The following is a 115343-nucleotide window of genomic DNA, read 5'->3' as shown; positions in this document are numbered from 1 at the left end:
ACACCGCCGAGGCGGTGTGGGTCGTCACACCACCCTCATCCCCGATCACCAGAACGGTCGCCCTGGGGGACTGACACCACCCCCACCACCCCTCCCTCTATCGCACCACCACCCGCAGCGACGCGTCCGCTCTGGGCGCTGCGCCGACCCCTGCCGTTCCCTCGCCCCCTGATCCACGTCCAACGCCAAGGAGTACTCCCATGTCCCGATCTCGTATGACCGCTGCGGTCGCAGCAGTCCTCGTCACCACCGTGCTCACCGCCTGCTCGGGAGGCTCCGACACGGCCTCTCCGGGCGCTGACAGCTCCCTTGCCGTGACCGACCCGGTCACGATCCGGTTCGGACTTCCCACCCAGATGGGCGCCAACAACTCCCCGATGGCTGTGGCCGAGCACCTTGGCTACTTCGCCGAGGAGGGCATCGAGGTGGAGATCGTGTACACCACGGACTCGACCTCGATCATCCAAGGGATCAACACGGGCGCCCTCGAGATCGGATCGACCCCGTCCGAGCCGCTGTGGCAGTCGATCGAGGCAGGCACCGATCTGCAGCTGGTCTACAACTACATCCGCGAGCAGACAGGGTCGATCGTCTCGCTCGCCGACGGTCCCGTGCAGTCCCTCGAGGACCTGGACGGCGCGTCGATCGGTCAGTCCAGCCTCGGCAGCAGCAACCTGCTGCTGGCCAACGGCATCCTCGCCTCTGTGGGGCTGGAGGAGGACACGGACTTCACCAACGTCGCCGTCGGCACCGGTGCGGCCGCGCTCCAGGCACTGGAGGCCGACCAGGTTCAGGCGCTGTCGCTGTGGGACACCGAGTACGCCGCGTTCGAGGCGACCGGCGTCGAGCTGAACTACTTCACGACACCGCAGGTCGAGTCGCTCTTCTCGACCACGTACTTCACCTCTCCCGACTACCTCGAGTCCGACCCCGAGGCGATCGAAGGGTTCGGTCGCGCGATGGCCAAGGCCACGCTCTTCACGGCCACCAACCCTGAGGCTGCTCTGCGGATCATGTACGACGGATACCCCGCGACGCGTCTGGCGGGCGTCACCGAGGACGAGCAGCTCGCCACCGACCTCACCGCGCTCGAGCGCCGGATCGTGCTCCTGACCGCCGGCGACCCGGACGGCAGCGGAACCTGGGGCGCCTACACCCCCGAGGCCGTGACGGCGTGGGTCGAGTTCGCCGTCGGCAGCGGGATCATCTCCGCCGAGATCGACGCCGAGGCACACGTGCAGAACCTGCTCGTCGAGGGCTACAACGACTTCGACAGCGCGGCCGTCATCGAGCAGGCCGAGGGGTGGACCGCATGACCGCCCTGCGCTACACCGACGGGATCCCCGCGATCGACCACCATTCCCACGCCGGGTACGTCCGGCCCGGCCAGCAGGTCGCGGGGGTCGGGCACTACACGCTGGAGAACGCCCTCGGTCACGTCGAGGGACACATCCCGCACGCGCAGTACCAGGACTACATGGCCCTGGTGGAGTCCGGGGACGAGGACGGCGCTTCGGCCCTGGGCGACCGGCTCGGCATCCCAGGGCTCATCGCCCAGAGCGAGCTCTTCCAGGAGACGACGGTTCACGCTGTCGCTCTCAAGGAGGGTTGTGAGGCGCTCTACGGACCGGTCGCGCCCGAGTCGATCGACGCCGTCAGCCGCCAGGCCCGGATCGACGACCCGGTCGGCCTGTATGACCGGGCCCTGCTGCTGTCGGGCACGGCGGGCGTGCTCACCGACATCCCTGAGATCGACTCGGAGGCATGGCCGCACGAGCGGTACAAGCCGATCGGCCGGATCGACCCCTACCTGTTCCCGTTCGGCCACCCCGCCTGGACGGGTCGCGGAACCGACGCCCCGCGATTTCGCCGGATCTTCTTCCGGGTGCTGCAGCGTCAGCTCGAGATCGCAGGCACGGCACTGCCAGGGACGCTCGAGGGCTACAAGGACTTCGTCATCTCCTCCCTCGAGCGCCGCAAGGCCGAGGGGTTCGTCGGACTGAAGATCGCCTCGGCCTACGTGCGGAGCCTGGAGTTCGTGCGCACCGACGTCCAGACCGCACGACGTGCCTGGTCGGCACTGCAGGCCGAGGCCGACCAGCCGTTCGACGGTCGAGAGGCCGAAGCGGCCCTGAACCCTGCGGCGCACAAGGAGCTCGCCGACCACCTCGCGTTCTTCATCGCGGAGTGGGCCGTGGCAGCAGAGCTGCCGATGCAGATCCACACCGGCTTCGGCCACACCGAACCCGGGCTACGGATCTCCACCGCCAACCCGCTGCTGCTCGAGGGCCTGCTCGGCGACCCGGCCCTCAACACCCTGCAGGTCATCCTCATCCACGGCGGCTTCCCTTACTCCTCCAACCTCACCGCGCTCGCGCAGATGAACGGCAACGTCCACCTGGACTTCTCCTGGATGCCCTACCTGCACCACCACGCCGTCGGCCGCGTGCTCGAGGAGTGGCTCGAGCTGCTGCCGGCCAACCGCGTCATGTTCGGCACCGACACCGGCTCACCCGAGGTTCACGTCGCGTCGACCCGTCGAGCTCGGCTGGCACTCGACGGGGTGCTGGACTCCGGCGTCACGGACGGACTGTGGACCCCACGTCAGGCCACCTGGCTCGCCGAGCGGGTGCTGCACCGCAACCTGTGCGACGTGTACGGGCTAGAGCTGTGAGCCCGCTGGTGGAGCTGGACCGGCTCGACAAGGTCTACCAGACCCGCACCGGCGACGTCGTGGCCCTGGACGGCATCACCCTGGCCATCGCCGAAGGGGAGTTCGTCGCCGTGGTGGGCCCGTCGGGGTGCGGCAAGACGACGCTGCTGAAGATCCTGGCCAACCTCGAGCAGCACACCGGGGGAACGGGGATCCTGGGCGGCAAGGAGCTCGGTGGGAACCGGTCCGGTGACGTCGGGATGGTCTTCCAGAAGGCCACCCTGCTGCCGTGGCTCGACATCCTCGCCAACGTGCTGCTCCCGGTGACGCTCAAGCGGCGGCCGACCGCGAGGGACAGGGCAGCAGCCCTGGGCCTCCTGGAGATGGTCGGGCTGGACGACTTCGCGCACAAGCGGCCGCACGAGCTCTCGGGCGGCATGCAGCAGCGCGCGGCGATCTGCCGAGCACTCGTCCACGAGCCATCGCTGCTGCTCATGGACGAGCCCTTCGGGGCGCTGGACGCCATGACCCGTGACCAGCTGAACGTCGAGGTCAACCGCATCTGGCGGGAGACCCACAAGACAGCGGTGCTCATCACCCACTCCATCCCCGAGGCCGTTTTCCTCGCCGAGCGCGTGATCGTCATGAGCCCGCGACCAGGCCGCATCGTCGAGGAGATCACGATCCCCTTCGGCAAGGAACGCACCCTCGAGCTCATGGGCACCCCAGAGTTCGCCGCCCTCAGCGCCCAGATCCGCCGACACTTCGAGGTGATGGCAGCGTGACGACAACCTCCGAATCCACCGACACCGCTCTCGACACCCCCACAACCCTCAAGCCTCCCAAGCGCAACCGCACCAGGAGCCCGCGGCGCCGGCAGCTCATCGCCACACTCAGCGTCCTCGCGGCGCTGCTGGTCGCCTGGCAGTACCTGCCGCAGATGCTGGAGACACCCTCCTACGTCGTGCCCGTCCTCAGCGACGTCCTCGCGGCCCTGTTCGACCCAGCAGCTCTCCCTCGCTACCTCGATGCGGCCGCTGCGACGATGACCGAGGTCGGGCTCGGCCTGGCGATCGGCGTCTCGCTCGGACTGGTGCTCGCCGTCACGCTGTCCCAGCTGCCGACGCTGTACGGGATCGTCTTCCCCTACATCGTGGCCATCGAGTCGATCCCGAAGGTGGCCATCGCCCCGCTCTTCGTGATCTGGTTCGGCTTCGGGCTCGCGTCGAAAGTCGTCGTGGTGGTGCTGCTGGCCTTCTTCCCGGTGCTGGTCAACACGATCCACGGACTGCGCAGCGTGGACCGCGACCTCGTCGACCTGTTCCGCGTGAACGGTGCCACGCCCATGCAGATCCGCATGCGCCTGCTCGTTCCCGCCGCGCTCCCGCAGATCTTCAGCGGCCTGGAGCTCGCGGTCGCCGCGGCGATGATCGGTGCGATCGTCGCCGAGTTCGTCGGAGCGCAGCGGGGGCTGGGCGTCCTCATCCTCCAGGCACAGGGAAGGATGGAGACCCCAGCAGTCTTCGCCCTGCTGATCATCTTGTCCTCACTCGGCATCGCACTGAACGTGCTGGTCCGGCTCCTGCGACGCCTCGTCGTGACGTGGGAACAGCACTGAGGAGTTCGCATGCCGGGTCGACCAGCTGGATGGACCGCTGATCGAGATCAGGTCGATCACGGTGACGTCCTTGCCGCCCGGCGGGTGTGCCACCAGATCTGCTCGCCGACGTGACGCCTCCCATGCGAGGCTTCAGAACTCAGCGGGAGGGATGCGCGGTGATCGACACGTCGTTCGACTTCCGTAGCGACGCGGGCGGCCGGGACCCGGACTCCCACAGCCCGACGCTGCGGCGCTACCACCAGCGACTGTGGAGCAAGCCGCTCCCCGGCGGGGCGATGTTCGCGCTGACCGTCGAGCGAGCGGACTCCTACCTGTACCACCGTTCCGAGCTCGGTGAGTTCTTCCTTGCCAGCGACACGGTCGTCACGACGCTCACCGGCTGGACTGCTCTCCAGCCCGTCGTCCGGCACGTGCCCGCCGAGGAGACCGAGGCGTTCCTTGCGGTGGTGTACGTCATCGGCGGGATGATGGTCTTCCCCGGAAACAGGATCGACGGCAAGCAGACCATCAACGGAGAGCGCGGCTTCCACCGGCGCATCGCGGACCGGATGGACCTGACGCTCGAGTGCATCCGGCGGCACTACCGGCGTGAGGACAGCCCGCTCTCCGCCGTCCTGGATCGCCATGCTGACTCCTTTGCGCTGTTCGGCGACTTCGGCGGCTACGTGGACTTCTTCCTCTTGCAGGACCTGGTGACCGGCGACTTCGACGGCGTCCGGTCCTTCACCAGGTTCGCCGACCTCACGACCCCGGCGCTACCGCAGGACCTGCCTACCTACCTTGAGTACCGGCGCCTCAGCATCGAGTTCGTGCGCTCACGCAACCGCCGGATCGCCGCATGGGACGTCCAGGCCTGATGCCCGTGCACCGCTAGCCCGAAGCTGTGCGTCGGGGCAGGCGTCGTGAACGGCGCCGTGGCGGAGCGACGGTTCAGGAGGGGAGTTCGAAGGACGTGCGCAGGTCGTTGCGGGTCGCAACGAGGTGCTTCTTCATGCAGGTGGCCGCCCCGCTTGCGTCGTGGGCGGCGATCCGCTCGTAGATGTCCTGGTGGGCAGCGAAGAGGGTGTCCAGCGCACCGGAACGCGCGAGGTATCCCCGAGTGCTGTGCATCCGGCTGCTGTGCAGCGGTCCTTCCATCCCCTCGATGAGGAAGTTGAGCATGCGGTTCCCGCTGGCCGTGGCGATCGCCGCGTGGAACCGCAGGTCCGCGTCGTTGAACGCCGCCTCGTCGTCGCCGGCACTGCGCATCGCTTCGAGAGCGGCATTGAGGCTCAGCAGGTCGGCACGGGTGGCGTTGCGGGCCGCGAGCTGAGCGGTGTGCACCTCGACTGCTAGGCGGACTTCGACCAGCTCCAGCAGCCCGCGGGCGTCGCGGCGCACCGCAGCGGAGAAGAAGTCAGCCAGGGGCCGGGCGTTCGGAGGGGCGATCACGGGGCGGCGTCCGTGGGCGACCTCGATGAGCCCGCGGGCTTGGAGGGCCCGCACCCCTTCCCTGACGGTCAGCCGGGAGACGCCGAGCTCGGCTGCGAGCTCAGCCTCGGACGGGAGGGAGTCGCCGGCCTCGAGGCCGTCACTGAAGATGACGTGCTCCAGGTGCTCGATGACGTCCACGGTTGCCAGCCGGCCGCCTCGGGATGGCCTGTGCTTGCCCCCGTCAGTACCGGGACGGGACTGAGCCGCTCGGCGTGGCCGCGGGGGTGTCGTGCCGTCGGGCACGGAGACCTGCTGCGCCGCCGGTTCCGTGCTCGTCATGCGGCACATCATGACAGAGGACGACGGTGAAGACCAGGCATTGGCCAAGAAACTCATCTGAGCACCACTCGTCGGCGATGCGTCGCCTCGCCCAGAAACGAACGCTGTCTCGCACGAAGAGCCTCGTAACTCCCGCCAAGTGTTGTCCGAACTCATCTGATGTGTATACCCTCGGGGCGTTCGAGGGGGACCACGGGCGGCCACCAGCGGCCCGGATCGCACAGCACAGGTCGACAGACCGACTGCCCGCCAGATGCCAGGACGACAGGACACCAGCAAGGTCGCTGGGTCCAGAACGGACGAGACCCCATGAGAAACACCCGATCCATGACCGTCGCAGCAGCAGGGGCTGTGCTCGCGCTGGGACTCACCGCGTGCGGTGGCGGCCAGACCGAGGCCGGCGGCGGGGGCGACGGCGGCTCGAACGAGCCGCTGCAGATGTGGGCGCGCGCAGCGACCGCACCGCAGAGCCAGGCGCTCGTCGACGCCTGGAACGAGGCGCACGACCGTCCGGTGGAGCTGACCGTCGTGCCGACGGACAACTACCTGCAGAAGGTCGGCGTCGCGGCCGGCTCGAACGAGCTGCCGTGCCTGATGGCCTCGGACGTCGTCTACATGCCGAACTTCCTCCAGCAGAACCTGTTCCAGGACATCACCGACCGGGTGGAGTCGCTCGAGTTTGCCGACGTTCTCGCCCCCGGTCACATCAACCTGGCCACGCAGGACGGCGCCGTGTACGGCGTGCCGCACAACGTCTCGGTCTCGGTGATCTCGCAGAACGATGTGCTGCTCGAGCAGGCCGGCATCGACCCGGGCGCACGCCTGGAGAGCTTGGAGCAGCTCGCGGAGAATGCCGCGGCGGTGAGCGCCCTCGGCGACGACATCACCGGCCTGTACTACACCGGCAACAATGCCGGCAGCATCTCCTTCACCCACTTCCCGGCGATCTGGGCATCAGGCGGGCAGGCGCTCAACGAGGACGGCACGGAGTCGCTCCTCGACTCGCCCGAGGCAGTCGGGGTGTTCGATGCCTTCAACCGGATGGACGCCGAGGGCATCTCTTCCGAGAGCGTTCGTGACGAGTCGGGCGCGACCCGCAACGACGTCTTCGCGACCGGCAACGTCGGCTACATGATCGGCAGCTCGGTCATCGGCGCCGTCCCCGAGAGTGACACCCTCGTCATCGGCGTCCAGGGCATCCCCGGCGTGGACGGCGGCCGCAGCGCCTTCGTCGGCGGCGACGCCATCGGCATCAGCGCCTCGTGCGATGACCCGGACGGTGCGTGGGAGTTCCTCGCGTGGACCCTGTCCGAGGAGGCGCAGGTCGACGTGTTCGCCCAGCAGGGATGGCTCACCGTCCGCGCCGACCTCGCCGGCAACGAGTACGCGGCTGAGGACCCGCGCATCGTCACGCTCAACGAGCTCGTCGGTGAGGGCGACACCCCGAAGGCGTTGAACTACGGGCAGACCTTCAACGACCCCAACGGCCCAGCCCTGACGGCCTTCCGTGACGCGCTGTTCGGAGACGACGCCGCAGCCGCCCTCGAGACGCACAACGGCGCGATCACCGCGTCCCTCGGCGGCTGACCGGACCGGGCCCGCGCGCCGCTGAGGTGGCGCGCGGGCCCGGACGGCACCGCCCCTGCCTCTGTTCCCTGACGCTCATCGAGGAGCACCATGGCCAGCTCGACCGTCGCAGCGGCCCGCGTAGGGCCGGCATCGCGCGGACCGGCGCGCCGCGCCCGACGCGAAGCCACCTCGGGCCTCTTGTTCGCCCTCCCCGCGATCCTGTTCGTCGTCATCCTCTTCGTGGTTCCGCTGGTGCTGGCGGCGTGGATGTCCCTCAACGACTGGCCGCTGATCGGGTCTCCCGCGTTCAACGCGCCTGACAACTACGTCGCGATCAGCGAGAACCAGCTCTTCCTGAGCTCGATCTGGTTCACGATCAAGTACACGGCGATCGTCACGGTCATCTTCCTCGTGATCTCACTGGCCCTTGCGCTCCTGGTCCAGAGCACCCGTCCCGGCATCGGCTTCTTCAGGACCGCGTTCCTGCTGCCGGCGGCGGTAGGGCTGGCATCGTCCGCACTCCTGTTCTACGCCTTGTACAACAACGAGTACGGGCCTCTGGGCGACATGCTGCGCGGGCTGGGACTGGTCGAGGGCAACGCGGACTTCTTGTCCAGCTCGGAGGCCGCGTTCCGCTCGACGGTGGCCATGGTGACCTGGCGCTTCGCCGGCTTCTACATGATCATCATGCTGACCGGTCTGCAAGCGATCCCGGTCGAGGTCTACGAAGCCTCACGGATGGACGGCGCCTCGTGGTGGCAGACCCTCCGCTCGATCACCCTGCCCCTGCTCAAGCCGACCATTTTGCTCGTGCTCGTGCTGAGCGTGACCGGATCGCTGCTGGCCTTCGAGCCCTTCTACATCCTCACGCAGGGCGGGCCGTCCAACAGCACAGTGACCATGGTCATCGCGATGTTCCGCGAGGCCTTCACCCTCTTCGACCTCGGCAGTGCGGCCGCCATCGCCATGGTGCTGCTCGTCGCGCTCGTCGGGATCAACGTGGCGCAGCTGTACCTGCTGCGGGACAAGGACCCGAAGTGACCACCACCTCCACCGTTCCCGGACGCCCCGCTGCCCCGCCCCGATCGCAGGGCCTTCGTGATCGCGTACGACGGCGCGGGCTGACGCGCTCGGTCACCGACGCCGGCTTCTACACCACGGCGGCCGCGTTGACGGTGCTGTTCCTCGGTCCGCTCGTGTGGTCGGCCTGGGCGTCCATCAGCGGGCCGCGCGCCACCGGCGGAACGGGCGGGATCGGTACCAACAACTACGTCCGGTTGATCGAGTACGGCGCGGGCCTCGAGCGGTACGTGTGGAACACCACGGTCGTCACGGCACTCACGGTGGTGGGAACGCTCTTCGTGTCGGTGCTCGGCGGCTACGCGCTGGCCAGGTTCCAGTTCCCGGGCAAGAACCTGCTCTTCATCGGTGCGCTGGCCATCCTCATGGTCCCGCACCCCACGATCCTGGTCCCGCTCTACACGATGCTGAACTGGGTCGGGATGCAGAACTCCCTCGTGAGCGTCGCCCTCGTCCTGGTGATGTTCCAGCTGCCCTTCGGTCTGTTCATGATGCGCAACGCGTTCGAGGGCATCCCGCGGGAGCTGGAGGAGGCCGCACTGCTGGACGGGTGCTCCAACCTGGGCGCGTTGCGTCGCATCCTCCTGCGCGCGGTCACCCCGGCGATGGTGACGGTCGGCATGTTCGCCTTCCTCGCGGCGTGGAACGAGTTCCTGACGCCTCTGATCTTCCTCACCGACGGCAGGAACTTCACCCTGCCCATCGCCCTGGTGAGCCTGCGCAGCGGCGAGCTCGGCACCGTCGACCTCGGGGCGCTCCAGGCGGGCATCGTCGTGACGGCGATCCCGTGCTTGCTCATGTTCATCCTGCTGCAGCGGCACTACGTCCGAGGGTTCACCGCCGGCTCCGTGCGCGGCTGACCCGTCCCGCGGGCCTCACCGTCCGCTCCCACCGAACCCGGCCCAGTGCCCCGACCGTCCCTGGAGACAACGTGTCCGTCGTAGCCCCCGTCCTGCCCGGCGCCTCCCCGCAGGCCGTCCCGAACCGACTGAACCCTCCGCCCCTGACGTCCGTGCAGATGACCGGAGGCTTCTGGGCGGACGTGCAGCGTCTCAACCGGGAGTCGATCATTCCGCACTGCGACTCGTCGCTGGAGCGGGTGGGGTGGGTGGACAACTTCCGTGCGCTGGTCGAGGGCGAGGCCGGCACACGGCGTCGAGGCCGGGAGTTCTCCGACTCCGAGATCTACAAGACGATGGAGGCGATGGTCTGGGAGGAAGCCAGGTCGCCGTCCGAGGATCTCCGGCGCCGGCTCGGGGAGTACACGGAGCTGCTTGCCACCGCACAGGCGGAGGACGGGTACCTCAACACCTACTACGGGTACGACGGGGGCCCGGTCCGCTACGAGGACCTGGCGTGGGGGCACGAGCTGTACTGCGCCGGTCACCTGCTCCAAGCCGCGGTCGCAGCGATCCGGACCGGTGCGGCGCCCGATCTCGTCGGCGTGGCCCGTCGCCTGGCCGACCACGTGTGCGAGGAGTTCGGCCCGCAAGGCCGGGACGGGATCGACGGGCACCCGGAGATCGAGACCGCGCTGGTGGAGCTCTACCGGGCGACCGGCGAGCACCGCTACCTCGACCAGGCCCGGCTGTTCGTGGAGCGGCGCGGGCACCGGCGTCTCGGCGACACGATGTTCAAGGGACGGGACTACTACCAGGACGACGTGCCCGTCCGTGAGGCCACCGTCCTTGTCGGCCACGCGGTGCGGGCGTTGTACCTGACCGCTGGCGCGATCGATGTTGCCGTCGAGACGGGGGACACCGAGCTCCTGGCCACCTGCCGGGCGCAGTTCGACCGGACGCTGGAGCGGCGTACCTACCTCACCGGCGGGATGGGCTCGAACCACCACGGCGAGACCTACGGCGAGGACTTCGAGCTCCCCAGCGAGCGCGCCTACGCCGAGACGTGCGCGGCCGTGGCGTCGATCCAGGTGGCCTGGCGCCTGCTGCTCGCCACGGGCGACCCGAGGTACGGCGACGTCATCGAGCGGACCCTGTACAACAACGTCGTCTCCTCGCCGTCGGCCGACGGCCGGACGTTCTTCTACGTCAACACCCTGCACCGACGTTCGCCCGGGATCGCGCCGGAGGCGGGCGTGCCCAGCCTGCGGCGCACCGACGGGACGCGTGCGCCCTGGTACACGACGTCCTGCTGCCCCACCAACGTCGCGCGGCTCGTGGCGAGCCTCGGCGCGTACCTGGTCACGACCGACGACACGGGCGTCCAGCTGCATCAGTACGCGACGGGTGAGATCGACGTCGTCGTGCAGGGCCGCCCTGTGGGCCTGGCAGTGACGACCGGCTACCCCTACGACGGCGCCGTCGTCGTGCGGGTGACCCAGACCGACGACGACCCGTGGGACCTGACCCTCCGAGTCCCCGGCTGGTGCCGACGAGCCTCGCTGGTCGTGGGTGACGAGGTACGGGATGTCGAGTCGGGCGAGGTGACCGTGAGCCGTACCTGGGCGCTCGGGGACGAGGTCCGGCTCGAGCTCGACGTCACCCCCCGCTGGGTCCGTCCGGACCCCCGCGTCGACCACGTGCGGGGCTGCCTCGCCGTCGAGCGCGGGCCCCTGGTGTACGCGGCGGAGTCGGTCGATCACCCCGGCGCCGACCTCGACCTTGTCTCGGTCGACCCGAGCGAGCCGCCGGTCGACGCGCCGGCGCCCGCCGGCCTCCCGGACGTCGTGGCGGTCCGCGTCGGCGGCACGGTCCGGTCCGCGCCTGTCAGCGGGTGGGCATCTACCGCCGGGGGGGACGGCGCCGGCGAGGGTCCAGGCGCTCCCACCGATCTCACCCTCATCCCCTACTACCGGTGGGCGAACCGTGGCAGCTCGACCATGCGGGTCTGGCTGCCCCGGACCGACGTGCCCGCATGACCATCCGTCGACATGACAAGGAGCACGTCCCGATGATCGAGAAGATCCATACCGTTGCCGTGATCGGTGCCGGCTACATGGGCGGCGGCATCGCGCAGGCGCTGGCCCAGGCCGGTTTCGACGTGACCATCGCCGACGTCTCGGCCGAGGTCGCCCAGGAGCACCTCGAGCGCATCCTGCGGGAGACCGCGCAGGCCGAGGCCCAGGGCCTGTTCCCCGACGGCACGACGGGCTCGGTCCGCCAGCACCTCCGTGCGGCATCCTCCATCGAGGAGGCCGTGGCCGACGCCGACTTCGTCGAGGAGGCGGTCAGCGAGGTCCCGACGGTGAAGCACGACGTGCTCCGCCGCATCTCGGGTGCCGCCCGGCCCGACGCGATCATCGGCAGCAACACCTCGACCATCCCGGTCGCGGTGATGGAAGAGGCGGTCAGCGACCCACGCCGGTTCCTCACCGTGCACTGGAGCAACCCGGCGCCATTCATCCCCGGCATCGAGCTCGTGACGGGGGAGCGCACCGACCCCGCTGTGGTCCCGGTGGTCCAAGACATGCTGACTCGCGCCGGCCGCTCGAGCGCGCTCGTCGCGGACGTCCCCGGCTTCGTGCTCAACCGGCTGCAGTTCGTGCTGCTCAAGGAGGCCATGACCATCGTCGAGGAGGGCGTGGCCACGCAGGAGGACGTCGACACGATCGTGCGCTCCACGTTCGGTTTCCGCCTGCCGTTCTTCGGACCCTTCGAGATCGCGGAGATGGCCGGCCTGGACGTGTACGCCAACAGCTTCGAGACCTTCCGGGAAGCGTTCGGCGAGCGACTGGCGCCGCCCGTCGCGCTGACGGACGCGGTTGCAGCCGGTCGGCACGGCACCAAGAACGGGAAGGGCCTGCTGCGCGACTACACCCCGCAGGAGGTCGATGACCTGGTCGCCTACCGGAGCCTCGCCTACAGCCGCATGGCTGCACTGCTGGCCGAGATCGGGCCCGCACCCACCCGGCGCTGAGCACCTCATGAGACAGGAGAGCACGATGACGTCCCTCCCCAGCCACCCCTACACCTCGACGACGTGGCCCGTCGGAGCGGCACTGCTGCAGTTCCCTGGAACGGACCCGTCGGGCAGGTCTCTGACCGACGGCGGACCGGAGCAGTGGCGACCCGCCCTGCGCGAGGTCGCGCTGGCGGGGTTCGAGCACGTGGACCTGACCGACTCCTGGGTCCGCCCGGGCGACCTGCCGCCCGCGACGCTGCGCGCGTTGTCGGCGACGGCCGGCGATCTGGGGCTCGCCTTCTCGGCGATCGCCGTCACCCGCAAGTCCGTCATCGACCCCGACCCGACCGTGGCCGACGCGAACCTGGAGTACGCCCTGCGTACCGTCGACGCGGCGGCCGAGCTGGGCGTCGGGACGGTGTGCCTCGGTCTGCACCAGCCGCTCACCCCGGCCCAGCAGGAGGCGCACTGGTTCTGGTTGGCCCCGGGCGGCGAGGACCCGGACGACGCAGCGGTGCGTGACCGGGCTGTCGAACGCTTCCGCATGGTCGGCGAGCGCGCCGCCAGTGCCGGTGTGCAGATCTCCCTGGAGATGTACGAGGGCACTTACCTGGGGACATCGGAGGGTGCGGTCGGTCTCGTGCGGGACATCGACCTGGCCGGGGTGGGCCTGTGCCCGGACATCGGCAACATCGTGCGGCTGCACCGTCCGGTCGAGGACTGGCGCGTGATGCTCGAGCGGATGCTCCCCTACACGAACTACTGGCAGGTCAAGAACTACCTGCGGGACTACGACCCGGCGACAGGTGCGTACTTCTCGGCCCCCGTTCCGCTCGAGACCGGGTTCATCGACTACCGCGCCGCGGTGGGCATGGCCCTCGACGTCGGCTTCTCCGGTCCGTTCTGCGTCGAGCACTACGGCGGTGACGGTCTGAGCGTCGCCGCCACGAACCGCGACTACCTGCGGCGCATCCTGCGCGCGAAGCTAGGGGAGTGAGATGACTCGTCTGATGAACGACCCGAAGCGCTTCGCCGTCGAGGCCGTCGAGGGCTTCGCGGCGGCGAACCCGCAGCACCTGCTGGCGGTACCGGGCGGTGTGGTGCGGTCCTCAGCCAGCCCGAGTGGTGAGGTCGCCGTCGTGCTGGGCGGGGGCTCCGGTCACTACCCGGCGTTCGCCGGTTGGGTGGGGCAGGGCATGGCGCACGGGGCGGTGTGCGGCAACGTGTTCGCCTCCCCATCCGCCTCGCAGGTCCGGTCCGTGGTCCGCGCTGCCGACAACGGTGGAGGGGTGCTCCTCGGCTTCGGCAACTACGCGGGCGACGTGCTGCACTTCGGTCAGGCCGCGGAGCAGCTGCGGGCAGAGGGCGTAGACGTGCGGATCATCACGGTGACGGACGACGTCGCGAGCGGCCCGGCGGACGAGCCCGAGCTGCGTCGGGGCATCGCCGGGGACCTCATGGTCTTCAAGGTCGCCGGAGCTGCCGCGGCACGTGGTGACAGCCTGGACGCCGTCGAGGCCGTGACACGCCGGGCGAACGCCCGCACCCGCACCCTCGGGCTGGCCTTCGGCGGATGCACCCTGCCGGGAGCGGACGGGCCGCTCTTCGATGTCCCCGAGGGTCTCGTGGCCGTCGGCCTGGGGATCCACGGCGAACCGGGGATCAGCGAGGCGCCCCTCGGCACGGCCGACGATCTGGCGGACCTCCTGGTGGAGGGTGTGCTGGCCGAGGAGCCGGAGCGCGGCGACGGGTATGGGGGCCGCGTAGCGGTCCTGCTGAACGGGCTCGGTGCGACCAAGTACGAGGAGCTGTTCGTGGTCTACCGACGGGTCGCGGAACGACTCGCCGAGCACGGCTTGGACGTCGTCTCCCCCGAGGTCGGCGAGCACGTGACGAGCCTGGACATGGCCGGACTCTCACTCACGGTGATGTTCTGTGACGACGAGCTGGTCGAGCTCTGGACGGCTCCGGTCGACACTCCGGCCGTCCGGCGTCACCTCAGCCCGGCCGGCGATCGGACGCCGCGGGAGATCTCCGCCGCTGAGGTGGAGGACCCGGTCGTGCCCGGCGTCCCGGCGTCGCGGGAGGCCGCGGCTGCGGTCCTCGAAGGGCTGCGCCGAGCCCTCGCGGTGGCACGGGAGTCGGAGAACGAGCTCGGAGACCTGGACGCGGTGGCCGGGGACGGCGACCACGGGCAGGGGATGGTGCTCGGCACCGCGGGCGCCGTCGAGACCGCCCAGGAGGTCACCTCGGCCGGAGCGGGCGTGCGGACCACCCTGCTGCGTTCCGCCGCGGCCTGGTCGGATTCAGCAGGCGGGACGTCGGGAGCCCTGTGGGGTGCCGCCCTCGCCGCCGCCGCCGGAGCACTCGACGACGGAGAAGCCGTCTCACCCCAGAGGGCAGCCGAGGCCCTGGAGCGGGCGCGCGACGCCGTCCTGCGGCTCGGTGGAGCCCAGCCCGGGGACAAGACCATGCTCGACGCGTTCGTGCCGTTCGTCGCCGCAGTCCGCGAGGGCGTCGACCGGGACGGTGACCTGCCAGCGGCATGGCGCGCGGGCGCCGATGCTGCGGCCGACGGCGCTGCCGCCACCTCCGAGATGGCGGCCCGGACCGGAAGGGCACGCGCGCACGGCAATCGCAGCATCGGCCACCCGGACCCGGGTGCCGTGTCGTTCGCACGGCTGGTCGAGGCCGCCTTGCGGACCACCATCCCCGACACCACCCAGGAGGATCGATGACGTTCAGGATCGTGGTGGGCGCGGACAGCGCCGGGTTCGAGTACAAGGAGGCGCTCAAGCGTCACCTCGAGGAGGACGAGCGCGTCGGGCAGGTGGTCGACGTCGGCGTGACGAGCGACGAGGACACCGACTACCCGCACATCGCTGTCGCGGCGGCCCGGATGGTGGCGGCAGGGGAAGCTGACCGGGCGCTGCTGGTGTGCGGGACGGGGCTGGGGGTGGCGATCGCCGCCAACAAGGTCCTGGGTGTCCGGGCAGTGACGGCCCACGACGCGTACTCGGTGGAGCGCTCGGTGCTGTCGAACAACGCCCAGGTGCTGACCTTCGGCGCCCGTGTGATCGGCTTGGAGGTCGCACGGAAGCTGACGTCGGAATGGCTCGGGCACGTGTTCGACGAGGAGTCGCGCTCGGCGGAGAAGGTCGCCGCGATCGGGCAGTACGAGGAGCCGGACGCGCCGTGACCGGGCTACGAGGAGAGGGCCGGTCACACGTCCCGGTGACCTGGGTAGGGACGAGCTGGAAGATGACGAAGACGCTCGCGGAGGCGCGTCGATATGCCCGGCGGCTCGCCGACGCCTGGGGCGACGGGACCGCGATGCCGGGCGTCCAGCCTTTCGTCATCCCCTCCGCGACGGCAATCGCTGCGGTGCGGTCCGAGCTGGGATCCTCGCCGGTGCTCGTCGGCGCGCAGGACGCCCACTGGGAAGACGCCGGTGCCTGGACCGGCGAGGTGTCGGTGCCGCAGGTGGCCGACGCGGGCGCGGTGATGGTCGAGATCGGCCACTCCGAGCGCCGAGAGCACTTCGGGGAGACGGACGAGCGGGTCAACGCCAAGGTGCTCGCCACGCTGCGGCATGGGCTCCGTCCTCTCGTCTGCGTCGGAGAGACAGCCGCGGTGCGCGACGAGGGAGGTGCCGACGCCCACGTGGTGCGGCAGGTCGAGGCCGCGCTCCGCGGGGTGGACGACCCGTCAGGTGTCTTGGTTGCGTACGAGCCCGTGTGGGCGATCGGCTCGCGCGGGCGGCCGGCGGGACCCGAGGACATCGTCGGCGTGGTGGCCGCCATCCGGGCTTCGGCGCCTGGTGTCGCCGGCGTGCTCTACGGCGGTTCGGTCGCCCAGGGCAACGCAGCGGAGCTACTCGCTGTGCCGGGCGTCGACGGAGTATTCGTTGGCCGGGCAGCGTGGTCCGTGGAGGGGCTCGTGGAGATCGCGTACCTGGCCGGTCGCAGCCGTCAGGTGCCTTCGCCCTGACTTCCTGCCCTGCCAGGTAGCTACTCGCGGTGGACCCCCTACAGGCGTGATTCGTCGTTTCTGGTCGTGGGCCAGTGGCCGCGGTTCGGGGCTGTTCCAAGCGGAGAGCGGCGATGAGAGCTTCGATGGCATCGGTGGGGATCCGACGGCAGGCGCCGATCTTCACGCTGTCGAAGGTGCGGCCGTTCGTAGCGCGTGCGCGGGGGCACCGACGCGGCGTGCTCATGTCGTGCCCCAGCGCCACCGCGAGGACCAGACGTTCTGTGGCGGGCGGCCGGGGCTGTTCCAGAACTGCTGTCGGCGTGGGCGCGCTCCGTAGTGCCGGCTGGGGGACCTCAGTCATCCCACGACCATGTTAGCGCTATCTTAACCGGCACGCGCCCTTGGCCTTGCTGACGCCAGAGCCGGTCCGACGTGGTCTGACGACCACCAGTTTCAGCACGGAACACGAGCCCACGGCCGGATCTGGCGGCTGCGAGCTCTTGACGCATCCCAAGGGAGCGCTAACATGGAGAGCGGGAACAGCAGCGACGACGCTCCTTACCTCCCTGGCACCCCGCGACGGGTGAGGTCGAGTCCTCCTCGCCACCCTTCGCCTCGAAAGTCAGCACTGGCGCTGTACGGCAGAGAGAGGACCCCAGCATGACCGTCGACCACAGCAAGGCTGCAGATGGCCTCACCGCACTCACGTTCCTGAACGACGCGGAGGCCCGTACCGTCGAGGCGATCGCAGAGCGGATCATCCCCGACGGCGGGGATGGCGCAGGTGCGGCCAGCGCCGGGGTCGTGTACTACATCGACCGGTCCATCGGCGGCGTCAGCACGCATCTGCAGCACGTCTACCGCACCGGGCTGCGCGCGCTGGACCGCTACTGCCTGAACGAGAGGTCCGCCGCCTACATCGGCCTGACCGCCGACGACCAGGACGGGGTCATCCGCCACTTCCTCGGCCCCGAGCAGACCGAGGTTGGCACCACGCCTCAGCTGTTCGGCGACGAAGAGGGTGAGCGGGATGACGCGGACCTTCCGATCCTGCGGCGACTCTTCGCGGTTGTCCGTGAGCACACCATCGAGGGCTTCTTCTGCGACCCGGTGTACGGGGGGAACCGCGATGCCATCGGCTGGAAGCTCGTCGGGTTCCCAGGTGCCTACTGGGGCTACACGGCCCAACAGATGGGCCCTGGCTTCGACGGCCGCTCACTCCCGATCAAGACGCTCTCCGACCTGCGTGCGCAGCTGCAGAGCCTCCCAGACAACTCGACCTTCACGAGTAACCAGGAGAGCTGATCCATGACTTCGAAGATCGACGCCATCGTCGTCGGAGCCGGTGCCTCGGGTGCCGTCATCGCCTCCGAGCTCGCACAGGCTGGCCTCAAGGTCGTCTGCCTCGACAAGGGGCCCAAGCACACCACCCAGGACTTCCAGCTCAAGCAGGACGAGATCCGCTACTACGCCCGCGGTTCCCTGGTCCCCAGCATGGACACGGACCCGATCACGTGGCGCGAGACCAGTCAGGATGGTGACGGCGAGCTTGCACCGTGGGCTGCCGGCCCACTGGGCACCGCCAACCCGCTGCACCTCCCGCCGTCACTCGGCGCCGGGGGTGGCACCGTGCACTGGGGTGGGGCCTGCTGGCGATTCCGCGAGACTGAGTTCCGCATGAAGACGGAGATCGAGGAGAGGCTCGGGAAGAGCGCCCTCCCGGAGGGGCACACCCTCGTGGACTGGCCGATCACCTACGCGGACCTCGAGCCGTACTACGACAAGGCCGAGTGGGAGCTAGGGATCTCCGGGCGGGGGAGCAATGTCGCCGGCAGGCCCGAGCTGGACGAGAACCCGTGGGAGGCTCGCCGCCAGCGCGACTACCCGATGCCCCCGCTGCGGCAGGGCACCGCGGACATCGAGTTCTCCGAGGCATGCAGTCGCCTGGGCTATCACCCCTTCCGCACCGCAGCCGCCATCGCTTCGGAGCCCTTCAAAGGTCGTTCGGGCTGCACCTACTGCGGCTTCTGCCACGGGTACCCCTGCCACGTGGACGCGAAGACGTCCACCCACGTCGCCGCGCTGCCCTATGGCGAGGCCAGCGGGAACCTGGAAGTGCGCGAGTACTGTCGCGTCTACAAGGTGAACCGCTCCCGCGACGGCGCGCGTGTCACGGGCGTGTCCTACTACGACGCTGACGGTCGATCGGTCGACCTCGAGGCGGACCGTGTCGTGCTGGCGTGCTACGCGCTGGAGAACGCCCGTCTCCTGCTGGCCTCGGGCATCAATGCCAATGGCCAGGTCGGTAAGCACCTCATGACCCATGCCTTCGGCTTCTTCATGGGACTCACGAAGGAACCCTCCAACCCCTACATGGGTACCCTCGTGGCCTCGACCTCGATCGAGGACTTCAGCGGCGAGCTTGTTCACGAGCACGACCCGACGGTCCTCTGGGGCGCCCCGATCATCAGCTGGCCCGGTGACTACCAGCCCATCGAGATCGCCCACGCGATGCCGCCGAGCGCCCCGCGCTGGGGCGCCGGGTTCCGCGACTGGATGCGCGACAACTACAGCCACGTGTGGTCCATGTACTCACAGACCGCCAACATCCCCACCACGGACACGTACGTCGATCTCGACCCTCGCCGCAAGGATCCCTGGGGTCAGCCGGCGCTGCGCATGACCCACGGCTGGGGCGAATGGGACCAGAAGATGGTCGAGTTCCTTCTGGGAGTCAAGAGGAAGATCGCCCGAGAGATGGGCCTGACCTACTGGTGGGAGGAGACCACCAAGCCGGACTACCACCTCTCCACCCACGAGGTGGGCACCCATCGAATGGGCGAGGACCCGACCATCTCGGTGGTCGATGTCTACGGCCGCTCCCATGAATGCGAGAACCTCTACGTGGTAGGCGGAGGTCAGTTCCCCAGCTACCACGGGTACAACCCGACCGAGACCATCTGGGCGATGGCCTACATGACGGCGGACAGCATCATCGGTCGGTCGGCACCAGGGCCAGTGACCGAGCACGGGCACGTCGGGGATCGCCACGCGTCTCACAACCACAGCCACTGATACCCCACCACAGCGTCTTGCAGCAGGGCCCTGACGACACGTCGATGTCGGGGGCCGGGACCCGCACACCCATCAACGAGCTCACGGAGAAGACTTATGCAGACCCGACCACTCGGAAGCACAGGCCTGGACGTCACCTCGATCTGCCACGGAACTAGCCCGCTCGGCAACTTCCCAGCTCAGTACGGCTACGAAGTCAGCGAGCAGCAGGCCGTCTCGACGATTCTGCGGGTTCTGGACTCACCTCTGAACTTCATCGACACCTCCAACAACTACTTCGACGCCGAACGCCGGATCGGGATCGCGCTGCGGGAGCGCGGCGGCCTGCCGAACGGCTTCGTCCTCGCGACGAAGGTCGATCCACAGCACGGCAGCACCGACCTGTCTGGGAAGCGGGCAAGGGCTTCCGTCCAGGAGAGCCTGGAGCGACTCGGTCTCGACCGGCTGCAGCTCGTCTACATCCATGACCCAGAGGTCCACGACTTCGACGAGGCGTCCGGCCCCGGCGGCGTGGTCGAGGCAATGGTGGACATGCAGCACGAGGGGCTGATCGACAACATCGGTGTCGCTGGTGGGCCGATCGACCTCATGAAGCGCTACGTCGACCTGGACGTCTTCCAAGCCGTCATCAGTCACAACCGCTTCACGCTCGTGGATCAGTCCGCGAGGCCCCTCATCGATCAGGTGGCGGACAAGGGCATGGGCTTCGTCAACGGGGCGCCGTACGGCGGGGGGATGCTCGTCAAGGGCCCGGATGTCCACCCCAACTACTGCTACAGCCCCGCCAGCGAGGAGACGCGGGACCGCGTCCGCGCCATGGAGCGTGCCTGTGCTGAGCACGCCGTCCCGCTGGCAGCCGCAGCCCTGCAGTTCTCACTCCGGGAGCCGCGCATCGCCTCGACGATCGTAGGGATGTCGACGCCGGAGCGGGTTGAACAGACACTCGAGCTGGCTTCAGTCGAGATCCCCGCGGACCTTTGGTCCTCCCTTGACGAGCTCGCCGAGCCGGGACGTCACGGCATCCCTGAGATGGCTTCGTGAGGATCGCGATGTTAGCGCTACCAGATGGTCTAGACGTGTCCTCGCCGATCAGAGCGCGATGTGTTCCCTGGTGTGCGGGTCACCCCTCGGGAAGGCGGTCGCGATGAGCGTGGACGTCGCTGGTCCGGCACTACGGGTGCAGGGCCTCACCAAGCGGTATCCGGGTGTGACGGCGCTGGACGGAGTGGACCTTGAGGTCCACGCGGGCCAGGTGTTGTCCCTCTCCGGTGCGAACGGTGCGGGTAAGTCGACGCTCGTGAAGATCCTCTCGGGGGCCGAGCAGCCCGACGCCGGGCACATCTGGGTTGACGGCACGGAGGTCCACTTCGACAGCCCGCATGCCGCGCGGCGGTCCGGCATCTACACGATCTACCAGGAGATGAGCCTGGTCCCGACGATGTCCGTGGTGGAAAACATCTTCCTCGACGACTTCGCCAAGGGGGTGTTCGTCCGTCGAGGTCGCTTGGAGAAGCGGGCCTTTGAGCTCATGGAGCGTCTCGGAGCACCGGTGGACGTGCGGATCCCTGTTGGGTCGCTCCCGCTCGCCAAGCAGCAGCTCGTGGAGATCGCCAAGGCGCTGAAGTCCGACCCTCACGTCCTCCTGCTGGACGAGCCAACAACGACCCTTCCACCGAGGGACGTCGGTGGCCTCCTAGATCTCATGCGAGCACTGGCGGTCTCCGGCGTAGGCCTGATCTTCATCTCGCACCGGCTCGACGAGGTCACCCAGGTGTGCGACACGGTGGACGTCCTGCGGGACGGCCGGCGGGTCGCCCATTTCGACACCGTTCCCGGCGCCCATCAGATCGTCAAGGAGATGGTGGGCGACCGCTACGAGAACTCCCTCGCAGCTGCCGCGGCAGAGGGCGCCGAGGGCAAGCTCGGAGGGGTTGCGACGGATGACGTCGTTCTGCAGGTCCACGAGTTGTCCGACGGCCATCAGCTGCACCCGGTCTCCTTCGACCTTCGGCGCGGTGAGGTGCTGGGCATCACCGGTCTGCTCGGGGCCGGGCAGAACGAACTGGCCGAGTGCCTCTTCGGTCTGCGCGAGGTGGTCAGCGGAAGCTCAACCATCGATGGGCGCAAGGTGCGGGTGCGCTCGCCACAAGAGGCGATTCGCGCGGGACTCGGCCTCATCCCGGAGGATCGCAAGTCCCAAGGTCTCGTCTTGGACATGAGCGCCAACAAGAACATCACCCTCGCCTCGCTCGCCTCATTCACACGAGTCGGACTGCTCGACCACCGCCATGAGGTCCGGCACGCCCTCACCCAGGTCGACGAGCTCAGCATCAAGTGCAGCAGCGTCCACCAGCACGTCCGCACCATGAGCGGCGGGAATCAGCAGAAGGTCCTGCTGGCCCGCTGGCTGACCAAGAACAGCAAGGTGCTGATCCTGGCCGAGCCGACCCGGGGCGTCGACGTCGCCGCCAAGGAGGAGATCTACCGGTTGATCCGCGCCTACCTGCGGGCCGGTGGTGCGGCGATCGTCGTCACCTCCGAGGTCTCCGAGGCGGCCTTGTGCGACCGGGTCATGGTGCTCTCTTCCGGGCGCGTCGTGGCAGAGGCCACGCACGAGGAGATCTCGTCCAAGCACCAGGACCTCCTCACCCATCTGCGATGAGCACTCCCCCCTACCGCCCCGCCAATCCCCAGGAGGAACCCATGTCGGTCTCTTCTCACGAGGCCTCGATGGCCGAGGACCTCACCGTGAGCTCGGAACCCCTTAAGAGAAGGGCCCGTCGCGGGTTCAAGATCGGGCCCCAGGGCTACCTGCTCGGCGTCTTCATCCTTGTCGCCGTCGTCGGATCCTTCACGTCGCCCTTCTTCTTCACCGCCCGGAACCTCGAGAACATCGCGGTCGCCGCCTCGGTCGTCGCAGTGTTGGGTGTCGCCCAGTTCATCGTCGTGGTGACCCGCGGCATCGACCTCTCGGTCGGCTCCGTGGCGGCACTCTCTACCGTCATCGCCGCTGTGCTGCTGCGCCAAGGCCACGGCGTCGTCGTCACGGTGGTCGTGGCTCTCCTCGCCTGCTCATTCGCGGGATTCATCAACGGCATCCTCGTGGTCTACGCCAGGATCGCGCCGTTCGTCGCGACACTGGCCATGCTGAGCATCGCGCGTGGAGTGGCCTTCCTTGTCCAGGTCGGGACGCTCATCGTGATCAGCAACCAGAACTTCCTGAGCTTCTTCGGAGGACGGACGGCGACTGTGCCGAACGTCGTCCTCATCGCTGTGGTCGTGACGCTTGTCGCGGCTTTCGTCATGCGGTTCACCCCGCTCGGACGTCGCCTGTACGCCCTGGGTGGAAACCCCGAGGCCGCGCGACTCTCCGGGCTGCCGGTCAAGCGGGACCAGGTCATGGCCTACGTCACCAGCGGCATGCTCGCCGGGCTCGCCGGCCTGATGCTCGCCGGCCGCCTCTCCCAGGGCAGCTCGCTGGTCGGGCAGGGCTACGAGCTCGACTCGATCGCCGCGACGGTCGTTGGTGGCACCTCGCTGTTCGGCGGCACCGGTGACCCGATCAGCACCGTCCTGGGCGCGCTGATCATCGGGATGATCGGCAACATCATGAACCTGGCCGGCATCCAGTCCGAGCCTCAGCTCGTGATCCGCGGCCTGGTCATCCTCATCGCCGTGTTCCTCACCTCTGGCGGCGGCATCCAGCGGATCCGCGCCGCCATCACCAAGCTCCGGAAGCGCGGCGACAACGCCGTCCCGGGCTCACCCGCCCCTGTCGCCGGCCCGGCAGCTCCTGCCTCCCGGCGACCCGACCTCAACGAAGGGAACGACCGATCCCCCGCCCGCAAGCCCGACAGCACGGAAGGAACCCCATGATGCGCACCAAGACCAGGGGCGCCGCCCTCACCGGCGGCCTCGCACTCGCACTCGCGCTCTCCGCCTGCGGAGGCAACGGCCAGCAGAACGGCGCCGGCGCTGACGGCGACGGCACGACCGCTGCCCCCGGCGGCGAAGAGACCATCACGATCGGCTTCTCCCAGCGGCGGCTGGCGGGCAGTGACTGGTGGGCAACCCTCCTGCAGGGAGCCGAGGACAAGGCCGCCGAGATCGGCGCCCAGATCATCGTCACCGACGCTGGTGGCGACACCGTCAAGCAGAACTCTGACGTCCAGACACTCCTCACCCAGGGCATCGACGTCCTGATCATCAATCCGCACGACCCGACCGGTGTCGCAGGCGGGGTGAACGCTGCTGTCCAGGACGACGTCCCCATCGTCGTGGTCAACAGCAACCTCGCCGATGACCTCGCACAGAATCAGTTCTGCTACGTCGCCGAGGACCAGGAGCAGGTCGCGGCCGGCTTGGGGGCCCAGATCGCCGAGTTCGCGAAGGAGCGCTTCGGGGATGCCGACGAGCCGCTCCAGGCAGTTGTCGTCGGAGGCTACTCAGGGGAGACGGTGACCACCTGGAGGCACGACGGGGTTGTCGCCGGCTACGACAGCGTCGAGGACGCGCCGGAGATCGAGTACCTGCCGATTCGTTACGGCGAGTGGCTGCCTGACCGGGCCCTTGACCCCGTTCGCGACGTCGCGACCGCCAACCCCGACCTCGACATCGTCTTCAGCTTGAGCGACGTGATGCTCCCGGGCATCAAGCAGGGCCTGGCCGACGCCGGGATCCTGGACCAGGTGATCATCGGCACGTACGACGGCCAGATGGCCGTGCTGCAGGAGATGATCGAGAACCCGGACGGGCCCGTGCTGGCGAACGCCTCCAACGAGCCCTACAAGCAAGGAGAGACCGCGGTCGAGATGGCCGTCGCAGCGGCTCGCGGGGAGTCCCAGGAGTCGGTGTGCCCCGGTGGTGAGTTCTGGATCGACACGTTCCTCGCCACACCGGAGAACGCCGAGGAGTACTTCGACCCGGACCGTCAGTTCTGACGTGTCGCTCAACCCGAGGTCGACCCACCCGTAACTCGGCCGACCTTTGCTCGACTGATCCGCCGCTGCCTGCCGACCGCCGGCGAGTCCGGCGGTCGGCGGCTCCGGGCGCCCGACCCGCGGGGTGTGGGTCGCCTGATGGCCTTCACCCCGGATAGAGAGCGGATCAGATCTCAACCGACAGTAGTCACCGAGCGCAGCTACGAACTGCGCATACGATTAGAAGGAGCTCAGACATGGTCGAGCCGTATTCCGTCGTCGCACTCTCGCCCCGCACATTCCAGATGAAAGACCGGAAGGACGGTGTGGAGAACGTCAAGCGGATCAACAAGTTCATGGACACCGCTGTCATGGTCGGCGCTTGGGAGGGCGCACCGGTCCGCCTCGTCGTCATCCCCGAGATGGCCATCCAAGGAATGATCGCAAACACCCCGGGCAACCGGGAGCGGGAAGCTCACTTCGCTGTGACGATCCCCGGGCCGGAGACGGACGAGCTGGCGAAGAAGGCGGTGCAGCTGAACACCTACATCGCCGCCGAGCTCTACATGGTCAAGGACGAGGACTTCGAGGACCGCTACTTCAACGTGGCGTTCATCATCGATCCCAGAGGCGAGATCGTCTACAAGCGCTACAAGGCGACCAGTGACGCCTACGAGGGCGGCATGCTCGGCAACATGAACCCGCACGATGTGTGGGACGAGTGGGTCCAGAAGAAGGGCAAGGGGAACGCGATGGACGCGATCTTCCCCGTCGCCCGGCTGGAGATCGGCAACATCGGCATCGTGATCTGCCACGAAGGCGTCTATCCGGAGATCGCCCGCGGTCTCGCGATGAACGGTGCCGAGATCATCATCCGACCAACTCTGATCGAGCCGGCAGTCATGACCGGCATGTGGGAGATCCAGAACCGGGCCCACGCCCTGTTCAACCACGCCTACGTGGTGGCACCGAACCTGGGCCCGGAGATCATGTCCGACGGAGGCATCCAGGACCTGTTCGGCGGACAGTCGATGATCGTCAACCCACGGGGACAGATCGTCGCTCAGCAGAACGGCTGGACGTCGGGCGACTCGTTCGTGTGCACGACGATTGATATCGAGGCCCTGCGCCGGTCGCGGATCGCCAACGGTCTGTACAACCAGTTCAAGGACCTGCGGACCGAGCAGTACCGCGCGATCTACGACCAGCCGATCTACCCGAAGAACCAGTACCTCGAGGAGCCCCCCGGCGAGGACTGGCTCGCTCGGGAGGACGCCACCCGCGCTCGCAACATCGAGACGCTCATCGAGAGGGGGGTTCTGACCCCGCCGGAGGGCTACCGCTCGAATGGCAACCGTGTGGGTACTCCGGTGACCGACACCGCCGAGAAGACGGCCGGGGCGTGAGGGCACCGGATGCGCGCCGGGTCAGGGCTTCCGCCCATGCCTGGCGCGCATCCGGGCTCCGCCTGACGCTCTCTTCAACTCGTTCCCGGGACCGCAGGGCCAACTCTCACCGTAGGAGCGGACGTGCAGCTCGATCTGCTCCAGGACCGCACTCGGGGGACGAACGAGATTTCGTGGCGCTCGATGTCCAGGCCGAGAGCTCTGGTCCCAGGGCGGAGGGCGACGAGATGCACCACCTTCATGGCGTGATGGATATCTACTCCGCCGCGGTGCGCACTGGTGAGTATGCCGAAACGGACATGTCGGACACGAGGAGTCGGTAGCGCTTCTACTCGCTACCCAAGAGGCGGCGCGAAATCGGCAGAAAGCAATCACTATCCATCCACGAGGTGTGTCTTGAGCATGTTGACCGATCGATACCCTGGGATCAGACGGTCCGACCGATGCCGTGGGTGGGAGTGGGCCCTGTTGAGAGGCGATGAACATGGCAGGTGAGGGCGGCGCGGCGTCTTCGGCGCACCACACTGACGTCATGCAGCCCTCTCTGCGCGAGGTGGCTGTGCGCACCTCGCCCGAGAGTCCTGACGTGGTCGGCGCGCCGCAGGCGCCACGCATGATTGACGTGGCCCGTCTAGCGGGCGTCTCCCAGCAGACTGTCTCGCGGGTCCTCAACAGGAACGCCTACGTCAGCCGGGAGTTGCAGGAACGGGTTGAGCGTGCTGTGCGCCAGCTCGGCTACCGCCGGAACAACGCAGCCCGGGCGCTCGTGACGAGGCAGACGATGCACCTCGGGGTGGTCACCGTCGGGGCCATGCAGTACGGCCCGGCGCAGGCGCTGTTCGGGATCGCCGAGCAGGCCCGCGAGCTGGGGTACGCGACGAGCCTCGTCAGCCTCAACGACATCGATCGACCCACCATGCGGCGGGCGCTGGACCACCTGGTGGCAGATGCGGTGGACGGCATCGTCGTCCTCGCGCCGACAATCGCTGCGGCTGACGCCGTGGAAGGGCTATCGGCTTCGGTGCCACTCGTCATGTTCGAACCCGGAGTGTCGGACCGCGAGCGGACAATCGCTCATGACGAAGTGCTCGGTGCGCAGATCGCCACGCGCTACCTGCTCGACCTCGGGCACCCGACGGTCCACCACCTCGCCGGCCCTCCCGGCTGGCTCGGAACGGACGCTCGCATCGAGGGCTGGCGTCGCGCTCTCATGGCCGCGGGGAGCGCGGCGGGACCTGTCTTGGCTGGGGACTGGAGCGCAGAGTCCGGGCACGAAGTGGGACTGCGGATGCTGCAACGGCAACGGCCGACGGCGGTCTTCGCCGCGAACGACCAGATGGCCCTGGGGCTCCTCAAGGCGGCCTCGGAACTCGGAATGCACGTACCGGAGGATGTCAGCGTCGTTGGGTTCGACAACGTGCCCGAGGCCCGGTACTACCAACCGGCTCTGACGACGATGCACCTGGACTTCATGGAGGTCGGGCGCCGGTGCGTCGACAGGGTGCTACAGCTGATCCGGGGCAGTGGCAGCATGCCGGAGCCCATCGAGGTGCCCTATCTGATCCCTCGGGACAGCACCGCACGCTACCGTCCGAAGCCTGGGGCCGGGGCTTGAGAGGGCGCTACTCGCAGCCGATTCCGTCGCCGTCGCGGTCCAGGTGCGTTCCGTACCCGGGCTGGCCCACGAGGACAGGGGCGGCGCCTGCGTCCCGTGCTGCGGTGCAGTTCTTGTAGTAGACCGACGGCTCGGGGACCTGAGCAGGGGCCGGAGCGGGGGCCGGAGCGGGTTCGGGAGCAGGGACGGGTGCCGGTGCGGGGACCGGAGCGGGTGCGGGTGCTGGCGCGGGGGCCGGTTCAGGCTCGGGCTGGGGGGGCACGGCCGACCCGGTCGGGAGCGGCTCGTCGGGGCAGGTGGACAGGACGCTGACCATGGCGTTGCGCTCTGCTTCGGTGACCCAGAGCCCGTAGGTGTACTTGACGCCGACCTGGCGCGCGACGTACGCGCACCGGTAGGGCTTGTGGGGCGGTAGCCACGTCGCGGTGTCACCGTCGCCCTTCTGCATGTTCAGCGGGCCGTCGACCGCCAGCAGGTTCAAGGGATCGTTGCCGAACGCCTTGCGCTTGGTCTCGTCCCACTGCTGCGCGCCCTTCTGCCAGGCGTCCGACAGGGCCACGACATGGTCGACCTGCACGGCGGTGCTGGTCTGTGCACCTCGCTGGAAGGTGATCGTCGTCCCGCTGTACGGGTCGGCCAGGACCCCGGTCAGGACGACGCAGTCGGACGTGCCGGCCTTGAACGTCTTGTCGGTGAGGTCACGGTCGAGCATGTCGTTGCGCGCGTCGCACCCGTTGCGGTCCGGGTCGAGCCAGCCGTTGCCGAACAGGTCGCGGTTGTACCCGGTCTTGGGCGCGCGACCCTTGACCTCGAGGAGCGAGACCGCCGCCAGGGCCGTCTCGGGCAGGGCGGTCGCCGTCACGGCGGCGACGTCGACCTCGGGAGCCAGCTCCGGCGCGGGCAGGGCCGCCGCCAGATCCTCGGGGGTGGGGGGTGACGGGGTCGGTGTGGGGGTGGGTGCCGGTGTGCGCTGCGCCTTCTCGGCCGGCGAGGCGCTCGGCGTCGCAGAGGGCTCCGCGACCGGGGCGGTCTCCTCCGCCGGTGCGGCGACCGCTCCACCGATCATGACGAGCATGAAGCCACCGGCAACGACTCCGGCACCGACCCGCCGTCGCGTCCGACCCAGCCAGGAGGACCGTCGCACCACCGCCCACAGACCGGTGATGATCAGGTAGAGGCCCACGAGTGCGAGCACGATCGTCGGGCCGCCGGTCAGCCCGATGACCATGACGGTCGCCAGACCGGCCAGGCCCACCTTCATGCTCCGTGACATCGGGGCACGCGGGGATGGGCTCGCCGGGACGGGGGATGTCATGCACCAGTCATCGGCAGGGCAGGTCCGCCACATGAGCAGGTCATCCGATGTCCGACGTGGCATCCATGCCGTGGCTGGCTGCCCAGGGGCGCAGTTCCCTGCAGCCAGCGTGCGACTCTGCCGATCGACTGCGTCGATGCCGGTCCACACACTGCGGACGGGGTGGTTCCGGAGAGAGGCCCCGGTGGGCAACTACTACGTGAAGCAAGCGCGGTCGGTCCGATCGGACTAGCCGTCGGGGAATCGTCCTGGCGTTGCGGTGACGCAACATCCCGGTGCGCAGCCCCGCACCAGAGCGAGCGAGTCGAGGCGTGTGGTGCTCGCGGGTGAAATCCCCGAGACCCTCGTGTACGGCACGGACGTCCCCGACCTCAAGAAGTGCCCTGTCCTGGGGAAGTGGGGATCGTCCCCGGCCAGCCAGGCAACGCGATGATCTCCGGACACCGGACCGCCTGCAGCGCGCCGTACCGCGACGTGGACCAGCTCGTGCCCGTCGACCGGATCGTGGTGCAGGTCTCCGGGCAGGCTGACGCAGGCAGCCTCTGTCTGCCGACGGAACCCCACTGGCCGGGTTCCCCATCCGGGCGCTCCTCGAACCCTCAGACGCCACGATGACGGACCTCATCGAGCGCACGTCCACACGACGGCCGCCGACGGCTCGTGGACACTGAGCGCACCCCAAGGGCTGCCGGCCGGTGTCGAGTCCGAGGACGGCACGCTACCTGTGCTCATCCAGGGCGCTGACCCCGCGGGCTCGTCATGAGGACGCTTGAGGTGACGGCGAGCCGTCGAGGATGGAGCGTCGTACCGAGGAAGTCTCCTCTGACGCCGAGGTCGTGCTGGCCGCTGAGACCCCGCTCCGGCCGCCGTGGGGGCGGCAGCGGTGTCGATGCAGAAGTGGCCCTTGGAGTCACGATCCCATCACGGGCTTGACCCGATGAGAACCGCATGGGAGGGTGGCGCAATCGTTCGCGCAAACGTTTCGACGGAGAAGCAGATGGCAACCATGGTTGATGTCGCTCGGCTCGCAGGGGTGTCGATCTCGACGGTCTCGCACGTGCTGAACGGGACTCGCAACGTCGAGCCGGGGACTCGTGATCGGGTCTTGGCGGCCATCGAGCAGACGTCCTACCGTCAGGACGCGCTCGCGCGGGCGATGAGGCGGTCGCAGACGGACAGCCTCGGGCTCGTGCTCTCTGATGTCGGCGAGCCGGCGTTCGCGGAGATGATGCACGGGGTGCAGGAGTCGGCATACGCCGACGGGATGACGCTCTTGGTGGCCAACTCCGACGAGACGGCGGAGCGGGAGCTGAGGGCGGTACGGACACTCCTGGAGCGTCGTGTCGACGGCATCGTCCTGGCTCGCGTGGCGGACTCGAGCGACGAGGTCCTGGACGAGCTCAGCCGAGCCGGCGTTCCTGTGGTTCTGATGGACCGTCTTGCGGGGCTTCCGATCGACCAGGTCGGCACGGAGAACCGCTCGTCGATGCGAGAGCTCGTCGACCACCTTGTCGGCCTCGGCCACCGGCGCATCGTCGCGGTTGTCGGTGACACCAGGGTCTCGCCGCTCCGTGAGCGGCTCGAGGGCTTTCGCGACGCGGTCCGGAGCACCGGACTCGCTGAGGAGGACCAGACGGTCCTCCTCAGCAGCTCCAAGTCCGAGAATCTCAGCGATCGCCTCTCGGCCGTTCTCACCGAGCACCGGCCGACTGCACTCATCGCGTGCTCGACGCACCTGGCCGCAGGCGCCCTGGGAGTCGTCCGACGGCTGGGCCTGTCGATCCCCTCAGACCTCGCGTTCGCGACGTTCGACGGGTTCCCGTATCCCGAGCTCTTCGAGCCGCATATCACCACCGTGCGCCAGCCCGGGTTCGACGTCGGCGCAGCGGCCGTCCGGCTGCTGATCTCGCGGATCGGTGGGAGCGCTGGCGATCCCTCGACGGTGAGGCTCTCACCCACGATCGAGTACCGCGCGTCCACAGGCCCGCGCGTCCCGCAGCCGTCCGAGAAGACCTCCACGGCCCAGCCGATGCAGACCTCCTGACCGCCCGACCTCATCCCCTCGATGCAAAGGAGCATTCCATGAAGTCCCGCCCGAAAGCCCTCCGATTCGCCGCCGCCGCCGCGGCCGCCGTACTCCTGGCGTCCTGCTCCTCTGGAACATCCGACCCGTCGACAGGGGCCGGCACGGATGGCCCCTACGCGCCCCCCGCCGCCGACGTCACGGCCGAGATCACGATCTCGAACTGGGGGGACCCGAACGACAAGGCGATCTACGACTCCGTCGTCGCGCGGTTCGAGGAGAAGTACCCGAACGTGACCGTCAACAACGACTTCACGCCCATCACCACCTGGACCGAGTACGTGAGCAAGCTCGTCGCGGCGGTGGCGTCGGGCAACGCCCCGGACGTGATCAACATCGCGACCGAGGGTGTTGAGCTCGGCCTCTACAACGACCTGTTCGCGCCGATGGACAGCTACATCGCCAATGACCCGGAGGCCCAGCCTCTCCTGGATGCCATGAACCCGACTCTCGTCGACGGGTTCACCAAGGATGGGTCGACCTACCTCGTGCCCAACACGTGGAACTCGATGCTCATCTACTACAACACCCAGATGTTCGCCGATGCCGGCATCGAACGTCCCGCCGACGACTGGACGTGGGATGACTTCCTTGCGATCGCCAACCAGCTGACCACGGGCGACGGCGCGAGCAAGGTCTACGGCTTCGGGCTCCCTTACTTCAACTTCGGGATCATGCCGTGGCTGTACACCAGCTCGACGTCGACCATGAGTGAGGACCTGAAGACGCCCACCATGACCGACCCGGCCACCGTCGAGGCCGTGGAGTGGGTGCGTGACCTGGTCACCGAGGAGGGCGTGGCTCCCCAGCCCAAGGGCGCGGACCCGTACCAGCTCTTCCCGGCAGGCAAGGTCGCCATGACCGGGGCCGGCCACTGGTTGGTCTCCTCCTTCGCTGACGCCGGCTTCTCCGACTACGACGTGCTGCCTTGGCCGCAGAACACGGAGTCCTCCACGGTCTGGGGTGGCGGTGGATTCGCCATCTCCCAGGACTCGGAGAACAAGGATCTCGCCTGGGAGCTGATCAAGGCCCTCGCAGACGAGGAGACGCAGATGCAGTGGGCCGCGGCCGGTGCCGCTGTGCCCTCCATGGAGTCGGCCGCGATCTCACCCGACTTCACCGAGTTCCCCGAGCACGCAAGCCTGTACTTCACCTCGATCGAGAACGCCCGGCCCGTGCCCGCGCCCACCGTCTTCAGCACGCTGGAGCCGTCGTTCATGCGGGCGATGGACAGCATCATGGCCGGCGGCGACGCCGCGACAGAGCTCGCCAAGGCCAACGACGAAGTCCAGCAGGCCCTCGAGGATGAGTAAGGCCTCCACTGCGACCGCGGTGAGGCGGCCCCGCACGGGCCGCCTCACCCTGGCCGAGCGACGCGAAGCCATGACGGGCTATGCCTTCATCGCCCCATCGGTGATCGGCTTCCTGCTGTTCATCCTCGGCCCGGTGGTCGCAGCACTGTTCCTCTCGACCACCCGCTACACGATCCTGCGCCCGCCCCGCTTCGTGGGCCTGGACAACTACACCAGGATGCTCAGTGACGATCGGCTGCTGCAGACCTACGGCAACACCTTCATCTACGTCATCGCCGCTGTCATCCTCATCAATGCCATCGCGCTGACCGCCGCGGTGCTGATCAGCCAGAACATGCCGACCTGGCTCACCACCATCTTCCGGTCCGCCTACTTCTTTCCCTACCTCGTCGCCCTGGTCTACGTGTCCATCATCTGGCAGGCGTTGTTCCAGAAGGACACCGGCGTTCTCAACTACTACCTGTCCCAGGTGGGTGTCGCCCCGATCGACTGGCTGAACAGCCCGGGCATGTCCAAGGTCACCGTCATCATCGTCGACACCTGGCGCAACATCGGGTTCGCGATGCTCATCTACGTGGCCGCCATCCAGGAGGTCCCGAAGGAGATGCTGGAGGCCGCCGAGGTGGATGGCGCAGGACCGTGGCGGCGCTTCCGATCGATCACCTTCCCGATGATCAGTCAAGCCACCTTCTTCAACATCACGACCACGGTCATCGGGGCGTTCCAGATCTACGAGTCGATCATCGTCCTGACCCGAGGTGGGCCAGGGGACTCGTCGCGCAGCGTCGTCATGTATCTCGCGGAGAAGGCGTTCAGCGACTACGACATGGGATACGCCTCTGCGATCGCTGTGAGCCTGTTCGTCCTCATCCTCCTGGTGACCCTCGTGCAGTTCCGGGTCCGTCGAACGTGGGTGCACTATGAGTAGCAGGACTGGCTTCCAGCCGAGGCCGCAGATCGGCTCGGGTCGACGCCCGTCGCGCAAGGACCGTGGGACGAAGGTTCGGCGCACCACCCCCGGCCAGGTGATCGCGATCATCCTCCTGGGGCTTGGAGCGATCGCGATCGTCGCGCCGTTCCTGTGGATGGTCACGACCTCACTGCGCTCACCAGGAAGGGCGTACGACCTGCCGCCGCAGTGGCTCCCGACCGAGTTCCGCTGGGCGAACTTCGCCGACGCGATCAACGGACCTGTCCCAGTGCTGCGGAACATGTTCAACAGCGCGGTGATCGCCATCTCGGTCAGCATCGGCACCCTCATCACCGCGCCGATGGCCGGCTACGCGTTCGCGCGTCTGCGCTTCCCAGGTCGTGACAAGATCTTCGTCCTGCTGCTGGCGTCGCTGATGGTACCGGCCCAGGTGACGATCATCCCGCTCTTCCTGATGATGAGCAGCTGGAATCTCATCGACAATCCCCTCAGCCTCATACTTCCGGGCCTGACCGGCGCGCTCGGGGTGTTCCTCATGCGGCAGTTCTTCCTCGGCATGCCCGAGGAGATCCTCGAGGCCGCACGACTCGACGGCGCAAGTGCCTGGGCGACCTATCGGCTCGTCGCCCTGCCTCTGGCGCGCAACGGTGTGAGCACCCTAGGGATCATCACCTTCCTGACCAGCTGGAACGCCTATTTCGCGCCATCGATCTTCCTCAGCAGCACCGACACCGCGACGTTGCCCCTCGCGCTCGTCCTGCTCCTCGGGCCTTACGGGGCAGGGAATCTCTCGGTCGTCATGGCGGCGACAGTCATCGCCATCACACCGGCATTTGTCGTCTTCCTGCTGGCGCAGCGCTGGATCATCGCGAGCCTCACGCAGTCGGCCGTCAAGGGCTGATCACCACGCACTTCCAGCTGACCGGACGACGGTCAGCTCAGACGAAAGGATCAACATGACCGGCGCAGGACCCCGCATGGGACTTCTCGCAGACCTCACCCGCACCCACGACGCACGCTCCGGGCGCGCCTCGAGCTGGGACCAGAGCGGGCGCAACCGCGACAACTGGCTCGTGATGCCGGGCGAGGAGCGCGTCCTGGCCGACATCGAGGGCCCCGGGTGCATCACGCACATCTGGATGACCCAGTCCTGCCGACTCCAGCCGGGGCCAGGCCAGATCGACCCAGCAGCCGTCGGGGTCCCCATGCTCGAGATCCACAACGCCCTGGGCGTCTCGTGGGAGGTCGTCGACCCCGACTACTACCGCAAGATCGTCCTCAAGGTGTACTGGGACGATCAGGAGACCCCCAGCGTGATCGCACCGCTGGGCGACTTCTTCGGCTTGCTGAACTCGCTGTCCGGCTCCTACGAGTCGCTGCCGCTGTCGGTCTCAGCCAAAGAGGCCGAGCTGCACACGTTCGGCGGTTCAGCGGCCTTCAACAGCTACTTCCAGATGCCCTTCAACAAGCGTGCACGGATTGTCGTGGAGAACCAGAACGACGTGCCCTACCTCCAGTACTTCTACGTCGACTACGAGCTCTACCGCGAGCCGCTCGCTGCCGACGTCGCCTACTTCCACGCCCACTACCGCCAAGCCCGCCCGTGCAGCGGGTGGGGACCTGACCTCCAGACCAACTCCATCGAGGTCACCATCCCCAACCTCGACGGCGCGGACAACTACGTCGCCCTGGAGATCGAGGGGTCGGGGCACTACGTGGGATGCAACCTCGCAGTGCGGCACTTCCAGGGATCCTGGTGGGGCGAGGGCGACGACATGATCTTCATCGACGACGACACCTGGCCACCCAGCCTGCACGGAACAGGCATGGAGGACTACTTCGGGCACGCGTGGGGGATGCAGCACAACGCCTACCTCATGAACGGCACGATCGTCCACGAGGAAGACGTCCCGGGATTCCACCACAGCTATCGGTTCCACCTCGTCGACCCGATCCGGTTCACCACACGGATCAAGGTGAGCTTCGAGCACGGGCACGCCAACCACCTCTCCGACGACTGGTCATCCGTGGCGTACTGGTACCAGAGTCTGCCGACCGCACCCCTCACGATCCCGCCGGTCGACGAGCGCCTACCCCTTCGGCCCCGCGATGCTGTCGTCACTGCACCACTGCCCGAGCTCACCGACTCCCAGCGAGCAGCGCGAGAGTCCGCCGACCAGAGGATGACCGACTTCGTCGCCGTCCGAGACCGGGTTCGCACCGACCGCGTCACGGAGATCGACGCCGCCGAGGCTGGCAACGCACAGATCGCTGCCGAACTGCGCCGCCGCTACCTGCAGTCCTGACCGAACGAGGGAACGAGTAGTCATGACAACCGACGTCACCCGCCCCCGGCTGCACTTCACCGCACAGGAGGGCTGGATCAACGACCCGCTGGGGCTGACCCACCACCAGGGGCGGTACCACCTGTTCTTCCAGTTCGTGCCTGGCCAGACGCAGTGGGGCCCGGACCAGCGGTGGGGGCACGCCACCAGCGACGACCTGCTGCACTGGACCGAGGGACCAGTCGCCCTCGAACCCGGCGACGGCGACGGCGGGATCTGGTCCGGGAGCATCGCAGTACCCGACTCCGGTCCAGCAGCCCTCTTCTACACCAGCGTCGACCTGGAGGACTTCCAGGTCGGACGCGCTCGCCTGGCTCGACCGGTCGACGACACCTGGGACGAGTGGATCAAGAAGGACGTCGTCGCCGAGCTGCCCCCGGGCATCGACGTGGTGGCCTATCGCGACCCCTACGTGTTCCACGACGGCACCGCATGGCTGATGCTCATGGGCGCGGGGCTGGCAGACGGCACGGCCACCGCGTTGACCTACCGGTCGGACGATCTGGAGACGTGGACCTACGCAGGACTTCTCGCGAGCCGGCACCGCAGCGAGACAGAGCCGCTGTGGCTGGGCGCGGTGTGGGAGTGCCCGCAGGTGTTCCGTCTGGCCGGACGATGGGTGCTGACCGTCTCGGTGTGGGAGCCGACCGTGCCCTACTACGAGGCCTACGCGATCGGAGACCTGGTCGACGGCCAGTTCGTCGCGGAGTCCTGGGGGCGGTTGAGCTACGGGCCCTCGTACTACGCGGGCTCGGCCTTCGCCGACAAGGCAGGCGGACGTGGCCTGATCTACTGGATGCGCGACGTCGACGACGCTGCGGGGAGCTGGGCGAGCGCCCACTCGCTGCCGCATCGGCTGACCCTGCAGGGCGATCGGGTGGTCGCTGCGCCACCCCCCGAGGTCGCTCTGGCTCGCACCGGGCCGGCGACCACCACGAGGTCAGGGCGTGTGGAGGTTCCATGGGTCGTCGATCTCGAGTGGCTTCTCGACACCCCCGGTTCCGGTGCGACGCTCGTCATCACCGGGGTCGGTGGAGTGGAGGTGCAGGTGGAAGCCAGGGACGCCGAAGTGACAGCGACGGTCGGCGAGGCGTCATGGTCGATGCCGCTCGTCGACACCGCCCTGCGCCTGGTGATCGACGGTCCTGTCATGGAGATCTTCACGCTGAGCGGCGTGATGGGCTTCCCGATCCCGAGTGCGAGCGACCGACGCACCGTGACCGTGAGCGGCGACGCGGTCCTGACGAGCCACGCCATGGCCTAGTGGCAGCTGCCCGCGGCCCACGGCCCCTTGTGACGTCAGCGTCAGTTCTGGGCGGGTTCCCGCTGCGGCCAGCGCCTCGACGCGTGCGGCCGACAGCACTTCTTCGATGATCAGGTGTATCGCCCCGCGGATACCTGCGCCCTCTGGGTCGTGCGCGGCGCGCACGTCGAGATCATCGGCGGCGATGGGTAGGCACCGGGAGAACAGCTCGCCGCGCAAAGCCGCGATGAGAGGTGCGGACGCTGACATCGCCCCGCCGAGCACGACGTCGCTACTCGTTCGCGCCGACCGGAGCGAGGAGTTGGCCTCGGAGGTCGTCATCGTGCGGGGAGCCGATGGTAAAGGATGCCTGGGCAGTCGGGCAGCGGGGAGGCGGTCCGGACGGGGATCCTCGCCGTCGATCCCGGCGCCGACGTCCAGGTGCTGACCGTTGCGGACGGTGGCGACGGAACAGTCGATGCCCTGCTCGGGACTCGTCGAGGCCGTCGTGTGCCGGATCGGAGGGCCTGGGCATCGTGCTGCGGCACGCTCTCACCTCGGGTGTCTCGCGTGTCCTCATCGGCCTGGGCGGAACGGCGACCACCGACGGGGGAACCGGTCTTCTGGCAGCACTTGGCGCCGAGCTGCGAGACGGGGCGGACGATCCACCACCGGACGATCCCGGCAACCTCCTGCTGCGTGTCGAAGCGATAGCCCCCGGAACCTTCCCGGAACTGGGTGAGGTCGAGCTGATCGCCCTGACCGACGTCGACAACCCGCTGCTCGGAGACCAGGGTGCCGCTGCGGTCTACGGGCCCCAGAAGGGTGCCACCCCGGGCCAAGTCACCGAGCTCGACGGCCGGATGGCTGGCTGGGCCGACATCCTGGAGGCCACGACCGGCCTTGCATTGCGTGACCGTGCGGGCGCGGGCGCAGCGGGCGGGCTCGGTGCGGCGCTGCTGGCACTTGGCGCACGGGTCGAACCGGGCGCCGAGGTCATCGCCCGAGAGGTCGAGCTCAGCGCTGCCATCCAGGGAGCTGACCTGGTCATCACAGGGGAGGGCCGGGTCGAGCACCCGCTCGGCGCCACCGGGTATCTGTTCGACGCGGTCATGCCGATCCATCCCCACCCGATGTCCGTGGCCGACGCGATGGACGCTGCAACGACAGCCGCCGGACTTGCCGCCACCGCCGGGGAGGTCGTGCGGCTCGTCCGAGCCATCGCGACGCGATGACCGGCGACCCAGCGGTGCGGATGGTCCGGACCCTGCGGGCCGAGCTCGGGACCGAGCACGGCACGGTCAAGTGGGTTGCGTCCCAGCTGGGCTACGGGACGGAGTCGGTGCGGCGGTGGGCGCGTCAGGCCGACATCGATGAGGTCAGGTGCCGGGGGTGACCTCCAGGGAGTGCGTGCGGATACGCGAGCTGGAGCAGGAGAACCGCGAGCTGCGTCGGGCCGACGAGATGCTCAAGCGGGCTGCGAGTTTCGGGTCAGCTCGACCGCAGGGCGACTCAGACTGTCAGTCAGGTGGTCGTGGGGTCCCAGGCAGGGTTGTGGGGGCGACCCATGCGTGGCCCCAGGCTGCCATCGCACAAGGGTGCGAGCAGTGGGGAGGGCGAACGGCCTCCGTCCCCGAGTGAAACGTTTGACAGACTTCGCGCATGATCGATGCCATCGCCTTCCTCGACCAGTTCTGGCTGACCCTGCTGATGCTCGTGCCGATCGTGATGGTGGCCCGAGCCGTCGTGGCGGGGTCGCGCTACTCGGCGATCTTGATCATCGTGGTGTTCGGCCTCACCCTGGGCGCCCTGCTGGTGGCGACGGGTGCGGGCACCGCAGGCCTGCCGGACCTCTACCTCATGAACATGCTCTCGCGCGCCACGATCGTCGCGCTGACGGCGTCGTTCTTCGTCGGCGGTCAGGAGCTCCGGCTCCTGTTCGGCGGCGTGACGGTGCCGGACGACACCTCCGTGGTGCTCAACGACAAGGAGGTCGTGCTCGGCACCGGTCGCACGCAGTTCGTCTTCATCGTGCGGTCGTTCTTCGTGCTGCTGGGCGTGGACGCGACCGTGAGGGTCCTGCTCGGCAGCGGGGGCGGGCAGCAGCAGATCCTGCCGCTGCTCGCGTACCTGGGGCTCGTCTTCGCGGTGATCCTGATCGATCCGGGTGCCCGGATCGTCGACAAGCGCCGCTACCTGGCCAAGGGCACCGTCGAGCTGCTCCTCCTCATCCTCGTGCTGGCCGGCGCCGCCCTCATCGCCGACTGGGTGCGGGAGATCGCCGCCTTCCCGCCGATCTTCTTCGCGATGCTGATCGCCGTGGCCCTGGGGTGGTTCTGCCCACGATGGACCCACGGGCCGGCGGTGCGGGCGCTGCTGTTCGGCGGGATCCCCGTGGTGCTGGCAGCGAACTTCATCATCGGTGGCTCGCTGCTGGTGGAGTCGCTGGCGCTGGACGGCATGGCGCCGATGCTGCTGTACGGCTTCTTCGGGCAGCTCATGTGGATGTTCGGCGGGATCTCGGTGCTGATGCTGGTCGGCCGCACGGCCGCGGTGCGCAACCTTGCGCCGGGGATGGCCGGTGCGCTGTCGCACGCCGGGCTCACCGGCGCGTGCACCGCCGGTGACATGGGCGAGATCGCCAGGCGCCGCGCGCCGATCATGATCTCTGTGCCGTTCTTCGGGCACGTGTTCCTGTTCGGGATCCTCGCGTTCAGCCGCGACGCGGGGCAGCTGCTGGTGTGGCCGACGGCAGTGATGGCGGGGATCGGTCTGGTGCTCACCGCCGTGGCGCTGCGCCAGCTCCGCCGATCGGCCGGCGAGGACCGTGCCGAGGTGAAGGGGCTGATGATGTTCTCCTTCGGCTGGCAGCTGATCGCGCTGTTCGGTGGTCTGCTGATGCTGGCCCACCTGCCGCTGGCGCACTCCGTCATGGCCACGAGCGCCGCGCTGTCGCACTTCGGCATCTTCGCTGCCCTCCAGGGCGGGCTGTTCGGCGCCGAGGCTGCCGCGCTGATCGCCTTCGTGTTCGCGATGCCGTTCCTGGTGCACCCCTTCGTCTACTTCATGTTCGGCCGCGGCATGGCGCGCGACGGCGAGATGCCACGCCGACCGGCCTACGCGCTGGCCGGGCTCGGTGCGGTAGGCGTGCTGGTGGCGCTGGTCGCCCTCGCGTAGAACCCGACACCGGACGGCAGCGGGTGAGTCCCGCCGCCGTCCGGTGGCAGCCGATCGGCAGGGCCACCGACGGACGTGCCTCTCCGATCCTCTGTCGTCGCGACACACCGCTGGCGAGGCGTCCATCGCGACCATCCGCGCAAGGGCCGCCTCGGCGGCCGTGTCGTTGCACCACATGGACCTCGCGTCCACGGAGTCCATCGCGGCCTTCGGCGAGGTGCTGCGCGGCGAGGGCAACCCCGTCCACCTGCTCATCAACAACGCCGGCGTCATGACCCCACCGGACCGGCAGCCGGACGTCTCTGCGGCCGCAGCGGTCCCGCCCACATGAAGCCCGTCGCTGCCGCCGTCAGGACCGCAGCTGGTGGATGCCGTGCTTCGATGGGACGTTGGCGCAAACGGGCGGTGACAGCAGACTCGCCGGGAGCTGGCAATGGTCATTCGGGTTGGCGTGCTCGCCGTTGCCGTGACCTTGGTGGTGGCAGGTTGCACTCAGGTCTCCTATCTCACGGTGGAGAACGAGACGGGCGCACCGATGCACGTTGTGATGGACAGGACGAGGGCTCTCGGTTCAGACCTGGAGCCGGGTGAGTCCGGCACGTACATGATCGATCGGACGGACGAGTGCCTTCACGTGGCTGCATACGTGGTGGATGTCGAGGGAGCTCGGGTGTCTCGGTTGGATCCGCCGTTGTGCGACGAGCAGGTGTGGGTGGTGCAGGAGAGCGACCTACGTGCACCTACCGACCAGGAGATCCACGAGTGCCTTGGTGAGGACCTGATGGGGGTTGGAGACGAGATTGTCTATGAGTGGGAGGAAGAGCGTCGCCCGTGCAGTGAGCTGGAGCAGCGGTAGTGGCCAGGTGGAGCGATGTAGCTCCCTTCGTCGACGCACGTCTGCGATCACTCCGAACCGCCGGGCCGTCGAGATGCGCCCTGGGAAGCCTGGGTGGGGCGGCGCCTGCATCGCCCCGGCCGCACCGCACCCGACGAGGCCGTCGCCGCGGCGATCCCGGCCCCTCCGTCGGGCGATATGCAGGGTATGTCTTGTTTGTCAAGTTGATCACCGATAGCGTCGTGAGTGGCTGATCGTCCGGAGCATGTGCCGTCGGCCCCCACCGACGGGCTCTCGGTGTCGCCGCTGCGAGGAGGCAGCCGTGGACGTCAACGAGGTGATCGTCTGGATCCTGATGATCTGTATGGTCCTGGGTGGTCTGGACCGGGCCATCGGCAACAGGTTCGGGCTCGGTGAGAAGTTCGAAGAGGGCTTCATGGCCCTGGGTCCGCTGGCACTCGCGATGGTCGGTGTGATCTCGCTCGCGCCGGTCCTCGCCAAGATCCTCGAGCCGGTGGTCGTCCCGGTGTACGAGTTCCTCGGTGCCGACCCCTCGATGTTCGCCACCACCCTCCTGGCCAACGACATGGGCGGGTACTTCCTGGCCATCGAGCTCGCGCGGGACCCTGACGCCGGGCTGCTCGCCGGCCTGATCCTCGGGGCGATGATGGGCCCGACGATCGTGTTCACGATCCCCGTGGCGCTGGGGATCATCGAGAAGGAGGACCGGATCTTCCTCGCCCAGGGCGTCCTGGCCGGCATGATCACGATCCCGCTCGGCGTGCTGGTCGGTGGCCTGGTCGCCGGGTTCGACCCCGCGATGGTGCTCGCCAACCTCGTCCCGATCGTCCTGGCCGCGCTGCTCATCGCGATCGGCCTCTGGCGGATCCCCGAGAAGATGACCACGGGCTTCCTGCGCTTCGGCAAGGGGCTCGTCGCCCTGATCTCGGTCGGCCTGGTCGTCGCGGTCTTCGAGTACATGACCGGGGTGGCGATCATGCCGGAGGGCTGGGAGCTGGCACCGCCGACCGACGGTCTCTTCGTCGTCGGGCTGATCGGCATGATGCTGCTGGGCGCCTTCCCCGCGGTCTACCTGATCATCACCTTCGCGGCCAAGCCGCTGACCAAGGTCGGCCGGTCCATCGGGATCAACGACAAGGCCGCCGGCGGCATGATCGCGACGCTCGCGAACAACATCCCGATGTTCCAGATCCTCAAGGAGATGGACCCGCGCGGGAAGGTGCTCAACGTCGCCTTCGCCGTGAGCGCCGCGTTCACCTTCGGCGACCACCTCGGCTTCACCGCCGGCGTCGAGCGCACGATGATCTTCCCGATGATCGTCGGCAAGCTCACCGCAGGCATCACCGCCGTGCTCGTCGCCTACCTGTTCTTCCGCCGGACCTACCCGGCCTACGTCGAGGGGGTCTCGCCGTCGGTGCCGACCGAGACCGGCGCCGGCCCCTCGACCGGTCCCGGTGTGGTCGCGGGGCATCCAGAGACAGGGTCCACGGGCATGGTCCCGGGCGCCCCGCTGACCGACGCGTCCCCCGCTGACACCCCCGCGCAGCACCGGTCGGCGGACGGGCCCGCGCACCGCGCGGCACCTGGCGGCACGCCGGCCGCCCCAGCAGACGCCTGAGGTGGGCAGCCGTGATCATCGCGCGCGTCGTCGGGTCAGCCGTCTCGACGATCAAGGACCCGGCCCTCAGGGGCGTCAAGCTGTTGGTGGTCCGCGAGGCCACACCGAGCGACGAGCTCGTCGGCGACCCGTTCGTGGCCGTCGACGGGGTCGGCGCAGGCTCGGGAGAGCTCGTGCTGGTGGCCCGGGGCAGTGCAGCGCGGCAGTCCGACGCGACGCGTGACAGGGCCGTCGACGCCCTGATCATGGCGATCCTCGACTCGCTCGAGGTCGATGGGGACGTCACCTTCAGGAAGTCGTGAGTGGGTGACCCGAGGTGGTGCACGCGCGGGAGATGCTCAGCGTGGGAATTGACGTAGGCACGACGACCACACAGGTGGTCCTGTCGCGCCTGACGGTGCGCAACAGCCGCCGGCTCGGGTTCGTGCCGCGCCTGGAGGTCGACACCCGCGCCGTCCTCCACCAGAGCCAGGCCCACCCGACCCCGCTGACCGCGCCCGACGAGGTTGATGTGGTCCGGCTCTCGCAGCTGATCGAGGACGAGTACGGTGCCGCGGGCATCGACCCGGCCGACGTCGAGACCGGCGCCGTGATCATCACCGGGGAGACCGCGCGCACCCACAACGCCGAGGCCATCCTGGCGAGCGTCTCCGGGCTGGCGGGCGACTTCGTCGTGACGGTCGCCGGTCCGAACCTCGAGGCGCAGATCGCCGGCCGGGGCTCTGGTGCCGCGGCCTGGTCGGCGCAGCGGTACACGACGGTGGTCAACGTCGACATCGGCGGTGGTTCCTCGAACGCCGCGGTCTTCCGTTCCGGCACGCACGTGGCCTCGGCGGCGATCATGGTCGGTGGCCGGCAGGCCGTCCTGGACCGGTCGTCGGGCATCCTGACGCACCTCGCACCGTCCGGGAAGGCCATCGTGGCCGAGCTCGGCATCGACCTGCAGGAGGGGCGTCGCGCGACACTCGGTCCGCTGCGGCAGCTCACCGACGCGATGGCCGACCTGATCGTCGACCTGGTGCTCGGCCAGCACCGCCCGCTCGCGGACCGGATCGCGCTGACCCCACCGTTGCCCCCCGTCGACGACGTCACGGCCGTCTTCCTCTCCGGCGGGGTGGGGCGTTCGTACTACGGCGCCGACCCCGCCGACGACCTGGACCAGGTGGCGGTCTACGGCGATGTCGGACCGCTCCTCGCACGGTCCCTGCACGAGGACCGCAGGCTGCGGGAGCTGCCCGTCCTGGAACCAGCCGAGACCATCCGAGCCACCGTCCTGGGGGCTGCCAGCCAGACCGTGACGCTCTCCGGCTCGACTATTTGGGCAGACCCGGCCCTCCTGCCTCTGCGGAACCTGCCGGTGATCCAGCCTGCTCTGCCCGTGCCGGTGCCGTCCTCCGCCGACTTCGCCGCGACCCTCGAGGACGCGGTCCGGCGCTGGGACCGCACCGGGGACCGGAGCATCGCCCTGGCGCTCGAGCTCCCGACCGGTCTGGACTACCCGGCTCTGCGACGGCTCGCCGAGGGGGTGGTCCTGTACTCGGGCAGCCGAGGCCATGACCGTCGCCCTGTCGTGCTCGTCACCGAGAGGGACTACGCGCAGGTGCTCGGCCAGACCGTCAAGGGCCTGGCCCCGGACCTGCCTCTCGTCGCCATCGACCAGATCGGTCTGGGTGAGGGCGACTTCATCGACATCGGCCTACCGATGCTGGACGGCCGAGTCGTCCCGGTCTCGGTGAAGACATTGGTGTTCTACCACTGAGGAGGACCCGTCATGACGACGCGACCGCAGGAGGCGCGACCATGCTGCTGAGGACCAAGCTGTTCGGCGAGACGCATGAGTTCGGCGGGATCACCGAGCTCCTCGCCAAGGCCAACGAGGAGAAGTCCGGGGACCAGCAGGCCGGCATCGCGGCGCGGTCCGCGTCGGAGCGCGTCGCGGCGCGGCTCGTGCTGGCCGAGGTCCCGCTGGGGGTGATCCGGGAGAACCCCGCGGTCCCGTACGACGAGGACGAGGTCACGCGGGTCATCGACGACGCGGTCAACGAGACCGTCTTCGGCGAGATCAAGGGCTGGACGGTGGGCGACTTCCGTGAGTGGCTCCTGGCCGACACCACGACGGCCGACATGATCCGCAGGGTCAGCACCGCCCTGACCGGGGAGATGGTCGCCGGCGTCACCAAGCTGATGTCGAACCTGGACCTCATCCACGCCGCGAGCAAGATCCGCGTGAGCGCGCACTGCCAGAACACGATCGGCCTGCCGGGCACGCTCGCGTCACGCAACCAGCCGAACCACCCGACGGACTCGGTCGACGGGATCCGGGCGACCCTGTACGAGGGGCTGTCCTTCGGCTCGGGCGACAGCGTGATCGGGATCAACCCGGCGGACGACTCGGTCGGCAGCGTCTCGCGGCTCCTGGACATGACCTACGACGTGATCACGAAGTGGGAGATCCCGACCCAGAACTGCCTGCTCGCGCACGTCTCGACCCAGATGGAGGCGATGCGACGCGGGGCCCCGGTCGGGCTGGTCTTCCAGAGCCTGGCCGGCTCCCAGAAGGCGATGGACGCCTTCGGCGTCAGCGTGGGGCTGATGGACGAGGCCTACGCGATGGCCCAGAAGCACTGCTGGACCGCGGGACCGAACTACCTCTACTTCGAGACCGGCCAGGGCACGGCGCTGTCCGCGGACGCGCACTACGGCGCCGACCAGCTGGTCATGGAGGCGCGCATCTACGGCATGGCCAAGCGGTGGCACCCGTTCCAGGTGAACACGGTCGTCGGGTTCATCGGGCCGGAGTACCTCTACGACGCGGTCCAGATCACCCGGGCCGGCCTCGAGGACCACTTCATGGGCAAGCTCACCGGGATCCCGATGGGCTGCGACGCGTGCTACACGAACCATGCGAAGGCGACCCAGAACGACATCGAGAACCTCGCGGTGCTGCTGTCAGCCGCCGGGTGCAACTACTTCATGGGTGTGCCGATGGGGGACGACGCGATGTTGTCCTACCAGTGCACGAGCTACCACGACGCGCCGAGCCTGCGGCAGACGCTCGGACTACGACCGCTGCCCGAGTTCGAGCGGTGGATGGAGGACCTCGGCCTGATCAAGGACGGTCGACTGACCGCCAGGGCAGGCGACGCTTCGTTCTTCCTGCAGAGGTGAGGAGACCATGACCACCCCCGACATCGACGCCATCGTCCAGGCAGTGCTCCGCGAGCTCCGGGCCGACCACGGCGGCACGACCGGTCCGACGGCGCTCGCAGGTCCCGCGACGGGCGACGGGCTGGTCATCGACCTGCCCGACCCGACGACCGAGCAGGCCCGCCGCACGATCGGCGTCCAGGACCCGATGGACCCGGAGGGCCTGCGCAACCTGTGCGCCGCGACGACCGCGCGCCTGGGTGTCGGCCGCGCCGGGCCTCGACCCCGGACCGCGAGCCTGCTGCTCTTCCAGGCCGACCACGGCGTCACCCAGGACGCCATCTACGGCGTGGTGCCCGAGGAGGTCAAGGCGCCGCTGAACCTGTTCACGGTGTCCACGCAGGCGGCCGACCGGGCCGAGTACCTGCTGCGCCCCGACCTCGGGCGGCTGCTGTCGGCCGAGGCCAAGACCACGATCGCGGAGCGCTGCACGAAGTCTCCCGACGTGCAGATCTGCGTGGGTGACGGGCTGTCGGCAGCCGCGATCGAGAGCAACCTGGCCGACATCTACCCGGTGATCGACCAGGGCCTGCGGTCCGCCGGGCTGACGATCGGCACACCGTTCTTCATCGAGAACTGCCGGGTCGGGGTGATGAACGACGTCAACACCGTGATCGACGCCAAGGTCGTGCTGCTGCTGATCGGCGAGCGCCCGGGCCTGGGGATCGCCGACGCCATGAGTGCCTACATGGGCTTCCACCCGGAGCCCGGGAAGACCGACGCCGAGCGTGACCTGATCTGCATGATCACGGTCCACGGCGGGACGAACCCCCTCGAGGCCGGCGCCTACGTGGTCGACCTCGTCCGCACCACGCTCAAGCACGGCGCCAGCGGCGTCCATCTGCGCGAGCTCACGTCGGCGACCACCTAGCCTCCACGACCGAAGAAGGAATCACCATGGGAATCCTCGACCCCGTCAAGCCGACCATCCTGGCGGCACGGATCATCCCGAACGTCCACCCCGACTTCGCTGCGAAGCTCGAGCTCAGGCCCGAGCACCGGAGCCTCGCGCTGATCACCTGCGACATCGACGACTCGCTCTACGTCTCCCTCGACGAGGCGACGAAGATGGCCGAGGTCGAGGTCGTGTACGCGCACAGCTTCTACGCCGGCTCGGGCTACCCCTCGGGGCCGCTGTCCGGCGAGATCATCGGGATCCTCGCCGCCCCTGACCCGGCCGAGGCGCGTGCCGGCCTGAACGCCTGCATCGCCTACGCCGAGGAGTCGGCCTGGTTCTACAGTGCCGACGAGGCCGGCGAGCTCAACTTCTTCCCGCACACGATCTCGCGGACGGGGACCTACCTCAGCAAGGAGGCGGGGGTCCCGGTCGGCACCCCCCTCGCATACCTCATCGCACCTCCGATCGAGGCGACGTTCGCGATGGACGCGGCGCTCAAGGCCGCTGAGGTCCAGATGCAGCTGTGGTGGGCGCCGCCCTCGGAGACGAACTTCGGCGGCGGGCTGCTCTCCGGCAGCCAGAGCGCGTGCCGGGCGGCGTGCCAGGCGTTCCAGGACGCCGTCCTGGACGTCGCCCGGGACCCGCGGAAGTTCTGAGGCGGGCGACCGTGACCGCGGCTGAGCTGGACCTGGACCTCCGATCGGTGCAGGAGGCGCGCGACCGCGCGCTCGCGGCGCGCGAGGCCCAGCGTGCCTTCAGGTTCGCCGAGCAGGGGGATGTCGACCGGATCTGCGCGGCGATGGCCGACGTCGCCTTCCGGGAGTCTGCGCGGTGGGGTGAGATGGCGGCTGAGGAGACGGGGTACGGCCTCGCGGCGCACAAGCGACTCAAGAACGAGTTCGCCAGCCGGGACGTGTGGGAGTCGATCAAGGACATCCCGACCTGCGGAGTGCTGCGTCGCGACGAGGTGCACCAGGTGGTCGAGATCGGCTGGCCGGTCGGGGTGGTCGCCGCCCTGACGCCGTCGACGAACCCGACCTCGACCGCGATCTTCAAGATCCTGATCGCGGTCAAGGCCCGCAACGCGGTGGTCGTCGCCCCCCACCCGACCGCTGTGCGGTGCACGAGTGCGGCCGTCGCGGGGATGGCCGCAGCAGGAGAGGCGGCCGGGATGCCGCCCGGCCTGGTCAGCTCGCTGAACCTGGTCACGCTGAACGGCACCCACGAGCTGATGAGCCACTACGCGACCTCGATGATCCTCGCCACGGGTGGCACCCCGATGGTCAAGGCCGCGCACAGCGTCGGCAAGCCTGCCCTCGGGGTGGGGCCGGGCAACGTGCCCGTCTACGTCGACCGTTCGGCCGACGTCGCGCGGGCCGCGACCGACATCGTGAGCTCGAAGGCGTTCGACTGCTCGACGATCTGCGCGACCGAGCAGACGGTGGTGGCCGACCGGCCGATCGCCGCGCAGCTGCGTCGCGAGATGGCTGACGCCGGGGCGCACTGGATCGACCGGGCGGCTGCTGAGCGGCTCGGTCGCCTGATGTTCCGCCCCGGCGGGACGATGGACCCCCGGTACGTGGGCCGGACACCGAGGCAGATCGGCGAGCTGGCCGGGATCGACGTGCCCGGCTCGGCGCGGGTGCTGGTGGCCGACCTCGAGGGTGTCGGCCCGGCCCACCCGCTGTCGCGGGAGAAGCTGACGACGGTGCTGGGCTTCATCGAGGAGGACGGCTGGCGCGCCGGGTGCGAGCGCTCGATCGAGATCCTGACGTTCGGCGGTGACGGGCACTCCCTGGTCCTGCACGCCCAGGACGAGGACGTCGTCCTGGCGTTCGGCATCGAGAAACCTGCCTTCCGCATCCTGGTCAACACGTGGGGGACCTTCGGTGCGATCGGCGCGTCGACCGGGCTGATGCCGTCGATGACGCTGGCACCCGGTGGCCTCGGTGGGTCGGTCGTGAGCGACAATATCACGGTCCACCACCTGCTCAACGTCAAGCGGCTCGCGTACGAGACCCGACGACCACCTGCCGAGGCGTTCAGCCGACCAGGTCACGCGGGTGCGTCCGACGCCGGACCGGGCACGGCCACGAACGGTCGAGCGGGCACGGTCGACGTGGACCTTGTGACCGAGGTCGTCCGGCGGGTCCTGCAGGAGGTGAGGAGATGAACGACATGACGGGTGACCCTCCGGTCGAACCCCGGACGGGATCTCCGCCCCGCCGACCGCGAGCGCCGCGGTCCGATGCGCCGCCCTCCCCGGCGGAACCAGCACCACCGGTGCCGCTGGTCGGCCCGGACGACACGGCCCGACCAGCTGCCCCACCGTCCACAACCACACCGCAGTTCGAGAAGCGAAGGAGCACGGAGATGGCCAACATCCAGATGATCGCCCTCGGGATGGTCGAGACCAGGGGGCTGGTCGGCGCGATCGAGGCGGCAGACGCCATGGTCAAGGCGGCGAACGTGAAGCTGATCGGCAAGGAGCAGATCGGCGGCGGGTACGTCACGGTCATGGTGCGTGGGGACGTCGGCGCGGTCAAGGCCGCGACCGACGCCGGAGCCGCAGCCGCCGATCGGGTGGGTGACCTCGTGTCCGTGCACGTGATCCCGCGCCCGCACGGCGACGTCGAGCTGATCCTCCCGCACACCGACGAGGTCTGACGGACAGCGGACGCTCAGGGAGGGGACGCGTGACATGGACCGCTCGGTGAGGCGTGCCCTGACGGCGGCCGACGTGCGCACGGCGGCTGCCGCGGGGCGACGTGAGATCGACGCGCCGCGCGGGACGATCGTGACCGCCCTGGCGCGCGACACCGCGCGCGAGCTCGGGGTGACCCTGCGCCAGCAGGTCCCGACGGGTGCTCCGGTGGCTCCTTCCGGATCGCTCGAGCAGGAGGTCCGGCGCATCGTCACCACGGTGCTCGGGGCCGGGACCGCCGGAGCCGTCGGTGGTCCCGGCACGGGTCGCGGCGTGCGCCACGTCGACGCACGGGACGTGCGTCTCGAACCGTTCACGCACCCGGGCCCCGAGCCTGGGCAGGAGGTGCGCGCGGTGGACGTCATCACCGCGGCCGACGGCGCACCCATGGCGGCCGGTTTCCTCACCCTCACGCGCGGCTGCTTCCCGTGGACGCTGACCTACGACGAGGTGCAGTACGTCATCGAGGGGGAGCTGCACATCGGCACCCACGACGGCACCGTCGTGGGCCGACCGGGAGACGTCCTGTACGTGCCCAAGGGCACGGCGATCACCTTCGGGACACCCTCGTGGGCCAGGTTCCTGTACGTCACGTACCCCGCGGACTGGGAGGCGAGCTCCACGTGATCGTGACCGAGTCGGCCCTTCGGGAGCAGCTGCGTCAGCCGCGCGCCGGCGCGCAGGTGACCGTGCCCAGGGGCGCGACCCTCTCGCCGTCCGCACAGGACCTGGTCGCCCACTGGGGTCTGGTCCTGGTCGAGGCCGACCCGGTCGAGAGTCCCCGCGCCGGACCGGCGGGGCGCGCTTCGTGGGACCGGCCGAGCACCTTCCCGGTGCGCCTCGGGACGGCCACCCCGACCTGCACCACGTGCGGTGGGCCGGTGGACGTCAAGCCCGATGCCCTGACCCAGCTCGACGCGTGCCACCTCGCGCCCAAGACCCACCCCCGGATCCGGCTTCGAGGTCGGGTCGACTCGCTCCAGGCCCTCGCGCTGCTGACGGCTGCGCGGGCGCGGGAGGCCGGCAGCGCCGAGCTGGCCCGACACCTGGGCACGGTGGCCGCCTACTGCCGCGAGCTGATGTCGGCGGAGTACAACGAGCGGGCAGCCGGGCCCGTGGAGGTCGACGGGCTCGACGAGGCCGCCGTGCACGACGTCACCCACGACCCGCGCGGGCGGCTGGGTGTGGACCACCTCACGCCCGGTGCCGGGGACCCCGAGCTGCTCCACTGGCTCAACCTGCTGCGCTGCGAGGTCCGCGAGGTCGAGGTGCTCGCCCTGGAGGCCTTCGGATCCCCGCACCACCCCTACGGGGCGTCGGTCGTGCACGGCCTGAACCGGCTCTCGAGCGTCGTCTACTACCTCGAGCTGAAGCTGGTCGCGGCGGGTGGGTCGCCATGGTGAGTGCCCTCAACCCCGACCTGAGCCGACTGCTCGACGCCGCGGACGCGGTGGTGCACGCCCGCGGCCCGGTCACCACGAAGGGTGCGTTGCGCGTGGGCGTCGACCTCGGCACCGCGTACACGGTGCTCTTCGTCGTCGACGCCTCGGGCCTCCCGGTGGCCGGGGCGTACCGCTACGCAGAGGTCGTCCGGGACGGCGTCGTCCTGGACTTCGCCGGCGCGGTCGCGCTGGTGCGGGAGCTGCGGGCCGAGGTCGAGGCCAGGATCGGTGTCGACCTCGTGACCGCGGCCGTGACCATCCCGCCGGGTGTCCCGATCACCGAGCTCAGGGCGCATCGGTACGTGGTCGAGGCCGCCGGCCTGGAGTGCACGGCCGTCGTGGACGAGCCGACGGCCGCCAACGCCGTCCTGGGGCTGCGCGACGGCGCGGTGGTGGACGTCGGCGGCGGTACCACCGGTACCGCGGTGCTTCGTGGGGGAGAGGTCATCGCGCTCGCCGACGAGCCGACCGGCGGCACGCACCTGAGCCTGGTGATCGCCGGCCACCACAGGATCGGCTTCGACGAGGCCGAGGTCATGAAGCGGGACCCTGCCAACCACGACCGTCTGCTGCCCCTGGTGCGACCGGTCCTGGAGAAGATCGCGACGATCGTGGCCCGCCACCTCGCCGGGCACGACGTCGAGGAGATCTTCCTCGTCGGTGGCACGAGCGCCTTCGCCGGCATCGAGCAGGTCGTGACCTCGGTGACCGGGATCCGGGCCGTCGTCCCGGGGAACCCCCTCTTCGTCACGCCACTGGGAATCGCGTTCCACGACGTGCCCGCGGTGCTCGCGCGCTCCGGGTCGGGAGGCAGACCATGACCGACAGCGACTTCCAGCTCCGGGCCTACGTCCACCTGGACCGGATGCAGCCGCAGTACGCGGCCTTCGTCGGAGCGATCACCCAGGGCGACCCGCCGATCGAGGGGATGGCGAGCCTCTACGTCGAGATGGCTCCCGGCAACTGGGTGTTCCGGGTGATCGACAAGGTCGTCAAGAGCACCGACGTGCGGCCCGGCGCGCAGGTCGTCGAGCGCGAGTTCGGCATGTTCGAGGTGCACTCGCTGTCCCAGGCTGACGTCCTGCGGGCCGGTGAGGTGACACTCGAGGAGCTCGGACGCACCCTGGCCGACCGGGTCCGTCCGGAGATCGCCTCGATGCAGGTCATCACCAACGTCAACCCGTACCAGGCCCAGCTGCTCAACCGGTTCTCGCGCGGCACGATGCTCGTGGCCGGCCAGACCATGCTCGTCATCGAGGTCGCGCCGGCGGCCTACATCAACCTGGCGGCCAACGAGGCGGAGAAGGCGGCCCCGGTCAACCTCATGCACGTCACGTCCGTCGGACGGTTCGGCCGGCTGTGGATGGCCGGGCGGGAGGCGGACATCCTGGCCGCACGGGACGCCGCGGTGGCGTCGGTCGAGGCGATACGAGGGATGTGAGGATCATGGCGCGCACGTTCATCACCCGGGCGGAGATCGACCGGCTCGCGGACGCGGGCGAGCTGCTGCTCGAGGTCGACTCCCGCACGACCGTGACCGACCTCGCTCGCGAGCGCGCACGGGAGCGGGGGCTCCGCATCGTCGCGCGGGACACGGCGGGTGCGACGCCCGGGACGACCGGGTCGTGCGCGACCGAGCCGAACGTCGCGGCCCTGCCCGCCGAGCAACGGGCCGAGGTGCGTGCCGCCGTGGTCGGAGCGCTCGGCCGTGAGCCCGACGGCCTCGATGCGGCCATCGAGCGGGTCCTGCGCCGGCGGGGCTGACGTCCCTCAGGTGCACGACCCTCGTCTGGCCGGCCCGCCCGCCTGCCCGCCGGCCCGCGTGAGCGCGGCTCCGCCGCCGAGCGTGGGCGGACGAGTCCGGGCATCGGCTGCGTCTCCCTGCACCTCGAGCCCCCTCCGGTCGTAGCCTGAGGAGGTGCGCCGGCACCGGTCGCAGTCCTTCGCGGACCTCGGCGCGGTCGACGTCATCCTCATCGAGGAGGAGGACGTCACCGCCGACGAGGCACGAACGGTGCTGCACCAGCTCGCCCTGGAGGCGATGGACCGGCGTGCGACGTCGCCCGGGGACCCGCATCCGCTCTCCCCACCGGACGAGCCCGGCGGCGGCGTGGTGCTCGCGCGTCGGGTGCGGCGTCGCCGGGTCGTGCGGACGGTCGTGGTCGCGGCGCTCCTGGTCGTCGTGGCGGTCGCGACGCAGGTCGTCGACGCGCGGCAGTCGGCCGCCCGGCACGCGGCTCTGGTCGCGGAGCCCGGTGTCCTGGCTGCGGTGCCCACGGCGCCCGGTGTGGTGTGGAGGGTTCCGGGGCGGTGGGTGGGCGGCCAGGCGGACACGCTCCTGGCGGTCGACGACCGGGGGGTGCTGCAGGGGCTCGACCCGGCCACGGGTGAGATGACCTGGGTCGCGTCGGGGTCGGTGGGCGGGGCCACGGACGCCGGGCGCTGCTTCGCGGTGGACGAGGGGCTGCGGCCTGACCGTGCGCCGGTCGACGACGGTCCGGCCGGACTGGTCGCGTGCGTGACCGACGTGGACGGTGGGGTCACCGACGTGGGCGGTGCGGGCCAGGACTCCGCGCGGGTCCAGGTCGTGGTCGTCGACTCCGCGACGGGGACCACCGTGCACGACGTCACCGTGGACGGCGTCCTGCTCACCGCCGAGCCCGTCGGTCGGGACCTCCTCCTCGCGCTCGGTCTGCCCGACGGTCGTGTCCGGGTCTCCCGCTGGGACCTCGGGACGGGGGCGTGGCGCTGGGACCACGTGGCTGCCACCCCGGCGCAGGCCGGGCAGGTGGGCGCAGGGGTCGCGGTCGGACGTGGACCGGACGTGCTGAGGATCGGTGACCTGAGTCTTGACCTGGCCACGGGCGAGGAGGTCGATCCGACGATCGCCCGCCGCGCTCCGCTCCGGTACCAGGAGCACCTTCTCCCGGGAGGGGCCCGGGCGTCGTGGTCGTGGTACCCGGAGGGTCGTTCGGGCCGGGGGCGCATCACGAGCACCGGGTCGGCGCGGACGGTGCCGTTGGCCGGGCCGCCGCTCGTCCCGCCCCTCACCGACACGTCGCAACCCGGGACGCTCGTGGTGCTGACCACTCGCGGGGACCGGCTGCGGGGGGTGGATCTCAGGTCCGGTCAGGTGCGCTGGTCGCGACCGTTCTGGGGAGACGCCGCGGTCCAGGCGACGGCGCAGGTGGACGGTGTGATGGTCCTGGACGACGGTGCCACGGTGACCGCGCTGGACGTCCGGACCGGCGAGACCCTGTGGGAGGCGTCGGTCGAGCCGGCCGTGACGCGGGAGTCCGCACTGACCGACGGGACCGTCGTCGTGCTCCCGGTGCGTGACGCCGGTGCGCTGCTCCTCGAGGCCCGACGGATCGTCGACGGCGAGGTGGTCTGGCGTGCGGGCGCCCCACCCGGGACGGTTGCGCTCGCCGTGGTGGACCACCACCTCCTCGCGTCCACCGGTGACGAGGTGGTGGGGCTCGGGTGACCAGGAGAGCCCGCCGACCCGCCGTTCCGCCTACCCTGGGGCCGTGCAGCCGGAACCGCTGGTGCGCCTGCCCGACGGCACCGCCGTGCAGGTCTCCCCGTTGACCGGCACCGTGGTGTGGAGCGTGCCGCGGCGCGGGCACCGACCGATCGCGACCCCGCAGGTGGGGCGCCGTGCGGTCGAGCCGGATGGGCCCGTCGACAGGTGCGAGTTCTGCCCCGACCGGTACCTGGAGACCACGCCGGAGAAGTCACGCCTGGTCCGCGACGCCGCGGGCTGGTCGCTGCGCAGCGGGCTCACGGCCGCCGAGGTCGTCGCGAGCGCCGCGGAGTTCCGCCGGTTCGCCAACCTCTTCGAGATCCTCACCGTCGACCACTGGCGCCGCAACCACGGGTTCGTGCTGCCGCCCACGGTGGTCGCGCGGGCGGCGCGGTACGCCGCCGACCCGCTGGGCCGTGCCCACACCCTGGCCGTCCTGCGACGGCGCGCCGCGGCCGAGGGAGTGGGGGATGGCGCCTGGGACGCTCTGACCGAGGCGGAGCAGCTCGCCGGGGCACCGGATCTCTTCGCCGGGACGCATGACGTCGTCGTCGCGCGACGCCACCTCGTGGACGGCGCGCAGCACGACGACGAGCTCGCGGGCTCGGGGACGCTGACCACCCTGGAGCACGTCGGCTTCGTCGCGTTCACGATCGAGGCGCTGCGCTCGCTCTACGCCGAGCAGCCGCACGCCTGCTACGTGGCGGCGTTCCAGAACTGGCTGAGACCGGCCGGAGCCTCCTTCGACCACCTGCACAAGCAGCTCGTGGCCGTCGACGAGCACGGGCCTCTCCTGGACGGGCTGCTCGGCCGGCTGCGCGAGGACCCGGACCTGGTGACCACCGCGGTGCTCGACCATGCGGCCGAGCACCGCCTGGTGGTCGCCGAGAACGACCACGCGGTCGCCGTCGTCGGGATCGGTCACCGTCGTCCCTCGCTCGTGGTCTGGGCGACGGGTCCGCCACGGCTGCCCTGGGAGCACGGTGAGCACGAGGTCCAGGCGGTGTCCGACCTGCTGCACGCCCTGCACGCGGTGACCGGGGTGCACGTCCCGACCAACGAGGTCTGGTTCCACCGGCCACCGGGCGCGGCCGAGGCCCTCCCGTGGCACGTCGTGCTCACCCGGCGGGACACGAACCTCGCCGGCTTCGAGGCCGGCACCGAGATCCACGTGACGGCGGTCGACCCCGCGGTGATGCGCGACGACGTCGTCGGCGGTCTGCTGCGACTGAGGGAGGCCGGCGCGATCGCCCCGATGCGGGTGGGGGACGAGTGCAGTCACCGCCTGGGGACGCTGCGCGCGCGGTAGGCGGCGGCCTGCGTCCTGTCAGCGTGATCGACGCGCGGGGTGCGCACCTGGCCTGCGGCTCAGCTCTCGCGGGCCGCGTGGCGCAGCGCGAAGGCCGCGACGACCAGCACCGCTCCGGTGCCCCACGCGCCGAGGACGCCCGGACCCGGGAGCAACACCGCGAGCGCCACGCCACCCAGGACCAGGACGGCGGCCAGCACCGCGTAGAGCCGCATGCCGTACAGGAAGACGAACGGCAGGTAGTGCGCGCCGACGACGACCATCGCGGCCGGGAAGAACAGGTCGGGACGTTGGGTCGCCAGTGCGAGGGCCACGAGGAGCCCGATCGGGACGGTGAAGGCGATCTGGGTCGCCAGTCCTGCGAACGGGTGGCCCCGACCCAAGGACGCCGCTCGGCCCGAGACGCGCAGCGCGAGAGCTGTGAGCGGGAAGATCAGCATCCCGCCGAACCACAGCGCGGCCGTTCCCGCAGCGGTCGAGACCCACGTCGTGGCTGCGGCCGCCAGGAGCCAGACCGCGCCGGAGACGAGCTGGCCGTAGAAACCCCCGACGTAGACCCTGCGGAGGTCACGTTGCGCGTCGGCGATCAGCATCGACGTCGAGGTCCCCTCACCGGTCGGCGGGTCGCTGGTGGTCACCGAGCGTGGTCGCGCGGCTGTCGGTTCATGGGCCGCCCTGATCGGGCCAGTGTGCCGCGCCGAGCAGGGTGAGGTCCGGGACCATCGGTCTGCTGGCGAAGGACGCCTTCGGTGAGCACCATCGCCCGCTCACCGTTGCAGGACCACGACCCGGTCGAGCGCCGTCAGCTTCTCCGGGTTGCGCGTCACGTACAGCGCGGTGACCAGGCCCCCCTCGAGCTGGAACGAGGCGATCGTGTCGACGACCCCGCCGATCACCACCCGGAGGGCCGGCGCGCCGTTGACCGTCACCACGTCGGCCCTCTCGACCACCTCGTCCTTGGCGACGCCTGCCAGGAAGCGCACCACCTTGTCCCGGCCGTGGATGGGCCGCCGTGCGGCCTTCTTGAGCCCACCGCCGTCGGAGAACAGGACGACGTCCGGGGCGAGCACCTCCATCAGGCCCTGCAGGTCGCCGGTGGTCGCGGCGGCGACGAACCGGACCACCACCGCCTGGCGCTGCTCGGCTGAGACCGACCCGCGCGGCCGACGGGTCGCCACGTGCTCGCGGGCGCGGTGCGCGATCTGGCGCACCGCCGCCGGTGTCTTGCCGACCGCGTCGGCGATCTCGTCGTAGGGCACGTCGAAGACCTCGCGCAGCACGAAGACCGCGCGCTCGGTGGGGGACAACGTCTCGAGGACCATGAGCATCGCGGTCGAGACGCTGTCGGCGAGCGCGACGTCATCGGCCACGTCCGGTGCGGTGAGCAGCGGTTCGGGGAGCCAGGGGCCGACGTACGTCTCGCGACGTCGCGCCATCGTCCGCAGCCGGTTGAGGGCCTGGCGGGTCGTGATGCGCACCAGGTAGGCGCGGTGGTCGCGCACGGTGGCCAGGTCGACGTCGGCCCAGCGCAGCCAGGTCTCCTGCAGCACGTCCTCGGCGTCGGCCGCCGAACCGAGGATCTCGTAGGCGACCGTGAAGAGCAGGTTGCGGTGGGTGACGAAGGCGTCGGTGCCGTTCACGAGGTCGAGCGTAGGCCGTCGGCCGGTCGGGCCAGCGGGAGCTCGCACACCTCGGAGAAGCCCTGGCTCTGCAGGCCCGCGGCCGAGTTGAAGCGGGATCGCATGTTCTCCAGGGCGATCACCTGGGTCAGCTCGACCACGGCGGGGGCACCGAGCCGGTCGACGAGGCCCTCGACCATCGTGTCGGTCACGGTGAGCGGGGTCGTGGACATCGCCTCGGCGTACTCCATCACCGCGCGCTCGACGTCGGTGAACACCTCGCTGGTGCGCCAGCGCGGCACCTCGCGGACCTTGGTCAGGTCGAGGCCGTCGGTGTGGGCGACGAAGTACCCGAAGTCCAGGCACCAGCTGCAGCCGATCACCCCGGCGCTGGCGATCTCGGCGTAGGACCTGAGGTGGCGGTCCAGGCGGTCGAACCTCGTGACCCTGCCCTCGAAGGACATCACCGCGCGCAGGACCTTGCGGTTGTGGAGCAGGACGTACGCGTTGTCCGGGACCTTGCCGTAGGTCCGCCGGGCGTAGAACGACAGGAGGGTGCCGAACAGGCCGGTCGTGGGGGCCGGGGGGATGCGGAAGGTGCTGGGCACGGCGATCACGTCCTCGTGCTGTGGGGATGATGACGCACACAAGACACCGGCGGGGGCTCCGGTGTGACAGGTGCCCCGTCACCGAGGTGTCGGTGCGCCGGCCTCAGGCTCCGGACGAGGCCGGGGCCGGGGGGAGGTTCGCGAGGGTGGCGGTCGCCCAGGCGATCGCCACCAGGTAGGCCTCGGCGAGCTCGGTCGAGAGGGGCTCCGCCTCGGGTGGGACGCCGCGCTCGTAGGCGATCACCGCGGCCAGGAGCTCACCCAGCGGACCGGTCGAGTCGATCAGCGCCGCGTGGAGCTCGTCGGAGAGCGACAGGTTCTCCAGGATCGCGTGGAGGGGGACGCCCAGGACGATGTCGAGCCGGCTGAGCAGACCGGCCGTGAACGCCGCCCCGGGGTGCAGGTCGAGCCGGTCGGCGAGGAGCTCGCAGGTGCGGGCCCGGACCACCGCGGCGGCGAGCTGCTCCTGGTCGCCGCCACCGGCGTCCGCCGAGGCCAGGAGCATCACCCAGGCGCGGAGCCGTTCGGTGCCGAGCATGACGAGCGCGTCGTGCACCGAGCCGAGCTTGCGGCGCAGGCCGGTGGCCGCGGTGTTGGCGGCGTGCAGCACGCGGTAGGTGAGCCCCGCGTCCCGGTGCACCAGGTCCTCGATGTCCTCGAGGGTGAGGCTCGGGTCGGAGAGCCGGTGCAGGAGCCCCAGGCAGGCGAGCCGGTCGGGGGTCAGGGTGACCGCGGAGAGGGTCTCGGGCCGCAGCAGGTGGTAGCCCTGGAAGAGGTCGAAGCCGAGGGTTCGGCACATCTCCAGGTCGGCAGCGGTCTCCACACGCTCGGCGACCAGCAGCACGTCATGGGCGCGGAGCTGCAGCACGGTGGTTGCCAGGGCCGAGGCGGAGAGCTGGCTGATGTCGACCTTGACGTAGGTGATGTCGGGCATCAGGGCGACGCGGTCCGTCTGGTCCCACAGGAAGTCGTCCAGGGCGAGGTCGAACCCCTCGGCGCGGAGGCGCTGCACGCCCTCGCGCACCGCCTCGTCGACCACCACTCCCTCGACGAGCTCGAGCACCACCGCGTGGGGATCGAAGGGGATCGGCAGCTCGCCGACGACGAACGGGCGCGTGAGGTTGACGAACGCGAGCCCGCCACCGACCAGCTGGTCCAGCCCGAAGGCGGTGAAGGTGTTCAGGACGACGGTCGTCGTGGCCAGGTCACCGGCGTCGGGGCCGGCGCCCGTGCTGGTGCTGTGGGCGCGGAACAGCAGCTCGTGACCCCGGACCGTCAGGGAGCGGTCGTAGATGGGCTGCCGCGCGACGTGCACCCAGCCCGCGGTCGGCTGCGGGGTGACGGCGGTGAGGTCCACCAGGACTCATCGACCGGCGTGGGGGAACGTGAACGATCGGGGCGCGGGAGTTGGCCGCCGCGGGTGGGTGACGCGCTCGCCGCCGGGCGGGCAGGGTGCGCGAGGGACTAGTCGAACCGTCCTCGCGAGAGGCCGATCGTTGGCATGATCGATGTGCCGCGCACGCTCCGAGGGGTTCCGCGGCTCGAGAGATCTCAGGAGCAGGAGGGGTGGGCGCGGGGTGGCAGTGGACTTCATCGCCCTCGACTGGGAGACGGCCAACGGGTCGCGAGGCTCGGCGTGCGCCGTGGGTCTGGTCGAGGTACGTGCCGGGGCGGTCGTCGACAGCTGGTCGAGCCTGATGCGGCCACCCGACCTGTACGGCTCGTTCGACCTGCGCAACACGGCGGTCCACGGGCTGTGCGCGAAGGACGTGGCGGACGCGCCACGGTTCGAGGAGCTGTGGCCCTCGATCGAGGCACGGCTGCTCGGCTCGACCGTGATCGCGCACAACGCGCAGTTCGACCTGGGAGTCGTCCAGGATGCGACCTGGGGCGCCTCGATCGGTTGTCCGCGCCTGCGGTACGGGTGCACCCTCCTGCTCGCCCGACGGCACTACGACCTCCCGTCGTACACGCTGGACGTCGTGGCCGAGGCCGCTGGTGTCCGGCTGGACCGTCACCACGATGCGCTCTCGGACGCGCTCGCCGCGGCCGAGATCCTGCTGGCCATCACCCAGGACGTCGGGGCCGACTCGGTCGAGGAGGTCTTCGAGGTGCACGGGCTGACCCTCGGCTGGTCCCGTGACCCCGACGGCCGGCCGTGCAGGGTCCAGGGGCGCTCGAGGTGGGAGCGCACCGCCGTCGGGGAGATCGGGTCGGTCGCGCCGACCCTGTGGTGAGGACCGACTCACCTCCCGAAGGGCCTGTCCGTGGCATCCAGCGCGGTTCGCGCACCCCGTGCAGGTCGTCGTCGGGCCGGTGACGGCGTCGAGTCAGGACACGTGCCCCGTGAGCAGCCAGCGCCAGTAGACGTGAGGTTCGAGGAACCGGTCGAAGAGGAACGTGTTGCGACGGGGCCGGGCGAGGTCCGGGAACGGGACGGTCGGCTCGGGCCGACCGTCCCGGTCGAGCTCGGCGAGCAGCAGGTCACGGCGGGAGGTGGTGACCGGGGCGATCGAGTAGCCGTCGTAGCGTCGCATCGGACCCCCGGTGCGCCGGGCGGCGATGTTGTGGGCGACGACCGGGACCTGCTTGCGCAGGGCGCCCCCCGAGGGCAGGGCGTCGACCGCGGCGGCGTCCCCGAGCCCCCAGACCCTGGGGTGGGTGAGGTGCGCGAGGGTGTGCGGGTCGACCGCGACGAACCCGTCGGCCTGCGGGCCGCTCAGGCCGCTCGCGGACACCCAGCCGGGCGCCCGGTGCGGCGGGGCGAGGAGCAGTGCGTCGTACCGCACGAGGTCGGGGTCGGCCGGGGTGCGCACCCGGAGCTCGCGGGCGAGCGGGTCCACGGACTCGACGGCGGTCCCGGTCCGGACCCGGATGCCGTAGCCCGCGGCGGCGGCACGCAGCTCGCGGTCGCCGCGGTCGTGGTCGACGAGACGGTCTCCCTCCACCAGGAGCTCGATCGCGATCCGGTCGAGGGTGCCTTCCTGGCGCCAGTGGTCGGCCGCCATCAGCAGCGGTTTGAGCGCGACTGGTGCGCACGGGACGTGCCGGTCCGAGACCGCGAGGACCACGGTCCCCTCGCGCAGCGAGGAGAGCATCGCCCAGGTCTTCTCGGCGAGGTGGGGCAGGTAGCTGGTCGAGGCGTCCGGGGTGGCGACCGCCTCGCGGGACCCGGGCACGGCGTCCCAGTCGACCTGCGAGCCGGGGCACACGACCAGGTCCCCGTAGGTGATCTCCCCGCCACCGGCCAGCCGCACCATGAACCTCTCGGGCTCGACGGCCGTGACGTGGTCGGCGTACCACGCGCAGCCGGGCGGGATCACCGAGGCTTCGGGTCGGCGGAGGTCGTCGAGGGTGGCCATGCCGCCGGCGACGTACGACAGCAGCGGGCGGTAGTGGTGCGTCTGCTCGGGTTCGACGACGGCGACGTCACGGCAGCCGTCCCGTCGCAGCCGCGCGGCCAGGGAGATGCCGGCGTTGCCGCCGCCGATGATCAGGACGTCGTGGTGCGGTGCGGTGGTCATGGCCGGGCACGCTCCGGTTCGTCGGGGACGGGACCGTCACGATAAGGACGACCACGGGCCGGGCGCGACCGCTGGGGTCCTGCGCCCGGCCCGCTGCCGGAGAGCTCGTCAGGGACCGCTGATCAGACCCATCTGGGTGGGCAGCCACGTCGAGAGCTGGGGCACGAACACGACGACCAGCAGACCCAGCACCAGTGCCACGAGGAACGGCACGATCTTCGAGATCACGGGCTCCAGACGCAGGCCCGCGACCCGCGCGCTGACGAACAGGACGTTGCCGACGGGTGGCGTGATCACCCCGACGCACAGGTTGTAGACGATCATCGTGCCGAAGTGGACGGGACTGATCCCGAACTGCATGACGATCGGCAGGAAGATCGGGGTGAAGATCAGGATGGCCGGTGTCGGGTCCATGAAGGTCCCGACGAGGAGCAGGATGATCATCATCATGATCAGGATGAGCGTGGGGCTGTCCGTGAGCCCGAGCATCGCCGCCGAGATGATGTCCGGGATCCGGGCGAAGGACATGATCCACGACAGCGCCGAGGAGACACCCACCAGGAGCATGACGATCGCGGTGGTCCGGGAGGCGTCCAGCAGCATCCGCGGCAGGTCGCTGACCTTGAGCATCCGGTAGGCGAAACCGAGCACCAGGCAGTACACGACGGCGATCGCGGCGGACTCCGTCGCGGTGAAGACGCCCGAGAGGATCCCGCCGATCACGATGATGATCATCATCAGCGAGGGGACGGCCTTCCAGAGCACCACGAGCCCCTGGCGCAGGCCGACCCGGTCGGTGACCTTGAGCTCGGGGTGCTTGCGGACGTACAGGAGCACCACGACCATGCATGCACCCGCCCACAGCGCGCCGGGCCCGACGCCCGCCATGAAGAGTGCGGCGATCGAGGTGCTGCTGACCAGGGAGTACACGATGAAGGTGTTGCTCGGCGGGATGAGCATCCCGGCGGGGGCCGAGGCGGCGTTGACCGCGGCGGAGAAGGCCCGGTCGTAGCCCTCCTTGCGCTGCCGGGGCCCCATGACCGTCCCGACGGCGGCCGCGGCGGCGACCGCCGCACCCGAGACGGCCCCGAACATGGCGTTCGCCACGACGTTGGTCTGCGCGAGAGAGCCCGGTGCCCGCCCGACGAGCACCTTGGCGGCGTCGATGAGCCGGCCGGCGATACCACCGTTGTTCATGAGCACGCCGGCGAAGATGAAGAAGGGGATCGCGAGCAGCGGGAACGAGTTGATGCCCGTGAACATGCGCTGGGAGCTCGCCAGGACGGCGCCGTCCAGACCCAGCAGGGCCACGGTGGCGAAGATGGCCGAGAGGCCGATGGCCACGGCGATCGGGACGCTCAGGGCGATCATGACGACGATGCCGACGAGCAGGATCAGCCCGGCGAGGGTTGCGGGTTCCATGAGGGCTCCTAGATCGCTTCGGCGTCGTCGGTGGGCTCGATCGGCGCCTCTGTGCCCCGCAGGACCTCGACCACGTGGTAGAGCGCGTAGATCGTGATCAGCACGCCGGTGATCGGCATCACCAGGTACATCACGCCGATCTGGGTGGGCAGAGCGGTGAGGTTGGTGCCCCATGCCCCCTGGGAGGCCCGCCAGCCGCCCCAGATCAGGCCGATCACGGCGAAGGCGATGATGAGGACCTGGACCAGCACCGCGATGATGCGCTGGACCAGGGCCGGGAGCTTCCGGACGACGAAGTCGACCGCGATGTGCCCCCGCTCGGAGAAGACCAGGGCTGCGGCGAAGAACCCGAGCCACACGAAGATGTAGCGCGCGGCCTCCTCGGACCAGGTGCTCGGGTTGTTGATCACCTGGCGGCTGAAGACCTGCCACACCACCGTCAGCACCAGCAGCGCGAACAGGACGACGCAGATCGCGGCGAGTGCTCTGTCCAAGGTCTTCTTCACGGCATGCACGGTTCTGCCCTTCGTCTCGTCGTCCGGAAGCCCGGGCTCACTCGGCCGCGGTGCGCGCGGCGTCGTAGAGGGCCCGCTGGACCTCGTTCTCGATGAACTGGTCGGCCAGGGGCGCCAGGACCTCACGGAAGGCTGCCTCGTCGACCTCGGTGAACGTGGCCCCGCCGGCCTCGGCCTGGGTGATCGCGTCCTCGGTCGCGGTCGTCCACAGCTCGGTGTGCTCCTCGTGCGTGGCGGTCCACTCGGCATCGAACACCGCGCGGTCCTCCGGGGACATCGAGGAGGCCAGGTCGGAGTTGATCACCAGGTAGTCGAGCCCGACGAGGTGGTTGGTGGAGGACCAGTACGGTGCGACCTCGAAGTGCTTCTGCGTGAAGAACGAGACCTCGTTGTTCTCGGCCGCGTCCACGACACCGGCCTGCAGGCCGGTGTAGAGCTCGCCGAAGGCCATCGGGGTCGCCGAGGCGCCCATGGCCTCGGCCATCGCGATGTGCAGGTCGCTCTCCTGGACGCGCAGCTTCTTGCCCGCGAGGTCGGCCGGGGTCTGGACCGGGCCGAAGTTCGTGTAGATGCTCCGGGCGCCCTGGGTGAAGCCACCCAGGACCGTGATGCTGCTGCCGTCCTCGAGCGAGGTGTACAGGTCGCCGACGATCTCCTGGTCGTGGATGACGCCCATCTGGTGCTCGACGGAGTCGAAGACCTGCGGGAGGTTGAAGACGAGGAAGTCGCTGTTCAGGTTCTCCAGCTGGGTACCGGAGACGATCGCCAGGTCCACGGTCCCGTCGCTGACCAGCTGCAGGGCCTCCTGCTGGGCGCCCAGGGTCTCGTTCGGGAACACGTCGATCTGCCAGCGACCCTCGGTCGCCTCGGAGAGGCGCTCGCCGAAGTTCGCCAGTGCGACGTAGGAGGGGTGCTCCTCGGTCTGGTTCAGGGCCAGGCGCATCGTGGAGCCTGCGGAGGTCTGCCCGTTGCCGTCACCGCCGGCGGTGTCGTTGCCGGCGCTCCCGTCCGCCCCGCACGCGGTCAAGGCCAGCGCGACCACACCCGTCAGGGCGGTGGCGGCCACTCGTGTCGTGATCTTCATGGTGTCTCCTCGACGTTGCGGAGCGCTTGCGGTCGCTCGGCGTGGGCCCTGGTGGCTCACTTCTGACCTCATTGAGACACCCGGCCCGCGCCTACGGCAACCAGTTGCCATCCTTTGTCACGCTGCGCTGCGGGGGAGGTGCGGCGGTCGCCCACGGGGCGAGTCGGGGGCCCTTGCGGGCCGTGGACTCCCGGACGATCAGCTGCGCCGGGAGCAGCGCAGGACGCAGCCCGCGCGGCGCGTTCGGCGCCAGCTGGGCGAGCAGCGTCTTGACGGCGAACGCCCCGAGGTTGCGCAGCGGCGCGGCGACGGTGGTCAGCGGCGGTGTGCAGAAGTCGGACCCGAAGATGTTGTCGAAGCCGATCACGCTGACGTCAGCGGGGATCCGGGCCCCCATCAGTGTCAGCCCGCGCATGATGCCGATCGCGAGCAGGTCGTTGTAGGTGATGACGGCGCTCGTCGGGCGGTCGTCGAAGGTGCGTGCGGCCGCGAGGCCACCGGCGAGGGTGGGGGAGAAGGGGCCGATCCGGCGGGTCTGCAGCTCGAGCTCGAAGGCTGCCTCCCGCAGCGACCGCCACCGCATGCCGTCGGCCCAGGAGGCCTCCGGGCCGGCGACGTAGGTGATCGTCGTGTGCCCCAGCTCCGCGAGGTGCTCCACGGCTCGTCGCATGCCGCGGGCGTTGTCCGTGACCACGCTGGGGATGTCCGTCATCACCCGGTTGAGCACGATCGTCGGTCGTTGCTTGGCGGTCACGCGGATCGAGGAGTCCGAGAGGCGTGACGTGGCCAGGATGATGCCTTCGACGAGCGGGACGACCCGGTCCAGGACCTCCTTCTCGGCCTCGGCCGACTCCTCCACGTCGGCGACGAGCATCGTGTACCCGGCCACCCGGGCGGCCTCCTGCGCCCCGCGGATGATCTCGAAGAAGAACGGGTTGGTGACGTCGGCGACGAGCAGCGCGAGCAGTGAGGTCTTCCCGGTGGGCAGCGCCCGGGCGAGCGGGTTCGTGCGGTATCCCATCTCGGCGGCGACCCGGCGGATGCGGTCGGCCGTCTCGGCGTTGACGCGTCCTGGTCGCGAGAACGCTCGCGACACCGTGGAGGGCGCGACCCCGCACGCCTTGGCCACGTCGTAGATCGTCGGGCTCGCCTGCCGGCGCCAGCCCGGCTCCTCGTCCATGCCTGGACGCTACGCCGACCGGTGGGGGGCAGCAACCGATTGCCATCCCTTGTCGCCGGTGGGACCGGTCGGGTGCGCCCTGGCTGCGCGGCAAGTCACGACAACCGCTTGCTACCGATCGGGCCGAGGATGGTCAATGGCAGCGACCACCGTCAGCGGCCGACCACCGGAGATCATGAGATGACCACGTCCCTCCCGCCCTCGTCGTCCTCCGACGCCTCGGCGCAGGTGCAGGCGCAGGTGGACGCGGCGGAGGCCGAGCTGCGCCGGCTCGGGCTGGACGCGGTGCGGGTCCAGCCGCACGGGGAGCTGGCTCGGCTCGAGGTGCCGATCGCCGACATCACCACCGTGTCCGCTCAGCCACTGCGTCTGGAGGTGCTGCGGGCGGTGCGGTCCGCGGGGTTCGCCCTCGTGGCGATCGACCTGGTCGGGATCGAGAGCTCGAGCCGCACGCGACCGCTCGACAGCACCCCGGCGCCCGGGGTGCCCACCCCGCCGGCTGCCTAGGGCCAGCGGTGCTCACCAGTCGTGGACGGTCCCGTCGGCGAGCCGGTTGTACGGCAGGTAGGCCTGCTCGTAGGGGTACTTGCCCGCCTCGTCCACATCGAGCTCGACGCCCAGGCCCGGGTTGTCCCCGGGGTGCAGCATGCCGTCGGTGAACGTGAAGGACTGCTGGAAGACCTCGTTGGTCCTCGAGCCGTGCTGCATGTACTCCTGGATGCCGAAGTTGTGGATCGCCAGGCCCAGGTGCATCGCGGCGGCCATGCCGACGGGGGAGATGTCGGTGGGACCGTGCATGCCGGACTTGATCTGGTACTGCGCCGCGTACTCGAGCACCTTCTTGAGGTGGGAGATGCCCCCGGTGTGGGTGACGGCCGAGCGCACGTAGTCGATCAGCTGCTCGCGGATGATCGTCTGGTAGTCCCAGACGGTGTTGAAGATCTCCCCGATCGCCAGAGGCGTGGTGCTGTGCTGCCGGACCAGCCGCAGCGCCTCCTGGTTCTCGGCAGGGGTGATGTCCTCGAGCCAGAACAGGTCGTAGGGCTCGAGGGACTTCGCCAGCTTGGCGGCCTGGATGGGTGTCATCCGGTGGTGCCCGTCGTGCAGCAGGGGCAGCTCGGGGCCGAACTCGTGGCGGACGGCCTCGAAGACGGTCGGGAGGTGCCGGAGGTAGGAGCGGGTGTCCCAGTCCTCCTCGGCGGGGCGGGCGCCACGCTGGGCGGGCTCGTGGTCGTAGCGGGTGCCGGTGTTGGCCTCGAACGTCGCGTTGGACGCGATGCCGTAGATGGACTTCAGTCCCGGCACCCCGGTCTGGACCCGGATCGCCTTGTACCCCTGCTCCTGGTGCTCGCGGATCGAGTCGAACAGCTCGTCCTGCGTCTTGCCCGAGGCGTGCCCGTAGGCGAGCAGGCCGGTCCGGGAAGCCCCGCCCAGGAGCTGGTAGAGCGGCATGCCCGCGACCTTGGCCTTGATGTCCCACAGGGCGACGTCGACCGCGGCGATCGCGGCCATCGTGACCGGCCCGCGCCGCCAGTAGGCGCTGCGGTACAGGAACTGCCAGGTGTCCTCGATCCGGTGGGCGTCGATGCCGATCAGCAACGGTGCGACGTGGTCGCGCAGGTAGCTCACCACGGCGAGCTCACGGCCGTTGAGCGTCGCGTCGCCCAGCCCGGTCACACCGTCGTCGGTGGTGATCTTGAGCGTGACGAAGTTGCGGTTGGGGCTCGTGACGATCACGTCGGCGGCAACGATCCTCATGGTCCTGCTCCCGGAGGTGGTAGGGGTCGGGATCGCCAGTCCATCCTTGGGCCGGCGGGGTGACAAGCGGTTGCCGTCGGTTGCCGCCGGGACGTCGCGATGTCGAGGTCGTCAGGCCTCGCCGAGAGGTGCCGCCCTCGTCGAGTCAGTCACGGGCGCCGTGACAAGTCGTGGCAACTCGTTGCCCAGCACGTCCGGGCCCGGCCAAGAATGGGCCCACCAGCTCCCGGCCGAGATCGGCCGACGCTGACCGGCAGCGCATCCGAGACGCGACTGCTCATCGATGTCGAAGGAGACACGCACATGTGGACAACCCTGGGTTCGAGAAGCCGGCGCCTTGCCGGGCTGGCGTTCGCGGTTCCTCTCGTGGTCGCCGTGGCGGGAGGCGCACTGGCCGCGCCGCCGGACCGCGTCGGCGACCCGCCCGGTCGGGGCGGTGACGCCCCGCCTGCTCACTCCCACGCCGGTGGACGCTGGGCCCCCGAGGTCGAGTCCCGCGTCAAGCCGATCCTCAGGCACGGCCAGCGTCAGTTCCGGGACCTGAACGCCAACGGGCGGATCGACGTCTACGAGGACTGGCGCAAGCCGGTCCAGGCGCGGGTCGCGGACCTCGTGCAGCGGATGACGCTCGAGGAGAAGGCCGGCCTCATGCTCATCGACACGCTCAACGCCGAGTGCGACCAGACGACGGGGCAGCGTGGTGTCCTCGGCCCGAACGCCGAGAGCTACGTCACCGTGCAGCACATGCACCGGTTCATCTTCCGCAACACCGTGACCAGCGAGGACCGCGCGGTCTGCGGCAGCCCCGGCAGCGGCTTCGGTGCCAGCACGAGTGTCACGCCGGCCGAGGCCGCGACCTTCATGAACAGCATGCAGGAGCTCTCCGAGTCCACGCGGCTGGGGATCCCGGTCCTGTACAAGTCGAACGCGCGCAACCACATCGACCCGGACGCCCGTGTGGGCATCAACGAGAGCGCCGGCTCGATGACCCCCTTCCCCAAGGAGGCGGGCATCGCTGCGGCGGCGCTCGGCGCCGAGGCAGCACGCACCGGGACGGCCCCCACGACCGGGGACATGTCGGTGGTCGAGGACTTCGCCGCTGTCATGGGCGAGGAGTGGCGCTCGATCGGCCTGCGCGGGATGTACGGGTACATGGCGGACCTGTCGACCGAGCCGCGGTGGTACCGCACGCACGAGACCTTCACCGAGGACGCGGACGCCGGTGCGGCCATCATGGGCCAGCTCGTCCGGACGCTCCAGGGCCCGATGGACACGAGGTCGGGCAGCTCGCTGAGCCCCCGGTCCGATGTCGCGCTGACCATGAAGCACTTCCCCGGAGGGGGCCCGCAGGAGCTGGGCCTGGACCCGCACTACGCCTTCGGCAAGACGCAGGTCTACCCCGGGGACGGGTTCGGCTACCACCTCAAGCCGTTCCAGGCGGCCATCGACGCCGGGGTCTCGGCGATCATGCCGTACTACGGGATACCGGTGGACGTGCAGCACGACGGCGTCGCCTACGACGAGGTCGGCTTCGCCTTCTCGGACCAGACGATCAACGGACTGCTGCGCGAGGGCCTGGGCTTCACCGGGTACGTCAACTCCGACACGGGGATCATCAACGACCGCGCCTGGGGACTGGAGGAGGCCACGGTGCCCGAGCGGGTCGCCGCGGCGATCAACAGCGGCACCGACACGCTGTCCGGGTTCAACGACGTGCAGACCATCATCGACCTGGTCGATGCCGGGCTGGTCAGCGAGGACCGCGTGACCCTGGCCGCGCAGCGGCTGCTCGAGCCGATGATCCGCATGGGTCTGTTCGAGAACCCGTACGTCGACGTCGAGGACGCGACCGCGACCGTCGGGAGCCAGGCCAACCGCGAGGTCGGCCTGGACGTCCAGCGTGACTCCCTGGTGCTGCTGCAGAACCAGGAGACCGTCGACGGTGACCCTGCGCTCCCGCTCCCGGCGGGCTCGGACGTCTACCTGCTCGGCGCCTTCGACGCCGAGACGGTCCGGAGCTACGGCTACCAGGTCACCGACGGCAACACCCCGGACGCTGCCGACCGGCCGAGCGCGGCCGGTCACGACCGGGTGATCATCTCGCTGACCGCCGGGACCAGCCGGGCCGCCACGGGGGCCTACCGGAGCGACGACCCTGCCACGGGGCTGAACCCTGCGTACGTCAACCCCATCGAGCTCGAGGGCTTCGCGGGTCTCGACGGGCAGAGCCCGTACGGGGTGTCCGACGCCTGCGTCTCCTACGGTGCGGCGAGCTGCACGGACGACACGCTGCGTTTCGGTGGTTCCTTCCCGTGGGAGACCAGCCTCCTGGACTTCACCGGGATGCAGCAGGCCGCGTCCTGGGAGGTCACCCCGTCCCTGGACGTGGTCCAGCAGGTCATGGCCGAGGTCGACGACCCGAGCTCGGTGATCCTGCACGTGTACTTCCGCCAGCCCTACGTGCTGGACGAGGCCAGCGGGCTGCGGGACGCCGGCGCGATCGTGGCCGGGTTCGGGGTCGGCGACAGAGCGCTGCTCGACGTGCTGTCCGGTGAGGTCGCCCCCCAGGGTCGGATGCCTTTCGCCCTGGCGGGCACCCGCCAGGCGATCGAGGAGCAGGACAGCGACCTGCCCGGCTACGACGAGACCACGGACGGGGCGCTCTACCCGTTCGGTCACGGGCTCACCTACGGGTCCGGCTCCTAGCCGCGAGCCGTCGCACGCGCGGGGCCCTCACCAGCCGGTGGGGGCCCCGCTCGTGCGTGCTCGCAGCGTCGGGGCCCCGGGAGCGGTCGTGCGGCGAGGCCCACTGCGTCCCTGAGACAACTGATGGCAAGCGGTTGTCGTCCTCTTGCTCTGCGGATCAGACTCGCTCCATGAGCAGCCCGACCGCGCACCTGGCCCCGCACCCCGACCGCCTCCTGCCGGCGGATCCCACCGCGCTGGGGATCGCCCGCCGGCTGTACTCGGCCGTGCGCGACCTGCCGATCGTCTCTCCCCACGGGCACGTCGACCCGGCCACCCTCCTGCACGACACCCCGTTCACCGACCCCGCAGCGCTCTTCGTGACGCCCGACCACTACGTGACCCGCCTGCTGCACGCCTCGGGGGTCCCGCTCTCGGACCTGGGCGTCGGGCAGGGACCCCTGGAGCCCGAGGAGGCACGGGAGGTCTGGCGCCGGCTCTGCTCGCACTGGCACGTGTTCCGTGGGACCCCGGTCAGGTACTGGCTGGAGTCCGAGCTCGCCGAGATCTTCGGCATCACGGTGCGACCCGGCCCGCAGACCGCCGACGAGATCTACGACCGGATCGCCGAGCGCCTCACCCAGCCCGCGTACCGGCCGCGCGCCCTGTACGACCAGTTCCGGATCGCCGTCCTCGCCACGACCGACGACCCGACCGACGACCTCGCGGCTCATCAGGCCCTGGTGGCCGACCCGACGTGGACGGGCCGGGTCATCCCGACCTTCCGGCCCGACCGGTACCTGGAGGTCGGCGCCCCCGCCTGGTCCGACGACGTCGTCCGGCTCGGAGCAGTCTCGGGGGTCGACACCGCCGGCTACGCAGGGTGGGTCGAGGCGATGGAGTCGCGCCGGGCCTACTTCAAGGCCCACGGTGCGGTCTCGACGGACCACAGCCACCAGGATGCGCGGACCGACCCGCTCGAGGCCGCCGATGCCGACCGGATCTACCGCGACGCCGTGGCCGGTCGCTCCTCCCGCCCTGACGAGGTCGCCCTGCGCCGGCACATGCTGCTGGAGATGGCGCGGATGTCGACCGAGGACGGCCTGACGATGACCCTGCACCCGGGGGTCCGCCGCGGGCACCATGGTCCGACCCTCGCCAGGTTCGGCGCCGACACGGGGCACGACATCCCGCTGCGCGGGGACTTCACCGACCCGCTCCGGCCCCTGCTCGAGAGGTTCGGCACGCACCCGAACCTCACGCTGGTGCTCTTCACCCTCGACGAGACCGTGTTCTCGCGTGAGCTCGCACCGCTCGCGGGCTTCTACCCGTCGGTCTACGTCGGGGCGCCGTGGTGGTTCCTCGACGCCCCGGAGGCCGTGCGCCGGTGGCGCGCGGCGATCACCGAGTCGGCCGGCTTCACCAAGACGTCGGGGTTCATCGACGACACGCGTGCCTTCTGCTCGATCCCGGCCCGCCACGACATGGCCCGTCGTCTGGACAGCGGGTACCTGGCCCAGCTGGTCGCGGAGCACCGGCTCGACGAGGACGAGGCGCAGGAGACCGCCGTGGACCTCGTGACCGGTCGGCCGAGGGAGGTGTTCGGCCTGTGAGCCCGACCACCCCCGACGGGGCAGCGTTGCGACGCACCGCTCCCGCCGCGCCCGTGCGGCACGTGCACCTCGGGCTCGGCAACTTCTTCCGGGCCCACCAGGCCTGGTACACCCACCGTGCGGCGGACGCGGGGGACTGGGGCATCGCCGCCTTTACGGGCCGCAGCCCCGACCTCGCGGTCACGATGGCCGCCCAGGACGGGCTCTACACGCTGGACACCCGCGGCCGGGACGGCGACCACTTCGAGGTCGTCCGTTCCGTCGTCGCCGCGCACGCGGCCACCGACCACGGTGCCTGGCTCCGCTACCTCGCCGACCCGGGGGTCGGGATCGTCACCTCGACGGTGACCGAGGCCGGGTACCTGCGGGGGGCCGACGGCGGTCTCGACGAGACGCGGCCCGCGGTGCAGGCCGAGGTCCGCGCGCTGCGCGACGACCCGACGGCGGGCGTCCGCACCGCGCCGGGACGCCTCGTCGCGGGGCTCCTGGCCCGACGACGGGCCGACGCCGGCCCGATCAGCGTGATCCCGTGCGACAACCTCCCGGAGAACGGGGCTGTCGTCGCCCGCGTGACGCGTCGCTTCGCCGAGCTCGTCGACCCGTCCCTGGTGGGGTGGCTGGACGGCAACGTCGGCTGGGTCACGACCATGGTCGACCGGATCACGCCCGAGCCGACCGAGGCCGACCGTGCCCTCATCCGCGCCGAGACCGGGGTGGACGACCGTGCCCCCGTCGTCACCGAGCCGTTCAGCGAGTGGGTCCTCAGCGGCGAGCTGGCGGCCGGCAGCCCCGGGTGGGCCGGTGCCGGAGCGGTCGTGACCGACGACATCCACCCGTTCGAGGCCCGCAAGCTCGGGCTGCTCAACGGTGCCCACTCCCTGCTCGCCTACGCCGGCCCCCTGCGCGGGCACGCGACCGTGGCCGAGGCCGTCGCCGACGACACGTGCCGAGGGTGGGTCGAGGAGTGGTGGGACGAGGCGTCGACCCACCTGACGCTGCCTGCCGCGGACGTCGCGGCCTACCGCACCGCGCTGCTCGAACGGTTCGGCAACCCGGCCATCCGGCACCGCCTGGAGCAGATCGCCGCCGACGGCTCGCAGAAGGTCCCGGTGCGGATCCTGCCCACGGTCCGCCTCGAGCGGGCCGCCGGACGGATGCCGGACGGGGCCGCCCGGGCCCTCGCAGCCTGGGTGCTGCACCTGCGCGGCGACGGGTGCGCCGTGACCGACCCCGGCGCGGCCGGTCTCGTGCAGCAGGTCTCCGGCCCGCTCCCGACGGCGGTGCACCGGGTGCTGAGCGGCCTGGACGGGTCGCTGGCCGACGACGACGCCCTGGTCGCAGCCGTCATCGAGCACGCGCAGGCCCTCTCGCGCCGGTGAGCAGGCGGCCCGCACCGTCTCGCGGTCCGGCACATCCGGCGTAGGGTGCGGTTCCGGTGGCCGTCTGCAGGCCGTCACGGCGCGAACGAGGAGTCCTGATGGCAGGCGGTCTGGCGGCTCTCCTGGACGACATCGCCGCGCTCGCGAAGCTCGCCGCGGCGTCGGTCGACGACGTGAGCGCGGCCGCCGGGCGGGCGAGCGCCAAGGCCGCCGGTGTGGTCATCGACGACACGGCGGTGACCCCGCGGTACCTGCACGGCTTCACCGCCGAGCGTGAGCTGCCGATCGTGCGACGGATCGCCGTCGGCTCGCTGCGCAACAAGCTCGTGTTCATCCTCCCCGCCGCGTTGCTGCTCAGCCAGTTCCTACCGTGGCTGCTCACCCCGATCCTCATGGTCGGCGGGACCTACCTGGCCTTCGAGGGCGCCGAGAAGGTCTACGAGGTCCTCACCGGGCATGCCAAGGAGAAGACCGCCCTGCCCGCGGCGGCGCAGGGCGAGGACGTCGAGAAGGCCATGGTCGCCGGGGCGATCCGCACCGACTTCATCCTCTCGGCCGAGATCATGGTCATCGCCCTCAACGAGGTCGCCGACGAGCCGCTGGTCTCGCGCGCGGTGATCCTGGTCGTGGTCGCGCTGGGGATCACCCTGCTCGTCTACGGGGTGGTCGCGCTGATCGTGAAGATGGACGACATCGGGCTGCGCCTGGCGCGGACCCGGCACGGGGCGGTCGCGGCGACCGGGCGGCTCCTGGTCCGGGCCATGCCCAAGGTCCTCGCCGTGCTCTCGGCCGTGGGGATCGTGGCGATGCTGTGGGTCGGCGGTCACATCCTGCTCGTCGGGGTCGACGAGCTGGGCTGGCACGCGCTGTACGACCTCGTGCACCGCGCCGAGGAGGCCGTCCACACCGTGCCGGGGGTCGGCGGCACCCTGGCCTGGCTCACCAACACCCTCGCCTCGGCGCTGGTCGGGCTCGTGGTGGGCGCCGTCGTCGTCGCCGTCGTGCACCTGCTGCCGAGACGCCGGGTCGCCGCCGGGGCGCACTGATCGGTGCGATCGCGCGGGGAGGTCGGTGCCGTCAGGCGAGACCCGGGGGCCCGTCCGGTGGCGTGTCCTTGCGGTGACCCGACGGGGGGGCACCGGTCGTCCCCCGGACGACGAGGTGTGTCGGGAGGGTCACGTGAGGTGAGCCGGCCGATCCTCCGGCGAGCACCTCCTGCACGAGGCGCCCGGCGACGCGCCCCTGCTCGGTGACGGGCTGGTGCACGGTGGTCAGGTCGACCATGTCGGCCAGCGAGTGGTCGTCGATCCCGACGACGGACACGGTGTGCGGGACGGGTACCGCGGCTCGCCGCAGCGTCCGGAGCGCCCCGAAGGCGAGCTCGTCGGAGAAGGTGACCACGGCCGTGGGAGGGCGGGCGAGGCTGAGCAGCCGGCTCATTCCCTCGGCGCCGCCGAGGCTCCCCCAGGGCTGGTGCAGGACCAGGTCGGGCCGGACCGGCACCCCGGCGTCCTCGAGGGCCTCGGTGAAGCCGCGGAGCCGTGCCCCGGGCGCGGCGTACTCGAGGGTCCAGTGCCCGGTCGCGTTGATCATCGCGATCCGCTCGTGGCCGGCCAGCAGGAGATGGGCCGTGGCCTGCCGCGCCGCCGCGACGTCGTCGATCCGCACGTGGGGGTGGTCACCGAGCGTGCCGCCGGCCATGACGACCGTCACCCCCATGAGCTCGACCCTGTCCTGCTCGTCCCGGCTGATCGGCATGGCCACGAGGATCAGGGCGTCCACCTGCCGCCGAGCCGGGAGCTCGTCGAAGAACCGACGTCGTTCGGCCTCCTCCTTGACCTCGTAGAGCAGGACGTCCAGGTCGCTGTCGCGCAGGGCGCTCACGATGCCCTCGAGCATGGACCCGTAGAACCAGTGCGCGAGGTCGGGGGTGACGACGGCGACCCGACCGTTCGCCCCTCGTGCGAGTCGTGCGGCGGTGGGGGAGACCGAGTAGGAGAGGTCCTGCGCGAGCAGCCTGATGCGCTCGCGGGTGGTCTCGGAGACACCGGGGGCGCCGCTGAGCGCGCGCGAGACCGTGGCGATCGAGACTCCTGCCCGCGCCGCCAGGTCCGACATGTTGAGACTCGCCGACCGCTTCGCCACGCAGTCACGATAGCGCGCAGCGTAAGCGTTTGCGGTTTGGCACCCGGCGGTACTGAGGCCGTTCTCGTGCGGACTCACCACGACCTGTCGAAGGATGGTTGACAGCCCGCGGGCGCTCGCCCATGCTCGACGTAAGCGCTTACGTCCTCAAGGAGCATCGCCCCATGTCGTTCCCACCCCGTCTGCCGTCCCGCCCGGTGGCCGACCCGCGCGCCGTCGTCCAGGGCGAGCACTACCGCATCACGGTGCTGACCGAGGGTCTGGTGCGTCTCGAGCACTCGCCCGACGGCGTCTTCGAGGACCGCGCGTCCACGTTCGCGCTCCACCGCGACCTGCCCGTCCCGCAGTTCCGGGTCGTCCAGGACGACGCGCACCTGGAGATCGTGACGTCACGGCTGCGGCTGTCCTACGACAAGGGTCCGTTCACGACCAGCGGGCTGAGCCTCGCGGTCCAGGGCGGGGTCAGCAGCTACCACTCGGTGTGGCGTCACGGGCAGGAGCCCGGCGACCTGCGCGGCACGGCGCGGACCCTGGACGAGGCCGACGGCGCGGTCCCGCTCGAGCCCGGCGTGGTCTCCCGCAGGGGGTACTCCGTGATCGACGACGGCGGGTCGTTCGTCTTCGACGACCAGGGCTGGGTCGCCGCGGACAGCGTCGGGCGCACCGACCTGTACGTGTTCGCCTACGGTCACGACCACCAGGCGGCGCTCGAGGCCTTCTACGCCGTGTCGGGTCCCACCCCGGTGCTGCCGCGCTACGCGCTGGGCAACTGGTGGAGCCGGTACCACCGCTACACCACGGAGTCGTACACCGAGCTGATCACGCGGTTCCGAGACGAGGGCATCCCGTTCTCGGTCAGCGTGGTCGACATGGACTGGCACCTGGTCGACGTCGACCCGGCCCACGGCAGCGGCTGGACGGGCTACACCTGGAACCGCGACCTCTTCCCCGACCCGGAGGCGTTCCTGGCGTGGCTGCACGACAACGGCCTGCGGGTGACCCTCAACGTGCACCCCGCCGACGGCGTGCGGGCCTACGAGGAGGCCTACCCCACGATGACGGCCGCCCTCGGGCGGGACGGCTCCTCGGGGGACCCGATCGCCTTCGACGTGACCGACCGGGAGTTCCTGACCGCGTACTTCGAGGTGCTGCACCGTGGGCTCGAGGAGCAGGGTGTGGACTTCTGGTGGCTGGACTGGCAGTCCGGACCCCACTCGAGGGTCGCGGGGATCGACCCGCTGTGGATGCTCAACCACTTCCACTACCTCGACAACGCGCGGGACGGTCGGCGCGCCCTGACGTTCTCGCGCTACGCCGGTCCGGGCAGTCACCGCTACCCCGTGGGGTTCTCGGGGGACACCGTGATCTCGTGGGCGTCGCTGGCCTTCCAGCCGCGGTTCACGGCCACGGCGAGCAACATCGGGTACGGGTGGTGGAGCCACGACATCGGTGGCCACTTCTTCGGCGCCAAGGACGACGAGCTCGCGACCCGGTGGCTGCAGCTGGGGACGTTCTCGCCGATCCTGCGGCTGCACTCGGGTGCCAACCCGTTCATCACCAAGGAGCCGTGGACCTTCCCGGTCGGCGTCCAGGAGGTCATGACGACGTTCCTGCGGCTGCGCCACCGCCTGGTGCCGTACCTGCACACGATGAACCACCGCGCCTCCCGGGAGGGGCTGCCCCTGGTGCTGCCGATGTACTACCGGTGGCCCGAGGCCGACGCGGCGTACGAGGTGCCCGACCAGTACCTGTTCGGCACCGATCTGCTGGTGGCGCCGATCACCGAGCCGGCCGACAGCCGCACGCGCCTGGGCCGGGTCAGGGCGTGGCTTCCCGAGGGGACCTGGGTCGACGTGCTGACCGACCTCGTCTACGACGGAGGGCGGGAGACCTACCTGCATCGTGACCTGAGCACGATCCCGGTGCTGGCCCCCGGCGGGGCGATCGTCCCGCTGGACGCTGCCGCCGTGCCCGAGAACGAGCCCGCCAACCCGGCGGCGCTCGAGCTCCTCGTCGTGGTGGGGGCCGACGGCCGGTTCGAGCTGCTCGAGGACGACGACACCCTGCACGGTGACCTCGCCCGCACCTTGATCACCTTCACGCAGAGCAGCGGCGCCGTCGTGATCGGTCCGGTGGTCGGCCCGGCGTCGGTGGTGCCCGCGGTGCGCAGCTGGACGGTGACCCTTCCCGCGCTCGAGGGCGGCACCACCCTCGGGGCGACCGTGGACGGCGCCCCGGTACGCGCACGCGTGGACCGCGACGGCTCACGCGTGTCGGTCACGGTCCAGGACGTCCCGACGGGCGCGGTCCTGGAGGTCGACCTGGGACCCGAGCCGCAGCTGGGTGGGAACGACGTGCCGGGACTGCTCTTCGCCCTCCTGGACCGCGCGCAGATCGAGTACGCGACCAAGGAGCGGGTGCTGGCGGTCGCGACGTCGGACCACCCGCTGACGGTGCGCCTGGCCCACCTGCAGGCCCTCGACCTCGAGCCGGTCCTCGCGACGGCTGTCGGCGAGATCCTCCTGGCGCGGCAGGAACGCGTGGGCTGAGCGCGCCGGGCAAGACATCCCAGGTGTGATTGCACTCAGTGCACTTCTGCACTTAGTGTAGGCAGGTGACCGCCCCCCTCCTGGCCCCTGACCGGCGAGCATCGGTCAAGGAGCGCCACCGGCAGGCGATCCTCGACGCCGCCGGGGCACTCATGCAGGAGCACGGTGGGGTCCACTTCACGGTCGACCAGCTTGCCGACAGGGCAGCGCTGTCGCGCCGCACCGTGTTCAACCACTTCGCCTCCCTGGACGACATCGTCACGGCGGTCTGCAGCGGCGTGCTGAGTGAGCTCGTCGAGAACCTCGTCGCCGGGGCGACCGCCCTGGACGGGCCGGACGGCGCCGCGACGTCCATGGTCGACGAGGTCGCGCACACGCTCCGGGTGACCGACATGGTCACCCCGATGTCCTACCTCACCCGGTCGCTGGGCTACACCGTGGACGAGTCGCCCTGGCGGACGGCCCTGATCCTGCGCAGCCTGGACCACCTGGGCGGCCACTTCTCGGCCGCGATGGCCTCCCGTCACCCGGGTGTGGACACCCTGCGGATCGACCTGCTGACCAGCGCGCTGATGAGCGGGCTCTCGACCCTCCACCGGCACTGGTACGACCGGACCGGTGCCGCCGACGACGAGCACTCCCGGCGCGTCTGGGCCGAGCTCGTCGACCAGCTCCTCGAGACCCTGCACGCGGGCTACGGGTAGACCCCGGACCGCACCGGCACCCTGGCGGGCGTACGCCCCACCCTCGTCCACCCCTGTTCACCCGCACGCTCCGGAAGGTCGTCATGGCAGAGCTCCTCTACCGCCTCGGACAGTTCTCGGCGAGGCGCGCACGCGCGGTCGTCGCCGCCTGGTTCGCCGTCCTCGCCCTCGCCGCCGTGGCGTTCGCCGTGGCCGGCGGGTCGCTCGCGACCGGGCTGACCATCCCGGGCACCCCGACCGCCGAGGTGACCGAACGCCTCACCACCGAGTTCCCCGAGGCCTCCGGAGGGACCGGGACCGTCGTCTTCACCACCGACGACGGCGCACCCTTCACCCAGGAGCAGCAGGCCGCCCTCAGCGGTCTCATCGCCGAGGCAGCGGACCTCCAGGACGTCACCACCGTGGTGGACCCCTTCGTGACCGAGGCCGAGCGCAGCGCTCAGGTCCAGCAGGTCGAGCAGGGTCGGACGCAGCTCGAGCAGGGCCGCGAGCAGCTCGCCCAGGGTCAGGCCGAGCTCGACCAGGGCCGCGCGCAGGCCGAGGCCGCGGGGATGCTCGAGATGGTCGCGCCCGAGCTCGACGCCCAGCAGGCAGCCATCGACGAGGGGCTGCTCCAGCTCGAGGAGCAGGCCCTTCAGCTCGAGGTCGGTGCGCAGCTGCTGGAGATGTCCACCGAGATCCGCACCGTCTCCCAGGACGGCAGCGCGGCCATCGCGACCGTGGCGTTCACGCAGACCCAGTTCGAGGTCGCGGACGAGACGCGCGAGGCCGTGGTCGACACCCTGGGCGCCGGCACCGTCCCCGGGGTGACGGCTGACGTCTCGGCCGAGATCCTCACCGGGGTCCCCGAGATCCTCGGTGTCGGGGAGGCCGTGGGCGTCGTCGTCGCGGGGATCGTCCTGGTCGTCATGCTCGGGACCTTCGTCGCCGCCGGGCTGCCGATCCTGACCGCGCTGATCGGCGTGGGGATCGGTGCCCTGGGGGCCCTGTCGCTCTCGGGTGTGGTCGAGATGGTGTCGGTGACCCCGGTGCTCGGTGTCATGCTCGGCCTGGCGGTCGGGATCGACTACACGCTGTTCATCGTCAACCGGCACCGACGCCAGCTGCTGCAGGGGTACGACGTCGAGGAGTCGATCGGCCTGGCGAACGGCACCTCGGGCAACGCCGTGGTCTTCGCCGGCGCGACCGTGATCATCGCGCTGCTCGCCCTGAACGTCACCGGGATCCCCTTCCTGGGCCTGATGGGCACGATCGGTGCGATGTGCGTGGCGATCGCGGTGGTCATCGCGGTCACGCTCACCCCGGCGCTGCTGGCACTGCTGGGTCGGCGTGTGCTGCGTCGCCGCGACCGGGCGCCGGTCGCCGAGCTGGCGCCGCCGTCGGTGGGCGACGTCCGGCCGATGTCGTCGCTGGTCGCGGTGGGTCGGGTGGTGGCCTGCGTGGTCGGCCTGCTGATCCTGGCCGTGCCCGCCCTGTCGTTGCGCCTCGGGCTGCCCGACGGCTCCTCGGAGGGCGCGGACTCCACCCAGTACCAGGCGTACACCGCAGTCGCCGAGAAGTTCGGGCCGGGCCAGAACGGGCCGCTGCTGGTCGTGGCCGACCTGCCGGGCGGCCTCACCGAGCCCGAGGTCCTCGCCCACCAGGTGCGGATCGGCGCTGCGCTCTTCGAGCAGCCCGACGTGGTCGCGGTCGCCCCGATCGGGACCTCGCAGGACGGCACCGTCGCCGCCTTCCAGGTCGTTCCCGTCGACGGGCCGACCAGCGTCTCGACCGAGGAGCTGGTCCACGACCTGCGCGCGCTCTCGCCCCTGGACGGCCAGATCCCGGTCGCTGTCGCGGGCCTGGCGAGCGGGGCGATCGACATCTCCGACAAGCTCGCCGACGCCCTGCCGTTCTACCTCGCCGTCGTGGTGGGCCTGTCGATGATCATCCTGATCATCGTCTTCCGGTCGATCTTCGTCCCGGTCATCGCGACGCTCGGCTTCGTGCTCTCCTACTTCGCCGCCCTGGGCGGTGTGGTGGCCATCTACCAGTGGGGCTGGCTCGGTGCCGTGTTCGGGGTCGACAACCCCGGGCCGGTGCTCAGCTTCCTGCCGACCATCCTGGTGGGGATCCTCTTCGGCCTCGCGATGGACTACATGCTGTTCCTCGGCTCGGGCATGCGTGAGGCGTACGCGCACGGTGCCCCGGCACGGCTCGCCGTCGTGCAGGGGGTGCGGGCCGGCCGGGCGGTCGTCACGGCCGCCGCGATCATCATGATCTCGGTGTTCGGCGGGTTCATCTTCGCGCACAGCGCGATGATCCGGCCGATCGGCTTCGCGCTCGCCTTCGGGGTGCTCGTGGACGCCTTCGTGGTCCGGATGGTCCTGGTGCCCGCGCTCATGCACCTGGCTGCCGAGAAGGCGTGGTGGCTGCCCCGGTGGCTCGACCGCCTGCTGCCCGACGTCGACGTCGAAGGGGCTGCGCTCGAGCGTCGCCACCCCCACCACGAGCCGTCGACCGGTGAGGTGGAGGCCGGGGCGCTGCGGTGACCGGCCACCGTTGACCCCGCGCCGACACCGGTCATAGCCTCGATCGAGGGATCTCGCGGGTGTTCGGCGTGAGGAGTCGATCATGGTGCAGACGACCGTGGACAGTGCCCACCTGGACTCCCTGCGCAGCAGGGTGCAGGGCGTGGTGACAGCCGTCGACGACCCGGGGTACGAGGACGTCCGGGCCGTGTGGAACGCGATGGTCCGGCACCGTCCCGCCGTCGTCGTCCGGGCCCACGGGGTCGCTGACGTCGCGCCCACGATCGCCTTCGCCCGCGAGCACGGGCTCGAGCTCGCGGTGCGCGGTGGCCGCCACAACGTGGCCGGGACGGGCACGGTCGACGGTGGCCTGGTGCTGGATCTGCGCGACCTGTGCGCGGTGTCCGTCGACCCCGCGGGGATGACGGTCCGCGTCGAGGGCGGGGCGACGCTCGCGCACGTCGACGCCGCCACCGCACCGCACGGGCTGGCGGTGCCCCTCGGGGTCGTCTCGGGCACCGGCGTCGCGGGCCTGACGCTCGGGGGAGGGGTCGGGTGGCTGACCCGGGCGTACGGGCTCGCCGCCGACAACCTGCTCCAGGTCGAGCTCGTGACCGCCGACGGGCGCACCGTGACGGCAGACGCCACGCAGCACGACGAGCTGTTCTGGGCGCTGCACGGGGGCGGGGGGAACTTCGGGGTGGCCACCGCCCTGACCTTCCGTGCCCACCGGCTGGGACCCGAGGTCTACGTCGGCAACCTCGTCTACGGCCAGGACCGGTGGCCCGAGGTCTGGGCGGCGTTCGAGGCCTGGACGCGGGACCTCCCGGACGAGATGACGGCCATCGTGACGACCATGACGCCGCCCCCGATGCTCGAGCTCGGGGACGAGCCGGTGCTCATCGTGGGCTTCGCCTGGTCGTCCCCTGACCACGCCGCGGGGGAGGTGCTCGTGGACCGTCTGCGTGAGGTCGTGCCGCCCGACGAGCAGGAGGTCGTCCGGATGCCTTGGGTCGACTGGCAGTCCGCCGTCGACCCGTTGTTCCCCCACGGGGTGCGCGCCTACTGGCGCAACACCTCCTTCGACCGTCTGGACGAGGAGGTCGTGGACGTCCTGGTCCGTCGCGGGGCCGAGCAGCGCTGGGTGGGGACCGCCTTCGACGTGCACCACATGGGAGGTGCCTACGGTCGGGTTCCCGAGGCCGCGACGCCCTTCCCGCGGCGTGACGCCCGGTTCTGGATCAACGTCTACGGGTTCTGGACCGACGAGGCTGACGACGACGCCCGGGTCGCGTTCGTCCGGGGGCTGTCGGCGGACCTGCAGCCCTTCGCCACCGGGGGCGAGTACGTGAACTTCCAGGGCAGTGAGGCCTCGGGACACCGGGTGCTCGACCCGCGGGCGGTGTTCGGTGAGGACAAGTACCGACGGCTCGTCGCGGTCAAGCACCGCTACGACCCGCACAACCTCTTCCACCGCAACCACAACATCGCGCCCGAGATCGCGGTCTGAGCGCCGTGCGACCCGGGGCGGGAGCGGGCGGGCGGGTGCCCGGCCTGCACCCGCCCCGGGGCCGTCATCGGGGGCGGTGAGTCACTCGAACAGGGCGTTCACCTGGGCGTTGGCCTCGCTGTACACGTCGGCGTCCCGCTGGAAGGACAGGAAGCGCTCGCCGGCTGCGGTGACGAGCGAGTTCAGCTCGGCCCAGTTCTCCGCGATCGGGGCGAGGTGCGTGGTGCCCTCCTCGACGTGGACGGTGAAGGGCGCCACGTCGTAGCCCTTCGCCTCGAAGGCCTCCACGGCCTTGTCGAGCGAGCTCTGGACGGCGGGGAACACCACGGCCTGCTCGGCGACGATGTCCTGGCAGTCGGCCGAGCCGAGGAAGCTGACCCACTGCCACGCGGCGTCGGGGTTGTCTGTGCCGGCCCAGACGGAGTCGGCCAGCCCGTTGAAGAGACTCGCGCGCTCACCCGTGGGGCCCACGGGTGTGGGGGCGATCGCCGTCTCGACACCCTCGAGGGTCATGTACGCGTTGGTGTTCCAGCTGCCCTCGGTGACCATCGCGGCCTTGCCCGCGCCGTAGGTCTCCATGATGGAGACGCCTGACGTCGCGATCTCGAACGAGGGCATGTAGCCCTTCTCGATCAGCGAGCGCCACCAGGTCAGGGCCTCCTGGAACTCCGGGGAGTCGTACCCGAACCGGGTGCCCCACGGGTTCTGGTCGGAGTACTCGAAGCCGTTGCTCATCGCGTACATCGACCACTCGGTCTGGCCGAAGGCGCCACCAGCACCGGCCAGGGCGAGTCCGTAGACCTCGACGTCGTCCTTGTCGAAGCCCGGCTCGTCACCGTGCACCCCGTTGGCGTCGACGGTCAGCGAGGCGATCGCCGCCTCGTACGTCCCCCCGTCGGTGGGGTTCCACTCCAGGACGGACATCTCCTCGGGGGTCAGCCCGGCGTCGGCGAGCATCGTGGAGTTGTAGAAGATCGCGATGGTGTCCCAGTCCTTGGGCAGGCCGTACCGAGCACCCTCCTGGTCCACCCACAGGTCGGCGAGCCCGTCCTGGTACTGGTCCAGGTCGACGCCGTCGGCGGCCACCTGCTCGGAGAGGTCCAGCAGCTGGTCCTGGGCCGCGAACTGCGGGTACTGCGAGAGGTGGTTGGTGAAGACGTCGGGGGCGTTGCCCGCCACGAAGTTGTTGGTCAACGAGCTCCAGTAGTCGTCCCATCCGTACTGCTCGATCTTGACGCTGACGCCGGACTCCTCGGTGAAGGCGTCGGCGCAGGCCTGGTAGGCACCGAGCTGGTTGGTGTCCCACAGCCAGTAGCTGAGGGTGTCGCCGGCGGGGGCGGCGTCGCTGCCGCTGCCGCTGTCACCGCCCGAGCACGCTGCCAGGGCGGCGAGCGGGAGGACGGCCAGGGCGGCCATCGTGCGGACGTGTCGGGGCATGGTGGTGGTCCTTTCGGGACTGCGGTGCGGGATGGGGTGATCTCCGGCGGGAGCCGGTGAGGGGCCTACTTGATGCCCGAGAAGCCGATCGAGTTGATGATCTTGCGGCCCAGGACGAGGTAGAGGATGAGGATCGGCAGGGCCGCGATGAGGGTGGCCGCCATCAGGCCCGCCCAGTCGGGGCTGCCCTGGGGCGTCTGGGAGCGGAAGATCCCCAGGGCCACGGTCAGCACCCGGACCGACTCCTCCTTGCCGACCAGCAGCGGCCAGAAGTAGTCGTTCCAGCTGGTGATGTAGGTGAGCAGCGCGAGGGTGCTGATCGGCGCCGAGGACATCGGCAGGATGATCGTCAGGAACACCCGGAACCGGCCGGCGCCGTCGATCATCGCGGCCTCCTCGATCTCGCGGGGGATGCCGAGGAAGAACTGCCGCAGGAAGAACACCGCGAACGGGGTCATGAGCAGTCCCGGCAGGACGATCCCGAGGTAGGTGTTGAGCAGGCCCAGGTCCTTGATGAGGACGAAGTTGGGCAGGGTGGTGAAGATCGGCGGGATCATCAGCGCGGTGATGAAGGCGAAGAAGAGCTTGTCCCGCCCCGGCCAGGTCAGCCGGGCGAACGCGTAGGCGGCCATCGCGCAGAAGAAGACCTGCCCGACGGTCGTCGTCGTCGCCACGATCAACGAGTTCTTGAGGTAGAGCCAGAAGTTCACGCTCGCCCCCGAACCTCCCTGGGCGATCGCCTCGGCCTGCGTCGACAGGCCCAGCACGCGCTCGAAGGCGCCGAGGGTGATGTCGGCCGGCAGGAACGAGTCGGCGTTGGAGGCCAGGGACCGGGTGTTGGACAGCGCGGTCCGCAGCATCCAGTAGAACGGGAACAGCGTCGCCAGCAGGGACGCGATCATGAAGACCCACGCGGCGGTCCGGCCGAGCGACGGGCGGCGCAGCCGTCGCCGACGGGGCACGGTCGTGGGATCTGCGGCTACGGGGAGAACGGCCATGGTCGTCCCCTCTCAGGACAGGTCCGACTCGCCCGCGCGCAGCAGCTTGATCTGCGCGAAGGCGACGGACGCGAGGACGAGGAAGAGGACCACCGAGATCGCCGAGGCGTACCCGAAGTCGAACCGGACGAAAGCCAGCTCGTAGATGTAGTAGTAGACGACCCGGGTCGCGTTGACCGGCCCGCCGGCCGTGGTCACCGCGACCGTGTCGAAGATCTGGAAGGACCCCGTGACGGTGATGACCAGCACCATCGCCAGGACCGGCCGCAGCAGCGGGAGGGTGATCGTGAAGAACGAGCGGACCTCACCGGAGCCGTCGAGCGAGGCCGCCTCGTACAGGTGCGTCGGGATGGTCTGCAGGCCTGCGAAGATCAGCAGGGCCGTGTAGCCCATGTGGCGCCACACGTTGATCATCGCGATCGTCGGGATGGCCCACTGCGAGTCGCCGAAGAAGGCGATCCGGTCCATGCCGAGCCAGTCGAGCCCTCCGTTGACGATGCCGATCTGGTAGTCGAGCATCCAGAACCAGGTGAGCGCGACCACGACGTTGGCCACCAGGAAGGGCAGCAGCAGCGCACCGCGGACGGCCATCGAGGTGGTCAGACGGTGCATGAGCACGGCCAGGCCGAGGGACAGGACGGTCTGCGCCCCGATGTTGATCAGGACGTACTGCGCGGTGACGCCGAACGCGTTCCACACGAGCTCGTCCTGGATCAGGTCCTGGTAGTTCTCGGTGCCGACCCACGTCGGGGGCGACAGCACGCTGAAGTCGGTGAAGGAGTAGTACACGCCCCGCAGCGCGGGCCACACGTAGAAGACGAGGAAGCCGATCGTCGCGGGCCCGACGAACAGCAGCGCCGGCAGCAGGTCGCTGCGTGAGCGCTGCCCCCTGCGGCGTTGTGCCGTGCGTCCTGCCCGAGGTAGCCCTGGGGCGGGGCCCGGGCGGGAGGGTGTCACCGTGGTGGACATGGCATGCTCCAGACGCGTCGTTGCGGATGGTCTGCGGATGGTGAGCGGAGGTCAGAGGCGCTCGGCGTGGATGAGCGCGATGCGTTCGGGCAGCTGGGCGGGGGCCTGGACCCCGACGCTCGCCAGGACGTGGCCGGGAAGCGTGACCCCGGTGTCCCACCACGGCGCCGATCGTCGGTCCGGGCCGAACAGCGCGACGTCGGGCGTGAGCGGCGTGAGGCGGTACGACGCGCTCGGGTCCAGCCCGGGCAGGCGCACCCGTCCTGGTGGGGACCACACCGAGGTGGCGACGCTGGCCAGGGCGAACAGGGCCTGCGCGCCGTCGTGGGCCACCACCCCGTGGACCTGGAGGGCCGGGTCGGGGTGGTCGACCCGGACGACCCGGCCGGTGTGCAGCAGGTCGCGGTGCGTCTTGTAGGTCGCGACCCACCGGGCGAGCTCTGCACGCTCGCCGGTCGAGGCCGAGCGGAGGTCCCACTCGATCCCGAAGTGGCCGAACAAGGCCGTCGCAGCCCGGAACGAGAGCTCGTGGCGGCGGCCGGTGGAGTGCGAGAGGGGGGAGCCCACGTGGGAGCCGACGAGCTCGGGCGGCAGCAGCAGCCCGGTCCATCGCTCGATCTGCTGACGCTCGAGGGCGTCGATGCAGTCGCTGGCCCAGATGCGGTCGGTCCGCTCGAGGATGCCCAGGTCGGCTCGGGCTCCTCCCGACGAGCACGACTCGATCTCCAGGCCGGGGTGCGAGGCCTTGAGAGCGTCGATCAGCCGGTAGACGGCCAGGGTCTGGTCGTGGACGCCGGCCCGGCCGTGCGGGGACCGGCCGGCCTCGACGAGGTCGCGGTTGTGGTCCCACTTGATGTAGTCGATCGCGTACTCCCGGACCAGGGAGTCCAGACGCTCCAGGACGTGTGCGTAGGCGTCGGGGTGGGCCAGGTCCAGGACCTGCTGGCTGCGGGCCGCGGGGGGCAGCCGGTGGCCTGCCGACAGGATCCACTCCGGGTGCGCGCGGGCCAGGTCGGAGTCGGGGTTGATCATCTCGGGCTCGAACCAGAGACCGAACTGCATGCCGCGTGAGCGCACGTGCTCGACCAGTGGTCCGAGCCCGTCGGGCCAGACGGTCTCGTCGACGTACCAGTCACCCAGGCCGGCCGTGTCGTCGCGGCGCCCGCGGAACCAGCCGTCGTCCAGCACGAACCGTTCGACACCTACCTCGGCGGCGGCGTCGGCGAGCTCGACCAGGCTGTCCAGGCGGTGGTCGAAGTAGACCGCCTCCCAGGTGTTCAGGACGACGGGCCGAGGCCCGGTGGGGTGGTGGGCGCGGCCTCGGAGGTGGTCGTGGAACCGGGCCGACAGCTCGTCGAGCCCGGTGCCGTGGCTGCCGTACAGCCAGGGGCTCTCGTAGGTCTCCTGGGGGGCGAGCGTCCCCTCGCCGGGCAGCAGCAGCTCGCCACCGCCGAGGAGGCCCTCGCCGGTGTTGACCCGTTCGGCGAACGTGCGGTGGTTCCCGCTCCACGCCACGTGGACGCCCCACACCTGGCCGGTGGCGAAGCCGAACCCCGGCGTGCCCGCGATCAGCAGGAGGGTGGCGTCGGCTCCGGTGCGTCCGCGTCGGTTGTCCCGCTGGTGGGTGCCGAGCGTGAAGCCGTGCCGCTGGGGCGAGCGCTCACGCAGGTGGCGTCCGGTGAAGTCGAGGATCTCGGTGGCGTCGGTCGGCACCGGGAGCGTGGGGGTGAGGGAGTCGAGGGTGTAGGCGTCGTCCTGGGCGTCGTTGGTCACCCGGGCACGGGTACGCACCAGCCCGGAGGTCGTCAGCTCGAGCTCGAGCCGGAGGGTGAGCGAGGCGTCGGCGTCGGTGGCGTCGACCTCGACGCGGTGGGCGAGTGGAGCGGTGACCTCGACGACCTCGACGCGATGCACCAGGAGGGCGGGGGAGAAGTCCCGTCCCTGCCGGTGACCGGCCAGGCCGGGGGTCCCGAGCCAGCCGAGGGACTGCTCGGGGAGCACGCTGACCGGGACGGCCTCGTCGAGCATGCTCGAGACGACCTGCGCCTGCGATGCGGTGCGGAGCTCGTCGAGCGCCGTGGCGGTCAGGTCGCCGAGGTCCGTGCCCCAGTGCAGGACGCGCGGCAGGCGGTTCCCCGAGGTGTCCAGGACCACCGAGGTGCCACCCGCACGCAGGTGCAGGACGTCGCCGGTGGGAGGGCGGGGGACGGGGTGCGGCACGGAGGACTCCTTCGTCACGTGTGGTGCAGGTCACGCTGGTGAATAAATGCTGACGTAGAAGTAATGGCCTGTCAAGGGTGCGAGGTGCGCGGGATCGCTGTGCCCGAGCACGGCCTGACCGGCGCGATCGTCCGCAGGGATTTGTGTTCCGGATGAAGTAATGGCCTGACCTGCGTAGGCTGACCTCGTCATGGCGCGCCGGGTGGAGGGGAGGGATGCATGTCTCCCACGTGGAAGCCGCTGACCGGGACGAGCCGCGCGGTCGCCCTCGAGGTCCTCGTCCACGGGCCGCTGTCCCGGGTCGAGCTCGCTCGGCGCATGGAGATGTCCCAGGGCAGCCTCACCCGCCTCACCAAGCCGCTGGTCGACCGTGGCCTGCTGCTGGAGGTCAACGGCACCCGGGGTGCGGGCTCCGGGGTGGGCCGCCCCCAGAAGCCTCTTGACGTGCTGGCCACCGCGCACCACTTCGTCGGGGTCAAGCTCACCGGCGAGACCGCGTACGGGGTCCTCACGACCCTGCGCGCAGAGGTCGTGGCCCAGGAGACGGAGACCTTCGACGACACCTCGCCGCAGAACGTCACCGCCGTGATCTCCCGGCTCGTGAGCCGACTGTCCACCGGGGCGCCGTCGGTCACGGCCGTCGGCGTCAGCCTCGGTGGGCACGCGGCCGACCACCAGAGCGTGGCGAGCGCGCCCTACCTGCACTGGGTCGACGTCCCGCTGGCTGCCATGGTCGAGGCCGCCACGTCGCTGCCGACCGTGGTGGAGAACGACCTCGTCGCCCTGACCGAGGCCGAGAGCTGGTTCGGCGCCGGACCCGGCCTCGACCAGTTCGCGGTCGTCACCGTGGGTGCCGGCGTCGGGTTCGGCCTGGTCGTGCGGGGCCATCAGGTGACCAACGCCGACATCGGGCTCGGGCTGGTCGGTCACATCCCGCTCGACCCGAACGGGCCGGTCTGCTTCCAGGGCCACCGCGGCTGCTCGACCGCGATGCTCAGCATGGAGTCCATCGCCGGGGCGGTGTCGGTGGCCCTCGGGCGGAGGGTCACCTACGACCAGGCCCTCGACCTGGCGGCCGCAGGGGACCCGGCGGCGGGCCGTGTCGTCGGCGAAGCGGGCCGCGCCCTGGGCCGCATGCTCGCCCTCGTCGCGAACTTCACCATGCCGCGCAAGGTCGTCCTCGGTGGCGAAGGGGTGCGGCTCGTCGAGGTCGCCCGCGGGGCGATCGACGACGCCCTCAGGGCGGACCGCGACCCCAAGGCCAGCCCGCTGGTCCTGGAGGTCCGGCCCGGTGACTTCACCGAGTGGGCACGCGGCGCTGCGGTCGTCGCGATCCAGACCTACGTGCTCGGGGTCGACTGAGGGGTGCGGGTCGGGGCGTCATCGTCCGGCTCCTCGTCCGCGACGACCAGGTACGGGCGGCCGTCGGCGGCGGTGACACGTCGCAGCTCGCGGCCGAGCAGGTCGGCCCGAGCGCGCTGCTCGTCGGTGACCTCGCCGGCCCGGTCGGCCTGCGCGACCTCAGCCGGGCCCGTGAACGGCAGGAGGAAGCGCTCGGTGAAGCGCAGGCCGAGCGACCTGCGTCGCCCGCCTCGTCCGCCACCGTGTGCCGGCGGCGTGGCCGCCCGTCCCCGCTGCGCTGACGTCATGCGACCAGTATCGCTCCGCCCGCGGCGGCGTGGGCCTCAGGAACCCGCGGCCAGCGCCCGGACCGCGTCGATGGTGTCGGCCTCGTCGGCCACCTTGTCCTGTCGGTACCGCAGCACCCGGGCGAAGCGCAGCGCGAGCCCGCCGGGGTAGCGGGTCGACCGTTGCAGTCCGTCGAAGGCCACCTCGACGACCTGCTCAGGACGCAGCGTCACCGTCCACCCGTCGTCGCGGACCTCGAGCTCGCGGAAGCGCTCGGTCTGCCACGCGAGCATCTCGTCGGTCATGCCCTTGAACGTCTTGCCGAGCATCACGAAGCCGCCGGCCGGGTCGCGGGCGCCGAGGTGGATGTTCGACAGCAGGCCACGCCGGCGGCCCGAGCCCCGCTCGACGGCCAGGACGACGAGGTCGAGGGTGTGACGCGGCTTGACCTTGACCCACGCGCTTCCCCGACGGCCCGCCTCGTACGGCGCGGCGAGGTCCTTGACGATCACCCCCTCCTGACCCTGCGCCACCCACCGGGCGAAGGCCTGCTGCGCGACGTCGGCGTCGTCGGTGGTGACGCGCTCCACGGCGTGCTCACCGGCGACGGCGTCCAGCGCGGCCAGGCGCTGGGACAGCGGGGCGTCGAGCAGGTCCTGCCCGTCGAGGTGCAGCAGGTCGAAGAAGAACGGGCTGAGCCGGGTGGTCGCGGCCACCTCCGCGTCGTGGGTGGCTCCGCGGGCCGAGGTCTCCTGGAACGGGAGCGGGCGACCGTCCGCGTCCAGGGCCAGGGCCTCGCCGTCCAGCACCACCGAACGCACCGCCATCGCGCGGACGGCCGCGGCGATCTCGGGCACGCGGACGGTGATGTCGTCCAGGCTGCGGGTGAAGACCCGCACGTCGTCTCCCTCGCGGTGCACCTGGATGCGGATGCCGTCGAGCTTGGCGTCCACGACCACAGGACGGCCCACGAACCCCTCGAACGCGGCGCCGACGTCGGTCGCCGAGCCGGCGAGCATCGGCCGGACGGGCCGCCCGACGCTCAGCCCGAAGCCCTCCAGTGCTGCGCGCGCCGCCTCGGGGCCGCCCGCGCCGAGCGCGGCCTCGGCCACCGGTTCGGTCGCGCCGGCCAGCATGGCGGCGCGTCGCACGAGCGGCACCGGCACGCCGGCAGCCTCGGCCACGGCGTCCAGGAGCAGCGCGTCGAGCGCCCCCTGCCGCAGCTCGCCGGTGACCAGGCCGCGCAGGAGGATCTGCTCGGCCTCGGTCGCCGCACCGAAGAGCTCGGCCGCCAGGGTCGCCCGGCTGGTCGCCGAGCCGGGTCCGGCGAGCTGCGACATCCGCTCGAAGGTCGCGTCGACGTCCAGGACGTGCAGGGACGGCTCGGCGGCGGGCTCGGGCACCGTGGTCAGGGACCGCCACCCCAGGCCGGTGCGGCGCTGGCGCAGCTCCCCGGACAGGTACCGGGCCACCACGGGCACCTCGCGCGGCGAGGTGCGACGCAGGACGTCCACCAGCAGCGCACGTTTGGCCAGGCGCGAACGGGTCGCGGACAGGGCCCGCGAGGTGGCGGCGAGGTCGGCGAGCAGCACGGGACCATCCTGCTCCTGGTGGGGTCTCGCCGCTCGCCGCTCGCCGGCCGTGAGTCGTCAGCCGTCAGCCGTCAGCCCGCGGCACCGGTGCTGGCCATGTGGCGGGCGCCGCGCAGGCCGAAGACCACGGCCGGCCCGATGGTCGATCCCGGTCCCGGGTAGGTGCGGCCCATGACCGAGGCCGAGCAGTTGCCCGCCGCGTACAGCCCCTCGATGACCGAGCCGTCCTCGCGCAGGGCGCGGGCGTCGGCGTCGGTGAGCACGCCACCCTTGGTGCCCAGGTCCCCGATGACGATCTTGAAGGCGGTGAACGGACCCTTCTCGATCGGTCCCAGGCAGGGGTTGGGGTGCACGCTCGGGTCGGCGTAGTACCTGTCGTACGCCGAGTTCCCGCGGCCGAAGTCCCCGTCCACGCCGGACCGGGCGAAGCCGTTGAAGCGGTCGATCGTGGCCTTGAGCCGGGACGGCTCGATGTCCATCGCCCGGGCCAGCTCGACCAGCGTCGGAGCCTTCACCAGGATCCCCGCCTCGGCCATGGCCTTGTTCGCACGTGGGTCCATCGCGTAGCTACGCAGGTAGCGGCGGGCGTGACGGACGTCGGCGAGCAGCCAGTAGGTGCCGTCCTTGTCGTGCTCGAGCATGTGGTGCCCGAGGTCCACGTACGACTCCGACTCGTTGGCGATCCGGTCGCCCTGGCCGTCCACGATGATCGAGTAGGGGAACGAGCGCTCCCCGACGATGAAGCCGATCGCGTCGTCGCCGACCGGGGCGATGGTCGCGCCCCACCAGGCGTCGTCCATCAGCTCGAGCGCCGCCCCGACACCCTGGGCGATCTCGATCGGACGACCCAGGTTGCCGGGGTTGCCCGAGGGGGTGCCGTCGATGCCGTGGTGCTTCTGGCGCCAGTCGACGTTGTGGTCGAAGCCACCGGCGGCCAGCATCACGCCGCGGGTCGCGCCCACGGTGACCGGGCGTCCGTCGCGCGTCGTGCGCACACCGACGACCCTGCCGTTCTCGACGATCAGGTCCTCCAGCGGCGCCTCGAGCCAGAGCGGCACCCCCTGCTTCTGCACGACGATGTCGAGGAACGCCGAGCCGAGCGCTGCGCCCGTGCCCACCAGCCGCTTGCCGCGGACCGCGCCGCCCAGGGTGCGGAAGACGAACTGCGCACCGCGGACGAAGCCCGCCGGTGTCGACCACGCACGGCCGAGCAGCCACACGTCGTCGGTCTTGAGCGGGATCGGGAGCATCGCGCGGGTGGACCGCCACCACGAGCCGATGCGCTTGGCGTCGAAGGGCTCGACCTCCAGGGCGCGGCCGATCTTCCCGCCGGGCAGCTCGGGGTAGTAGTCGGGGTAGTCGGCCGCGCGGGCGAACCGCATGCCGTACCTCTCGGCGGTGGCGACGAAGTCGGCCACGCTGTCGACGAAGGCCTCCTTGCGCTCGCGGGACGAGGCGCGGCCCTCGTCGCCGATGGTCGCCTGCATGTAGGTGAGGGCGTCCTCGCGCGAGTCGCCGATCCCGGCGCGCTGCATGACGGGGTTGTCGGGCAGCCACATGCCACCGCCTGACATCGCGGTGCTGCCGCCCCACTTGTCGGTGGACTCGATCATGAGGACCGTCAGGCCCTCGTCCGCGGCGGCCATCGCCGTGGCGAAGCCGGCCCCGCCGGAGCCCACGACGACGACGTCGTAGGTGTGGTCGTAGGGCTGCGTGCTCGTCATGTCGTCTCCTCGTGGACGAAACGGACACCACTGTCCGTTTCTCTCCACCCAGGATGTCGACCTCGCTGTGCGGGCGCAACACCCTCGGCGGCGAGGCGTACGGCGGACGGTGCGTGCCGGCACCGTCGGCGTGGCGAGGCGCGAGGCGCGTCGGACCAAGGTCCCGACCGCAGGGTGTTTCCAGCCCGTCCCGCGCCTGCGGTGCGCAGCGTCCCGGCAGGAGGACGGCGAGCTCGACGCCGGTCAGGACGCCGTGCTCGTCACGCGGTACGGCCTGGTCCCAGGCGCAGCTCGGGGACGGGGATCGGCAGGTCGCCTCGCGACTCGGGGCGCAGCCCCCGCAGCGCCAGCTCGAGGGCACGCTCGACCGGCGCGGGCAGGGGGCTCGAGCTCTGGGCGGTGATCACCCCGTCGAGCATCGCGATGACGAGGAAGGCGTCCACCAGGCTGGTCCCCGGGCGGACCGCACCCGCGTGGCGCGCGCGTTCGAGGGCGACCGCGAGGAGCCGCTGCGTCCGTTGCACGACCCCGTCCAGGGCCTGCCTCTCCTCGGCGAGGGCACGGATGGTGGGGACCAGGCCCGGCAGGTCGACCTGGAACCAGCAGATCTCGACGATCAGTCGTTCCAGGAGGTCCTCGCCCTGGTAGGTGCGGGCGTACTCCTCGAGGGTCTCGACCCGCTTCTCGAGCACGGCGGCCAGCAGCGCGCTCCGGTCGGGGAAGTGGCGGTACAGCGTGCCTCGACCCACGACCGCCCGCTGGGCGACGAGGTCCAGCGGCGCGGCGGCGCCCGACTCGCGGAAGACGTCGGTGGCGGCCTGCACGATCTTGGCGCGGTTGCGCCGCACGTCCTGCCGCAGGTTCATGTGCTCGAGCGTAGCGACGCGAGGTCGGGTGCTCCGGCCCCGACCTCCGGACCCGGCCGGGACGCCCGACGGGCGAGCGTGCGGCCGGGGTGGGTGCGAGGATCGCTCGATGACCTCCTCCTCCTCGCACCGTCATGTCGAGCTCGAACGGATCGCGGCCGGGGCCTACCTGGCGCGCAACGCGCGCGGAGGCACGCTGCAGATGGGTAGCGGCTCGTCGACGGACTTCACCCCGGTCGAGCTCTTGCTCGCGGCGATCGCCGGGTGCTCGGCGGTCGACGTCGACGGGATCACCGCGCGACGGGCCGAGCCCGAGGTCTTCCGTGCGCGGGTCGACGCCCAGAAGGTGCGCGACGACGCCGGCAACATCCTGCGGGACATCGAGCTGACCTTCACGATCTCCTTCCCCGAGGGGGAGGCGGGCGACGCCGCCCGGGCCGCCCTGCCGCGCGCGCTCCAGGTCTCGCACGACCGCGCGTGCACCGTCACGCGGACCATCGAGGCGGGGGTCCCGGTGACCGTGCGGCTCGGCTGAGCGCGAGCTGACGTGCCCGTCCGACGGTGGTCAGCACCCGGTACCCGCGGTGGTCGTGCGGGAATCCATGGGCCGCCCGGCCGTGTTGAGCAGGTCATCTGATCCACATGCGTTCTTCCGAGTGGTTGATCGACGCAGCGCATCCCAGGAGGACCCATGCCCGTCCGCGGAACCGACTACCGGCACGACCTGCTCTTCGGCTCGTTCGTCACCCCGACCGCATCGGCCCCCGAGCGGGTGGTCGGCCTGGCCGTCGCCTCCGAGCAGGCCGGCCTGGACCTGGTCACCTTCCAGGACCACCCTTACCAGTCGGGCTTCCTGGACACCTGGACCCTGCTGTCGTACGTCGCTGCGCGGACCGAGCGCATCCGGGTCGCGGCCAACGTCACGAGCCTCCCGCTGCGCCCCCCGGCGGTGCTGGCCCGCGCTGCGGCGAGCCTCGACCTGCTCAGCGGGGGCCGGGTCGAGCTGGGCCTGGGCGCCGGGGCCTTCTGGGACGCGATCGAGGCGATGGGCGGCAGACGGCTCACCCCCGGGCAGGCGGTCGAGGCCCTGAGCGAGGCCATCGACGTCATCCGCGGCACCTGGGACGCCGGCGACAGGTCGCGGCTCGTGGTCGACGGCACCCACTACCGCGTCGAGGGTGCCAAGCGAGGCCCTGCTCCGGCGCACCCGATCGGCGTGTGGCTCGGCGCGTACAAGCCGCGGATGCTGCGCCTCGTCGGCCAGAAGGCCGACGGGTGGCTGCCCTCCCTGGGGTACCTGTCCTCCCCGGCGGACCTCACCGAGGGCAACCGGCGCATCGACGAGGCCGCGTCCGAGGCCGGCCGGGACCCGCGTGCGGTACGACGGCTGCTCAACATCGGGGGCTCGTTCTCCGCCGAGCGCAGCGACAGGCTGCTCGTCGGCCCACCGTCGCAGTGGGTCGAGCAGCTGGCCGGCCTGACCCTGGAGCACGGGGTGAGCGGGTTCATCCTGATGGCCGACGACGCCGCGACCCTGCAGCTCCTCGGGCAGGAGATCGCTCCCGCGGTCCGTGAGCTCGTCGCTGCCGAGCGGGCCGGCTGACCACGACGTGGACCGCTGACGCCGCAGGAGCACGCGAGATGTCGCGCCTGGCGGACTAGCGTGCAGCCATGGCCTCTCACCCCAGGACGACGTCGTGAGCCCGACCGAGGGCGTGACCGCCGCGAGCGCCGCCCACCTGCGTGATCTCTGGGCGCGGGACCTCCCGGCGTTCGGGCTGTGGAGCGTGCTCGCCGACCCCGCCGTGGCGGAGGTGCTCGCCGCGAGCCCGTTCGACTACGTGTGCCTTGACCTCCAGCACGGGGTCGCGACCTTCAGCGAGCTGCCGGACCTGCTGCGGTCGATGCGGGGCGCCGGGCTCGCGCCGGTGGTCCGGGTCCCGTGGAACGAGCCGGCCGGGGTGATGCGGGCCCTGGACACCGGTGCCGCGGCGGTCCTGGTGCCGATGGTCAACAGCGCGGACGACGCCCGCCGCGCCGCAGCGGCGTGCCGGTTCCCACCGGTGGGGGAGCGCAGCTGGGGACCGATGTGGGGTGACAGCCGGCCCGACGGTGCCCTGCCGCCTGCCCAGCAGGACGCTGCGGTGCTCTGCCTGGTGATGGTCGAGACGCAGGCAGGGGTCGACGCGCTCGAGGAGATCGTCCGGGTCCCCGGGGTCGACGGGGTGTACATCGGCCCCAACGACCTGGCGCTCGGCTGCGGGCACGGTCGTGCGACCTACCGCGACTCGGCCGAGGTCGATGCGCTGATCGAGCACGTGGTGACGACCTGCCGCGCGGCAGGTGTCGTCGCCGGGCTGCACTGCTCGGACCCGGAGATGGCCCTGCACTGGGCCGGGCGTGGGGTCAGGCTGCTGACCGCCGCGCAGGACACCACCCTCCTGCGGGTCGCGGCCGCTGATGCGTGGGCGTCGGTGGCGCGGGGTTCTGGGCGCGGCACCTGAGATTCACGGGGTAGTGCGTGAGAGCGGTGCCGGCGTAAGGTAGACGAACTAGTACGTCTACTTAAGGGGTTCGATCATGCATCGCGTCGCCACGAGAACCGACACCCGTGCGGTCGTCCGCCACCAGGCCCGCTCATGACGGACGTGGAGGCGCCCCCGGCGGCGCGGCGTGCCACCGCGGTGAGCCGCACGATCGGTCGGGTCTCGTTGGGGCTGGTGCTCGCGATGGCCGGGGTCAGCCACCTCACCAGCGCGCGCGAGGAGTTCCAGGCACAGGTGCCCCTGTGGGTCCCGTTCGACCCTGACCTGGTCGTGCTCGGCTCGGGCGTGGTCGAGATCGCCCTCGGGGCGGCGCTGCTCGTGGTCGGCCGACGCCACCGACCGCTCGTGGGGTGGGCCGTCGCAGCGTTCTTCGTCGCGATCTTCCCGGGGAACATCTCCCAGCTCGTGACCGGTACGGACGCGTTCGGCCTCGACAGTGACACCGCGCGGGCGGTGCGCCTGCTCTTCCAGCCACTGCTGGTCGTGTGGGCCCTGTGGTCCACGGGCGCCTGGCGGACGTGGCGCGACCGGCGTCGGGAGCGACACGTGGAGCTGCAGGCGTGAGCCCCGCCGCGCCGTCGGTCATCACCAGGTGGAGCCTCTCGTGGTGGTGACCGGAACCGACCTCGTGGCGCAGGAGCTCGCTCTGGTCGTGGGACGCCCGACCCGGCACGGAGGGCAGGCCGAGGCGGCACGGCGCATCCTCGAGGTGGCTGCACCTCTGTTCTACGGGCACGGCATCCGGGCGGTCAGCGCTGACCTCGTGATCGAGGCGGCCGGTGTCACCAAGGCCACCTTCTACCGCCACTTCCCGACCAAGGACGAGCTCGTCGTGGCCTACCTGTCTGCGGTCTCCGAGGCCGAGCAACGCGAGCTCGGTCGTTGGCGTGCCGCGTCCCCCGACCGGCCGGGCGAGGTGCTCGAGCGCTACGCCAGGGCGCTGGGCGCGCAGGCCTGCGGTGCGGCCTTCCGAGGGTGCCCCTTCCTGAACGCGATGGCCGAGTACCCCGAGGTCGAGCACCCGGTGCAGGTGGCGGTCGAACGGCACCGATCGTGGCTGCGCGGTGCTGCCGCGGACCTGCTCGGTCAGCTCGGCGTGCGCGAGCCCGACCTCGTCGCCCTCGAGCTGGTCATGCTGCGAGACGGCGCGATGGCCGCCGGGAGCGGCGTGCCGGCGGCGCAGGTGGAGGCCGCACTCGTGCGCGCGGGAACGGCCATCGTCCGCTCGGCGATGCTGGGGTCACGCTGACCCGTCGCGGCTTCCTGGTGGGCCACCGGGCCTCGGCGTGTCACGGTGGGGGGCGGGCGCGCCGGCACGTGCTCTTCCGGGCGCCTGGGGCTCGGCCGTGGTGGTGGACCGGTTCGACGACAGCCGAGGGCCACGAGGGTCGCGGGCAGGTCGGCCCGACCTGTCCTGCAGGTTCACCACCGGCCCGGCCGGCTGAGCGGTGGGCGGGGCAGGGGTGGAGGGGGTTCCGGGTTCCGCGGGCGTCGCGTCGGTCGGGAGTGCTGCGCTGGTGGACGACGGCCCTCCGTTCAGCGGCACGGCGGCGGCGGGCAGTGGCCTCGAGGCGGGGCGCCCCGGTGGACCGTCACCGGGGACGGGCGCGACGGGGGTCTGCGCGGCGGAGCCCGTCTCCGCTGCGACCGGAGCCGAGGTGGGCTCGACCTCGGGCTCGACGGCCGGTGGTGACGGCGAGGGCGCGACGGGTGCCACGGAGGTCGTGCTCTCGACCTCGACCGGGGGGATCGCCGTCGGGTCGCTCGTGGAGGGGACCTCGAGCGGCTGGCTGGTGTCGGGTGCCGGGACGGATGGTTGGTCACCGTCACCTGTCGGCGCCGTGGCGAGGGCATCGGCGGTGGTGAAGGAGTCATGGGTCACATCGAGGGGAGCCGTGACGGGTGCGACCGCTGCGTCAGGGTCCGCGGTGGTGGCCGGGGCGCCGTCCACGAGGGCGGTAGTGCCTACCGTCGAGGCCTCAGCGCTGATGATCGAGCTCGGTGGTGAGGAGTCGGCAGCAGTTGCCGGTACGGCGGCGATGCCACCCCAGGCCGTCGTGACGCTGAGCGCGGCGGCGACCATGACCCCCGCTGCCCCGGTCACGGCGGCGACCGAACCGGCGGCGGTCGAGCCTGCGGTGACTGTGCCGGCAGCGACCGAACCTGCGGCCGCCAGGCCTGCGGTGGTCAGCCCGCCGCTCGTGCCGCACGTGCACGCTGCCACGGCGCCGGTCCCCGCGGCCGCGGTGGAACCCGCCCCGGAGGCTCCCGCACCGAGACCCGCAGCGCCGAACCCGGTGCTGCCGAGCCCGGTGCTGCCCATCATCCCGGCGCTCGCGGCAGCCGCTGCGGTACCGCCGAACCCGACACCCTCGACGACCCACAACGGAACGGCCCCGAGCACCAGCGGTCCGATGACCGTGCGCATGCCGTGGTTGACGTCATCGAGCTCGAGGGCGACCGTCCGGCACCGGGGGCAGTCCTCGAGGTGGGAGCCCACCTGGACCGTCTCCCGGCGGCCGAGGCCGTCGCGCACGTACGCACCGAGCTTGCCGTTGATCTCGACGCAGCCGGTGCCGGCCGGGTGCATCAGGTGCTGCTGGAGGTAGGCCTGGCGCAGTCCTTCACGGGCCCGGTAGGTCAGCGCGGCGACACCGTTGGCGGTCAGGCCCAGGATCGGTGCGATCTCGGCAGGGCCGAGCCGCTCGACCTCGGAGTACCAGAGAGCCTCCTGCCACCGTGCGGGCAAGGAGTGGAAGGCCTCGGTGACGACCCCTCGCTCGAAGTCGGCCATCGCGGGGTCCTCGCTGGACCCGGCCGGTTCCTGCGTGGTCTCGAGAGCGGAGATGTCGTCCGCCGGTCGTGTCCGCCGACCGTTCTCCACGGTGTGCAGGGCGACCCGACGCACGACGGTGAACAGGTACGCGCGGAAGGCGAGGTCGGGACCGTCCCCGCCGCGCAGGCTGGCCAGCACGCGGGCGAAGGCGTCAGCCACCGCGTCCTCGGCGTCCGCCGGGGAGTTGGTGTACCGGCGCGCCACGGCGCGTGCCGCAGTGCAGTGCCTCTGGTACAGCATCCCGAACGCGGCCGAGTCGCCTGCGCGGACGGCGCTGATGAGCTCGACATCGCCGAGGAGGTCTCGAGTGCTGCCCATGCTCGTGCGCATCGCGATCACCTCGCCCGACTCAGCGTCTCACGGAGGCGCATCCGTGCACAGAGAGAGATTCCGGACAGGCCCCGCGGCCGGTGTGATCATCGGCGTATCCTCGACCTCGGACCGGCCGTCGGAGCGCTCTGCGGCGATCGCGGTCAGGCAGAGGGGCGGCCCATGGCACCGCACGAGCACGCCGACCCCGCACGGCGAGGCCGCCACGCGCGCGCCGGCATCGGTGGCGGTGAGACCCGCAGACGTCAGTTCGCGACCCTGCTCGAGCACTCGCCCGACGCGACGGTGATCCTCGACGAGCAGGGTCTGGTCTGCGAGTGGAACCCTGCCGCCGAGGCCCTGCTCGGTCGCTCGCGTTCCGACGTGCACGGGATCGCGGCACGGAGCATCGTGCCCGACGCGCACCGTCCGGCGTACGACGCCCTCTGGGCGGACCTCCTGCGAGGACGCCCCACGCCCCCCGGCCGGCTGGTGTGGCAACAGTCGAACGGTGCGGAGATGACGGTCCGTGCCCACGTCGCCCCGATCCGGGCGGATGACCGCTTCGCGGGCGCGGTGGCCATCCTGCGTACCGACCCGGGACACTCGGGGCAGGACGGGCACAGGCGCCTCGAGGCGGTGGCTGCCCCGAGGTTCGCCGGGGTCGAACGGGACGAGCTCACCGGCCTCCCCGGACGTCGTGTCCTCCAGCAACGGCTGGCCGCACCGTTGGGACCCGGCAGGGGGCGCGGCGTGGCCCTGCTCGACCTGGACGGTCTGGCGCTGGTCAACGAGGCCTACGGGCACGACGCCGGCGATGCCGTGCTGGCCGAGATGGCGCGTCGGCTGCTCACCGTGGGCGGTTCCGGGCTGGGTCGATGGCAAGCCGACTCCTTCGTCTGGGTGACCGACACCCCCGACCCTGCGGTCGAGATCGAGCGGCTGATCCGCGCCGTGGGCGAGGTGCTCGACGAGCCGTTCCAGGTGGGCGACGACAGCCTGCGCCTGACCGTGAGCACGGGCGCCGTGACCACCGACCTGGCTCATGGGGCAGACCTCCTCGCCGCGGCGACCGATGCGCTGCGCGTGGCCAAGGACTCCGGTCGCGACCGTGTGGTCTGGTACAGCGAGGTGCTGCGAACCAGTCCGACGGGCGCCTTCCGGCTCGCCAACGACCTGCAGCAGGGCATCCGCGACGGGGAGCTGCGACTGCACTTCCAGCCCATCATGGAGCTCGCGACCAACCAGGTGCTCGGGGTCGAGGCCCTGGTGCGCTGGGAGCGGCCGGGCGCGGGGCTGCTCGGCCCCGCCTCGTTCCTCGACGTGGCCGAGCGCACGGGCCAGATCCTCGAGCTCGGACGGTGGGTGACGCAGAGCGCGTGCCGCGCCGCGGCCGAGCTGGTCGGCACCGGTGCCCTGCGCAACGTCAGCATCAACGTCTCGGCGCGTCAGCTGGGCGACCCGGAGCTCGCCGACATGCTGCGCACCGCGCTGCTGGTGGGTGGGTGCGAGGCGTCGGCCCTCACCCTCGAGGTCACCGAGACGGCCCTCATGCATGACCTTCCGGCGGCTGCGGCGACGCTGGACCTGCTCAAGGGTCTGGGCGTGGGGGTGGACCTCGACGACTTCGGGACCGGGTACTCCTCGCTGCTGTACCTCAAGCACTTCCCGGTCGACCGGCTCAAGATCGACCAGTCCTTCGTCGCGGGACTGGGTTCTGACTCCGCCGACACCGCGATCGTCGCGTCGACCATCGCGCTGGCGCACAGCATCGGCATCCGTGCGGTGGCCGAGGGGGTCGAGACGTCCGACCAGCTGGTGATGCTGCGCCAGCTGGGCTGCGACTTCGTCCAGGGCTACCTGCTCGCACGCCCGATGCCGCTCGACGAGTTCGCCGGCTGGTTGGTCGACCACGACCCGTCGCGGTACGACGGGTCGGCTCCGTCGGGCGCGGCGCCGGCCCCCGAGGGTGCGGCCCGCGACCTCGCGGCGGACCTGCGTGACCGGCGTGGTGACGACCGTGAGGTGCTCGCCGACGCGCGCGAGGTGCTCGCCGATGAGCGCGACGAGATCGCTGACGAGCGGCAGGGTGTCGCCGACGTCCGCGAGTGGCAGGCCGATGATCGGGACGTGGCGGCAGATCTCCGCGATGACGTGGCCGACGACCGCGACGACGTCGCTGACGTGCGGGACGAGGTCGCGGACGTCCGTGACCAGCACGCGGCAGGACGCGAGTCGAGGTCGGCGTCCGACCAGCCCTGAGCGGGCGGGACGACTGCCGATGCTTGAGTCTGCGGCCGGCTCACCGACGGCGCCCCGCGCTCGGGTGGCGGGGCGCCGTCGGTGGGGGGTCAGGCGACCGTGGCCGCGACCCTGGGCTCGGCGCCCTCGTGGGTCGCGGGGGGATTCGCCTCGATGGTCCGTCGGTAGGCCGCGAGGTCGGTGAACAGCTCGTCGGTCAACGGGTTCTTGCGGTGGGTGACGATCCGGCGCACCTGGTAGACCAGCACCGCGACGTTGGCGACCAGGGACAGGGCGCTCATCGTGTACAGCGCTCGCGGGTCGTGGGTCGAGCCCACCGCGAAGGTCGAGGTCCCCACGAAGGCCGGCACGGCCATGGTGAACATCATCCAGAAGGCCAGGGTCTGGGCCCGGTGCTGGAGCCAGGAGCCCTTGGTGATGAAGAAGGCCGGGATGGTGCAGGCGACCAGCAGCGCAGCACCTGCGTAGAAGGCGTGGTCGCCCACGGCGTTGTAGACGTAGGCGAAGTTCCACAGGTCGTAGGCGATGATCCAGAACCAGAGCATGTCGGGCCAGATCATGGTGCGCGCGCCGCGGCGGCTGGTGGAGATGTAGATCCCGGCCCAGCCGCAGATCGTGACGATGTTCAGGATGCCTGCGACGCCGTTCATGATGTTCCACGGCCCGCCGACCATCATCACGCCGTCGACGATGCCGTTGAGGCTGTAGACCTCGAAGTCGCGGATGACCGCCTCGAGGATGTTGATCGCCAGGATCGCGGCCGGGAACATCAGCCAGTAGCGGTTCCTGGCGAAGCGCGGGATGTATCGCAGGGCCATGAACCCGATGCAGCCGGCCAGGGCCGAGTACACCTTGACCCAGTGGAACCAGCTGCCGGTCGCGGAGCCGTGGGCTGCCGTGGTGGGCCAGACGAAGATCGTCAGGATGATCGGCAGCACGATGAACAGGGCGATGCCCGCCTTCTTGCTGGCGCGGGTCAGCTCGCTCAGCCCGATCAGGACAGCGACGACCACCACCCACATCGCGGCGGAGTACCAGGGGATGGACTCGAACAGGAACATCGGTGCTCTCCTTCGGGGTCTTGCCACGTCGGCGTGACTTTATGTACTGGACAGTACAAAAGAACGCCGATGGCGAAGGGGTCCGAAGGTCCTAGGGTCCCGGGCGTGCTCAGGCTGGCAGGCTGGACCCGTGCACACCCCGTCACCCGAGCGCCGGTGCACGTCCCGAACGCTGGCCGGAGGCCCTTGATGTCATCTCACGTGCTCGTGCTGGTCGGTCGCGGTCGCTACGAGGACCCGTGGCACGACCACGCCGCCACTGCCGTCCGGGTGCTTCGCGTGCTGGACGACCTCCAGGTACCCGTGACGGTGCGCAGCACCTTCCCTGACGCGCTCGCCGACGCGACGGCGGAGTCGACCGCCCTCCTGGTGGTCGCTGCCGGCAGGGGGAGGGTGGATCCGGGCTTCGACGGGGACGACCAGGCGTGGGTCGCCTTCCACGCGCGCCTCGCCGCGCTGGTGGCGCAGGGCGTACCGCTCCTGGGCCTGCACCAGGCCGCCAACACGTTCGCCGACAGCCCGACCTGGGCGCGCGACCTCGGCGGCCGCTGGGTCCCCGACCGTTCGTGGCACCCACCGATCGGCCAGGCGTCGTTCCGGGCCGTTGACGTCGACCACCCGGTCACCACGGGGCTGGCCGGGGTCGAGGCCTACGACGAGCGCTACTGCGACCTCGAGATCGACCGACGCTCGCACGTGCTGCTGACGGCAGAGCACGAGGGGCGAGAGCACCCGGTGGTGTGGCAGGCACCCGGGCCCGGCCGGGTGCTCTACGACGGGCTCGGCCACGACGAGCGTTCCTACGAGAGCCCGAGCCGGTCCGACCTGCTCCGCCGGGAAATCGCCTGGTTGCTCGACGCGTCCGACGGGCCTCGGTCGCGCGGCCGGGTGCGGCAGACGAGGCGGCCGGAATGAGCTCCGCCGCATCAGGCGCCGTCGAGGCGGTCGCCCTCGAGCGTCCCGCTTCGATCACCAGGGCCGAGCGGTCGCTCGCCCCCGACATCGCCCGCGGAGCCATGCTCCTGTTCATCGCGGTCGCGAACGTCGGGATGTACCTGTGGGGTCGCGGGCTCGACGAGTACGGCAACGCGGCCGACGCGGTGGGGGTCGACCGCCTCGCCCACGCCCTCGAGCAGCTGCTCATGGCCGAGCGCTCACGGCCGATGTTCGCGATCCTGTACGGCTTCGGCATCGCGGTGATGGCCTCACGCATGGCGGCCCGGGGAGTAGACCCGCGAGGGGTCCGTCGGGTGCTGCGCCGGCGCAGCTGGTGGTTGGTCGCGCTCGGTGTGCTGCACGCCGGCCTGCTGTTCTCGGGTGACATCCTCGCCGCGTACGGCGCCTCCGGGCTGATCGTCCTGGGGCTGGTCCAGCTGTCCGGCAGGGCGCTGCGTCGATGGCTGTGGGGGACCCTCGTGTTCGTCGCCCTGGTCGGCCTGCCCGGGTTCGCCGTCATGCTCTCGATGGGGTCGACGCTGGACGAGGGTCTGGCTGCGGGTGAGCATCCCGCCGGGTCCGGCTACCTCTCCCACGTCGTGCACGGCCTGGCCACGAGTGCGGGGGGCATGGTCTTCGCGGTGCTCCTCATGGCGTACCTGCCGCTCATGATCGGCGGGATCATGCTCCGTCGCGCGGGCTGGCTGGACCGTCCTGCGGACAACCTCGTCGTCCTGCGGAGGGTCTTCGTCTCGGGCATGGTCGTGAACCTCACCAGCTCGCTGCCGGTGACCCTGATCGCGCTGGGCGTGTGGCAGCCCGGGACTGGCACGGCGGTGGTCGCCACCTGGGTCACGCTGCTGGGTGGCATGTACGCGGGATGGGGCTACATCTGCGGCTTCGCGCTGCTCGCCCACCGATGGTCCGCGCGCGGTCGGCGAGGGCTGCCCGGCGCGCTCGCCGCACTCGGCGAACGGTCGTTGACCGGCTACCTCGGCCAGTCGCTGCTGATGGCGCCGCTGCTCTCCCCGTGGGGGCTGGCGCTCGGTGACGGTCTCGGATACCTGGGGGCCTACGCGATCGCCGTCGGCGCATGGCTCACCACCCTGGTGCTCGCGGTGGTCCTGGAGCGCCGCGGGCTGCGGGGCCCGTTCGAGGTGCTGCTGCGGCGTCTCACCTACGGTCCGAGTCACGGCTCGGGCTGAGACCGAGCACCGGTGCCAGCACCACCAGCGCGGTCGAGGCGAGCACGTGCCAGGCCGCGTGCCCCTGCCAGATGCTCTCGGGCACGCACAGAGGACCACCGGCGCGCGACAACGTGCCGATGGTCGCACCCACGGCCAGCACGGCCACGGCCGCCAGGACGCGCACCCGGGTCGCGGGTCGTCGAGCGGCCCTGAGCAGGGTGAGGCCGACCGCGACCGTGGCCACCGCGACCTGCACCCCGTCGGCCACCAGGGGTGCCGCGAGGATCAGGGGGACCAGGGCGAGCGACGGGACGGCCCACCACCACCAGGTCCGCGGGCGTCGGGCCAGGTCGGCGAACGAGTCCGCCGCGACGAAGGCGAGGGTGGCGACCAGCGGGAGGTCGTGGGCGAGGTCGGCCCCAGGGGGGTCGGGTCCGTGCTGGATCACCGAGCCGACGCCGATGCCGGCCACCAGCAGCGCGTAGCCGGTCACCGGTCCGGGGGGTCGCTGCGTGTCGTCCGACGCTGACCTGCGGGCCGACCGTCGGGCCAGCAGCACGATCAGTGCTGCCGCGACGACGAAGGCCAGGCTGGTGACCGCCGAGACGGGCTCGGCGAGCAGGCCGTCCCGGACGGGCTCGCACCCCGGTCCGGCGTCGGGCACCGGAGCCGGGCCCGGAGCCGCGGTCCACCTCATCCCGTCCAGGGTAGGAGGGACGGGCGTCATCGGCTCTGCCCGCCCGCGAGGGCGGGGTCGGTCCGGCTGGCCCGGCGGGCCGAACGGACGCATGATGGCTTGGGGGGTGAACCTCATGTCCGTCCTTGTCGCCTATGCCAGCCGTCACGGGTCGACCGAGGGGATCGCGCGTCGCATCGCAGCGACCCTCACGGAGCAGAACCGACCTGCGCTCGCGCGGTCGGTGCTCGCCGTGGACGGCTTCAGCGACCACGAGGCGGTGGTCGTGGGCAGTGCTGTCCAGCACGCCCTGTGGCTCGAGGAGGCGGTCACCTTCGTCCGGCGGTTCGAGGACGAGCTCGCCGTACGCCCGGTCTGGTTCTTCAGCTGCGGCCCGCTGGGTGTCGAACGCCCGGACGTGATCTCGCCCCCGGTGTGGCGGGTCGCCCGCCCGCCGGACCTGACCGACCTCATCCAGGCCGTGGGTGCCCGCGAGCACAGGGTCTTCCACGGCGCCCTGGACCCGCGCACCCTGGGTTACCGGGAACGCGCCGCCCGGGCCGACCCGGCGGTCCTGGACGAGCTGCCCGCAGGTGACTTCCGGGACTGGGCCGAGGTCGACTGGTGGGCGCAGCGGCTCGCCCGCGAGATGCGGTGGCTGTGCACGCGCCACCCGGCGCGCTGAACCATCCGACCACCTCGGCCGACCACCTCTGCCGACCGGTCCGTCGTCGGCCACCCGGCGTAAGGTGAGGGACCTCCCCGGTGCCCGACCTGGTGCGAGCGCGGGGTGCTGATCCACCGTCGGTGGGTGCGGTCCGTCCACAGGAGGAGTCCGGCGTGCTGAGGTTCGGCTACAAGGCGTCCGCAGAGCAGTTCGGACCGCGGGAGCTGATCGACTTCGCGGTCCGAGCCGAGCGTGCGGGCTTCGACTCGGTGTTCGTCAGCGACCACCTCCAGCCCTGGCGCCACACCGGCGGCCACGCGCCTGCGGCACTGCCGTGGCTGGGGGCGCTGGTGGCGAGCACCGAGCGTGTCCTGGTCGGCACGAGCGTGCTGACGCCCACCTTCCGCTACCACCCCGGTGTGGTCGCCCAGGCCTTCGCGACCCTCGGCTGCCTCGCGCCGGGCCGGGTGATCCTGGGGATCGGCTCGGGCGAGGCGATGAACGAGGCACCGCTGGGGATCGAGTGGCCCGAGGGCAAGGAGCGCTTCGCACGTTTCAAGGAGGCGATCCTGCTCATCCAGGAGCTGTGGGCCGGTGAGCGGGTCACCTTCGAGGGGGCTCACTACCGGACCGAGAACGCCACGATCTACGACCGGCCCGAGACCCCTGTGCCCCTGTACGTCGCCGCGTCGGGGCCTGCGGCGACGCGCCTGGCCGGGCGTCTGGGCGACGGGTTCATCTGCACCTCGGGGAAGGGGCGCGAGCTCTACACCGAGACGCTCCTGCCGGCCCTGGCGGAGGGCGCCGCGAAGGAGGGGCGCACCCTGGACGACCTGGACCTGATGATCGAGGTCAAGGTCTCGTTCGACACCGACCGTCGCCGCGCCCTGGAGGACACCCGCTTCTGGGGAGCGCTGGCGCTCTCGAGCGAGGAGAAGACGGGCGTCGAGGACCCGGTCGAGATGGAGCGCCTGGCCGACGCGCTGCCGATCGAGCGCACGGCCTCGCGCTGGATCGTCTCGGACGACCCCGAGGAGCACGTCGAGCGCATCTGGGACTACGTCGGCATGGGGTTCCGGCACCTGGTGTTCCACGCCCCGGGGCCGGACCAGGCACGCTTCATCGAGCAGTACCAGACCCATGTGCTGCCACGGCTGCGGGAGCGGGCGGCCGCGCTCGCCTGAGCCGCGACGCCATTCCCAGGACGGGTTGCCAGCCGATGACGGAGCTCGACCTCCTCGGTCATCTCGAGGGCGTCCAGGCGGACTTCCTGCGCACCCTGCGCGACGTCGACCCCTCGACGGCCGTGCCGTGGTGCGGAGCCTGGCGGGTGCGAGACCTCGCCGACCATCTCGCCCGCGTCCACCACTGGGCGGCCGCGCACGTCCGGGGCGGGCCCGAGGAACCGCTCGGGGAGGGACCGTCCGACCTTCAGGACCTCTACCGCACGTGCGCCGCCGAGCTGCGTGAGGTCCTGGGCGGGGCCGGGCCCGAGGCGCCGTGCCTCACGCTCGTGGGGCCGGGCCGCGCGTCCTTCTGGCGTCGTCGCCAGCTCCACGAGACCCTCGTGCACCTCTGGGACCTGCGGACCGCCGGTGGGCTCGGTCTGGCGGTGGCCCCCGAGGTGTGGGCCGACACCGTGGACGAGGTCGTCACGGTGATGCAGCCACGCCAGGTGCACCTCGGACGGATGCCGCGGCTGCCGTCCGCGATCGAGCTCGTGGCCACGGACGCCGGGCGCACCTGGCGGCTCGACACCGCCGACGACGGTCCACCCGCGGTGAGCGTCCGCGGCTCGGCGGCCGAGCTCGCCCTGCTGCTCTGGGGTCGCCGCACCGTGGAGGACGCGCGGGCGCAGGTCTCGGGGGACGCGGACGTGCTCGCCGACGCCCTCGCTCAGGGGCTGACACCCTGAGGCCCGCGGTCGGCAGGTGCCGGTGCGACCCGGCCGGCTGACCCGCGCTGACCACCCCGCGGTGCCCGACGACGCGGCGGACGGGGCAGACTGCAGCCGTGCCCCCGGATGCCCTCGAGCGGCTGCTCGCCGACCCGCCCGATCTGCCTGTCGCGGACGGGCTCGGGTCGCTCTCGGCTGCGCTTCGCGGGCACGGCACCGCGGTGGTGCACGCACCGCCGGGCACGGGGAAGACGACGCTCGTCCCGCCGCTCGTGGCCGGTCTGGTGCCGGGGCGGGTGGTGGTCACCCAGCCGCGGAGGATCGCGGCCCGCGCTGCCGCGCACCGGCTCGCCCACCTGCTGGGTGAGCCGGTCGGCCGCACGGTCGGCTTCTCGGTGCGCGGCGAGAGCCGCACGAGCGCCTCGACCCGGGTCGAGATGGTCACCACCGGGGTCCTGGTGCGCCGACTCCAGCGCGACGCGGACCTCCCGGGTGTGGGGGCGGTGATCCTGGACGAGGTGCACGAGCGCCACCTCGATGCCGACCTGGCGCTGGCCCTGCTCGTCGACGTGCGGACCCACCTGCGGCCCGACCTGGTGCTGGTCGCGATGTCGGCGACGGTCGAGTCCGAGCGCACGGCCCACCTCCTGGGTGGTGCCCTTCAGCCGGACGGAGCGACGCCGCCGGCCCCGGTGATCGACATCCCGGGCGCGCTGCACCCCGTCGAGGAGATCTGGTGCCCGGCTCCCGGGCGCACCGCTCGTCTCGACGACCGTGGGGTGACTCCGGCGTTCCTGGACCACGTGGCGGCCAGCGTCCGTCGTGCGCTGAGCGAGCGTGAGGGGGACGTGCTGGTCTTCGTGCCCGGGGCCGGGGAGGTCAACGGGGTCGTCCGCCGGCTCGCGGGAGCCGTCGACGGCTCCGGGACGGCGGTGGACGTGCGTCCGCTGCACGGCAGGTTGGGCCACCGTGAGCAGGACCTCGCCCTGGCGCGGGGAGCGCGGCGCCGGGTCGTGGTGTCCACGGCGGTGGCGGAGTCCTCGCTGACGGTGCCGGGGGTCCGCTGCGTGGTGGACGCCGGTCTGGCGCGTCAGCCGCGCACCGACCACCGCCGCGGGCTCGCCGGGCTGGTGACCGTCGGCGTCAGCAGGGCCGGTGCGACGCAGCGTGCAGGCCGGGCGGGCAGGGAGGGCCCGGGCGCCGTCTACCGCTGCTGGTCGCAGGCCGAGCACGCGCGGCTCGCGCAGCACCCCGAGCCGGAGATCCTCACCGCAGACCTGACGGCCTTCGCCCTCGACCTGGCCTGCTGGGGGAGCCCGGACGGCACGGGGTTGGTCTGGCTGGACCCGCCGCCCGGTGCGGGGATGGCTGTCGCGCGCACCGTGCTCGACGGGCTCGGAGCGGTGACCCCCGACGGTGCCGCCACCCCCCGAGGTCGGGCCATCGCCCGGGTGGCCGCCGACCCACGCCTGGCCCGGGCCCTGCTCGACTCGGCCGAGGTGGTGGGTGCCCGCCGCGCCGCGGAGGTCGTCGCCCTGCTGTCGCTCGACGTGCGATCGCCCGGTGGTGACCTCGTCGCCGCGCTGCGTGAGATGCGGCGAGGTGGCCCTGAGACCCCGCAGTGGCGCGCCCAGGTGGCCCGCCTCCGGGCAACCTTGCCCGAGGGGCGTGGCGGCCGGGCAGGTCGCTCGCCCGACGCCCTCCCCGACGACCTGGCGGTCGGTCTGGTCGTCGCGCTTGCCCATCCCGACAGGATCGCCCGGCGGCGCCCCGGGGGCTCGACCTACCTGATGGCCTCGGGGACCGGCGCCGTGGTGCCCGGGGAGCACGGCGTGCTCAGCGGGTTGACGTGGCTGGCGGTCGCCGAGGCCGACCGCGGCGCGGGACGACGTGACGCCCTGGTGCGCTCGGCCGCACCGCTCGACGAGGCCCTCGCGCGTGAGGCCGCGCCCTCGGCCGTGCGCACCGAGGACAGGGTCGGGTGGGAGGACGGCCAGGTGGTCGCCCGCCGCAGCACGTGGCTCGGGGCGATCGAGCTGACCTCGACGCGGATCCCTGACCCGCCACCCGCCCTGGTCGCGCGCGCCGTCCGTGACGGGCTCGCACGGGAGGGCCTCGACCTGCTGCCCTGGTCGGCGGCCGCGTCCGGGCTGCGGCGCCGGATGGCCTTCCTGCACGCGGCGATGGGTGCGCCCTGGCCCGACGTCGGCGACGAGGCGCTGCTCGAGGGGATCGAGGGGTGGCTCGGCCCCGACCTCGCTCGGGTGCGCGGGGCCAGGGACCTCGCCCGGATCGACGTCGTCTCCGCGCTGCGCAGGTTGCTGCCCTGGCCGCAGGCCGGTCGTCTGGACGGGTTGGCCCCCGAGCAGGTGGTGGTCCCGAGCGGGTCGCGGGTCCGGATCGACTACGCGGACCCTGCGCAGCCCGTGCTCTCCGTGCGGGTCCAGGAGGTCTTCGGGTGGCGGCGCGCCCCTCGGCTCGCCGACGACCGCGTCCCCCTCGTGCTGCACCTGCTCTCCCCGGCGCGTCGTCCGGCAGCGGTCACGGCCGACCTCGAGTCGTTCTGGCGCACCGGGTACCCGCAGGTGAGGTCCGAGCTCCGGGGTCGTTACCCCAAGCACGCGTGGCCCGAGGACCCGCTGACGGCCCCGCCCACCGCAGGGGTGCGGCGTCCCGGTGCGGGTGGGTCGCGGCCACGACCGCTCACCTAGGATCGATTCGACCGGGATCGGCGAGGACGACGAGGGACGGGTCAGATGAGGGTTGCACGCTTGCACGCGGTGGGGGACGTCCGGGTCGGTCACGAGGCTGACCCGGTCCCGACCCAGGGGCAGAGCCTGGTCCGGGTCACCGCGGTGGGACTGTGCGGCTCCGACCTGCACTGGTTCAGCGAGGGCGGCATCGGTGACGCCGGTCTGTCGACACCTCTGGTCCTGGGGCACGAGCTCGCCGGCGTGGTGCAGGGTGGCCCGCAGGACGGTGTGCGGGTCGCGGTCGACCCGGCGCACCCGTGCGGGAGGTGCGAGCACTGCCTCGAGGGCAACCGGAACCTGTGCCCGACCGTCGGGTTCGCGGGCCACGGCCGGACCGACGGTGGCCTGCGCGAGCTCGTCGCCTGGCCCACCGAGCTGCTGCACCCGGTCCCTGACGCGCTGAGCGACGCGGACGCCGCGATGCTCGAGCCGTTGGGGGTCGCGCTGCACGCGATGGACCTCGCGCGCCCCCGCCTGGGCGCGACGGTCGCCGTCGTCGGCTGCGGTCCGATCGGCCTGTGCGTGGTCCAGCTGGCCCGCGCGGCCGGGGCGACGCGCGTGGTCGCGGTCGAGCCGCTCGCCCACCGCCGCGCGGCGGCGGTGGCCCTGGGCGCCGACGTCGCCCTGGACGCGCACCACCCGGACATCCTGGACCAGGTCGCCGAGGCGACCCACGGACGCGGCGCCGACGTCGTGGTCGAGGTGGCCGGCAACGACGCGGCGGTCGGGCTCTCGGTGCACGCTGCGCGCGCCGGGGCCAAGGTGATCCTGGCGGGCATCCCCGGGCAGGACAGCACGACGTTCCCGGCGTCGGTGGCTCGCCGCAAGGGGCTGAGCCTGCTGCTCTCGCGCCGGATGAAGGAGATGTACCCGCGTACCACGCGACTGGTCGAGCGGGGGGTGGTCGACGTGAGGTCCGTGGTCACCCACACCTTCGGCCTCGACGACTCGGCGCAGGCCTTCGCGGTGGCCGACGCCCGGACCGGTCTCAAGGTCGTCGTCGAGCCCGGCGCATGAGGCTGGTCGTCGCGGTCGACTGCTCGACGACCGCCGCCAAGGCCGTGGTCCACGACCAGGACGGTCACGTGGTGGCGAGCGCCTCACGACCGCTGCGGACCACCCAGCCGGTCGCGGCGTGGCACGAGCAGGACGCCACGCACTGGTGGACGGCGACCCGCGCGGCAGTCGCCGAGGCGGTCGGTGAGCTCGACGACCCCGGCCGGGTCGCGGCTCTGTGCCTGACGCACCAGCGCGAGACCTTCGTCTGCCTGGATGCCCAGGGGCAGCCCCTGCGTCCGGCGGTGCTCTGGCTCGACGGCCGCGCCCACGAGGAGATCGCCGAGCTCGGGTCCGCGAGGGTCCACGAGCTCTCGGGCAAGCCGCCGGACACCACCCCCGCGCTGTACAAGCTCGCGTGGCTCTCCCGACACGAGCCCGTGGTGCTCGAGCAGGCCGCCAGGGTGGGGGACGTCCAGGCGTACCTGTGCCTGCGACTCACCGGGCGGTGGGCCACCAGCCACGCCTCGGCCGACACCCTCGGGCTGCTCGACCTGCAGCGCGGCGCGTGGTCACCTGAGCTGCTCGCCCTCGCCGGGGTGCGCCACGACCAGCTCCCCGCACTGGTACCCGCCGGCGACGTCCTGGCGTCGCTGACCCCTGAGGTCGCGCGTGAGCTCGGGCTGCCCGGCCCGGTACCGCTCGTGGCGGGCATCGGCGACGGCCAGGCCGCCGGACTCGCCCTGGGTGCCACGGCCCCGGGGGTCGCGTACCTCAACCTGGGGACGTCCATGGTGCTGGGGGTGCACTCCGACACCTACCTGTGGGACCCCGCGTTCCGGACCCTGGCGGGCATGACCGCGCAGGGCTACACCCTGGAGACGGTGCTCAACGCTGCGGCGTACGTGGCCACCTGGTGCCGTGAGGAGCTCGGCGGGGCGTCGGGCACGGACCTGGAGGACCTCGCGGCCGCGGTCCCCGCCGGGGCCGAGGGGCTGCTCACCGTGCCGTACTGGAACGCCGCCCAGACCCCGCACTGGGACCCGCTGGCGCGGGGCGCGACCGTCGGCTGGCACGGTCGGCACACCCGCGGTCACCTGTACCGGTCGGTCCTCGAGGGTGTCGGCTTCGAGCTGCGTCTGCACCTCGAGCGGCTCGAGCGCGCGACGGGTCGTCCGGTCGAGCAGATCCGTGCCGTGGGTGGGGGAGCGCGGAGCACGCTGTGGGTGCAGATCCTCAGCGACATCACCCAGCGGCCGGTGCGGGTGTGCTCCGCGGGTGAGGTGAGTGCGGCCGGTGCCGCGGCCCTGGCCTGGCAGCACCTGGTCGCGGCTGGGGCGATCGCCTCCGGGCGCGTCACCCCCGAGCCGGAGGGGCACGACGTCCTGCCCGATCAGGGGCTCGCGCCGGTCTACGACGCCCTGTACGCCGTGCACCAGCAGATCTACCCGGGCCTGCGGGGGGTCTTCGCCGACCTGGCCGCAGCGGCGGCGGTGCGCCCGGTGCCGCCGTCGGCCCAGGGCTAGGGTGCGAGGATGAGCGCCCTCAAGGTCTTGTTCATCGGTGGTACCGGGACGATCAGCTCGGCGTGCTCGGCCCTCGCGCTCGAGCGGGGGATCGACCTGCACCTGCTGAGCCGCGGCACGAGCGACCGCCCGGTGCCGCACGGGGCGACAGCGCTGCACGGGGACATCCGGGACCCCGCGTCGGTGCGGGCCGCGCTGGGTGACCTGGAGTTCGACGCCGTGGTCGACTGGGTGGCCTTCACCCCCGAGCACGTGCGGACCGACATCGACCTGTTCACCGGGCGCACCGCCCAGTACGTGTTCATCAGCTCGGCCTCGGCCTACCAGACGCCACCCGCGCGGGTGCCGGTGGTCGAGTCGACCCCGCTGCGCAACCCCTTCTGGCAGTACTCCCGCGACAAGATCGCCTGCGAGGAGGTGCTGACCGCGGCCTACCGCCAGGACGGCTTCCCGGCGACGGTCGTGCGGCCCTCCCACACCTACGACCGGACGCTCATCCCGCTCGACGGCGGGTGGACCGTGATCGACCGGATGCGTCGCGGCAAGGAGGTCGTGGTGCACGGGGACGGCACCTCGCTGTGGACGCTCACGCACCACAGCGACTTCGCGCGCGGGTTCGTCCCGCTCCTGGGTCACCCGCGCACCCTCGGCGAGGCCTTCCACATCACCTCCGACGACGCCCTGACCTGGGACCAGATCACCCGGGCGCTGGCCTCCGCAGCAGGGTGCGAGGCCCGGATCGTCCACGTCCCCTCCGACGTGATCGCCGCTGCCGACCCGGGCTGGGGGGCCGGGCTGCTGGGCGACAAGGCCCACTCGATGGTCTTCGACAACACCAAGCTGCGCAGCGTGGTGCCCGACTTCGTCGCGACGGTCCCGTTCGAGCAGGGTGCCCGCGAGATCGTCGCCTGGTACGACGCCGAGCCGACCCGTCGGAGGGTCGACCCGGCGCACGACGCACTGCTGGACTCCTTGGTGGAGCGCTTCCGGGTGGGGTGACGCCCGGTCTCAGGCGTCGCGTCGGTGCAGGAGCACGGCGGCGACGGCGACCGTGACCGCTGCCCACGCCACCAGGACGCCGTACCCCTGCCAGGGGGTCAGCACGGTGCCTGACGTCATCGCGTCGACCGAGGCGAGCATCTCGTCGTCGAACAGGACTCGACGCCCGGCTGCCGACGGCAGGAACGGGCCGACCAGCTCGAAGAGGCGCAGCGGGATCATCGTCACGATGTTGTCGATCACGAGCAGCATGCCGAGCACCGCGGTCAGCGCCCCGGCGCTGTGCCGCAGCAGGGCGCCGACCCCGAACGCCAGCAGCGCGACGGCGACCAGGTACAGGGGCAGGCCGACGGTCATGCGCAGCGTCTCGGCGGAGGTCAGGTCGAAGGTCGCCCCGAGGCGGTCGTGGAAGGGCATGGTCGCCACGTAGGACAGGACCATCGCGACGAGGCTGACGGCGGCCACGACCAGGCTCAGCACGAGGGCCTTGGCGCCGAGGGTCGGCAGCCGCCGGGGCACGGCGGCGACGGTCGAGCGGATCATCCCGGTGGAGTACTCGCCCGCGATGGTCAGCACACCGAGCACGGCGACCGCGAGCTGTCCCAGCTGGTAGCCGGCGCTGAGGAGCTGGGCGACGTTCATGCCAAGCACGGGCTCCTGCCCCTCGATGGTGAGCGTGCTGCCCCAGGAGGCCAGGACGCTCACCCCGACCATCAGCAGGACGGTGGCGATCAGCGTCCACAGGGTCGAGCGGACGGTGCGGAACTTGATCCACTCGGCGTGGACGACCCGGGCGAAGGTGACCCGGTACGGCCCGGGCACCGGCCGTCCCGGTGCGGTGGGGGCGGGGGCGGTCAGGTCGGGGGCGGTCAGGGTGCTCATCGGGGTGTGCTTCCGGTGGTGGTGGTGGGGAGGGCGGTGGAGTGGTATTCGACGTCGTCGGCGGTGAGCTGCATGTAGGC

99 protein-coding genes and 1 pseudogene (1 of these 100 running past the window's edge) are annotated in these 115343 nt (G+C 70.9%); 75 read left to right on the top strand and 25 right to left on the bottom strand.

From position 1 onward, the window contains the following. From M1R94_RS02315 to M1R94_RS02290, 6 genes are all read left to right on the top strand, one after another. A protein-coding gene (locus M1R94_RS02315) for a helix-turn-helix domain-containing protein (protein ID WP_249380057.1) crosses the window boundary here: on the top strand, nucleotides 1–74 show its 3' end. Its footprint begins 526 nt before the window's first position; the window shows 74 of its 600 coding nt (coding positions 527–600); its start codon lies off the left edge, out of view; it ends in the stop codon at nucleotides 72–74. A 126-nt stretch (nucleotides 75–200) separates the two neighbouring features. Next, entirely contained in the window at nucleotides 201–1316 is a 1116-nt protein-coding gene (locus M1R94_RS02310) for an ABC transporter substrate-binding protein (RefSeq protein ID WP_249380056.1), read from the top strand. After that, a complete protein-coding gene (locus M1R94_RS02305) occupies nucleotides 1313–2674 on the top strand; it encodes an amidohydrolase family protein (protein WP_249380055.1) in 1362 nt (453 codons plus the stop codon). Before M1R94_RS02310 ends, M1R94_RS02305 begins: the two co-directional genes overlap by 4 nt. Continuing rightward, nucleotides 2671–3438: an ABC transporter ATP-binding protein gene (locus M1R94_RS02300; protein ID WP_249380054.1), complete on the top strand. Its 768-nt coding sequence runs from the start codon at nucleotides 2671–2673 to the stop codon at nucleotides 3436–3438. The genes M1R94_RS02305 and M1R94_RS02300 overlap by 4 nt, the downstream gene beginning before the upstream one ends. Continuing rightward, nucleotides 3435–4271, top strand: coding sequence for an ABC transporter permease (locus M1R94_RS02295; protein ID WP_249380053.1), 837 nt, complete (start codon nucleotides 3435–3437; stop codon nucleotides 4269–4271). Before M1R94_RS02300 ends, M1R94_RS02295 begins: the two co-directional genes overlap by 4 nt. A 158-nt stretch (nucleotides 4272–4429) precedes the next feature. Further along, nucleotides 4430–5131, top strand: a complete 702-nt coding sequence (locus M1R94_RS02290; RefSeq protein WP_249380052.1) for a DUF6994 family protein — start codon at nucleotides 4430–4432, stop codon at nucleotides 5129–5131. A 73-nt stretch (nucleotides 5132–5204) separates the two neighbouring features. Here M1R94_RS02290 and M1R94_RS02285 read toward each other — a convergent pair whose 3' ends face one another. Beyond that, entirely contained in the window at nucleotides 5205–5885 is a 681-nt protein-coding gene (locus M1R94_RS02285; protein ID WP_249380051.1) for a FadR/GntR family transcriptional regulator, read from the bottom strand. Nucleotides 5886–6335: 450 nt separating this feature from the next. Between M1R94_RS02285 and M1R94_RS02280 the strand changes: the two genes are divergently transcribed. From M1R94_RS02280 to M1R94_RS02200, 17 genes are all read left to right on the top strand, one after another. After that, a complete protein-coding gene (locus M1R94_RS02280; RefSeq protein WP_249380050.1) occupies nucleotides 6336–7613 on the top strand; it encodes an extracellular solute-binding protein in 1278 nt (425 codons plus the stop codon). Nucleotides 7614–7703: 90 nt separating this feature from the next. After that, a complete protein-coding gene (locus M1R94_RS02275) occupies nucleotides 7704–8636 on the top strand; it encodes a carbohydrate ABC transporter permease (RefSeq protein ID WP_249380049.1) in 933 nt (310 codons plus the stop codon). Then, a complete protein-coding gene (locus tag M1R94_RS02270) occupies nucleotides 8633–9535 on the top strand; it encodes a carbohydrate ABC transporter permease (RefSeq protein WP_249380048.1) in 903 nt (300 codons plus the stop codon). Before M1R94_RS02275 ends, M1R94_RS02270 begins: the two co-directional genes overlap by 4 nt. Nucleotides 9536–9606: 71 nt before the next feature. Then, a complete protein-coding gene (locus M1R94_RS02265; protein ID WP_249380047.1) occupies nucleotides 9607–11553 on the top strand; it encodes a glycoside hydrolase family 127 protein in 1947 nt (648 codons plus the stop codon). Continuing rightward, entirely contained in the window at nucleotides 11550–12551 is a 1002-nt protein-coding gene (locus M1R94_RS02260; RefSeq protein ID WP_249380046.1) for a 3-hydroxyacyl-CoA dehydrogenase family protein, read from the top strand. The genes M1R94_RS02265 and M1R94_RS02260 overlap by 4 nt, the downstream gene beginning before the upstream one ends. 25 nt (nucleotides 12552–12576) lie before the next feature. Further along, the gene (locus M1R94_RS02255; RefSeq protein ID WP_249380045.1) at nucleotides 12577–13533 is read left to right on the top strand and encodes a sugar phosphate isomerase/epimerase family protein; all 957 of its coding nucleotides are present in this window, start codon (nucleotides 12577–12579) and stop codon (nucleotides 13531–13533) included. Nucleotides 13534–13546: 13 nt separating this feature from the next. Further along, nucleotides 13547–15274, top strand: coding sequence for a dihydroxyacetone kinase family protein (locus M1R94_RS02250; RefSeq protein ID WP_308199862.1), 1728 nt, complete (start codon nucleotides 13547–13549; stop codon nucleotides 15272–15274). Continuing rightward, a complete protein-coding gene (locus M1R94_RS02245; RefSeq protein WP_249380043.1) occupies nucleotides 15271–15735 on the top strand; it encodes a ribose-5-phosphate isomerase in 465 nt (154 codons plus the stop codon). Before M1R94_RS02250 ends, M1R94_RS02245 begins: the two co-directional genes overlap by 4 nt. After that, nucleotides 15732–16526 carry a triose-phosphate isomerase gene (locus M1R94_RS02240; RefSeq protein ID WP_308199861.1) on the top strand — a complete coding sequence of 265 codons (795 nt, stop codon included), beginning with the start codon at nucleotides 15732–15734 and terminating at the stop codon, nucleotides 16524–16526. The genes M1R94_RS02245 and M1R94_RS02240 overlap by 4 nt, the downstream gene beginning before the upstream one ends. 642 nt (nucleotides 16527–17168) lie before the next feature. After that, on the top strand, nucleotides 17169–17813 hold the full coding sequence (locus tag M1R94_RS02235; RefSeq protein ID WP_249380041.1) for a gluconate 2-dehydrogenase subunit 3 family protein: 645 nt from the start codon (nucleotides 17169–17171) through the stop codon (nucleotides 17811–17813). A 3-nt stretch (nucleotides 17814–17816) separates the two neighbouring features. Continuing rightward, nucleotides 17817–19583 carry a GMC family oxidoreductase gene (locus M1R94_RS02230; protein ID WP_249380040.1) on the top strand — a complete coding sequence of 589 codons (1767 nt, stop codon included), beginning with the start codon at nucleotides 17817–17819 and terminating at the stop codon, nucleotides 19581–19583. A 96-nt stretch (nucleotides 19584–19679) separates the two neighbouring features. Then, a complete protein-coding gene (locus tag M1R94_RS02225; protein ID WP_249380039.1) occupies nucleotides 19680–20624 on the top strand; it encodes an aldo/keto reductase in 945 nt (314 codons plus the stop codon). 103 nt (nucleotides 20625–20727) lie between these two features. Next, nucleotides 20728–22245 carry a sugar ABC transporter ATP-binding protein gene (locus tag M1R94_RS02220; RefSeq protein WP_249380038.1) on the top strand — a complete coding sequence of 506 codons (1518 nt, stop codon included), beginning with the start codon at nucleotides 20728–20730 and terminating at the stop codon, nucleotides 22243–22245. Nucleotides 22246–22286: 41 nt separating this feature from the next. Then, nucleotides 22287–23459 carry an ABC transporter permease gene (locus M1R94_RS02215; RefSeq protein WP_249380037.1) on the top strand — a complete coding sequence of 391 codons (1173 nt, stop codon included), beginning with the start codon at nucleotides 22287–22289 and terminating at the stop codon, nucleotides 23457–23459. Then, entirely contained in the window at nucleotides 23456–24523 is a 1068-nt protein-coding gene (locus tag M1R94_RS02210) for a sugar ABC transporter substrate-binding protein (protein WP_249380036.1), read from the top strand. Before M1R94_RS02215 ends, M1R94_RS02210 begins: the two co-directional genes overlap by 4 nt. A 236-nt stretch (nucleotides 24524–24759) precedes the next feature. Further along, a complete protein-coding gene (locus tag M1R94_RS02205; RefSeq protein ID WP_249380035.1) occupies nucleotides 24760–25908 on the top strand; it encodes a nitrilase-related carbon-nitrogen hydrolase in 1149 nt (382 codons plus the stop codon). 532 nt (nucleotides 25909–26440) lie between these two features. Then, nucleotides 26441–27523: a LacI family DNA-binding transcriptional regulator gene (locus M1R94_RS02200; protein WP_249380034.1), complete on the top strand. Its 1083-nt coding sequence runs from the start codon at nucleotides 26441–26443 to the stop codon at nucleotides 27521–27523. Nucleotides 27524–27530: 7 nt separating this feature from the next. On the opposite strand, the gene M1R94_RS02195 is transcribed toward M1R94_RS02200, so the two are convergent. Next, nucleotides 27531–28796, bottom strand: coding sequence for a GmrSD restriction endonuclease domain-containing protein (locus M1R94_RS02195; RefSeq protein ID WP_249380033.1), 1266 nt, complete (start codon nucleotides 28794–28796; stop codon nucleotides 27531–27533). Between the two features lie 910 nt (nucleotides 28797–29706). On the opposite strand from M1R94_RS02195, the gene M1R94_RS02190 reads away from it, so the two are divergent. The 26 genes and pseudogenes from M1R94_RS02190 (at nucleotide 29707) to M1R94_RS02065 (ending at nucleotide 55490) form a co-directional block, all read left to right on the top strand. Further along, the gene (locus tag M1R94_RS02190) at nucleotides 29707–30882 is read left to right on the top strand and encodes a LacI family DNA-binding transcriptional regulator (RefSeq protein ID WP_249380032.1); all 1176 of its coding nucleotides are present in this window, start codon (nucleotides 29707–29709) and stop codon (nucleotides 30880–30882) included. Between the two features lie 38 nt (nucleotides 30883–30920). Further along, on the top strand, nucleotides 30921–32234 hold the full coding sequence (locus M1R94_RS02185) for an ABC transporter substrate-binding protein (protein WP_249380031.1): 1314 nt from the start codon (nucleotides 30921–30923) through the stop codon (nucleotides 32232–32234). A gap of 70 nt (nucleotides 32235–32304) precedes the next feature. Further along, nucleotides 32305–33162 (top strand): carbohydrate ABC transporter permease, encoded by an 858-nt coding sequence (locus tag M1R94_RS02180; RefSeq protein ID WP_249380030.1) that lies wholly within the window; start codon nucleotides 32305–32307, stop codon nucleotides 33160–33162. Next, nucleotides 33155–34066 carry a carbohydrate ABC transporter permease gene (locus tag M1R94_RS02175; RefSeq protein ID WP_249380029.1) on the top strand — a complete coding sequence of 304 codons (912 nt, stop codon included), beginning with the start codon at nucleotides 33155–33157 and terminating at the stop codon, nucleotides 34064–34066. The genes M1R94_RS02180 and M1R94_RS02175 overlap by 8 nt, the downstream gene beginning before the upstream one ends. Nucleotides 34067–34142: 76 nt before the next feature. Next, complete coding sequence (locus M1R94_RS02170) at nucleotides 34143–35471, top strand: glycoside hydrolase family 172 protein (protein WP_249380028.1); 1329 nt, start codon at nucleotides 34143–34145, stop codon at nucleotides 35469–35471. A gap of 22 nt (nucleotides 35472–35493) precedes the next feature. Continuing rightward, nucleotides 35494–36774, top strand: coding sequence for a glycoside hydrolase family 32 protein (locus M1R94_RS02165; protein WP_249380027.1), 1281 nt, complete (start codon nucleotides 35494–35496; stop codon nucleotides 36772–36774). Nucleotides 36775–37109: 335 nt separating this feature from the next. Next, nucleotides 37110–37988, top strand: coding sequence for a glycerate kinase (locus M1R94_RS02160; RefSeq protein ID WP_283252799.1), 879 nt, complete (start codon nucleotides 37110–37112; stop codon nucleotides 37986–37988). An 11-nt stretch (nucleotides 37989–37999) separates the two neighbouring features. Next, nucleotides 38000–38256 (top strand): annotated as a pseudogene (locus M1R94_RS02155) (transposase); the annotation flags it as partial. Nucleotides 38257–38415: 159 nt separating this feature from the next. After that, nucleotides 38416–39930: a hypothetical protein gene (locus tag M1R94_RS02150; protein ID WP_249380026.1), complete on the top strand. Its 1515-nt coding sequence runs from the start codon at nucleotides 38416–38418 to the stop codon at nucleotides 39928–39930. Nucleotides 39931–40105: 175 nt separating this feature from the next. Further along, nucleotides 40106–40261: a hypothetical protein gene (locus tag M1R94_RS02145; RefSeq protein ID WP_249380025.1), complete on the top strand. Its 156-nt coding sequence runs from the start codon at nucleotides 40106–40108 to the stop codon at nucleotides 40259–40261. A 180-nt stretch (nucleotides 40262–40441) separates the two neighbouring features. Further along, the gene (locus tag M1R94_RS02140; protein ID WP_249380024.1) at nucleotides 40442–40786 is read left to right on the top strand and encodes a hypothetical protein; all 345 of its coding nucleotides are present in this window, start codon (nucleotides 40442–40444) and stop codon (nucleotides 40784–40786) included. Nucleotides 40787–41087: 301 nt separating this feature from the next. Next, nucleotides 41088–42404, top strand: a complete 1317-nt coding sequence (locus M1R94_RS02135; protein ID WP_249380023.1) for an ethanolamine utilization protein EutH — start codon at nucleotides 41088–41090, stop codon at nucleotides 42402–42404. An 11-nt stretch (nucleotides 42405–42415) separates the two neighbouring features. After that, a complete protein-coding gene (locus tag M1R94_RS02130) occupies nucleotides 42416–42706 on the top strand; it encodes a EutN/CcmL family microcompartment protein (RefSeq protein ID WP_249380022.1) in 291 nt (96 codons plus the stop codon). 32 nt (nucleotides 42707–42738) lie between these two features. Continuing rightward, nucleotides 42739–44163, top strand: coding sequence for an ethanolamine ammonia-lyase reactivating factor EutA (locus M1R94_RS02125; protein ID WP_249380021.1), 1425 nt, complete (start codon nucleotides 42739–42741; stop codon nucleotides 44161–44163). A 41-nt stretch (nucleotides 44164–44204) separates the two neighbouring features. Further along, a complete protein-coding gene (locus M1R94_RS02120; RefSeq protein ID WP_249380020.1) occupies nucleotides 44205–45572 on the top strand; it encodes an ethanolamine ammonia-lyase subunit EutB in 1368 nt (455 codons plus the stop codon). Between the two features lie 7 nt (nucleotides 45573–45579). After that, nucleotides 45580–46482 (top strand): ethanolamine ammonia-lyase subunit EutC, encoded by a 903-nt coding sequence (eutC, locus tag M1R94_RS02115; protein WP_249380019.1) that lies wholly within the window; start codon nucleotides 45580–45582, stop codon nucleotides 46480–46482. Between the two features lie 26 nt (nucleotides 46483–46508). Beyond that, nucleotides 46509–47165 carry an ethanolamine utilization microcompartment protein EutL gene (gene eutL / locus M1R94_RS02110; RefSeq protein ID WP_249380018.1) on the top strand — a complete coding sequence of 219 codons (657 nt, stop codon included), beginning with the start codon at nucleotides 46509–46511 and terminating at the stop codon, nucleotides 47163–47165. Between the two features lie 11 nt (nucleotides 47166–47176). Then, nucleotides 47177–48682: an aldehyde dehydrogenase family protein gene (locus tag M1R94_RS02105; RefSeq protein WP_249380017.1), complete on the top strand. Its 1506-nt coding sequence runs from the start codon at nucleotides 47177–47179 to the stop codon at nucleotides 48680–48682. A gap of 209 nt (nucleotides 48683–48891) precedes the next feature. Then, entirely contained in the window at nucleotides 48892–49176 is a 285-nt protein-coding gene (gene eutM / locus M1R94_RS02100) for an ethanolamine utilization microcompartment protein EutM (RefSeq protein ID WP_374109422.1), read from the top strand. A 46-nt stretch (nucleotides 49177–49222) separates the two neighbouring features. Beyond that, nucleotides 49223–49840, top strand: a complete 618-nt coding sequence (locus tag M1R94_RS02095) for a cupin domain-containing protein (protein WP_249380016.1) — start codon at nucleotides 49223–49225, stop codon at nucleotides 49838–49840. Next, on the top strand, nucleotides 49837–50616 hold the full coding sequence (locus M1R94_RS20645) for a hypothetical protein (RefSeq protein WP_249380015.1): 780 nt from the start codon (nucleotides 49837–49839) through the stop codon (nucleotides 50614–50616). Before M1R94_RS02095 ends, M1R94_RS20645 begins: the two co-directional genes overlap by 4 nt. Beyond that, nucleotides 50610–51476 (top strand): ethanolamine utilization protein EutJ, encoded by an 867-nt coding sequence (gene eutJ, locus M1R94_RS02085; RefSeq protein WP_249380014.1) that lies wholly within the window; start codon nucleotides 50610–50612, stop codon nucleotides 51474–51476. The genes M1R94_RS20645 and eutJ overlap by 7 nt, the downstream gene beginning before the upstream one ends. Next, nucleotides 51473–52096, top strand: a complete 624-nt coding sequence (locus M1R94_RS02080; RefSeq protein WP_249380013.1) for a hypothetical protein — start codon at nucleotides 51473–51475, stop codon at nucleotides 52094–52096. Before eutJ ends, M1R94_RS02080 begins: the two co-directional genes overlap by 4 nt. A gap of 5 nt (nucleotides 52097–52101) precedes the next feature. Beyond that, entirely contained in the window at nucleotides 52102–52419 is a 318-nt protein-coding gene (locus M1R94_RS02075) for a hypothetical protein (RefSeq protein ID WP_249380012.1), read from the top strand. Nucleotides 52420–52573: 154 nt separating this feature from the next. Next, a complete protein-coding gene (locus M1R94_RS02070; protein ID WP_308199860.1) occupies nucleotides 52574–54142 on the top strand; it encodes an outer membrane protein assembly factor BamB family protein in 1569 nt (522 codons plus the stop codon). Nucleotides 54143–54185: 43 nt separating this feature from the next. Further along, complete coding sequence (locus tag M1R94_RS02065; protein WP_249380011.1) at nucleotides 54186–55490, top strand: DUF4921 family protein; 1305 nt, start codon at nucleotides 54186–54188, stop codon at nucleotides 55488–55490. A gap of 59 nt (nucleotides 55491–55549) precedes the next feature. Here M1R94_RS02065 and M1R94_RS02060 read toward each other — a convergent pair whose 3' ends face one another. The 4 genes from M1R94_RS02060 to M1R94_RS02045 form a co-directional block, all read right to left on the bottom strand. Further along, nucleotides 55550–56128, bottom strand: a complete 579-nt coding sequence (locus M1R94_RS02060; protein ID WP_249380010.1) for a DUF7010 family protein — start codon at nucleotides 56126–56128, stop codon at nucleotides 55550–55552. Nucleotides 56129–56257: 129 nt separating this feature from the next. Then, nucleotides 56258–57130: an RNA polymerase sigma-70 factor gene (locus M1R94_RS02055; RefSeq protein WP_249380009.1), complete on the bottom strand. Its 873-nt coding sequence runs from the start codon at nucleotides 57128–57130 to the stop codon at nucleotides 56258–56260. After that, nucleotides 57127–57717 carry a carboxymuconolactone decarboxylase family protein gene (locus M1R94_RS02050; protein WP_249380008.1) on the bottom strand — a complete coding sequence of 197 codons (591 nt, stop codon included), beginning with the start codon at nucleotides 57715–57717 and terminating at the stop codon, nucleotides 57127–57129. Before M1R94_RS02050 ends, M1R94_RS02055 begins: the two co-directional genes overlap by 4 nt. A 103-nt stretch (nucleotides 57718–57820) precedes the next feature. Continuing rightward, entirely contained in the window at nucleotides 57821–59074 is a 1254-nt protein-coding gene (locus M1R94_RS02045) for an EAL and HDOD domain-containing protein (protein WP_249380007.1), read from the bottom strand. 220 nt (nucleotides 59075–59294) lie between these two features. On the opposite strand from M1R94_RS02045, the gene M1R94_RS02040 reads away from it, so the two are divergent. Further along, complete coding sequence (locus M1R94_RS02040) at nucleotides 59295–59954, top strand: exonuclease domain-containing protein (protein ID WP_249380006.1); 660 nt, start codon at nucleotides 59295–59297, stop codon at nucleotides 59952–59954. A gap of 93 nt (nucleotides 59955–60047) precedes the next feature. Here the strand turns inward: M1R94_RS02040 and M1R94_RS02035 are convergent, their stop codons facing one another. From M1R94_RS02035 to M1R94_RS02015, 5 genes are all read right to left on the bottom strand, one after another. Beyond that, nucleotides 60048–61241: an NAD(P)/FAD-dependent oxidoreductase gene (locus M1R94_RS02035; RefSeq protein WP_249380005.1), complete on the bottom strand. Its 1194-nt coding sequence runs from the start codon at nucleotides 61239–61241 to the stop codon at nucleotides 60048–60050. 108 nt (nucleotides 61242–61349) lie between these two features. Next, nucleotides 61350–62663, bottom strand: coding sequence for a TRAP transporter large permease (locus M1R94_RS02030; protein WP_249380004.1), 1314 nt, complete (start codon nucleotides 62661–62663; stop codon nucleotides 61350–61352). Nucleotides 62664–62671: 8 nt separating this feature from the next. Next, nucleotides 62672–63169 carry a TRAP transporter small permease gene (locus tag M1R94_RS02025; protein WP_249380003.1) on the bottom strand — a complete coding sequence of 166 codons (498 nt, stop codon included), beginning with the start codon at nucleotides 63167–63169 and terminating at the stop codon, nucleotides 62672–62674. A gap of 46 nt (nucleotides 63170–63215) precedes the next feature. Next, on the bottom strand, nucleotides 63216–64262 hold the full coding sequence (locus tag M1R94_RS02020) for a TRAP transporter substrate-binding protein (protein WP_249380002.1): 1047 nt from the start codon (nucleotides 64260–64262) through the stop codon (nucleotides 63216–63218). A gap of 91 nt (nucleotides 64263–64353) precedes the next feature. Further along, nucleotides 64354–65442 carry a LacI family DNA-binding transcriptional regulator gene (locus tag M1R94_RS02015; RefSeq protein ID WP_249380001.1) on the bottom strand — a complete coding sequence of 363 codons (1089 nt, stop codon included), beginning with the start codon at nucleotides 65440–65442 and terminating at the stop codon, nucleotides 64354–64356. 180 nt (nucleotides 65443–65622) lie between these two features. On the opposite strand from M1R94_RS02015, the gene M1R94_RS02010 reads away from it, so the two are divergent. Next, nucleotides 65623–65949: an adenine nucleotide alpha-hydrolase family protein gene (locus M1R94_RS02010; RefSeq protein WP_249380000.1), complete on the top strand. Its 327-nt coding sequence runs from the start codon at nucleotides 65623–65625 to the stop codon at nucleotides 65947–65949. Nucleotides 65950–65961: 12 nt separating this feature from the next. On the opposite strand, the gene manD is transcribed toward M1R94_RS02010, so the two are convergent. Further along, nucleotides 65962–67200: a D-mannonate dehydratase ManD gene (gene manD / locus M1R94_RS02005; protein ID WP_249379999.1), complete on the bottom strand. Its 1239-nt coding sequence runs from the start codon at nucleotides 67198–67200 to the stop codon at nucleotides 65962–65964. A 303-nt stretch (nucleotides 67201–67503) separates the two neighbouring features. On the opposite strand from manD, the gene M1R94_RS02000 reads away from it, so the two are divergent. The 4 genes from M1R94_RS02000 (at nucleotide 67504) to M1R94_RS01985 (ending at nucleotide 73923) form a co-directional block, all read left to right on the top strand. Further along, on the top strand, nucleotides 67504–69906 hold the full coding sequence (locus tag M1R94_RS02000) for a glycoside hydrolase family 3 protein (protein WP_249379998.1): 2403 nt from the start codon (nucleotides 67504–67506) through the stop codon (nucleotides 69904–69906). Between the two features lie 170 nt (nucleotides 69907–70076). Continuing rightward, on the top strand, nucleotides 70077–71498 hold the full coding sequence (uxaC, locus tag M1R94_RS01995; RefSeq protein WP_249379997.1) for a glucuronate isomerase: 1422 nt from the start codon (nucleotides 70077–70079) through the stop codon (nucleotides 71496–71498). Then, nucleotides 71495–72877 (top strand): mannitol dehydrogenase family protein, encoded by a 1383-nt coding sequence (locus M1R94_RS01990; protein ID WP_249379996.1) that lies wholly within the window; start codon nucleotides 71495–71497, stop codon nucleotides 72875–72877. Before uxaC ends, M1R94_RS01990 begins: the two co-directional genes overlap by 4 nt. 98 nt (nucleotides 72878–72975) lie before the next feature. Then, nucleotides 72976–73923: a DUF808 domain-containing protein gene (locus M1R94_RS01985; RefSeq protein ID WP_249379995.1), complete on the top strand. Its 948-nt coding sequence runs from the start codon at nucleotides 72976–72978 to the stop codon at nucleotides 73921–73923. A 31-nt stretch (nucleotides 73924–73954) separates the two neighbouring features. Here M1R94_RS01985 and M1R94_RS01980 read toward each other — a convergent pair whose 3' ends face one another. Then, nucleotides 73955–75022: a LacI family DNA-binding transcriptional regulator gene (locus M1R94_RS01980; protein ID WP_249379994.1), complete on the bottom strand. Its 1068-nt coding sequence runs from the start codon at nucleotides 75020–75022 to the stop codon at nucleotides 73955–73957. Between the two features lie 164 nt (nucleotides 75023–75186). On the opposite strand from M1R94_RS01980, the gene M1R94_RS01975 reads away from it, so the two are divergent. From M1R94_RS01975 to M1R94_RS01960, 4 genes are all read left to right on the top strand, one after another. Continuing rightward, nucleotides 75187–77571 (top strand): glycoside hydrolase family 31 protein, encoded by a 2385-nt coding sequence (locus tag M1R94_RS01975; RefSeq protein ID WP_249379993.1) that lies wholly within the window; start codon nucleotides 75187–75189, stop codon nucleotides 77569–77571. 65 nt (nucleotides 77572–77636) lie between these two features. Further along, a complete protein-coding gene (locus tag M1R94_RS01970) occupies nucleotides 77637–78275 on the top strand; it encodes a TetR/AcrR family transcriptional regulator (RefSeq protein WP_249379992.1) in 639 nt (212 codons plus the stop codon). Nucleotides 78276–78358: 83 nt separating this feature from the next. Next, the gene (locus M1R94_RS01965) at nucleotides 78359–80806 is read left to right on the top strand and encodes an MMPL family transporter (RefSeq protein WP_249379991.1); all 2448 of its coding nucleotides are present in this window, start codon (nucleotides 78359–78361) and stop codon (nucleotides 80804–80806) included. 82 nt (nucleotides 80807–80888) lie between these two features. Continuing rightward, the gene (locus M1R94_RS01960; protein WP_249379990.1) at nucleotides 80889–82295 is read left to right on the top strand and encodes an FAD-binding oxidoreductase; all 1407 of its coding nucleotides are present in this window, start codon (nucleotides 80889–80891) and stop codon (nucleotides 82293–82295) included. Nucleotides 82296–82376: 81 nt separating this feature from the next. On the opposite strand, the gene M1R94_RS01955 is transcribed toward M1R94_RS01960, so the two are convergent. The 4 genes from M1R94_RS01955 to M1R94_RS01940 form a co-directional block, all read right to left on the bottom strand. After that, entirely contained in the window at nucleotides 82377–83732 is a 1356-nt protein-coding gene (locus M1R94_RS01955; RefSeq protein ID WP_249379989.1) for an ABC transporter substrate-binding protein, read from the bottom strand. A gap of 65 nt (nucleotides 83733–83797) precedes the next feature. Further along, complete coding sequence (locus M1R94_RS01950; protein ID WP_249379988.1) at nucleotides 83798–84730, bottom strand: carbohydrate ABC transporter permease; 933 nt, start codon at nucleotides 84728–84730, stop codon at nucleotides 83798–83800. 12 nt (nucleotides 84731–84742) lie between these two features. Then, a complete protein-coding gene (locus tag M1R94_RS01945; RefSeq protein ID WP_249379987.1) occupies nucleotides 84743–85699 on the bottom strand; it encodes a carbohydrate ABC transporter permease in 957 nt (318 codons plus the stop codon). A gap of 51 nt (nucleotides 85700–85750) precedes the next feature. Then, nucleotides 85751–87919 (bottom strand): alpha-galactosidase, encoded by a 2169-nt coding sequence (locus tag M1R94_RS01940; RefSeq protein WP_249379986.1) that lies wholly within the window; start codon nucleotides 87917–87919, stop codon nucleotides 85751–85753. A 219-nt stretch (nucleotides 87920–88138) separates the two neighbouring features. Here M1R94_RS01940 and M1R94_RS01935 point away from each other — a divergent pair, with 219 nt between their 5' ends. After that, complete coding sequence (locus M1R94_RS01935; RefSeq protein ID WP_249379985.1) at nucleotides 88139–89281, top strand: ROK family transcriptional regulator; 1143 nt, start codon at nucleotides 88139–88141, stop codon at nucleotides 89279–89281. On the opposite strand, the gene M1R94_RS01930 is transcribed toward M1R94_RS01935, so the two are convergent. From M1R94_RS01930 to M1R94_RS01915, 4 genes are all read right to left on the bottom strand, one after another. Further along, nucleotides 89260–89568: a hypothetical protein gene (locus M1R94_RS01930; RefSeq protein ID WP_249379984.1), complete on the bottom strand. Its 309-nt coding sequence runs from the start codon at nucleotides 89566–89568 to the stop codon at nucleotides 89260–89262. The two genes, M1R94_RS01935 and M1R94_RS01930, sit on opposite strands and share 22 nt — an antisense overlap. 36 nt (nucleotides 89569–89604) lie before the next feature. Then, nucleotides 89605–91140, bottom strand: coding sequence for an ATP-dependent DNA ligase (locus tag M1R94_RS01925; RefSeq protein ID WP_249379983.1), 1536 nt, complete (start codon nucleotides 91138–91140; stop codon nucleotides 89605–89607). A gap of 71 nt (nucleotides 91141–91211) precedes the next feature. Next, entirely contained in the window at nucleotides 91212–92864 is a 1653-nt protein-coding gene (locus tag M1R94_RS01920; RefSeq protein ID WP_249379982.1) for an FAD-binding protein, read from the bottom strand. 260 nt (nucleotides 92865–93124) lie between these two features. Next, nucleotides 93125–93730 (bottom strand): TetR/AcrR family transcriptional regulator, encoded by a 606-nt coding sequence (locus tag M1R94_RS01915; protein WP_249379981.1) that lies wholly within the window; start codon nucleotides 93728–93730, stop codon nucleotides 93125–93127. A 109-nt stretch (nucleotides 93731–93839) separates the two neighbouring features. Here M1R94_RS01915 and M1R94_RS01910 point away from each other — a divergent pair, with 109 nt between their 5' ends. From M1R94_RS01910 to M1R94_RS01890, 5 genes are all read left to right on the top strand, one after another. Then, nucleotides 93840–94265 carry an OsmC family protein gene (locus tag M1R94_RS01910; protein ID WP_249379980.1) on the top strand — a complete coding sequence of 142 codons (426 nt, stop codon included), beginning with the start codon at nucleotides 93840–93842 and terminating at the stop codon, nucleotides 94263–94265. A gap of 156 nt (nucleotides 94266–94421) precedes the next feature. Then, nucleotides 94422–95333, top strand: coding sequence for an LLM class flavin-dependent oxidoreductase (locus tag M1R94_RS01905; protein ID WP_308199859.1), 912 nt, complete (start codon nucleotides 94422–94424; stop codon nucleotides 95331–95333). A gap of 94 nt (nucleotides 95334–95427) precedes the next feature. Next, a complete protein-coding gene (locus tag M1R94_RS01900) occupies nucleotides 95428–96234 on the top strand; it encodes an HpcH/HpaI aldolase family protein (RefSeq protein WP_249379979.1) in 807 nt (268 codons plus the stop codon). A gap of 135 nt (nucleotides 96235–96369) precedes the next feature. Beyond that, complete coding sequence (locus M1R94_RS01895) at nucleotides 96370–96840, top strand: DoxX family protein (protein ID WP_249379978.1); 471 nt, start codon at nucleotides 96370–96372, stop codon at nucleotides 96838–96840. A 40-nt stretch (nucleotides 96841–96880) separates the two neighbouring features. Continuing rightward, a complete protein-coding gene (locus M1R94_RS01890) occupies nucleotides 96881–97525 on the top strand; it encodes a TetR/AcrR family transcriptional regulator (protein WP_249379977.1) in 645 nt (214 codons plus the stop codon). Here M1R94_RS01890 and M1R94_RS01885 read toward each other — a convergent pair. Further along, nucleotides 97517–99442: a sigma-70 family RNA polymerase sigma factor gene (locus tag M1R94_RS01885; RefSeq protein ID WP_249379976.1), complete on the bottom strand. Its 1926-nt coding sequence runs from the start codon at nucleotides 99440–99442 to the stop codon at nucleotides 97517–97519. The two genes, M1R94_RS01890 and M1R94_RS01885, sit on opposite strands and share 9 nt — an antisense overlap. A 162-nt stretch (nucleotides 99443–99604) precedes the next feature. Here M1R94_RS01885 and M1R94_RS01880 point away from each other — a divergent pair, with 162 nt between their 5' ends. Further along, nucleotides 99605–101683 carry a putative bifunctional diguanylate cyclase/phosphodiesterase gene (locus M1R94_RS01880; RefSeq protein ID WP_249379975.1) on the top strand — a complete coding sequence of 693 codons (2079 nt, stop codon included), beginning with the start codon at nucleotides 99605–99607 and terminating at the stop codon, nucleotides 101681–101683. 89 nt (nucleotides 101684–101772) lie between these two features. Here the strand turns inward: M1R94_RS01880 and M1R94_RS01875 are convergent, their stop codons facing one another. Next, complete coding sequence (locus M1R94_RS01875) at nucleotides 101773–102744, bottom strand: DUF5692 family protein (RefSeq protein ID WP_249379974.1); 972 nt, start codon at nucleotides 102742–102744, stop codon at nucleotides 101773–101775. A gap of 189 nt (nucleotides 102745–102933) precedes the next feature. Here M1R94_RS01875 and M1R94_RS01870 point away from each other — a divergent pair, with 189 nt between their 5' ends. Continuing rightward, a complete protein-coding gene (locus tag M1R94_RS01870; protein ID WP_249379973.1) occupies nucleotides 102934–103659 on the top strand; it encodes a ThuA domain-containing protein in 726 nt (241 codons plus the stop codon). After that, entirely contained in the window at nucleotides 103656–104885 is a 1230-nt protein-coding gene (locus M1R94_RS01865) for a DUF418 domain-containing protein (RefSeq protein WP_249379972.1), read from the top strand. The genes M1R94_RS01870 and M1R94_RS01865 overlap by 4 nt, the downstream gene beginning before the upstream one ends. Here M1R94_RS01865 and M1R94_RS01860 read toward each other — a convergent pair. Next, complete coding sequence (locus M1R94_RS01860) at nucleotides 104854–105564, bottom strand: hypothetical protein (protein WP_249379971.1); 711 nt, start codon at nucleotides 105562–105564, stop codon at nucleotides 104854–104856. The genes M1R94_RS01865 and M1R94_RS01860 overlap by 32 nt on opposite strands. A gap of 115 nt (nucleotides 105565–105679) precedes the next feature. On the opposite strand from M1R94_RS01860, the gene M1R94_RS01855 reads away from it, so the two are divergent. The 7 genes from M1R94_RS01855 (at nucleotide 105680) to M1R94_RS01825 (ending at nucleotide 114381) form a co-directional block, all read left to right on the top strand. After that, a complete protein-coding gene (locus M1R94_RS01855) occupies nucleotides 105680–106228 on the top strand; it encodes a flavodoxin domain-containing protein (RefSeq protein WP_249379970.1) in 549 nt (182 codons plus the stop codon). 155 nt (nucleotides 106229–106383) lie between these two features. After that, on the top strand, nucleotides 106384–107394 hold the full coding sequence (fgd, locus tag M1R94_RS01850; protein WP_249379969.1) for a glucose-6-phosphate dehydrogenase (coenzyme-F420): 1011 nt from the start codon (nucleotides 106384–106386) through the stop codon (nucleotides 107392–107394). Nucleotides 107395–107429: 35 nt separating this feature from the next. Beyond that, complete coding sequence (locus tag M1R94_RS01845; protein ID WP_249379968.1) at nucleotides 107430–108125, top strand: maleylpyruvate isomerase family mycothiol-dependent enzyme; 696 nt, start codon at nucleotides 107430–107432, stop codon at nucleotides 108123–108125. A gap of 98 nt (nucleotides 108126–108223) precedes the next feature. Continuing rightward, nucleotides 108224–110818 (top strand): ATP-dependent helicase HrpB, encoded by a 2595-nt coding sequence (gene hrpB / locus M1R94_RS01840; RefSeq protein ID WP_249379967.1) that lies wholly within the window; start codon nucleotides 108224–108226, stop codon nucleotides 110816–110818. A gap of 45 nt (nucleotides 110819–110863) precedes the next feature. Continuing rightward, nucleotides 110864–111877 carry a zinc-dependent alcohol dehydrogenase gene (locus M1R94_RS01835; RefSeq protein ID WP_249379966.1) on the top strand — a complete coding sequence of 338 codons (1014 nt, stop codon included), beginning with the start codon at nucleotides 110864–110866 and terminating at the stop codon, nucleotides 111875–111877. Further along, a complete protein-coding gene (locus M1R94_RS01830) occupies nucleotides 111874–113382 on the top strand; it encodes a xylulokinase (protein ID WP_249379965.1) in 1509 nt (502 codons plus the stop codon). The genes M1R94_RS01835 and M1R94_RS01830 overlap by 4 nt, the downstream gene beginning before the upstream one ends. A gap of 9 nt (nucleotides 113383–113391) precedes the next feature. Then, a complete protein-coding gene (locus M1R94_RS01825) occupies nucleotides 113392–114381 on the top strand; it encodes an SDR family oxidoreductase (protein WP_249379964.1) in 990 nt (329 codons plus the stop codon). A gap of 9 nt (nucleotides 114382–114390) precedes the next feature. Here the strand turns inward: M1R94_RS01825 and M1R94_RS01820 are convergent, their stop codons facing one another. Continuing rightward, entirely contained in the window at nucleotides 114391–115263 is an 873-nt protein-coding gene (locus M1R94_RS01820; RefSeq protein ID WP_249379963.1) for an ABC transporter permease, read from the bottom strand. Nucleotides 115264–115343: the final 80 nt, after the last annotated feature.

Source organism: Actinotalea alkalitolerans (assembly GCF_023369855.1).
Lineage (GTDB): Bacteria > Actinomycetota > Actinomycetes > Actinomycetales > Cellulomonadaceae > Actinotalea.
The sequence above is the reverse complement of the archived record's forward strand: the minus strand, read 5'-3'. Positions and strand labels throughout refer to the sequence as shown.

What these genes read in the sequence shown, in the direction of transcription:
- M1R94_RS02310 (WP_249380056.1), top strand. Translation starts at nt 201, where the DNA reads ATGTCCCGATCTCGTATGACCGCTGCGGTCGCAGCAGTCCTCGTCACC.
- M1R94_RS02305 (WP_249380055.1), top strand. Translation starts at nt 1,313, where the DNA reads ATGACCGCCCTGCGCTACACCGACGGGATCCCCGCGATCGACCACCAT.
- M1R94_RS02280 (WP_249380050.1), top strand. Translation starts at nt 6,336, where the DNA reads ATGAGAAACACCCGATCCATGACCGTCGCAGCAGCAGGGGCTGTGCTC.
- M1R94_RS02275 (WP_249380049.1), top strand. Translation starts at nt 7,704, where the DNA reads ATGGCCAGCTCGACCGTCGCAGCGGCCCGCGTAGGGCCGGCATCGCGC.
- M1R94_RS02260 (WP_249380046.1), top strand. Translation starts at nt 11,550, where the DNA reads ATGACCATCCGTCGACATGACAAGGAGCACGTCCCGATGATCGAGAAG.
- M1R94_RS02255 (WP_249380045.1), top strand. Translation starts at nt 12,577, where the DNA reads ATGACGTCCCTCCCCAGCCACCCCTACACCTCGACGACGTGGCCCGTC.
- M1R94_RS02250 (WP_308199862.1), top strand. Translation starts at nt 13,547, where the DNA reads ATGAACGACCCGAAGCGCTTCGCCGTCGAGGCCGTCGAGGGCTTCGCG.
- M1R94_RS02245 (WP_249380043.1), top strand. Translation starts at nt 15,271, where the DNA reads ATGACGTTCAGGATCGTGGTGGGCGCGGACAGCGCCGGGTTCGAGTAC.
- M1R94_RS02235 (WP_249380041.1), top strand. Translation starts at nt 17,169, where the DNA reads ATGACCGTCGACCACAGCAAGGCTGCAGATGGCCTCACCGCACTCACG.
- M1R94_RS02230 (WP_249380040.1), top strand. Translation starts at nt 17,817, where the DNA reads ATGACTTCGAAGATCGACGCCATCGTCGTCGGAGCCGGTGCCTCGGGT.
- M1R94_RS02225 (WP_249380039.1), top strand. Translation starts at nt 19,680, where the DNA reads ATGCAGACCCGACCACTCGGAAGCACAGGCCTGGACGTCACCTCGATC.
- M1R94_RS02220 (WP_249380038.1), top strand. Translation starts at nt 20,728, where the DNA reads ATGAGCGTGGACGTCGCTGGTCCGGCACTACGGGTGCAGGGCCTCACC.
- M1R94_RS02215 (WP_249380037.1), top strand. Translation starts at nt 22,287, where the DNA reads ATGTCGGTCTCTTCTCACGAGGCCTCGATGGCCGAGGACCTCACCGTG.
- M1R94_RS02210 (WP_249380036.1), top strand. Translation starts at nt 23,456, where the DNA reads ATGATGCGCACCAAGACCAGGGGCGCCGCCCTCACCGGCGGCCTCGCA.
- M1R94_RS02205 (WP_249380035.1), top strand. Translation starts at nt 24,760, where the DNA reads ATGGTCGAGCCGTATTCCGTCGTCGCACTCTCGCCCCGCACATTCCAG.
- M1R94_RS02200 (WP_249380034.1), top strand. Translation starts at nt 26,441, where the DNA reads ATGCAGCCCTCTCTGCGCGAGGTGGCTGTGCGCACCTCGCCCGAGAGT.
- M1R94_RS02195 (WP_249380033.1), bottom strand. Translation starts at nt 28,796, where the DNA reads ATGTCACGGAGCATGAAGGTGGGCCTGGCCGGTCTGGCGACCGTCATG.
- M1R94_RS02185 (WP_249380031.1), top strand. Translation starts at nt 30,921, where the DNA reads ATGAAGTCCCGCCCGAAAGCCCTCCGATTCGCCGCCGCCGCCGCGGCC.
- M1R94_RS02180 (WP_249380030.1), top strand. Translation starts at nt 32,305, where the DNA reads ATGACGGGCTATGCCTTCATCGCCCCATCGGTGATCGGCTTCCTGCTG.
- M1R94_RS02175 (WP_249380029.1), top strand. Translation starts at nt 33,155, where the DNA reads ATGAGTAGCAGGACTGGCTTCCAGCCGAGGCCGCAGATCGGCTCGGGT.
- M1R94_RS02170 (WP_249380028.1), top strand. Translation starts at nt 34,143, where the DNA reads ATGGGACTTCTCGCAGACCTCACCCGCACCCACGACGCACGCTCCGGG.
- M1R94_RS02165 (WP_249380027.1), top strand. Translation starts at nt 35,494, where the DNA reads ATGACAACCGACGTCACCCGCCCCCGGCTGCACTTCACCGCACAGGAG.
- M1R94_RS02160 (WP_283252799.1), top strand. Translation starts at nt 37,110, where the DNA reads ATGGTAAAGGATGCCTGGGCAGTCGGGCAGCGGGGAGGCGGTCCGGAC.
- M1R94_RS02150 (WP_249380026.1), top strand. Translation starts at nt 38,416, where the DNA reads ATGATCGATGCCATCGCCTTCCTCGACCAGTTCTGGCTGACCCTGCTG.
- M1R94_RS02145 (WP_249380025.1), top strand. Translation starts at nt 40,106, where the DNA reads ATGGACCTCGCGTCCACGGAGTCCATCGCGGCCTTCGGCGAGGTGCTG.
- M1R94_RS02125 (WP_249380021.1), top strand. Translation starts at nt 42,739, where the DNA reads ATGCTCAGCGTGGGAATTGACGTAGGCACGACGACCACACAGGTGGTC.
- M1R94_RS02120 (WP_249380020.1), top strand. Translation starts at nt 44,205, where the DNA reads ATGCTGCTGAGGACCAAGCTGTTCGGCGAGACGCATGAGTTCGGCGGG.
- eutC (WP_249380019.1), top strand. Translation starts at nt 45,580, where the DNA reads ATGACCACCCCCGACATCGACGCCATCGTCCAGGCAGTGCTCCGCGAG.
- eutL (WP_249380018.1), top strand. Translation starts at nt 46,509, where the DNA reads ATGGGAATCCTCGACCCCGTCAAGCCGACCATCCTGGCGGCACGGATC.
- eutJ (WP_249380014.1), top strand. Translation starts at nt 50,610, where the DNA reads ATGGTGAGTGCCCTCAACCCCGACCTGAGCCGACTGCTCGACGCCGCG.
- M1R94_RS02080 (WP_249380013.1), top strand. Translation starts at nt 51,473, where the DNA reads ATGACCGACAGCGACTTCCAGCTCCGGGCCTACGTCCACCTGGACCGG.
- M1R94_RS02075 (WP_249380012.1), top strand. Translation starts at nt 52,102, where the DNA reads ATGGCGCGCACGTTCATCACCCGGGCGGAGATCGACCGGCTCGCGGAC.
- M1R94_RS02035 (WP_249380005.1), bottom strand. Translation starts at nt 61,241, where the DNA reads ATGACCACCGCACCGCACCACGACGTCCTGATCATCGGCGGCGGCAAC.
- M1R94_RS02030 (WP_249380004.1), bottom strand. Translation starts at nt 62,663, where the DNA reads ATGGAACCCGCAACCCTCGCCGGGCTGATCCTGCTCGTCGGCATCGTC.
- M1R94_RS02020 (WP_249380002.1), bottom strand. Translation starts at nt 64,262, where the DNA reads ATGAAGATCACGACACGAGTGGCCGCCACCGCCCTGACGGGTGTGGTC.
- M1R94_RS02015 (WP_249380001.1), bottom strand. Translation starts at nt 65,442, where the DNA reads ATGGACGAGGAGCCGGGCTGGCGCCGGCAGGCGAGCCCGACGATCTAC.
- M1R94_RS02010 (WP_249380000.1), top strand. Translation starts at nt 65,623, where the DNA reads ATGACCACGTCCCTCCCGCCCTCGTCGTCCTCCGACGCCTCGGCGCAG.
- manD (WP_249379999.1), bottom strand. Translation starts at nt 67,200, where the DNA reads ATGAGGATCGTTGCCGCCGACGTGATCGTCACGAGCCCCAACCGCAAC.
- M1R94_RS02000 (WP_249379998.1), top strand. Translation starts at nt 67,504, where the DNA reads ATGTGGACAACCCTGGGTTCGAGAAGCCGGCGCCTTGCCGGGCTGGCG.
- uxaC (WP_249379997.1), top strand. Translation starts at nt 70,077, where the DNA reads ATGAGCAGCCCGACCGCGCACCTGGCCCCGCACCCCGACCGCCTCCTG.
- M1R94_RS01985 (WP_249379995.1), top strand. Translation starts at nt 72,976, where the DNA reads ATGGCAGGCGGTCTGGCGGCTCTCCTGGACGACATCGCCGCGCTCGCG.
- M1R94_RS01975 (WP_249379993.1), top strand. Translation starts at nt 75,187, where the DNA reads ATGTCGTTCCCACCCCGTCTGCCGTCCCGCCCGGTGGCCGACCCGCGC.
- M1R94_RS01965 (WP_249379991.1), top strand. Translation starts at nt 78,359, where the DNA reads ATGGCAGAGCTCCTCTACCGCCTCGGACAGTTCTCGGCGAGGCGCGCA.
- M1R94_RS01960 (WP_249379990.1), top strand. Translation starts at nt 80,889, where the DNA reads ATGGTGCAGACGACCGTGGACAGTGCCCACCTGGACTCCCTGCGCAGC.
- M1R94_RS01955 (WP_249379989.1), bottom strand. Translation starts at nt 83,732, where the DNA reads ATGCCCCGACACGTCCGCACGATGGCCGCCCTGGCCGTCCTCCCGCTC.
- M1R94_RS01950 (WP_249379988.1), bottom strand. Translation starts at nt 84,730, where the DNA reads ATGGCCGTTCTCCCCGTAGCCGCAGATCCCACGACCGTGCCCCGTCGG.
- M1R94_RS01945 (WP_249379987.1), bottom strand. Translation starts at nt 85,699, where the DNA reads ATGTCCACCACGGTGACACCCTCCCGCCCGGGCCCCGCCCCAGGGCTA.
- M1R94_RS01935 (WP_249379985.1), top strand. Translation starts at nt 88,139, where the DNA reads ATGTCTCCCACGTGGAAGCCGCTGACCGGGACGAGCCGCGCGGTCGCC.
- M1R94_RS01930 (WP_249379984.1), bottom strand. Translation starts at nt 89,568, where the DNA reads ATGACGTCAGCGCAGCGGGGACGGGCGGCCACGCCGCCGGCACACGGT.
- M1R94_RS01920 (WP_249379982.1), bottom strand. Translation starts at nt 92,864, where the DNA reads ATGACGAGCACGCAGCCCTACGACCACACCTACGACGTCGTCGTCGTG.
- M1R94_RS01915 (WP_249379981.1), bottom strand. Translation starts at nt 93,730, where the DNA reads ATGAACCTGCGGCAGGACGTGCGGCGCAACCGCGCCAAGATCGTGCAG.
- M1R94_RS01910 (WP_249379980.1), top strand. Translation starts at nt 93,840, where the DNA reads ATGACCTCCTCCTCCTCGCACCGTCATGTCGAGCTCGAACGGATCGCG.
- M1R94_RS01905 (WP_308199859.1), top strand. Translation starts at nt 94,422, where the DNA reads ATGCCCGTCCGCGGAACCGACTACCGGCACGACCTGCTCTTCGGCTCG.
- M1R94_RS01895 (WP_249379978.1), top strand. Translation starts at nt 96,370, where the DNA reads ATGACGGACGTGGAGGCGCCCCCGGCGGCGCGGCGTGCCACCGCGGTG.
- M1R94_RS01885 (WP_249379976.1), bottom strand. Translation starts at nt 99,442, where the DNA reads ATGCGCACGAGCATGGGCAGCACTCGAGACCTCCTCGGCGATGTCGAG.
- M1R94_RS01880 (WP_249379975.1), top strand. Translation starts at nt 99,605, where the DNA reads ATGGCACCGCACGAGCACGCCGACCCCGCACGGCGAGGCCGCCACGCG.
- M1R94_RS01875 (WP_249379974.1), bottom strand. Translation starts at nt 102,744, where the DNA reads ATGTTCCTGTTCGAGTCCATCCCCTGGTACTCCGCCGCGATGTGGGTG.
- M1R94_RS01870 (WP_249379973.1), top strand. Translation starts at nt 102,934, where the DNA reads ATGTCATCTCACGTGCTCGTGCTGGTCGGTCGCGGTCGCTACGAGGAC.
- M1R94_RS01865 (WP_249379972.1), top strand. Translation starts at nt 103,656, where the DNA reads ATGAGCTCCGCCGCATCAGGCGCCGTCGAGGCGGTCGCCCTCGAGCGT.
- M1R94_RS01860 (WP_249379971.1), bottom strand. Translation starts at nt 105,564, where the DNA reads ATGAGGTGGACCGCGGCTCCGGGCCCGGCTCCGGTGCCCGACGCCGGA.
- M1R94_RS01855 (WP_249379970.1), top strand. Translation starts at nt 105,680, where the DNA reads ATGTCCGTCCTTGTCGCCTATGCCAGCCGTCACGGGTCGACCGAGGGG.
- M1R94_RS01845 (WP_249379968.1), top strand. Translation starts at nt 107,430, where the DNA reads ATGACGGAGCTCGACCTCCTCGGTCATCTCGAGGGCGTCCAGGCGGAC.
- M1R94_RS01835 (WP_249379966.1), top strand. Translation starts at nt 110,864, where the DNA reads ATGAGGGTTGCACGCTTGCACGCGGTGGGGGACGTCCGGGTCGGTCAC.
- M1R94_RS01830 (WP_249379965.1), top strand. Translation starts at nt 111,874, where the DNA reads ATGAGGCTGGTCGTCGCGGTCGACTGCTCGACGACCGCCGCCAAGGCC.
- M1R94_RS01825 (WP_249379964.1), top strand. Translation starts at nt 113,392, where the DNA reads ATGAGCGCCCTCAAGGTCTTGTTCATCGGTGGTACCGGGACGATCAGC.
- M1R94_RS01820 (WP_249379963.1), bottom strand. Translation starts at nt 115,263, where the DNA reads ATGAGCACCCTGACCGCCCCCGACCTGACCGCCCCCGCCCCCACCGCA.